112 protein-coding genes (2 of these 112 cut by a window edge) are annotated in these 111,388 nt (G+C 62.9%); 48 read left to right on the forward strand and 64 right to left on the reverse strand.

Going from position 1 to position 111,388, the window contains the following annotated elements; genetic code table 11:
- Window positions 1-512, forward strand: partial view of a DAPG hydrolase family protein gene (locus tag ACQ4W7_RS03415; RefSeq protein ID WP_426071237.1) — the 3' portion only. It extends 187 nt beyond the left edge of the window; only the last 512 of its 699 coding nucleotides appear in the window; its start codon lies off the left edge, out of view; the stop codon is at window positions 510-512.
- Window positions 513-521: 9 nt separating this feature from the next.
- Here the strand turns inward: ACQ4W7_RS03415 and ACQ4W7_RS03420 are convergent, their stop codons facing one another.
- Window positions 522-1,415, reverse strand: a complete 894-nt coding sequence (locus ACQ4W7_RS03420) for a GNAT family N-acetyltransferase (protein WP_436528448.1) — start codon at window positions 1,413-1,415, stop codon at window positions 522-524.
- A 177-nt stretch (window positions 1,416-1,592) separates the two neighbouring features.
- On the opposite strand from ACQ4W7_RS03420, the gene ypfJ reads away from it, so the two are divergent.
- Window positions 1,593-2,483: a KPN_02809 family neutral zinc metallopeptidase gene (ypfJ, locus tag ACQ4W7_RS03425; protein WP_436528450.1), complete on the forward strand. Its 891-nt coding sequence runs from the start codon at window positions 1,593-1,595 to the stop codon at window positions 2,481-2,483.
- Window positions 2,484-2,525: 42 nt separating this feature from the next.
- On the opposite strand, the gene ACQ4W7_RS03430 is transcribed toward ypfJ, so the two are convergent.
- From ACQ4W7_RS03430 to ACQ4W7_RS03445, 4 genes are all read right to left on the reverse strand, one after another.
- On the reverse strand, window positions 2,526-3,290 hold the full coding sequence (locus ACQ4W7_RS03430) for a substrate-binding periplasmic protein (protein ID WP_436528452.1): 765 nt from the start codon (window positions 3,288-3,290) through the stop codon (window positions 2,526-2,528).
- Window positions 3,290-4,156, reverse strand: a complete 867-nt coding sequence (gene nadC, locus ACQ4W7_RS03435; RefSeq protein WP_436528454.1) for a carboxylating nicotinate-nucleotide diphosphorylase — start codon at window positions 4,154-4,156, stop codon at window positions 3,290-3,292. Before nadC ends, ACQ4W7_RS03430 begins: the two co-directional genes overlap by 1 nt.
- Complete coding sequence (nadA, locus tag ACQ4W7_RS03440; protein WP_436528456.1) at window positions 4,153-5,286, reverse strand: quinolinate synthase NadA; 1,134 nt, start codon at window positions 5,284-5,286, stop codon at window positions 4,153-4,155. Before nadA ends, nadC begins: the two co-directional genes overlap by 4 nt.
- Window positions 5,287-5,397: 111 nt before the next feature.
- The gene (locus tag ACQ4W7_RS03445; RefSeq protein ID WP_436528458.1) at window positions 5,398-6,996 is read right to left on the reverse strand and encodes an ABC-F family ATPase; all 1,599 of its coding nucleotides are present in this window, start codon (window positions 6,994-6,996) and stop codon (window positions 5,398-5,400) included.
- Window positions 6,997-7,206: 210 nt separating this feature from the next.
- Here ACQ4W7_RS03445 and ACQ4W7_RS03450 point away from each other — a divergent pair, with 210 nt between their 5' ends.
- Complete coding sequence (locus ACQ4W7_RS03450) at window positions 7,207-7,755, forward strand: DUF2939 domain-containing protein (RefSeq protein ID WP_436528460.1); 549 nt, start codon at window positions 7,207-7,209, stop codon at window positions 7,753-7,755.
- 156 nt (window positions 7,756-7,911) lie between these two features.
- Window positions 7,912-8,631, forward strand: coding sequence for a hypothetical protein (locus tag ACQ4W7_RS03455; protein ID WP_436528462.1), 720 nt, complete (start codon window positions 7,912-7,914; stop codon window positions 8,629-8,631).
- A gap of 191 nt (window positions 8,632-8,822) precedes the next feature.
- Here ACQ4W7_RS03455 and ACQ4W7_RS03460 read toward each other — a convergent pair whose 3' ends face one another.
- The 3 genes from ACQ4W7_RS03460 to ACQ4W7_RS03470 form a co-directional block, all read right to left on the reverse strand.
- Window positions 8,823-9,509 carry a DUF3334 family protein gene (locus ACQ4W7_RS03460; RefSeq protein WP_426071246.1) on the reverse strand — a complete coding sequence of 229 codons (687 nt, stop codon included), beginning with the start codon at window positions 9,507-9,509 and terminating at the stop codon, window positions 8,823-8,825.
- Window positions 9,510-9,814: 305 nt separating this feature from the next.
- Window positions 9,815-10,072 (reverse strand): DUF1488 family protein, encoded by a 258-nt coding sequence (locus ACQ4W7_RS03465; protein WP_436528464.1) that lies wholly within the window; start codon window positions 10,070-10,072, stop codon window positions 9,815-9,817.
- Window positions 10,073-10,087: 15 nt separating this feature from the next.
- Entirely contained in the window at window positions 10,088-11,158 is a 1,071-nt protein-coding gene (locus ACQ4W7_RS03470; protein ID WP_426071248.1) for a sensor histidine kinase, read from the reverse strand.
- Between the two features lie 256 nt (window positions 11,159-11,414).
- On the opposite strand from ACQ4W7_RS03470, the gene ACQ4W7_RS03475 reads away from it, so the two are divergent.
- The 11 genes from ACQ4W7_RS03475 to ACQ4W7_RS03525 all read left to right on the forward strand — a co-directional run bounded on the left by ACQ4W7_RS03475 (window position 11,415) and on the right by ACQ4W7_RS03525 (window position 19,141).
- Entirely contained in the window at window positions 11,415-11,732 is a 318-nt protein-coding gene (locus ACQ4W7_RS03475) for a hypothetical protein (protein WP_426071249.1), read from the forward strand.
- A gap of 112 nt (window positions 11,733-11,844) precedes the next feature.
- Window positions 11,845-13,515 (forward strand): DUF6138 family protein, encoded by a 1,671-nt coding sequence (locus ACQ4W7_RS03480; RefSeq protein ID WP_436528467.1) that lies wholly within the window; start codon window positions 11,845-11,847, stop codon window positions 13,513-13,515.
- Between the two features lie 110 nt (window positions 13,516-13,625).
- Window positions 13,626-14,315: a hypothetical protein gene (locus tag ACQ4W7_RS03485; protein ID WP_436528469.1), complete on the forward strand. Its 690-nt coding sequence runs from the start codon at window positions 13,626-13,628 to the stop codon at window positions 14,313-14,315.
- 25 nt (window positions 14,316-14,340) lie between these two features.
- Window positions 14,341-14,667: a hypothetical protein gene (locus tag ACQ4W7_RS03490; RefSeq protein ID WP_426071252.1), complete on the forward strand. Its 327-nt coding sequence runs from the start codon at window positions 14,341-14,343 to the stop codon at window positions 14,665-14,667.
- Window positions 14,668-14,763: 96 nt separating this feature from the next.
- Entirely contained in the window at window positions 14,764-15,405 is a 642-nt protein-coding gene (locus tag ACQ4W7_RS03495; RefSeq protein ID WP_426071253.1) for a hypothetical protein, read from the forward strand.
- 103 nt (window positions 15,406-15,508) lie between these two features.
- Window positions 15,509-16,369: an alpha/beta hydrolase gene (locus ACQ4W7_RS03500; RefSeq protein ID WP_436528471.1), complete on the forward strand. Its 861-nt coding sequence runs from the start codon at window positions 15,509-15,511 to the stop codon at window positions 16,367-16,369.
- A gap of 95 nt (window positions 16,370-16,464) precedes the next feature.
- A complete protein-coding gene (locus ACQ4W7_RS03505; RefSeq protein ID WP_436528473.1) occupies window positions 16,465-17,319 on the forward strand; it encodes an undecaprenyl-diphosphate phosphatase in 855 nt (284 codons plus the stop codon).
- Window positions 17,320-17,376: 57 nt separating this feature from the next.
- Window positions 17,377-17,946, forward strand: coding sequence for a manganese efflux pump MntP (mntP, locus tag ACQ4W7_RS03510; protein ID WP_426071256.1), 570 nt, complete (start codon window positions 17,377-17,379; stop codon window positions 17,944-17,946).
- 192 nt (window positions 17,947-18,138) lie between these two features.
- On the forward strand, window positions 18,139-18,345 hold the full coding sequence (locus ACQ4W7_RS03515; protein ID WP_426071257.1) for a hypothetical protein: 207 nt from the start codon (window positions 18,139-18,141) through the stop codon (window positions 18,343-18,345).
- A gap of 165 nt (window positions 18,346-18,510) precedes the next feature.
- Entirely contained in the window at window positions 18,511-18,711 is a 201-nt protein-coding gene (locus ACQ4W7_RS03520) for a hypothetical protein (protein ID WP_426071258.1), read from the forward strand.
- Window positions 18,712-18,895: 184 nt separating this feature from the next.
- On the forward strand, window positions 18,896-19,141 hold the full coding sequence (locus ACQ4W7_RS03525) for a hypothetical protein (protein WP_426071259.1): 246 nt from the start codon (window positions 18,896-18,898) through the stop codon (window positions 19,139-19,141).
- Between the two features lie 20 nt (window positions 19,142-19,161).
- On the opposite strand, the gene ACQ4W7_RS03530 is transcribed toward ACQ4W7_RS03525, so the two are convergent.
- Window positions 19,162-19,383, reverse strand: coding sequence for a hypothetical protein (locus ACQ4W7_RS03530; protein ID WP_426071260.1), 222 nt, complete (start codon window positions 19,381-19,383; stop codon window positions 19,162-19,164).
- 145 nt (window positions 19,384-19,528) lie between these two features.
- Here ACQ4W7_RS03530 and ACQ4W7_RS03535 point away from each other — a divergent pair, with 145 nt between their 5' ends.
- Window positions 19,529-20,245, forward strand: a complete 717-nt coding sequence (locus ACQ4W7_RS03535; RefSeq protein WP_436528477.1) for an SOS response-associated peptidase — start codon at window positions 19,529-19,531, stop codon at window positions 20,243-20,245.
- Here ACQ4W7_RS03535 and ACQ4W7_RS03540 read toward each other — a convergent pair.
- The 8 genes from ACQ4W7_RS03540 to queE form a co-directional block, all read right to left on the reverse strand.
- Entirely contained in the window at window positions 20,242-21,420 is a 1,179-nt protein-coding gene (locus ACQ4W7_RS03540; RefSeq protein ID WP_436528479.1) for a DUF418 domain-containing protein, read from the reverse strand. The two genes, ACQ4W7_RS03535 and ACQ4W7_RS03540, sit on opposite strands and share 4 nt — an antisense overlap.
- Before the next feature lie 5 nt (window positions 21,421-21,425).
- A complete protein-coding gene (gene ldcA, locus ACQ4W7_RS03545) occupies window positions 21,426-22,343 on the reverse strand; it encodes a muramoyltetrapeptide carboxypeptidase (RefSeq protein ID WP_436528481.1) in 918 nt (305 codons plus the stop codon).
- Window positions 22,344-22,375: 32 nt separating this feature from the next.
- On the reverse strand, window positions 22,376-23,293 hold the full coding sequence (locus ACQ4W7_RS03550) for an alpha/beta fold hydrolase (RefSeq protein WP_426071264.1): 918 nt from the start codon (window positions 23,291-23,293) through the stop codon (window positions 22,376-22,378).
- Between the two features lie 153 nt (window positions 23,294-23,446).
- Window positions 23,447-24,604: a hemin-degrading factor gene (locus ACQ4W7_RS03555; RefSeq protein ID WP_436528483.1), complete on the reverse strand. Its 1,158-nt coding sequence runs from the start codon at window positions 24,602-24,604 to the stop codon at window positions 23,447-23,449.
- A 61-nt stretch (window positions 24,605-24,665) separates the two neighbouring features.
- On the reverse strand, window positions 24,666-27,035 hold the full coding sequence (locus ACQ4W7_RS03560; RefSeq protein ID WP_436528485.1) for a TonB-dependent hemoglobin/transferrin/lactoferrin family receptor: 2,370 nt from the start codon (window positions 27,033-27,035) through the stop codon (window positions 24,666-24,668).
- 188 nt (window positions 27,036-27,223) lie between these two features.
- Window positions 27,224-27,736 carry a tRNA adenosine(34) deaminase TadA gene (gene tadA / locus ACQ4W7_RS03565; protein ID WP_436528487.1) on the reverse strand — a complete coding sequence of 171 codons (513 nt, stop codon included), beginning with the start codon at window positions 27,734-27,736 and terminating at the stop codon, window positions 27,224-27,226.
- Entirely contained in the window at window positions 27,729-28,175 is a 447-nt protein-coding gene (gene queD / locus ACQ4W7_RS03570) for a 6-carboxytetrahydropterin synthase QueD (protein ID WP_035819191.1), read from the reverse strand. The genes tadA and queD overlap by 8 nt, the downstream gene beginning before the upstream one ends.
- 9 nt (window positions 28,176-28,184) lie before the next feature.
- Window positions 28,185-28,820 (reverse strand): 7-carboxy-7-deazaguanine synthase, encoded by a 636-nt coding sequence (gene queE / locus ACQ4W7_RS03575; RefSeq protein ID WP_426071268.1) that lies wholly within the window; start codon window positions 28,818-28,820, stop codon window positions 28,185-28,187.
- A gap of 289 nt (window positions 28,821-29,109) precedes the next feature.
- On the opposite strand from queE, the gene ACQ4W7_RS03580 reads away from it, so the two are divergent.
- The 8 genes from ACQ4W7_RS03580 (at window position 29,110) to ACQ4W7_RS03615 (ending at window position 36,208) form a co-directional block, all read left to right on the forward strand.
- Window positions 29,110-30,012, forward strand: coding sequence for a sensor histidine kinase (locus tag ACQ4W7_RS03580; RefSeq protein WP_436528489.1), 903 nt, complete (start codon window positions 29,110-29,112; stop codon window positions 30,010-30,012).
- Window positions 30,013-30,100: 88 nt separating this feature from the next.
- Window positions 30,101-31,087, forward strand: a complete 987-nt coding sequence (locus ACQ4W7_RS03585) for a sensor domain-containing diguanylate cyclase (RefSeq protein ID WP_426071270.1) — start codon at window positions 30,101-30,103, stop codon at window positions 31,085-31,087.
- An 82-nt stretch (window positions 31,088-31,169) separates the two neighbouring features.
- A complete protein-coding gene (locus tag ACQ4W7_RS03590; protein ID WP_426071271.1) occupies window positions 31,170-31,457 on the forward strand; it encodes a type II toxin-antitoxin system Phd/YefM family antitoxin in 288 nt (95 codons plus the stop codon).
- A gap of 1 nt (window position 31,458) precedes the next feature.
- Window positions 31,459-31,791, forward strand: coding sequence for a type II toxin-antitoxin system RelE/ParE family toxin (locus ACQ4W7_RS03595; RefSeq protein ID WP_436528493.1), 333 nt, complete (start codon window positions 31,459-31,461; stop codon window positions 31,789-31,791).
- Window positions 31,792-31,912: 121 nt separating this feature from the next.
- Window positions 31,913-34,789 (forward strand): M16 family metallopeptidase, encoded by a 2,877-nt coding sequence (locus ACQ4W7_RS03600; protein WP_436528495.1) that lies wholly within the window; start codon window positions 31,913-31,915, stop codon window positions 34,787-34,789.
- Between the two features lie 277 nt (window positions 34,790-35,066).
- On the forward strand, window positions 35,067-35,477 hold the full coding sequence (locus tag ACQ4W7_RS03605; RefSeq protein WP_436528497.1) for a hypothetical protein: 411 nt from the start codon (window positions 35,067-35,069) through the stop codon (window positions 35,475-35,477).
- Between the two features lie 11 nt (window positions 35,478-35,488).
- On the forward strand, window positions 35,489-35,728 hold the full coding sequence (locus tag ACQ4W7_RS03610) for a hypothetical protein (RefSeq protein WP_436528499.1): 240 nt from the start codon (window positions 35,489-35,491) through the stop codon (window positions 35,726-35,728).
- An 81-nt stretch (window positions 35,729-35,809) separates the two neighbouring features.
- Window positions 35,810-36,208 carry a hypothetical protein gene (locus tag ACQ4W7_RS03615; RefSeq protein WP_436528501.1) on the forward strand — a complete coding sequence of 133 codons (399 nt, stop codon included), beginning with the start codon at window positions 35,810-35,812 and terminating at the stop codon, window positions 36,206-36,208.
- A gap of 31 nt (window positions 36,209-36,239) precedes the next feature.
- Here ACQ4W7_RS03615 and ACQ4W7_RS03620 read toward each other — a convergent pair whose 3' ends face one another.
- Together ACQ4W7_RS03620 and ACQ4W7_RS03625 are read right to left on the reverse strand one after the other, a co-directional pair.
- Window positions 36,240-36,494 (reverse strand): hypothetical protein, encoded by a 255-nt coding sequence (locus tag ACQ4W7_RS03620; protein ID WP_426071278.1) that lies wholly within the window; start codon window positions 36,492-36,494, stop codon window positions 36,240-36,242.
- Between the two features lie 21 nt (window positions 36,495-36,515).
- Window positions 36,516-37,301 carry a DNA/RNA non-specific endonuclease gene (locus ACQ4W7_RS03625; RefSeq protein WP_426071279.1) on the reverse strand — a complete coding sequence of 262 codons (786 nt, stop codon included), beginning with the start codon at window positions 37,299-37,301 and terminating at the stop codon, window positions 36,516-36,518.
- Window positions 37,302-37,538: 237 nt separating this feature from the next.
- Here ACQ4W7_RS03625 and ACQ4W7_RS03630 point away from each other — a divergent pair, with 237 nt between their 5' ends.
- Window positions 37,539-38,066: an SRPBCC family protein gene (locus ACQ4W7_RS03630; RefSeq protein WP_426071280.1), complete on the forward strand. Its 528-nt coding sequence runs from the start codon at window positions 37,539-37,541 to the stop codon at window positions 38,064-38,066.
- 58 nt (window positions 38,067-38,124) lie between these two features.
- On the opposite strand, the gene ACQ4W7_RS03635 is transcribed toward ACQ4W7_RS03630, so the two are convergent.
- The 6 genes from ACQ4W7_RS03635 to ACQ4W7_RS03660 all read right to left on the reverse strand — a co-directional run bounded on the left by ACQ4W7_RS03635 (window position 38,125) and on the right by ACQ4W7_RS03660 (window position 45,164).
- On the reverse strand, window positions 38,125-39,138 hold the full coding sequence (locus ACQ4W7_RS03635; RefSeq protein WP_436528504.1) for a response regulator: 1,014 nt from the start codon (window positions 39,136-39,138) through the stop codon (window positions 38,125-38,127).
- Entirely contained in the window at window positions 39,131-40,228 is a 1,098-nt protein-coding gene (locus ACQ4W7_RS03640; RefSeq protein ID WP_436528506.1) for a hybrid sensor histidine kinase/response regulator, read from the reverse strand. Before ACQ4W7_RS03640 ends, ACQ4W7_RS03635 begins: the two co-directional genes overlap by 8 nt.
- A 1-nt stretch (window position 40,229) precedes the next feature.
- Window positions 40,230-41,573: a sensor histidine kinase gene (locus tag ACQ4W7_RS03645; RefSeq protein WP_436528508.1), complete on the reverse strand. Its 1,344-nt coding sequence runs from the start codon at window positions 41,571-41,573 to the stop codon at window positions 40,230-40,232.
- Entirely contained in the window at window positions 41,573-42,967 is a 1,395-nt protein-coding gene (locus ACQ4W7_RS03650; protein WP_426071284.1) for a class I SAM-dependent methyltransferase, read from the reverse strand. Before ACQ4W7_RS03650 ends, ACQ4W7_RS03645 begins: the two co-directional genes overlap by 1 nt.
- A gap of 263 nt (window positions 42,968-43,230) precedes the next feature.
- Entirely contained in the window at window positions 43,231-44,256 is a 1,026-nt protein-coding gene (locus ACQ4W7_RS03655) for an AraC family transcriptional regulator (RefSeq protein WP_426071285.1), read from the reverse strand.
- On the reverse strand, window positions 44,256-45,164 hold the full coding sequence (locus ACQ4W7_RS03660) for a GGDEF domain-containing protein (RefSeq protein ID WP_436528511.1): 909 nt from the start codon (window positions 45,162-45,164) through the stop codon (window positions 44,256-44,258). Before ACQ4W7_RS03660 ends, ACQ4W7_RS03655 begins: the two co-directional genes overlap by 1 nt.
- A 307-nt stretch (window positions 45,165-45,471) precedes the next feature.
- Between ACQ4W7_RS03660 and ACQ4W7_RS03665 the strand changes: the two genes are divergently transcribed.
- Together ACQ4W7_RS03665 and ACQ4W7_RS03670 are read left to right on the forward strand one after the other, a co-directional pair.
- Window positions 45,472-48,009: a TonB-dependent receptor gene (locus ACQ4W7_RS03665; RefSeq protein ID WP_436528513.1), complete on the forward strand. Its 2,538-nt coding sequence runs from the start codon at window positions 45,472-45,474 to the stop codon at window positions 48,007-48,009.
- A 17-nt stretch (window positions 48,010-48,026) separates the two neighbouring features.
- On the forward strand, window positions 48,027-49,886 hold the full coding sequence (locus ACQ4W7_RS03670; RefSeq protein ID WP_436528515.1) for a phytase: 1,860 nt from the start codon (window positions 48,027-48,029) through the stop codon (window positions 49,884-49,886).
- 81 nt (window positions 49,887-49,967) lie between these two features.
- Here ACQ4W7_RS03670 and ACQ4W7_RS03675 read toward each other — a convergent pair whose 3' ends face one another.
- Window positions 49,968-50,381: a hypothetical protein gene (locus ACQ4W7_RS03675; protein WP_436528517.1), complete on the reverse strand. Its 414-nt coding sequence runs from the start codon at window positions 50,379-50,381 to the stop codon at window positions 49,968-49,970.
- Between the two features lie 333 nt (window positions 50,382-50,714).
- Window positions 50,715-51,047 (reverse strand): barstar family protein, encoded by a 333-nt coding sequence (locus ACQ4W7_RS03680; protein WP_436528519.1) that lies wholly within the window; start codon window positions 51,045-51,047, stop codon window positions 50,715-50,717.
- A 520-nt stretch (window positions 51,048-51,567) separates the two neighbouring features.
- On the opposite strand from ACQ4W7_RS03680, the gene ACQ4W7_RS03685 reads away from it, so the two are divergent.
- Complete coding sequence (locus tag ACQ4W7_RS03685; protein WP_436528521.1) at window positions 51,568-52,446, forward strand: EamA family transporter; 879 nt, start codon at window positions 51,568-51,570, stop codon at window positions 52,444-52,446.
- Window positions 52,447-52,618: 172 nt separating this feature from the next.
- Entirely contained in the window at window positions 52,619-53,029 is a 411-nt protein-coding gene (locus ACQ4W7_RS03690) for a c-type cytochrome (protein WP_436528523.1), read from the forward strand.
- A 105-nt stretch (window positions 53,030-53,134) separates the two neighbouring features.
- Here the strand turns inward: ACQ4W7_RS03690 and ACQ4W7_RS03695 are convergent, their stop codons facing one another.
- Together ACQ4W7_RS03695 and ACQ4W7_RS03700 are read right to left on the reverse strand one after the other, a co-directional pair.
- Window positions 53,135-53,263, reverse strand: coding sequence for a hypothetical protein (locus ACQ4W7_RS03695; protein WP_436528525.1), 129 nt, complete (start codon window positions 53,261-53,263; stop codon window positions 53,135-53,137).
- An 8-nt stretch (window positions 53,264-53,271) separates the two neighbouring features.
- Window positions 53,272-53,535 (reverse strand): DUF378 domain-containing protein, encoded by a 264-nt coding sequence (locus ACQ4W7_RS03700; RefSeq protein WP_426071293.1) that lies wholly within the window; start codon window positions 53,533-53,535, stop codon window positions 53,272-53,274.
- Between the two features lie 363 nt (window positions 53,536-53,898).
- Between ACQ4W7_RS03700 and ACQ4W7_RS03705 the strand changes: the two genes are divergently transcribed.
- Window positions 53,899-55,296 (forward strand): methyl-accepting chemotaxis protein, encoded by a 1,398-nt coding sequence (locus tag ACQ4W7_RS03705; RefSeq protein ID WP_436528527.1) that lies wholly within the window; start codon window positions 53,899-53,901, stop codon window positions 55,294-55,296.
- 46 nt (window positions 55,297-55,342) lie between these two features.
- On the opposite strand, the gene ACQ4W7_RS03710 is transcribed toward ACQ4W7_RS03705, so the two are convergent.
- Together ACQ4W7_RS03710 and ACQ4W7_RS03715 are read right to left on the reverse strand one after the other, a co-directional pair.
- Entirely contained in the window at window positions 55,343-55,867 is a 525-nt protein-coding gene (locus ACQ4W7_RS03710; protein ID WP_436528529.1) for a GNAT family N-acetyltransferase, read from the reverse strand.
- 7 nt (window positions 55,868-55,874) lie between these two features.
- A complete protein-coding gene (locus tag ACQ4W7_RS03715; RefSeq protein WP_436528531.1) occupies window positions 55,875-56,435 on the reverse strand; it encodes a helix-turn-helix domain-containing protein in 561 nt (186 codons plus the stop codon).
- Window positions 56,436-56,564: 129 nt separating this feature from the next.
- Here ACQ4W7_RS03715 and ACQ4W7_RS03720 point away from each other — a divergent pair, with 129 nt between their 5' ends.
- Window positions 56,565-57,680, forward strand: coding sequence for a flavodoxin family protein (locus tag ACQ4W7_RS03720; RefSeq protein ID WP_436528533.1), 1,116 nt, complete (start codon window positions 56,565-56,567; stop codon window positions 57,678-57,680).
- Window positions 57,681-57,692: 12 nt separating this feature from the next.
- On the opposite strand, the gene ACQ4W7_RS03725 is transcribed toward ACQ4W7_RS03720, so the two are convergent.
- The gene (locus ACQ4W7_RS03725; protein WP_436528535.1) at window positions 57,693-58,595 is read right to left on the reverse strand and encodes a LysR family transcriptional regulator; all 903 of its coding nucleotides are present in this window, start codon (window positions 58,593-58,595) and stop codon (window positions 57,693-57,695) included.
- A gap of 107 nt (window positions 58,596-58,702) precedes the next feature.
- On the opposite strand from ACQ4W7_RS03725, the gene ACQ4W7_RS03730 reads away from it, so the two are divergent.
- On the forward strand, window positions 58,703-59,779 hold the full coding sequence (locus ACQ4W7_RS03730) for a YeiH family protein (RefSeq protein WP_436528537.1): 1,077 nt from the start codon (window positions 58,703-58,705) through the stop codon (window positions 59,777-59,779).
- 118 nt (window positions 59,780-59,897) lie between these two features.
- A complete protein-coding gene (locus tag ACQ4W7_RS03735) occupies window positions 59,898-60,539 on the forward strand; it encodes a LysE family translocator (protein WP_436528539.1) in 642 nt (213 codons plus the stop codon).
- Between the two features lie 2 nt (window positions 60,540-60,541).
- Here the strand turns inward: ACQ4W7_RS03735 and ACQ4W7_RS03740 are convergent, their stop codons facing one another.
- Window positions 60,542-61,306, reverse strand: coding sequence for an alpha/beta fold hydrolase (locus ACQ4W7_RS03740; protein ID WP_426071301.1), 765 nt, complete (start codon window positions 61,304-61,306; stop codon window positions 60,542-60,544).
- An 85-nt stretch (window positions 61,307-61,391) separates the two neighbouring features.
- Between ACQ4W7_RS03740 and ACQ4W7_RS03745 the strand changes: the two genes are divergently transcribed.
- Window positions 61,392-62,153: an AraC family transcriptional regulator gene (locus tag ACQ4W7_RS03745; protein WP_436528541.1), complete on the forward strand. Its 762-nt coding sequence runs from the start codon at window positions 61,392-61,394 to the stop codon at window positions 62,151-62,153.
- On the opposite strand, the gene ACQ4W7_RS03750 is transcribed toward ACQ4W7_RS03745, so the two are convergent.
- Together ACQ4W7_RS03750 and ACQ4W7_RS03755 are read right to left on the reverse strand one after the other, a co-directional pair.
- Window positions 62,150-62,791: a CatA-like O-acetyltransferase gene (locus ACQ4W7_RS03750; RefSeq protein WP_436528543.1), complete on the reverse strand. Its 642-nt coding sequence runs from the start codon at window positions 62,789-62,791 to the stop codon at window positions 62,150-62,152. The two genes, ACQ4W7_RS03745 and ACQ4W7_RS03750, sit on opposite strands and share 4 nt — an antisense overlap.
- Window positions 62,788-64,026, reverse strand: coding sequence for an MFS transporter (locus tag ACQ4W7_RS03755; protein ID WP_436528545.1), 1,239 nt, complete (start codon window positions 64,024-64,026; stop codon window positions 62,788-62,790). Before ACQ4W7_RS03755 ends, ACQ4W7_RS03750 begins: the two co-directional genes overlap by 4 nt.
- 199 nt (window positions 64,027-64,225) lie before the next feature.
- On the opposite strand from ACQ4W7_RS03755, the gene ACQ4W7_RS03760 reads away from it, so the two are divergent.
- From ACQ4W7_RS03760 to ACQ4W7_RS03800, 9 genes are all read left to right on the forward strand, one after another.
- Window positions 64,226-65,005: an EAL domain-containing protein gene (locus tag ACQ4W7_RS03760; RefSeq protein ID WP_426071305.1), complete on the forward strand. Its 780-nt coding sequence runs from the start codon at window positions 64,226-64,228 to the stop codon at window positions 65,003-65,005.
- A 122-nt stretch (window positions 65,006-65,127) separates the two neighbouring features.
- The gene (locus ACQ4W7_RS03765; protein ID WP_426071306.1) at window positions 65,128-66,636 is read left to right on the forward strand and encodes a DUF4331 domain-containing protein; all 1,509 of its coding nucleotides are present in this window, start codon (window positions 65,128-65,130) and stop codon (window positions 66,634-66,636) included.
- A gap of 18 nt (window positions 66,637-66,654) precedes the next feature.
- The gene (locus ACQ4W7_RS03770; RefSeq protein ID WP_426071307.1) at window positions 66,655-66,897 is read left to right on the forward strand and encodes a hypothetical protein; all 243 of its coding nucleotides are present in this window, start codon (window positions 66,655-66,657) and stop codon (window positions 66,895-66,897) included.
- Window positions 66,898-66,979: 82 nt separating this feature from the next.
- Window positions 66,980-68,191, forward strand: a complete 1,212-nt coding sequence (locus ACQ4W7_RS03775) for a tetratricopeptide repeat protein (RefSeq protein ID WP_436528548.1) — start codon at window positions 66,980-66,982, stop codon at window positions 68,189-68,191.
- Window positions 68,188-69,312 carry a HupE/UreJ family protein gene (locus ACQ4W7_RS03780; protein ID WP_426071309.1) on the forward strand — a complete coding sequence of 375 codons (1,125 nt, stop codon included), beginning with the start codon at window positions 68,188-68,190 and terminating at the stop codon, window positions 69,310-69,312. The genes ACQ4W7_RS03775 and ACQ4W7_RS03780 overlap by 4 nt, the downstream gene beginning before the upstream one ends.
- A gap of 129 nt (window positions 69,313-69,441) precedes the next feature.
- A complete protein-coding gene (locus ACQ4W7_RS03785; RefSeq protein ID WP_436528550.1) occupies window positions 69,442-69,951 on the forward strand; it encodes a sigma-70 family RNA polymerase sigma factor in 510 nt (169 codons plus the stop codon).
- Entirely contained in the window at window positions 69,948-70,943 is a 996-nt protein-coding gene (locus ACQ4W7_RS03790; protein ID WP_436528552.1) for a FecR domain-containing protein, read from the forward strand. Before ACQ4W7_RS03785 ends, ACQ4W7_RS03790 begins: the two co-directional genes overlap by 4 nt.
- Window positions 70,944-71,046: 103 nt before the next feature.
- Window positions 71,047-73,524, forward strand: coding sequence for a TonB-dependent siderophore receptor (locus ACQ4W7_RS03795; RefSeq protein WP_436528554.1), 2,478 nt, complete (start codon window positions 71,047-71,049; stop codon window positions 73,522-73,524).
- The gene (locus ACQ4W7_RS03800) at window positions 73,524-74,738 is read left to right on the forward strand and encodes a PepSY-associated TM helix domain-containing protein (protein WP_436528556.1); all 1,215 of its coding nucleotides are present in this window, start codon (window positions 73,524-73,526) and stop codon (window positions 74,736-74,738) included. The genes ACQ4W7_RS03795 and ACQ4W7_RS03800 overlap by 1 nt, the downstream gene beginning before the upstream one ends.
- Here the strand turns inward: ACQ4W7_RS03800 and ACQ4W7_RS03805 are convergent, their stop codons facing one another.
- The 3 genes from ACQ4W7_RS03805 to ACQ4W7_RS03815 are packed head-to-tail and all read right to left on the reverse strand — an operon-like array spanning window position 74,739 to window position 77,211.
- Complete coding sequence (locus tag ACQ4W7_RS03805) at window positions 74,739-74,939, reverse strand: RNA 2'-phosphotransferase (RefSeq protein ID WP_426071314.1); 201 nt, start codon at window positions 74,937-74,939, stop codon at window positions 74,739-74,741.
- Complete coding sequence (locus tag ACQ4W7_RS03810; RefSeq protein ID WP_436528558.1) at window positions 74,846-75,115, reverse strand: RNA 2'-phosphotransferase; 270 nt, start codon at window positions 75,113-75,115, stop codon at window positions 74,846-74,848. The genes ACQ4W7_RS03805 and ACQ4W7_RS03810 overlap by 94 nt, the downstream gene beginning before the upstream one ends.
- A 17-nt stretch (window positions 75,116-75,132) precedes the next feature.
- Complete coding sequence (locus ACQ4W7_RS03815; protein ID WP_436528560.1) at window positions 75,133-77,211, reverse strand: TonB-dependent receptor; 2,079 nt, start codon at window positions 77,209-77,211, stop codon at window positions 75,133-75,135.
- A gap of 95 nt (window positions 77,212-77,306) precedes the next feature.
- Here ACQ4W7_RS03815 and ACQ4W7_RS03820 point away from each other — a divergent pair, with 95 nt between their 5' ends.
- Complete coding sequence (locus tag ACQ4W7_RS03820) at window positions 77,307-78,530, forward strand: response regulator (protein WP_426071317.1); 1,224 nt, start codon at window positions 77,307-77,309, stop codon at window positions 78,528-78,530.
- On the opposite strand, the gene ACQ4W7_RS03825 is transcribed toward ACQ4W7_RS03820, so the two are convergent.
- Complete coding sequence (locus ACQ4W7_RS03825) at window positions 78,515-78,901, reverse strand: immunity 22 family protein (RefSeq protein ID WP_426071318.1); 387 nt, start codon at window positions 78,899-78,901, stop codon at window positions 78,515-78,517. The two genes, ACQ4W7_RS03820 and ACQ4W7_RS03825, sit on opposite strands and share 16 nt — an antisense overlap.
- Before the next feature lie 2 nt (window positions 78,902-78,903).
- The gene (locus ACQ4W7_RS03830; RefSeq protein ID WP_426071319.1) at window positions 78,904-81,609 is read right to left on the reverse strand and encodes a polysaccharide deacetylase family protein; all 2,706 of its coding nucleotides are present in this window, start codon (window positions 81,607-81,609) and stop codon (window positions 78,904-78,906) included.
- Window positions 81,610-81,806: 197 nt separating this feature from the next.
- Here ACQ4W7_RS03830 and ACQ4W7_RS03835 point away from each other — a divergent pair, with 197 nt between their 5' ends.
- Window positions 81,807-81,929: a hypothetical protein gene (locus tag ACQ4W7_RS03835; RefSeq protein WP_426071320.1), complete on the forward strand. Its 123-nt coding sequence runs from the start codon at window positions 81,807-81,809 to the stop codon at window positions 81,927-81,929.
- A gap of 63 nt (window positions 81,930-81,992) precedes the next feature.
- On the opposite strand, the gene hmgA is transcribed toward ACQ4W7_RS03835, so the two are convergent.
- From hmgA to ACQ4W7_RS03890, 11 genes are all read right to left on the reverse strand, one after another.
- Window positions 81,993-83,297, reverse strand: a complete 1,305-nt coding sequence (gene hmgA, locus ACQ4W7_RS03840; protein ID WP_436528563.1) for a homogentisate 1,2-dioxygenase — start codon at window positions 83,295-83,297, stop codon at window positions 81,993-81,995.
- The gene (locus ACQ4W7_RS03845; protein ID WP_426071322.1) at window positions 83,294-83,479 is read right to left on the reverse strand and encodes a hypothetical protein; all 186 of its coding nucleotides are present in this window, start codon (window positions 83,477-83,479) and stop codon (window positions 83,294-83,296) included. Before ACQ4W7_RS03845 ends, hmgA begins: the two co-directional genes overlap by 4 nt.
- A gap of 270 nt (window positions 83,480-83,749) precedes the next feature.
- Window positions 83,750-84,460, reverse strand: coding sequence for an FAD-dependent monooxygenase (locus ACQ4W7_RS03850; RefSeq protein ID WP_436528565.1), 711 nt, complete (start codon window positions 84,458-84,460; stop codon window positions 83,750-83,752).
- A gap of 165 nt (window positions 84,461-84,625) precedes the next feature.
- Entirely contained in the window at window positions 84,626-84,829 is a 204-nt protein-coding gene (locus tag ACQ4W7_RS03855) for a hypothetical protein (protein ID WP_436528567.1), read from the reverse strand.
- Between the two features lie 143 nt (window positions 84,830-84,972).
- Entirely contained in the window at window positions 84,973-85,482 is a 510-nt protein-coding gene (msrA, locus tag ACQ4W7_RS03860) for a peptide-methionine (S)-S-oxide reductase MsrA (RefSeq protein WP_426071324.1), read from the reverse strand.
- 53 nt (window positions 85,483-85,535) lie between these two features.
- Complete coding sequence (locus ACQ4W7_RS03865; protein WP_436528570.1) at window positions 85,536-86,879, reverse strand: MBL fold metallo-hydrolase; 1,344 nt, start codon at window positions 86,877-86,879, stop codon at window positions 85,536-85,538.
- Between the two features lie 72 nt (window positions 86,880-86,951).
- The gene (hemB, locus tag ACQ4W7_RS03870; protein ID WP_436528572.1) at window positions 86,952-87,926 is read right to left on the reverse strand and encodes a porphobilinogen synthase; all 975 of its coding nucleotides are present in this window, start codon (window positions 87,924-87,926) and stop codon (window positions 86,952-86,954) included.
- A gap of 108 nt (window positions 87,927-88,034) precedes the next feature.
- Window positions 88,035-88,340 carry a DUF535 family protein gene (locus tag ACQ4W7_RS03875; RefSeq protein ID WP_436528574.1) on the reverse strand — a complete coding sequence of 102 codons (306 nt, stop codon included), beginning with the start codon at window positions 88,338-88,340 and terminating at the stop codon, window positions 88,035-88,037.
- Window positions 88,341-88,490: 150 nt separating this feature from the next.
- Window positions 88,491-89,846, reverse strand: a complete 1,356-nt coding sequence (locus tag ACQ4W7_RS03880; protein WP_436528576.1) for a sensor histidine kinase — start codon at window positions 89,844-89,846, stop codon at window positions 88,491-88,493.
- Window positions 89,836-90,522, reverse strand: coding sequence for a winged helix-turn-helix domain-containing protein (locus tag ACQ4W7_RS03885; RefSeq protein ID WP_071077124.1), 687 nt, complete (start codon window positions 90,520-90,522; stop codon window positions 89,836-89,838). The genes ACQ4W7_RS03880 and ACQ4W7_RS03885 overlap by 11 nt, the downstream gene beginning before the upstream one ends.
- A gap of 107 nt (window positions 90,523-90,629) precedes the next feature.
- A complete protein-coding gene (locus ACQ4W7_RS03890; RefSeq protein ID WP_436528578.1) occupies window positions 90,630-91,019 on the reverse strand; it encodes a hypothetical protein in 390 nt (129 codons plus the stop codon).
- A gap of 246 nt (window positions 91,020-91,265) precedes the next feature.
- On the opposite strand from ACQ4W7_RS03890, the gene ACQ4W7_RS03895 reads away from it, so the two are divergent.
- On the forward strand, window positions 91,266-92,042 hold the full coding sequence (locus ACQ4W7_RS03895) for a DUF481 domain-containing protein (protein WP_426071330.1): 777 nt from the start codon (window positions 91,266-91,268) through the stop codon (window positions 92,040-92,042).
- A gap of 13 nt (window positions 92,043-92,055) precedes the next feature.
- A complete protein-coding gene (locus tag ACQ4W7_RS03900) occupies window positions 92,056-93,936 on the forward strand; it encodes an esterase/lipase family protein (protein ID WP_436528580.1) in 1,881 nt (626 codons plus the stop codon).
- Between the two features lie 69 nt (window positions 93,937-94,005).
- On the opposite strand, the gene ACQ4W7_RS03905 is transcribed toward ACQ4W7_RS03900, so the two are convergent.
- The 12 genes from ACQ4W7_RS03905 to ppc all read right to left on the reverse strand — a co-directional run bounded on the left by ACQ4W7_RS03905 (window position 94,006) and on the right by ppc (window position 110,430).
- Window positions 94,006-95,001, reverse strand: coding sequence for a response regulator (locus ACQ4W7_RS03905; protein ID WP_426071332.1), 996 nt, complete (start codon window positions 94,999-95,001; stop codon window positions 94,006-94,008).
- A 13-nt stretch (window positions 95,002-95,014) separates the two neighbouring features.
- Window positions 95,015-98,728 (reverse strand): PAS domain S-box protein, encoded by a 3,714-nt coding sequence (locus tag ACQ4W7_RS03910; RefSeq protein ID WP_436528583.1) that lies wholly within the window; start codon window positions 98,726-98,728, stop codon window positions 95,015-95,017.
- A gap of 404 nt (window positions 98,729-99,132) precedes the next feature.
- On the reverse strand, window positions 99,133-99,354 hold the full coding sequence (locus tag ACQ4W7_RS03915; protein ID WP_436528585.1) for a hypothetical protein: 222 nt from the start codon (window positions 99,352-99,354) through the stop codon (window positions 99,133-99,135).
- 150 nt (window positions 99,355-99,504) lie between these two features.
- Window positions 99,505-99,873 carry a hypothetical protein gene (locus tag ACQ4W7_RS03920; RefSeq protein WP_436528587.1) on the reverse strand — a complete coding sequence of 123 codons (369 nt, stop codon included), beginning with the start codon at window positions 99,871-99,873 and terminating at the stop codon, window positions 99,505-99,507.
- Window positions 99,874-99,948: 75 nt separating this feature from the next.
- The gene (locus ACQ4W7_RS03925; RefSeq protein WP_426071336.1) at window positions 99,949-102,408 is read right to left on the reverse strand and encodes a TonB-dependent siderophore receptor; all 2,460 of its coding nucleotides are present in this window, start codon (window positions 102,406-102,408) and stop codon (window positions 99,949-99,951) included.
- Window positions 102,409-102,544: 136 nt separating this feature from the next.
- Entirely contained in the window at window positions 102,545-103,519 is a 975-nt protein-coding gene (locus ACQ4W7_RS03930; RefSeq protein WP_436528589.1) for a FecR domain-containing protein, read from the reverse strand.
- Between the two features lie 8 nt (window positions 103,520-103,527).
- The gene (locus tag ACQ4W7_RS03935) at window positions 103,528-104,034 is read right to left on the reverse strand and encodes a sigma-70 family RNA polymerase sigma factor (RefSeq protein WP_436528591.1); all 507 of its coding nucleotides are present in this window, start codon (window positions 104,032-104,034) and stop codon (window positions 103,528-103,530) included.
- Window positions 104,035-104,150: 116 nt separating this feature from the next.
- Window positions 104,151-104,645: a DUF3617 domain-containing protein gene (locus ACQ4W7_RS03940; RefSeq protein WP_436528593.1), complete on the reverse strand. Its 495-nt coding sequence runs from the start codon at window positions 104,643-104,645 to the stop codon at window positions 104,151-104,153.
- 89 nt (window positions 104,646-104,734) lie between these two features.
- Window positions 104,735-104,914 carry a hypothetical protein gene (locus tag ACQ4W7_RS03945; protein WP_436528595.1) on the reverse strand — a complete coding sequence of 60 codons (180 nt, stop codon included), beginning with the start codon at window positions 104,912-104,914 and terminating at the stop codon, window positions 104,735-104,737.
- 171 nt (window positions 104,915-105,085) lie between these two features.
- A complete protein-coding gene (gene pyk / locus ACQ4W7_RS03950; protein ID WP_426071341.1) occupies window positions 105,086-106,546 on the reverse strand; it encodes a pyruvate kinase in 1,461 nt (486 codons plus the stop codon).
- A gap of 87 nt (window positions 106,547-106,633) precedes the next feature.
- The gene (gene gap / locus ACQ4W7_RS03955) at window positions 106,634-107,644 is read right to left on the reverse strand and encodes a type I glyceraldehyde-3-phosphate dehydrogenase (RefSeq protein ID WP_426071342.1); all 1,011 of its coding nucleotides are present in this window, start codon (window positions 107,642-107,644) and stop codon (window positions 106,634-106,636) included.
- 32 nt (window positions 107,645-107,676) lie between these two features.
- The gene (gene ppc, locus ACQ4W7_RS03960) at window positions 107,677-110,430 is read right to left on the reverse strand and encodes a phosphoenolpyruvate carboxylase (RefSeq protein WP_436528598.1); all 2,754 of its coding nucleotides are present in this window, start codon (window positions 110,428-110,430) and stop codon (window positions 107,677-107,679) included.
- A 355-nt stretch (window positions 110,431-110,785) separates the two neighbouring features.
- On the opposite strand from ppc, the gene ACQ4W7_RS03965 reads away from it, so the two are divergent.
- The gene (locus ACQ4W7_RS03965; RefSeq protein ID WP_426071344.1) at window positions 110,786-111,241 is read left to right on the forward strand and encodes an RrF2 family transcriptional regulator; all 456 of its coding nucleotides are present in this window, start codon (window positions 110,786-110,788) and stop codon (window positions 111,239-111,241) included.
- 96 nt (window positions 111,242-111,337) lie between these two features.
- Here the strand turns inward: ACQ4W7_RS03965 and ACQ4W7_RS03970 are convergent, their stop codons facing one another.
- A protein-coding gene (locus ACQ4W7_RS03970) for a cation acetate symporter (protein WP_436528601.1) crosses the window boundary here: on the reverse strand, window positions 111,338-111,388 show its 3' portion. 1,635 nt of this gene lie beyond the right edge of the window; 51 of the gene's 1,686 nt are visible here — the last part of the coding sequence; the start codon falls outside the window, past its right edge; its stop codon occupies window positions 111,338-111,340.

Consider the following 111,388-nt stretch of genomic DNA (forward strand, 5'->3'; position numbering starts at 1 on the left):
CGCAGCACATCAAGTGGTGGCATCCGCACGACCACGTGGCGCACCATGGCTGGAACAGCGCGTGGAAAAAGGGAGAGAGTTACTACGGCGCCTCGATCGAAGCGGTGGAATCCCTGGGCGACATTCCGCCCGTGAAAGCCAAGCTGAAGTTCCACGATCCGGAAGACGTGTTTGATCCGGCGCAACTGCAACAGGCAAAGGACAGCGGCGCCCTGTCGGCCGCCATCTGCGCGCGCATCGGCTTTGGCGAGCATGTGCAGCTGGACCCGCAGGGCGACCCGCTCGACGGCGAAATGCTGCACCTGACGCGCGACACGCCCACGGGCTGCGTGCTGCGCAGCCGCTTCCTGCTGGGTCGTAACAGCCTCGATCCCGTGCGCGATGTGCCTGACGTGCTGGGTCTGAATTTGCTGCGCCATTGCTACAGCGAATTTACCTATTTGTCACGCTTCCTGCCCTCGCTGTATTACGGCGAGCATGCCAACGGGGAAAAGGCCCCGCTGCCCTGGTAAGCCGGCGGCTCACAGCCGCTTGTGCATCCGCGCCAGCGGCAGTTTGATGTCATCGGGCAAGTCCAGATGAAACTCTTCAGTAACGGCGAAGCCGCTGGCCAGGTATAGCGGCACGCCGGGCAAGGTGGCGGCCAGTTCCAGCGCACTGAAACCGGCGCCCAGCGCCTGCCGTTCGCAATGGCGCATCAGCATGCTGCCCAGGCCCTGGCGGGCGGCTGCGGGCTCCACAAAGAAGGCGCGGATGCGGCCCGGCTGGCTGGCCGGATCGAGCAGCAGGTCAGGCCCGCTCTTGGCGCGATCGGCGCCATACAGGGTGGCGCGCTGGCTCCAGCCACCACAGGCCAGCATGGCGCCATCGCGTTCGATGACGAAGTACGTCCGGTCGGCAAGCAGTTGCGTATCGACGCCGAATACATGGCGCGTCACGGCCTCGGCCTGCTCTTCACTATAAAACCCGGCGCTCAGTGCCACGCCGGAGCGGGCGATCAGTGCGTTCATTTGCGGCACGTCGGCCGGCAGCGCCACGCGCAGGCTGGTCAAGGCGCCAAAGCTGAACCAGGCACGCGCGATGCGTCCCTGCTCCACCTCATAGCTCGCCACCAGTTCCTGCGCGGAAACACCGTCCGGCGTGTCGCCATGCACGATTTCATGGTCGATCACCAGCTTGCCGCAGGCGATGCGGTTGAGCAACTGCGCTTGCGGCTTGCTGGCGGCGAAACGGGCCGTGAAACGGGGACCGATTTGCGCACTGCCTGCGGCCAGCAAGGTAGCGGGATGCTGGAATTGCTGCGCATCATCGGCGTAGATGGCCAGCAGGGCCGGCACGTCGTGTGCGTTATACGCGTCCAGTTGTGCCTGGACCACCGCCGTGGGCGAAATGCGTGTATCGTTGGCAAGCGCCATGCGTGCACCTGTTGTGGTGTGGTTGGAAAGTTGCAAAGCGTAACACTGTCGCCCCTGTCGCGGCGCAGTTTGCTGCGATAATTATAAGAGTCGTTATAAGACTCGTTATAAGATTCGTCGCAAGAGGCATTTTCAAACGTCACCAATCAATCGCAAATCGCAGCAGGAGTAGATATTATGAAATGGGATGGCAATCGCGAAAGCGACAATGTGGAAGACCGCCGTGGCGAAGACGGTGGGGGCGGCGGCGGTGGCGGCTTTGGTTTTGGCGGCCGCTCGATCGGCATCGGCACCATCGTAATCGCCCTCGTCGGCTCGTATGTGCTGGGCGTCAATCCCCTGACCTTGCTGAACCTGCTCAGCGGCGGTGGCGGCCAGGTCAGCACCCAGCAAAGCCAGGCACCCGCGCGCCAGCCGCCCGAATCGGACGAGATGGCCCGCTTCGTGAAAACCGTGCTGGCCGATACGGAAGACACCTGGGGCGCGCTGTTCAAGGCCGAAGGCGGCAGCTATGTGAAACCGAAGCTGGTGCTGTTCTCCGGCAGCACGCCGACGGCCTGCGGCACGGGCCAGAGCGCCAGCGGGCCTTTCTATTGCCCCGGGGACCAGAAAGTCTACCTGGACCTCGAATTCTTCAAGCTGATGCAGCAGCGCTTCAAGGTCTCGGGCGAATTTGCCGAAGCCTATGTGATCGCTCATGAAGTGGGCCACCACGTACAGAACCTGCTGGGCTTATCCGAGAAGGTCGACAAGGCGCGCCGCACGCAATCGGAGCGCCAGGCCAACGCCATGTCCGTGCGCCTGGAATTGCAGGCCGACTGCTTTGCCGGCGTGTGGGCGTATCACGCGAACCAGGACCGCAAGATCCTGGAACAGGGCGACGTGGAAGCGGCCCTGAAAGCGGCCACGGCCATCGGCGACGATGCGCTGCAGCGGCAGTCGCAAGGCCATGTCGTGCCGGACTCGTTTACGCACGGCACCTCGGAACAGCGCGTGCGCTGGTTCAGCAAGGGCATCGAGAGCGGCCAGATTGCACAGTGCAATACGTTTGAGGCGCGCCAGCTGTAATGCAGGCAAAGCAAGCATGCCGCCTGGTCTGGCGGCATGCGCTCAGGGCATGCCGACGTCGTAGCGCTTGCCCAGTCTTTTTAGTTCGCCTGTCTCGATCAGGCCATTCAGTTCCTGGTCAAACTGCAGGCGCAACTTGTCAAAGGCGGGCGAGCGGGGAAAGGCAAAATAGCCGTTCTGTATTTCGATGACTTTGGGCAGGGGTTTCACCTGGCGCCCATAGCCGAGGCGGGCAATCACGGGGTCGGTGTTGCGGCGGTTGCTGACGAACACGTCGACGTGATTGTGCACCAGCATCTTCAAGCCATTTTCCACATTGTTGGCCACGCTGACCTGCAAGCTGGGCCGCACACGCTCCCAGTCCGCGCCGTAGGCCCAGCCGTTGAGCAGCACCACCCTGCGCTGCTTCAGCACGCTGTAATCGCCATCCCAGCCAAAACTGGCGTCCTGGCGCGTATAAAAGACCATCTGGTCCTGGTAAAACGGCTTGTCGGAAAACCCCATGCTGGCAATGCGCTCGGGCGTCTTGTAGGGGCCGATCAAGATATCGGCCTGGCCCTGCACCAGCATGGCTTGCGCGCGCGCCCACGGCACCATGCGAAAACGCACGGTATGACCCGTGCGCGCCGCCATCAGGCGCAGCAATTCCGCGCCCAGTCCGCCATATTCGCCGCTCTCCTGATACTCGAACACGCGCTCGAACTGCGCACCCACGGCCAGCAGCTCGCGCGCCTGCACCGGCAAAGGCACGGCGAATGCCGGCCACAGCAGCGCCAAGGCCAGCAGGCGCCGCCCCGCTCTACCCATCAGCCGACGATGCGCAAGGAGTAATCGGTGGCCCGCACATCCTTGGTCAGGCTGCCGATCGAGATGCGGTCCACACCTGTTTCGGCAATGGCGCGCACGGTATCGACATTGATGCCGCCCGACGCTTCCAGCAAGGCACGGCCCTCCGTCAGGGCCACGGCGGCGCGCATCATCTCGTTGCTGAAGTTATCCAGCAGCACAGACACGGCGCCCGCGTCCAGCGCTTCCTGCAATTGCGCCAGGGTTTCCACCTCGATTTGCACGGGCACGCCCGCGTCGAGGTTGCGCGCGTTTTCCAGGGCCTGGCTGACGCCGCCAGCGGCCGCGATATGGTTTTCCTTGATCAGGATGCCGTCGTACAGCGCCAGGCGCTGGTTCTTGCCGCCGCCGACGCGCACCGCATACTTTTGCGCCAGGCGCAGGCCAGGTAAGGTTTTGCGCGTGTCCAGGATGGATGCCTTGGTGCCGGCAATCACATCGACATACTGGCGCGTGGCCGTGGCGACCGCCGACAGCAGTTGCAGGAAATTGAGGGCGCTGCGCTCGGCCGTGAGCAAGGCGCGCGCCGGCGCCTGAATCGTGCAGACGACGCTGTCGGCCGTCATCCTGTCGCCTTCGGCGTAATGCCAAGCGATATCGATGCTGCGATCCAGGCTTTTCATGATGCCTTCGAACCACGGTGCGCCGCACAGCACGGCTGCTTCGCGCACGATGACGCGGGCCGTGACGATGTGGTCGGGCGGCACCAGCTCGCCCGTCAGGTCGCACTGGCCCACGTCTTCCAGCAAGGCGGCCAGCAGATTGCCTTCGAATGCGCGCGCCAGGGCGGCATCGAAAGGGGCGAAAGAATTAACGAGGGTACTCATGCTGGACCGATTCCTTGGAACAATGTGGTTTCTTTTGCCAGGTCCGCGCCCGGCTTGAGGCCCGCCTTCTTGGCGGCGGCGAAGTCAAGCATGCGATTGATCGAGCGCACGGCCAGCTGGCCGACTGCGGGATCGACGTGGATTTCGTTGTGCATGTTTTCCAGCGTTTGCGCCAGGTTCAACAAGCCATTCATGGCCATCCACGGGCAATGCGCGCAACTCTTGCACGTGGCGCTGTTGCCGGCCGTGGGCGCTTCGATGAAGCGTTTGCCCGGCGCGGCCGCGCGCATCTTGTGCAGGATGCCGTTGTCGGTGGCGACGATGAAGGTATCCGTGTCCATGGTTTGCGCTGCCGCAATCATTTGCGACGTCGAGCCCACCATGTCGGCCAGCGCCACCACGTTGGCGGGCGATTCCGGATGTACCAGCACCTTCGCTTGCGGATACTCTTCCTTCAGCAAATCGAGTTCGATGCCCTTGAATTCATCGTGCACCAGGCAGCTACCCTGCCACAGCAGCATGTCGGCGCCCGTTTGCTTCTGGATATACGAGCCCAGGTGTTTATCGGGCGCCCAAAGGATTTTCTTGCCCTGCGCATGCAGGTGGGCGACGATGTCGAGACCGATGGACGACGTCACCATCCAGTCGGCGCGCGCTTTTACAGCCGCGCTGGTGTTCGCATAGACAACGACCGTACGGTCCGGATGGGCATCGCAGAAAGCCGTGAATTCGTCCACCGGGCAGCCGAGGTCGAGCGAACAGGTCGCGTCGAGGTCGGGCATCAGCACGGTTTTCTCGGGACTGAGGATCTTCGCCGTTTCGCCCATGAAACGCACGCCGGCCACGACCAGGGTTTTGGCCGGATGGTCTCGCCCGAAGCGGGCCATTTCCAGGGAATCGGAGACGCAGCCGCCCGTGGCTTCGGCCAGGTCTTGCAGGTCAGCATCAACGTAGTAGTGGGCAACGAGCACGGCTTCGCGCTCGATCAGCAGGCGCTTGATGCGCGTGATCAGTTCGGCTTTTTCAGCCGGGGACGGCGTCGCTGGCGTGCGTGCCCAGGCGTGGGCAGTGCAGCTGGTTCCGTCTTGTGGATGTTCATATTCGACGGATTTAATGGCTAAAGTTTGCATGGCGTAGGGTAGCTGGGTGAGAATACACGATGGCATATCGGCAGACCGATTGCCCAGCCTGCGACACTGCATGCCGGAAGCGCTGCATGCGCCATCCGGCAACCCATCGAATTAATCGATGCCTTGGCTCTTCAAATAATCTTCGTAATTACCGCTGTAATCGACAATGCCGTCTTCCTTGATCTCGATGATGCGGTTGGCCAGCGACGACACGAATTCGCGGTCATGCGAGACGAAGATCAGGGTGCCCGCGTATTTTTCCAGCGCAATGTTCAAGGATTCGATCGATTCCATGTCCATGTGGTTGGTCGGTTCATCGAGCATCAGCACGTTGTGGCGGCCCAGCATCAGCTTGCCGTACATCATGCGGCCTTTTTCACCACCGGACAACACCTTGACAGCCTTTTTCACATCGTCGCCGCCGAACAGCAAACGGCCCAGGATGGAACGCACGGCCTGATCATCGTCGCCCTCTTTCGTCCACTGGCCGATCCAGTCGGTCAGGTTCGTGTCCTTGGCGAAATCTTCCGTCGGGTCTTGCGGCATGTAGCCGACGTTGGCGTTTTCCGCCCACTTCACGCGGCCCTGGTCTGGCTGCAGGCCGGCGATCTCGCCTGCGATGCAACGCAGCATGGTGGTCTTGCCGGCGCCGTTGGCACCGATGATGGCGATGCGCTCGCCCGCTTCGACCATGATGCTGAAATTCTTGAACAGCTGGCGGTCAAAACCTTTCGAGATATTCTCGACTTCCACGGCCAGGCGGTGCAATTTCTTTTCGCCGTCGAAACGCACGAACGGATAGGCGCGCGACGATGGCTTGATGTCGTCGACCTTGATTTTTTCGATCTGCTTGGCGCGCGATGTCGCCTGGCGGGCCTTGGATTTGTTGGCGGCGAAGCGGCGCACGAATTCCTGCAGCTCGGCAACCTTGTCTTTCGCTTTAGCGTTGTTGGCCAGCTGCTGGTTGCGCGCCTGGGTCGAGGCGAACATGTATTCGTCGTAGTTACCCGGGTAAATCTTCAGGGTGCCATAGTCCATGTCGGCCACGTGGGTGCACACCTGGTTCAGGAAGTGGCGATCATGGGAAATGATGATCATGGTGGAGTTGCGCTCGTTAAGCACGTCTTCCAGCCAGCGAATCGTGTTGATGTCCAGGTTATTCGTCGGCTCGTCGAGCAGCAGGATGTCCGGGTTCGAGAACAGCGCCTGCGCCAGCAGCACGCGCAGCTTCCAGCCTGGCGAGACATTGCTCATCGGGCCTTGATGCAGCTCAATGGCGACACCGGCGCCCAGCAGCAGTTCGCCCGCGCGCGATTCGGCCGTGTAGCCGTCGTATTCGGACACTTTGCCTTCCAGATCGGCCGCCTGCATGTAGTCGTCGTCAGTCGCTTCCGGATTCGCGTAGATCGCGTCGCGTTGCTGGATGGCGGCCCACATTTCCGTATGGCCCATCATGACCACGTCGAGCACGCGCATGTCTTCAAAGGCAAATTGATCCTGGCGCAGCTTGCCCAGGCGCTCGTTGGTATCGAGCATGACGTTGCCGCCCGACGGGTCGAGGTCGCCGCCCAGGATCTTCATGAACGTCGACTTGCCGCAGCCGTTGGCGCCGATCAAGCCATAGCGGTTGCCGTCGCCGAACTTGACGGAGATATTCTCAAACAATGGCTTGGCGCCAAACTGCATCGTAATATTTGCTGTAGATAGCATGTGATATTGGGTCTTTATTCAGTTAAAACAGCTAGTTAAGTACTTTCCTTCCATTATACAGCACCCACCCTCATCACTCTATAGTGGTCCGCCATGGGCGACCGGAATGTATGCGGAGAAATAATGGCAAGAAAATATGATTGCCGCATTTTAATTTAGCGGATACGCTGCGTGACATCCGTTTTCTACCCTCCACCTCACAGGCTTCACTTGAAAAAAATCACTATCGCCGCGGCCGTGGCCGTCATTGCCGTCGCCGCCACCGCCTACGCTTCGCCGTACTACGCCTTGCACCAGATCAAGACCGCCCTGGCCGAACGCAACGCCGAGGCTCTGGCCACACACGTGGACTTCCCCGCCTTGCGCGCCAGCGTCAAGGCTCAGCTGGAAAGCAATATGGCCCGCAGCATCGAGGCAACAGCCGGCAGCGACAATCCCTTGGCCGCCCTGGGCCAGTCGATCGCCAACGCCATGCTGGGCAAGATGGTCGACACCATGGTCTCGCCCGCTGGCGTCGTTGCGCTGGTCAACAAAAGCGCCGTCGGCCCGCAAGCGGGAGCGGATGCAAGTGCGGATGCCCCGGCCGATGGCGCGCAGCAAAAGGCCGACTATTCGGCGAGCTATGCCGGCGTGAACACCTTCGTCGTGCGCGCGAAGGATGGCAAGGCACAGGAAGGCGCACTGGTCCTGCTGCGCCATGGCGTATGGGGCTGGAAACTGAGTTCGATTGAGCTGGCGTCAGCAGTTGCCGGACGGTAAGACAACTGCGGCGGCATGTCATCAGACCGGCGTGCCGCTGCTGTGTAAAGTGGCTAACGCACCGGAATGTCAAGACCCGCTTGGTTGTACACGCGTTTATCGCTACACTCGAGCGTCGCGTCGCACGCCGTGCCAGATAAACATCCATGAGGTTGTATGCTGACAAAATATGTTCTGACACTGGGCTTGGGCCTGTGCTTCGCCAACTCGGCCCTGGCTGCCGGCCCGATTAATGCAGAACAAGTCGAGCGCAGCCATTCTGTCGCCTCGCGCATGCAGGCGGAAACGTCCAGCGCCGCCGATCCGGATGCCCCCGCGCTGCTGCCCGTGCCCAGCGACATTTCGCTGGCCGAGCTGGAGCGCCGCTGGGCGTTGGGACAGGCGCAGGCCGAAGAAAAACACTTTAGCAGCGCGCTCGACCCGGCCGCGCTGACGGCCCTGGCACAGCAGATGGAGTGCCACGATATCGTCGGCACGCAGCCGTATGGCTTCCCGCAGGATCAAGCGCACCCCACTGTGCTGAGCGGCGCACACCTGTTGGCGCGCTGCCCGGACAGGGCCTACGTAACGATCACGGCGATGTCGATGGCAGGCAAGACGGGCAAGCGCGTCACGATTTCGCCGCAAGCGTTCAAACAGACGGTGGATGGCAGGCCCGCGCGGCGCCTGTATTACAAGGCGCCCAACGGACGCCAGAAGGAATCGCTGACCATCGTCGATGGCAGCTATGTGTATGCGCTCGAGTACTGGTCGCTCGATGCTGGCAAGCAGGCCGGCATCGCGGGAGAACGGCGGCTGGAAAAAGTATCTTCGTTGCCCCGCGCCCAGCCTCGCGGCGGCGCGCACGAGGTGTTGGCATGGCCGGAAATGAAATAAGCAATGATCGCCTCCCTGTGCCACATATTCTTTGACATGGCTTCAGGCAAGGCCCTTGCGTGGATCGGCGGCCAGCTGTTTGTTGTGTTTGGTATTCTGGGGGGGGGATATATTTTTGCCAGCCAGCTTGCGCAAGGCAAACATCATCGACTAGCGGCGGCAAGCATGCCGCCGCTAGTGGCGAAGCCCGTTTACATGCCCAGGGACTTGAGCAGGTCGGCGTTGTCGTCGTCTTCCGGTTCCACTGCCGGCGCGGCGTCGCGTTCGCGGTTCGCGTATTCCGTATCCATCAGCGAGTCGGCATCGACTTCGCGCGAATCGAAATCGTGCAGCTTGATGAACTCGGTACGGTCGATCGCCAGTTCCAGATAGAAAATATTGTTCTTTTCCGTGTAGAAGGTGACGCGGCGCATTTCCGGGCGGTCCAGCGGCGTGTCGACGCTGAGCATCACCTGCTTGTTCAGCACCAGCATCTTCGGCTGGCTCTGGGTGATGTTCGTTTGCAGTTCGCGTCGCACCTTGCCCGTGAAGTCGCCCACGATCTGGTTCATCAGCTCGCCCATGATGTTCGACACTTCGTCCGACGTGTAGAAATTGGCCAGTTCCGACTTCGGCATGCCCATGTGCAACATGTAGCGCTCGTAGATTTCCATCGCCGTATCGGCGGCAAAATTGAGCACCACCAGGCCCGTGAAACCGCCATCGAACATCACGAAGCAACCGATGTCCGGCTTCAGGCCGGTCTTCGTGATGCGCTGCACCATGCCTGAATAATTGACTCTGCTTTGCGTTGCAACGTTGAGCACCCGAACCACCGAGTTGCACAAACTCATCAACAAATCTTCTGTACCGTACACAACATCCTTTTCTGCATCCATGAGCAACCTCTCCTACTATTTTAAGATGACAGCACTGTTTCCCCGCCCGTCGCGAGCCGAAACACGATAGTTTCGCTCAGCAAGCGGACGACGTCACCTTTGCATGCCTGACCTTGCCTAGCCGTGCGAGCCGCGTTGCCGCTGACACGAACCGCCCTCTTACTTTTTCTGTATAGAAATAAGTATCAGATGCGCAGAATACCCAGATGTAACATTTCCGTCCAGCCATACCTGCATTTACTTGACGATCTGTGCGGAAATACCATATCTGGGCTGAGCATGGGCATCGGCACAGGAAATAGTAACTAAAAATCAAGTGCCCGCAAGACCACGCTGCTGACCAGCAGATCGCGGCTCAGATATGCGAAGGCGCGCTGGCCGATGCGCAGCCGGTGGATGTCGAAGATGGCCAGCAAGTCACCGCCCTGACTCTGGTCCAGGCTGCGCAATGCGGTCACGGTAATGCGGCAAGACTTTTCAACCCCAAAAACAGCCAGATGGAAGCGGATAGCGTCGCCCGCTGGCTCGAGTGCGATGCTGTCGCGCAGGATGTCATAAGGCATGGCCGCCGCGCCCGTTCATATGGCCAACGTGGCGACAGCCCCGACATGCAGGGGCAGGTCGATGATGAAGACACAGCCATGACCAGGCACGCTTTCCACGCTCAAGCTGCCGCCATTTGCTTCCACACTGCGCCGGGCAATCGACAGCCCCAAGCCCAGGCCCGTCTTGTTGGCGCCGCCTTGCGTAAAGGGCAAAAACAAGTCATCTGCGGCCTGCGGCGACAGGCCGACGCCATTGTCTTCCACTTCGATCCTGATCCGCTCGCCGTTCGCATACGCGCGCAGCACCACCGTGCCACTCGGCGCGGCAAACTTGAAGGCATTCTGCAGCAGGTTCCCCACGGCACAGAGTAGCAAATCCTTGTCCGCATCGAGCTGCAGCAAGGGAGCGACCTCTTCCACAATCAAGGTGCAACGTAGCAATTCCGCTTCCAGGTTGGCCGAATGGCTCAATTCACTGATGAGGTTGCTCAAGAAGAAAACCGAGCGCTGCAAGGTCAGGCCCGCCTCCACCCGCACTTCCGCCAGCGAGCGGTCGATCAGCGTCCGCAAACCCACGAGGCTGCGGTCGAGCACAGCCCCAGTCGCACCCGCCACGCCCATGCTGCCCTGTTTCAGCGCGGCGACGGCCAGGCTGGCCGTGCCCAGGTGATTGCGCAATTCATGGGCAAAATAGCCGATGCGCTGGCTCAATGCCAGTGCCTGCTCATTCGCAATGAGCACGTCACGCCGCTGGGTAAATTCGGAAACGGCTTCGGCAATGCCATTGTCGAGGCAACGGTTCAGCGTCCTGAATTCCTCAACAGCAAATTGCTCGTCCAGCGCTACGGCAAGATCGCTGACGGCCTGGCACAGGTCGCCATAATCGTGCACCACCTGGCTGACGGAATAGCCCAGCGCCAGCAACTGCCCGCCATGCGTGGTGGCGCTGTCGGCCAGTTCCGATGTCGCCAGCGCATTGCCATCGGCGGGGCCGGAAATGGCCAGGCTCTTCGCCATCTGGCCCTCCTCCTCCGCCTTCAGAGTGCGGATCAGCTGATCCAGGAAGATGGGTATGCCATGTTGCAACTGTTGATCGGTCGGCAATCGCAACGGCCTCTTGGCAACTTTATCTCGGCAACGGCGCTCCAGCTCGGCGCGATTTTCAGCTAGGAATATATGCATCATGGCGTTTCCAGCAATCTCAATGATTAAGAATAAACAAGCCTAGCGTGGTGAGCTGGCAAGTACCGTCTGCTACCGAACATAGTCGCGCGCAAGCCCGCCTGGCGCCGTGCAGCGCACGCGCCGACCGTCTCCCTGTGCTATTGTCATCAGATACATAACCAAGCAGGTGCTACGCATGCAAAACATCGTTACCAGCGTTTCGTTCCGCTACATCGATCCGCGCCAGAAGGAACCGGGGCCGAGTAGGGAATTCATCAACCAGAACATTCTGCTACCGCCGGGCGCCCATTTGCCGCGCATAGGCGAAGCCATCGAACTGATGCATTGGGACTTGAACCGCGACATGAAATCCGGCGTGTATTCGGTCCTGTTTGTCCACACGCGCATCGCCTTGTTTGATGGCAAAGACAAGCCTTCCGGCTGGCACACCACGATCACCGTGGGGCCGCAGTCCGACGACATCGACGCGCGCTTCCTCACCGCCCCGTCCTGACAACCGTGCGGCCCTTGTTGCGGCCAGGCTTGAGCACCTAAAATAGTGCTTTATATTAAACATGACCGTGACGGCAGCCGGTGGCGCTGTCACGCACGATGCAGGGAAGTCAATGAACACACTTTTAGCGCAGGCAACGGCGGAAATGATGGCGGCCGTGGAGGCGTGGTTTGTCGAGCGCCTGAAGCGTACCGACCTGGAAGCCGCCGTGAACCGGACCACCTTGCAGATGGGTATCTTTAATGATTTTTTGCTCGACTACAAACCCGGACGCACGACGGCCGACGATTTCCATCTGACTGATACCGATGAGTTCGCACCAAGGACGCCATCGCGCCTGGATGAAGCCGTCGTGCGCGACACCATCGCGCCCCAGCTGGCTGCCATGGTACTAGCGAAGCTGGAGAAACTGGCCGACACGCCCCTGATCGACTATCGCTTCAGCTTTCGCGGCAAATTCCAGACGGCACAGGGCAAGCTGCACCTGAAGCTGATCGACTACGTCAACGAAGGCAAGCGCCAAACCTTGCTCGAGCACATACACACTTACATCACGCAAAAACTGGAGCGCGGCAGCAGGCCGACAAAAAAGCTGGAAACGTTTTTCCTGACGCGCCACCTACTCGATCCTTACCTGTTTCCGCAGCCCGATATCGCCTGGACGATTGCGCAATTCGAACGCATAGAGCAGTTGAACAAGTCACGGCCGCAGGCGCTGGCAGAACATCGCAGCGATATCATCCAGGCCGTGTCGGCCTGGGCGGAGCAGCAATTTCTGCCGCAGTTCTATGATGTGCAGCAATCGGCCTATTGCAGCACGAAATACACCTTGAAAACGGGCGCGGCGCCCGATACGCAAGCGCTGCAGCCGATCGATCTGCTGCTGTATGGCGCCGTGATGATATTGCGCCACGAACCGAGCTACGCCAAATCAAAGGGCCTCAAGTTCCTGGAAATTGCCCGCGAACTGGGCAGCGAACGGGCCGTGCGCATGCTGTCAGAAGGCAGCGGCAGCTTCCCCGATGCCGACATCCATATAAAAAATGCACTGCTGGAATGCCGCGCCAACGACGTGTTTGCCACGATCAACATCAGCATCTTCCGGGAAGAAGAAGACGCGTATGCGCAGGCGCTGGCGTTCATCACGCGTCTGCTGAACAACGGTTTCCCGAAAAGCTACCAGATCAAGCTCAAATCGAAGGTGAAGCAATATCTTCCCTTGAAAGGACTGGCCAAATCCGATACGCACCGCTTCTTTGCCAACGCCCTCGCCTGGCCTGGCCTGCAGCCGCAGCTGGAAGCATATGCGCGCGCGGCCATCGAGCAATTCGAATTCTATGCCGACACGGAAGGTGAAAAAAATTGCATGCCCGGCAGCTATGCCACGTTTGGCCTGGGCTTGCTCGACGCGCGTTATTTCCCCCTGGTACAGCACTACATGGCCAACGTCGACGAAGAGCATCAATCCGTGCAGGATCAGTTTACGGCCGCCTTCGCCGAACAACATGGCGTCACGCACGACTCCGCTCCCGTGCTGGCAGCGTGTCTGCGCGCATGCACGGATAACGCAAAAATCAGGATCCAGGTGGCACTGGAGGAGGTGGAGAAACTGGAACTGTTCTGCCAGCAACTGCAGGGCCTGGAAGGTTATCTGGTGGAGCACATGCTGTATCCGATCTGGGGCAAGCTGGAAAAACTCGCGGCCCTGGCCCGCAAGGCGCATGGCCGGCGCAAGGAGCTGCTGCTGGCCTTGCTGGCAGCGGCGAGCAGGGCGGACGCTTGAGGTCACTACGTTATGTGCGCAACGTTATGACTTTCACCATATACAATGCGCGCGCCAGAATTACTGCAAAATATCTTTTGGCGCCTGACATCGAATCGTGGAGAAAATACATGCATCAAACACAAGAAATATCGCGCGCTGCGCTGTTGGCAGCAAGCTTTGCGGCTGCCGTGGCGCTGGCCCAACCCGCCATCGCCGCCGAAACAGCCGTCGCACTGGCCCCGGTCGAGGTGGCCAATCTGTACATCAAAACCATCATCAACAAGGATGAAGCCAGCGTCGCCAAGCTCAACGCCTACCTGCGCCCCACCCGCCTGGCGGGCCACCAGAGCGCCGAATATGCGTCGTACAGCGGCTTGAAGGAAGCGGACGCCAAGTTCCCGACGGAAACCGGCAAGCTGATCGCCGACCTGTTCCCGACCGCCATGCAAGCAGCCGTGACCCCGGCCGCCGAACTGCTGGCCGCGAATGTCATCGCCGCCAAGAATGGCGCCGTGTGCCAAGCCACCAAGGCGGACCCGGTGACGGTGGAAAACGGCATGCAGACGGCCGCCGTCAGCTTCGAATGCCAGGTCGTCAAAGTGCCAGTGGCATGGGCGGCTGCCGCCCAGCAACTGGCCAAAAGCGGCTGCAAGGTCGAGCAATGTACAGCCGGCCTGAAAAAAATCGCCGCAACCTACACCAGTGCGCCGAAGCAGACCTGGCGTGCCGTGTTTGCCGTCAGCCGCGAAAAGAACTCGGAAGCCTGGCGCAACGATTTCGCGCGCGAAACATTCGATGAAATCTGGGATTACCTGTAATCCTGGCGTCATTTAGAATGGCCGGATGAACAAATTTACTCCGGCCCCACAGCCCGCAGGCCTGGCCCTGCTGCGCCTGATTGACCCCGAGCATGTGGAAGGCGCGCTGGTCAAGCAAGTACTGGCACAGGACCTCGCCAGCCTGCACGGCAAGCAATTGCTGGCGCTGCTGCGCCGGTTGCGCGCCGCCCAATCCAACCAGCACGATTATGCAGGCGCCAGCCCAGCGCAGGCCGAGCAGCAGTTCGGCGCCGCCATCGCCGCCGTCAAGGCTGAGCTGGCCACACGCCCGCACATTCTCAACAAGCAGGAAGCCAAGGCGCTGCGCCAGGCGGCGGCAAAGAAGCGTTAAGCGAGGCGCAAGCGGCCAGCCAGCCGTGCGCGCCAGCACGCCGCCCCCCTCCTATAATCGGAGACTCTCGTGTTTCCGCTATTGAAAGGCCACTCCATGTCCACACGTTTTTCCCGCCACGCACTCGGTTGCGCCATGCTTGCTTGCTCCGCCCTCACCGCCATGCAGGCGGCCCATGCCCGGGAGACGGGCCCCATCGACGCGCGCGCCGTGTGGACGGAACGCTCGCTGTCGGCCTGCCGCAGCGAGCAATCGCATACCGCGCCCGACGTCTGCCTGCTGCGCACCATGCAGCGCGCCGGCGCGCGTCCACAAGCCATCGCCGCCGCCAGGATGCTGGTCAAGGCAAACAAGGCGGGCTTCATCTCCGCCTGGCGCCCGCTGGGCAAAGTGGCCTTGGCTACCGTCACCTATCCTTTCCGCGCCAACACGAATGAAGGCAGCCTGCTGATCGGCAGTGATGGCGCGGCCATCGACGTTGACGAGGATTCCGTGCGCGAGGAAGACCGCGCCACGCCCGCCTGGCGTGCGTTTGCCGCCGCCCACCCGGACGCCGTGGCTTTTGCCCCCGCCGATTTCGTCGGTAGCACGGCCACTGGCGATGGCGGCCAGCGCCTGCTGTTTTCCACGCCCCTGAAGAGCTGCCATGCCTGCGCCGACGATGGCGCGCTGCTGGTCGCCTATACGGTGGACAAGGCGGGCGTCGTGCTCGAACGGGAACTCTTGACGATCAAGTAATCAAGTAAGGCCGCGTCAACGATAAAATGGATAAGATAGAATTGCCTGATGGCATGTCTATACAAGTACACGCCATCAATCCAACTACTTGTCCCAGGAAAACATGCGCCGCTCTTGCCTTGCACTGCACCTTACCGCCGCCCTGCTGCTGTCCAGCCCCTTCCACCTTGCCCAAGCCGTACCGACCGCTACCGCCGGCGCGGCCACGCCGCTCGTCATCGGCGAAAGTTTCAGCATCGATTCGCAGGCGCTGCAGGAAGAGCGCCACATCAATGTGTACATGGCGCGCGCCTGGGATACGCCACCCGATGCCCCATTGCCTGTGCTGTACATGCCGGACGGCGGCGTGGCGGAAGATTTCCTGCATGTGGCCGGCTTGCTGCAAGTGTCGGTGGCGAATGGCACGATGCGCCCTTTCATGCTGGTCGGCATGCAAAACACGCAGCGCCGGCGCGATTTGACGGGGCCGACGGACAGTGCCGAAGACCGCAAGATCGCCCCCGTGGTGGGCGGCGCGTCCGCTTACCGGGCTTTCATCCGCGATGAACTGATGCCGGAAGTCAAACGGCGCTACCGCACGACGGGCGAAACGGCCATCGTCGGCGAATCGCTGGCGGGCCTGTTCGTGGTGGAAACGTACCTGCTGGAGCCGCAACTGTTCGACCATTACCTGGCGTTCGACCCCAGCCTGTGGTGGAACCATGGCGCCCTGCCGCGCCAGGCGGCAACCCTGCTGGCCAAGGGCAGGCCAGGCAGGCACAGCCTGTACCTGGCGTCCAGCAGCGAGGCGGGCATCGCAGTCGAAGTGCAACGCCTGTCCGAAGTGCTGGAAAAACAGGCGCCGCCCGGCTTGCAGTGGCATCAGGAAAAGATGCCGGAAGAAAGCCATGGCACGATCTATCACGCGGCTGCCTTGAAGGCGTTCCGCGCCGTATTCAAACCGCCGTTGCCGGTCAGCCAATAAAACATGGACAAACTGTAATCTGCTGCAGGACGCGCCCGCCGTAGCGGGCGGGTAAAATCGGCGGCCCATCTTGCCCCGTCTGAGTCCAGATTCCCATGAGCTTTTTGCAATTACTTATTCTTTCCATCGTCCAGGGCTTCGCCGAACTGCTGCCCGTTTCCAGCTCCGCCCACGTCATCATGGCGGAAAAATGGATGGGCCTGGACCCCACATCGCCGGAGCTGACCATGCTGCTGGTGATGCTGCACACGGGCACCATGTTTGCCGTCATCGTGTATTTCTGGAAATCCTGGCGCGCCACGTACTTCCGTTCGGCCACCGCCTTCCGCAGCAATGTCCTGCTGCTCGTGGCCGCCACGGCCCTGACAGGCCTCGTCGGCTTTGGCTTGCTGAAGGGCATTACGCACATCATGAGCAAGGATGCGCCCGGCTTTGAAATCGAGCACCTGTTCGGCAACGCCAAACTGATGGCCGCCGCACTGGCCGCCGCCGGCGTGCTGATCATCGTTTCCTCGCGCCTGCAAGCGCGCCAGCACGGCACCTTGTCCATCGGCAAGGCGATGGTGATCGGCGCCGTGCAAGGCCTGTGCCTGCCCTTCCGGGGCTTTTCCCGCTCGGGCGCCACCATTTCGGCCGGCATCGCCATGGGCGTGCCGCAGCGCCGCGCCGAGGAATTCAGCTTTGCCCTGGCCGTGGTGCTGACGCCCGCCGTGCTGCTCAAGGAAGGCTGGCGCTTTTACCAGGCCGTGGCAAATGGCAGCCTGGACCATCTGGAGCACGGCAACAGCCTGCTGCACCTGCTCGGCCCCAGCCTGCTGGGTATGCTGCTATCCTTCCTGGCCGGCTTGCTGGCCCTGCGCTGGCTGTCGCGTTGGCTGGAACAGGGGCGCTGGCATTTCTTTGGCGCGTATTGCCTGGCCGCTTCCATGGTCGTGTTGTACGTAGGGTAAAATCGCCGGGTTTCTTAGTTTATACACATCCCAGCCAGGTTTTACAGAAAGCCAACGATGAATTTCGCCGCCACCGCCGCCCTCTCCCTTGCCATGTCCACCGATGCCTTTGCGGCCGCCGTGGGCAAGGGCGCCGCCCTGCACAAGCCGCAATGGCGCGAGGCGCTGCGCACGGGCCTGATTTTTGGCGTCATCGAAGCCATCACGCCCATCATCGGCTGGGCCCTGGGCAGCGTGGCAGCGCCCTACGTGGAAGCATGGGACCACTGGATTGCCTTCAGCCTGTTGGGCATCATCGGCCTGTTGATGATACGCAATGCCCTTTCCGACGCCGACGAGGAAGAAGCGCCGGCCCAGTCGCACTCGTTCTGGGTGCTGGCTGTCACCGGCCTGGCCACCAGCATCGATGCCATGGTGGTGGGTGCGGGCCTGGCTTTGCTGGGCGCCAACATCGTCGTGACGGCCGCCGCCATCGGCTTTTCCACCTTCGTCATGGTCACCCTGGGCGTGATGCTGGGCCGCGTGCTGGGCACGGTGGCGGGTCGGCGCGCCGAACTGGTGGGCGGCCTGGTGCTGATCATCATCGGCTGCGTGATTTTATACGAGCATCTCGGCCATCCGGCCTGAGGCCTGGGCCGGCGCGAAATGAAGATAACTTTACAATCCAGGTTGACGTGCGGACACACAGCGTTCCGCCTGGCGTCATGATCGCCGCAACGCAGACCTGGCAGGCGCGCACGCCACGGCGACCGGCGTGGACAAACGCGCACTTTGTGCTACATTCATAACTCTGCATTCCTGCCTCGCAAGGTGACCATCATGGAAACTCTGGAGTTGCTTTTTGCCTCGCTGGTGCGTGAGACGGCAGAGTCGATACGCGACCACCACGTCCCTTTTGCCATCAAACACGACGAGCGCGCCTATTTCGAGTGGATGGACGAGCACCCGATCAATGGCTATATCCAGGAAGCATATCGGGAGATCGAGGAAACGGCCCAGCAAATCCGCGCCATTCGCGCGGGGTGAGGACGCTTGATGCAAGCAACTGCGCGGGGGGCTTTGCGGCTGGCGATGCTCACCGCACTTCAGTGCGGTTGTGCTTCTCAGCCACACATCCCCTCCGCTCGCTACGCTTGCAGCAAACATCGAGACAGGTCTGGGCCACGACAATCAGGTCTGGAGGCGGGAGACATGGATCAGCAACAAAAACACCAGATCGGGGGCTATGAATTTCATGTGGCGGGGACGCTGGAGAAGGATGGGCGCTACAGGGGGAAGATTTTAATCAGCAAGCGCGGCGATACGCAACAGGTGTATGCCAAGCCCGTACTGATTGAAACGCTCAGCAGCTTCAAGTCCGTGCATGCGGGATTGATCGAGGCATCGGCGTAGGCCCAAGAACTCATCTATAACGGCGCCATCAAGGCGCTGCTGCCGGCCGAGGCGCCGGCTGGCTGCAAGCAGGCGCCACAGCCGCCTGACCTGCTTGGCAATTAAGACTACGCAAGGCCATGAGCGGCCCAGCCCAGGCGGATGGCGCGTATAATCGCGTTCCCCTTGCCTAGAGTGCGTCACCATGGAATATGTGAATTTACCGCTGGTCTTCCTGATCGGCTGCGCCCTGATTGCCTTGCTGGCCAAAAAGAAGGGTTACTCGTGGTACCTGTTTTTCTTTGCCATCGCCGTGCCCGCGCCACTGTTACTGCTGGCCCTGCCGCACGTGCTGGGTGTGGAGACGGCTTCCTTGACCGGCGTACGCTTGGCCGCCAGCCTGCTCTTCCCTGCGGCAGGCTTGCTGCTGGCCTTGCGGCGCAAAAGCTGACGCAGCGCGCAGCCGCGCAGCTAACGTGCCGGCACCCCATCGGCAAGGCGCCAGCCGACGGACAGCGCCAGTTGCTGCGCCTCTTTTTCATTGCTGCAATCATCGTAATCGCAGGTATCGGCATACGCGCCGCACGCCTGGTTCTGGCTGACATACGAACCGACCCAGCGGCCATCGCGGCGCTGGCTGGCCGTGGCACTGATGGTAAAACCTTTGTGGATGGTAGGATTTTCAAAAGACATATTTCCTCCGGTGCAAGAATAGCGCCAAGAATCTGACAGGCCTCCACTCTGCGCCACACGCGGGCCGCAGTCTGTACGTTGGCCCACATCCACGCCCAGCGCGTGCCAGCCCGCGTGCGCCGTGGCGATCGGGTATGATTTCAGCATGTGTGGACGATTCGATCAAAATGACACGGCGCGCATGCTGGCGTCATCCTTCGGCTGGACCGACGCGGTGTTCGACAGCGAGGCCGAGCCACACCTGAACGTCTCGCCCGGCACGTACCGGCCCGTGCTGCATATCGAGGACGGCGTGCACCGGGTCAACGACGTCTTCTGGGGTTACCGTCCCGCCTGGGCCGCGCAGGCCGTGCCCGCGCCCGGCAAGAAAAAAATCCCCATCGCCATCAATGCACGGCTGGAAAAACTCGCCGGCGCGTATTGGAAGTCGCTACTGCGCGCGGGGCGCGGCATCGTCTGCGCCAATGGCTGGTATGAATGGACGGGTGAAAAAGGCAGCAAGCAGCCGTGGCACATCCACCGCCGCGACCGTGCGCGCCTGTTCCTGCTGGTGCTGGCCCAGTTTGGTCCCTACAAGCACAACCGCGAGGAAGCGGGCTTCGTGCTGGTGACGGCCGACAGCCTGGGCGGCATGGTCGACATCCACGACCGCCGCCCCGTGGCCGTCAGCCTGGAAGACGCACACCGCTGGCTGGATCCCGCCTTGTCGCCTGAGCAAGCGCTGCACTTGGCGCGCACCTGCATGCTCGACGTGGAACTGTTTGAATGGCATGCCGTGGATAATCCCCTCGTGCCCACGGCCAAGGCCAAGGCGCCGCCGCCGGCATCGCCGCAAGGCGCGTTTGACTGGGGAACCAATTAAGGCAAGCGCGCCAGGCGGCGCCACAGCGCTTCCACCGGTCCCTGGCGGAAATAGCGCAGCCAGTAGCGGCTGAGCATCACCTGCCCCGCCATGATCGCTACGGCCAGCCACAGCATCTCGGCGGGACGCAGCCTGGCGCCCCAGCCCAGGCCCGGCCCCTGCAGCAGCCAGGTGCCGATCAACGATTGCAGCAGATAATTGCTCAGCGCCATGCGTCCCACGGGTGCCAGCCATGCGCCCAGCCAGCGCAACATGAAGGGACCGGCCAGCATCAGCGCCGCCACGTAGCCGGCCGCCAGCACAGGGCCGCCGGCGAACAGGCCCACTTCGAACAAGGCCGTATCGAACACGGTTTGATAGGGATCAGCCACCTGCCACGCGACGGCGCCCGCCGCCAGCAGGTTGAACGGCAAGCCCACGCCGAATCCCACGGCACGCACGCGGCGCCACAGGCGCTGGTGGCGCTGCGGCTGTGTCAGCCAGCCACAACGCACGGACAAGATACCCAGCAGGAACAGCACGATGATATGCGGCAGCATGACGGTGGCGTACAGCAAGGACGCGAGGAAATCGTTGGCGCGCAGCTGGGCCACGGCCCACGCGCTACCTTGCGTGTAGATGGCATAGCGCTCCGCAAAACTGTGCAGGTCGCGCGCGATGTCCGCTGCGCCGCCCTGCTGGCCCACTGGAATGAGCAAACACATGAACAGTAAAAAGCCGCCCGCCACCAACCAGGCGAGGTTGCGCACGCGGCTCAGCCTGGCGGCTGCCAGCGGCAGGATCAGCATGCCGGCGACGGCATACGAGGTCAGCACGTCGCCGCTCCAGATGAGGAAACCGTGCAGCAGGCCGAACACCAGCAGCCAGCGCAAACGGCGCCGGTAGGCGGCTTGCGCGGCCTCCCAGCTGCCCAGCTGGCGTTTCAGGGAACGTGTCTGCAGGGCAAAGCCGGCGCCGAACAAAAAAGCAAAGATGGGGTAAAACTTGAATTGCGCCAGCGCCGCCACACCGAATATGACGAGCTGGTCCAGTACGGGCGGTTGCGCGGGCAAGGTGCCATAGCGCAAGGACAGGCTGCCCCAGGCGAACGACCAGATATTCACCAGCAAGATGCCAAACACAGCGATGCCGCGCAGCACATCGAGCTGCAGCAGGCGTCCGGGTTGGGCGCTCACGGCTTTCAGGGGCGCAACAAGGTGGGGTAATCGCCCACCTGCAGGCTGAAGCCGGACGCATCCGATTGCAGCCGCGCCTGGCCGCCGAACGGCAAGGTAACCCGACGGCGGATATGGCCGAACGCGAGTCCCGTCAGCACGGGCACGGGCAGGCGCTGGCGCACATACGCCAGCATGGCGTCGACATCGTAGCCCTTGTCCATGGGACTCAGTTTGTAGCCGGAAAAGTCACCGAGCACCACCGCTTGCTGGCTGCCAATGACGCCCGCGTGCAGCAATTGCAGCAACATGCGCTCGACCCGGTACGGATGTTCGTTGACATCTTCCAGGAACAAAATACCGCCGTCAATCTGCGGGAAATATGGCGTACCCAGCAAGTGCACCAGCATGGCCAGGTTGCCGCCCCATAATTTACCCGTGACCTCGACCTGCGGATTGCCCGCTGCCGTGCCCGTGACCGTGTGCGTGGGGCCGGCCAGGCACGACCACAGCTGATCGAGCGTAAATTGCTCAGGTTCGTCGCGGGTGAAATCGTCGCAAATCATGGGGCCGGCAAAGCTGGCGCAGCCAGTTTTCGCCATCAATCCCATGTGGAAAGCCGTGAAGTCGCTGTAGCCGACAAACAGCTTGCGGCTGTCAGCCATGGCCTGGAAATCGATCTCGGGCAGGATGCGGCTGATGCCGTAGCTGCCGCGCAAGGCGATCACCACTTGCACGGCCGGGTCGGCAGCTGCGGCATCAAGCTGCGCCAGGCGCCCCGCATCCGTGCCGCCGAAGCGCTGGAATGTGTGCTCGGGGTCGTAGTAATTGTGGATGGTGGCGCCTTGCGCCTGCAAGCGGGCGATGCCGCGCGCCACGGCCGCTTCATCGGGCGCGAAACCGCCCGGCGCCACAATGGCGATGCCAATCTCAGGTGTCTTCAAAATATGCCCGGCTAGTCAAATGGTGGGCGCGCCTAGGCTGGCTGGGAGCGCATCTGGGGCGCCATCTTACCTTGCAGATGCACATCGATCAAGGCGAGCAGGCGCTCGATCAGCTGGGGCGGCATATCGTGCCCCATGCCCTCGATCACCTCCAGTCGGGCGCCCGGGATCAGCGCCGCCGTATCGATGCCGCAGGCGACGGGAATCAGGGGATCGGCTGCGCCATGGATCACCAATGCAGGGCAGCTAATGCTCGGCAGCAAGGTCGTGCGCTCGCCCGAGGCGGCAATCGCCACCATTTGCCGCGCCACGCCTTCAGGGCAACTGCCCCGCTGCAACGCTGCCTCGATGCGTTGGTACAGCAGTTTTTCCGAGACGGGATAGGCGGGGCTGCCGATGACGCGCACGGTGGCGGCCATGTGCGCCATCAGTTCGGCGCGGCTGGCATTGCGTTTCGGACGTTGCAATAACGCATTGCGCGCCGCCCGCGTGGGGCCGGGCAAACCGCGCCGGCCGCTGCTCGACATGATGGAGGTCAGACTCAGCACCTGCTGCTGCGCACGCGCCGCCATCACTTGGGCGATCATGCCGCCCATCGACACGCCGATCACGTGCGCCTGGGCAATGCGCAGGGCCGCCAGCAAGCCCAGCGCATCGTCCGCCATGTCATTCAAGGTATAGGAAGTTTTCAAGGGCCAGCCGACGAGGTTTTTCACGTAGGCCAGCGGCAAATACGGCTTACCCGCCAACGCCATCTTGCTCGACAAGCCGCTGTCGCGGTTATCGAAACGCACCACCCGAAAACCTTGCTCGACGATGCCTTCGACGAAGTCAGCCGGCCAGGCGATCAGTTGCATGCCCAGGCCCATGACCAGCAGCACACACGGATCGTCCGGGTTGCCGTGGCTTTCATAAGCTATGTTGAGGCCGTTCGCCATGATGGTTGCCATGATTGCCTCTTTTCCAGGAACCAGCACGCAGGCATGATCGCTGCGGCCTTGGAATCAGCATACCACTATTGTGCTTCAGACATGAGGCCGGCACGCGGCACTCATCCTGAAGTGTTGCCGCGCCGGTACGGCGCGCGGCAACGGTGATGCACCTTACTTGGCCTTAGGCAAGGAATCAGCCAGATCGACCCACGCTTGCGGTTGCGGTTTGCCCCGCTCGCGCACGCCGAAGAAGGAGACCACTTGCGTGCCGTCGTTATCGAAGAATTCGACCGAAGTGACGCCGCCGCGCTTGACGACCCAGCCGCTGCGCAGGGCCGTGTCGCGGATGTGCAGGTTGAAGTCCGGATCCAGCACATTGAAGAAGCCGCCAGCGGCCATGGTTTTCTCGATCTTGCCGCTGTAAATTTGCGTCAAGCCGTCATTGCCCAGGAACACCATGATGGCGACCTTGTCCTTTGCCGCGTTTTCCAGCAAGGTGCGCAGCGCTGCGGGCGTCACGCGCTCGACCACGCCGGCCGGCGCCAGGCGCAGCGCCTGTTCGCGCGACAAATGGAATTCACGCATAATTTGCGCAAACTGGTGCACGTCCGTCATGTCTTTCCAGGCCAGCTGGAATTCCTTGACGTCGATCTCGGCATCCGGCTTTTCCGCCGCTTTCGGCGCCACAGCCAGCACGTTCAATTCCGCGCTTTGCTGCGGCATGCGGAAGGTCGCCACCAGCTTGTCGTAGACGGCCACGCCCGGCTCGTTGCGCAGGTAGATCTTATGCACGGCCGTGCCGTTGGCGTCAAAAAATTGCAGGCTGCGCGTCGGCTTGCCATCGCGGCCTGGCTGTTCCACGGCAAATGCGTATTTCCAGTGTTCAAAGTGGAAACGCAGGTCGATCTGGCCGCCCAGGTAGCCGCCCGCGATATTGCGCTGGCGCGCTTGCGTTTCCGGGTCCTGCTTGGCGTCGGCCTGTTCCGACTTGTCGCCCGCCTGCTTGAATTTGCTGGCCGTGCCCGTCGTCTCGATGACGCCGTTTTCATTGCGCGTGATCGCTTGCACCAGGCCCAGGTCGAGCGCAGCGCGCATGATTTCGCGCGGCTGGTTGCCGTCCGCCTGCAGGCGCGTCACGCCCTTGCCGATATTGGTTGCCAGCAATTGCGCTTCAGACACACCCAGCGCGCGCGCCGCGTCGCGGATCTGCAGTTTCGGCTGTTCCGTGCGCAAGGTGGACCAGCGTTCCGCCAAAGTGGCTGGGGCCGCGCTTGCGTTTGCAATCAGCAGGCTGCCTAGCAGGGATAGAACGAGTTTGGATAACTTCATAGAGAGACCATTCAATCAAACATGGAAAAAAAGAGGGGCAAGCACCCCTCCCCGGTAAAAATCAATAGTTGACGCTGAGGCTGGCGGCGACGTTGCGGCCCGGCTTGGCGTAGCGCTCGATCTCGGCGCGATTGGCGGCCGTGGTGCCGGCGGACAGACTGCGCGCGGCGGCGTAATCCCAGTACTTGCGGTCCGTCAGGTTGTACACGCCGACGATGATCTTGGCGTTCTTGTGCACGTTCCAGTAAGTCGACAAGTCAAAGATCGTGTACGACGGCACCTTGAAGCGGGGCGCGGTCGTGCCCGTCAGCAAGTCGTTCGGCGCCTGTTTGTCGCCCGCATGCACGGCCGTCAGGGCCAGGCCGAACAGCTCGTTCGCATGGTCGTAGCCGACGCTCAGCGCCGTCTTGGCGGGCGCCACCGAGGCCAGGCCGCCGCTGTCGCCCGTCAGGGTATTGAAGGAGCGGCCCTTGGCCACGCCAGTCGCCAGGTCGACGTGGTAACCCTGCATGGCTGGCGCCCAGGCGCCCAGCTCCGCGCGCAGGGTCAGCTCGGCACCCCAGGTGCGCGCATTGCCGATGTTTTCCGGACGGAACAGGCCCTGAGTGATGGTGGGATAGTTGACCGGGTCATCTTCCTGCATCACATACTCGATCATGTTTTTGTATTCCGTCTGGTAGACGGAGGCGTGCATGCTCAAGCCCTTGACGACGTCGCCCTTCAAGCCCAGTTCATAGGCCTGGCTGGTTTCCTTGCGCAAATTCGCATTGCCCAGCACGGCATAACCTCTGCCCGTGCCCGTATAGCTGATGGAATCATAGGTACCCGTGCGTTCGGCCGCCGTCGGCAGGCGCGTGCCGCGCGTCACGGTGGCGTAGGCGTTCATTTGCGGCAAGACTTCCACGGACAGGCTCAGGCTGGGCGTGAAATACGTGTCGCTCTGCTCGCGCACTTCCTTGGCTGCGCCCGGCACGCCGATGGCGTAGCGTTGCAGGTTTTTCGGTGCGTCCTTGCGGTAATCGGCACGCAAGCCAGGCGTAAGCACGGCTTTCTTGCCAGCGATATCAAAGCTGAGGTCATCGCGCACATACAGGGCCAGCTTGGTCGTATCCATGTCGGCCATGCGGTTCTTGTTGGTGATCTGATGCTGGCCCGTGGCGATGATGCGACGGTCTTCACGCCACGGACGGCGCGTTTTCAGCTGTTCCAGCTGCACGCCGTACAACAGCGCGTTGTCGGCGTTGAGCTGCTTGAACGCTTCGGAAGTGACGCCGATGCTGTCATTCTTGAAGCTCGTTTCAATGGAACGCTGGGCCGGGGTCATGTACGTGTAGCGGCCTTGCGTCTTGTCATCGGTGTTCGCATTCTGCAGATACACTTTCGACGTCAGGCGGTCGAACAGGGCGAAATCCTTGAGCGCCACATCGTGGCCCAGGCTGACGCGCGTGCGCCTGGTGGTGGAATCCTGCTGCACGCCCGTCGGATAATACGTGCTGACCTTGCTGCGCAGATCGCGCTTGTTCTTGCGCTCGAACATGTCGACCGTCAAGTCGAGCTTTTGTTCGCCAGGCAAGGCCCACACCAGCTTGGACAGCAAGGCATTCGAATGCCAGTCGTCCGGGTTGACGGGCGTGGTGCCGCGGCTGTCCGTCTGCTCGCCATCGCGGTGCACATACACGGCCAGCCCTTGCAGATTGGCGCCCATCCTGGCGGCGCCCGTCAGGGTGTGCGCATTGCTGCGGTCGGCCGTGGCGCGGCCGTATTTATAGGCGACATAATGATCTTGCCCCTCGCCCAGGTAATCCTCGGGCGACTTGGTGATGAAGGCCACGCCGCCGCCCAGGCCCGGATTGGCGCCGCTGGCGGCCGTCGTGCCCGAATCGATGCGCACTTCGCGGAAGGTTTCAGGGTCAAAATAATCACGGCCCGTGGCGAAGGCGTTGAGGGTGTTGCCGTCCGGCTTGGGCGCCGCGTCGGGCAGCGCAATGCCATCGAGCTCCAGGCTGACCCGGTTGCCTTCCAGGCCACGGATGTTGTAACCGGTGTTGCCCGAACCATCCCACACGCTGCTGCTGCCGCTGCCCGAGGCCGCCGCCGGCGCGGTAATCAAAGGCAGGTAGCGCACGATACCGCCCATTTCCGTGACATTGCGGCGCTCCAGGTCGTCCGCCGTGACGACCGTCCTGGTGCCGGCGCGGCGTTCGTAATCCTGCTTGGCGTTGACGACGATTTCAGGGAAGACGGGCAGCTTGGCTGGCTCCTGCGCCGCCGTGCCCGCGTTGACAGCGGCCGTTTGCGCCATGACAGGCAGCAGCGGCGCGGCGAACAGGCCCAGCAAGGCGGCACGCAGCACCAGGTTATGGCGGCGGGCAGGCAGGCGGGATGAGGATACGACGGGCGCAGCGGAGCGCTGCAGAAGCACTGTAGTCATGATGATCCGGTTTAAGAGTGGAGGCTGGCTCTTGAACCCGGATCGATAACGATGCGCAAGGGAAGTTTGCTGGCGAAAACAATACTGTAACACGAATCATTCTCATTTGAGAATGGCGAAGTGGTCTAGACAGATGTTATTTCGCAACAGTTGTAAAAATGCCAGCCGGGATGACTGGCAAGACCAGGCTAACAGGCCGGCGGATTAGCCAGTTTACGCGCTTCCGACTGCGCGCGGCGGCGCTCGACAAAGAAACGCTTGAGGAAGGCACCGCACTCGTCGGCCAGCACACCGCCGACGATCGCCGTCTGGTGATTCAGCGCCGGCTGCTCGAACAGATTCAGCACGGAACCGCAGGCGCCCGTCTTCGGGTCGCCCGCGCCATACACCACGCGCGCCAGGCGCGCATGCAGCATGGCGCCCGAGCACATCACGCACGGTTCCAGCGTCACGTACAGCTCACAGCCGGGCAAGCGGTAGTTGCCCAGCTTTTCGGCGGCCGCGCGCAAGGCCATCACTTCCGCGTGCGCCGTGGGGTCGTGGCGGCCGATGGGCTGGTTGTAGCCCACGGCGATGACTTCGCCATCCTTGACGACGACGGCGCCGACGGGCACTTCGCCCAGGTCCCAGGCGTGCTGGGCCTGCTCCAGGGCCAGTTGCATGTAGCGCGCGTCGCGCGCGCTATCGTGCACTTCAGTCATCGGTCACTTCTGCCCAGCAATTCGGCGTTTCATGCAACACCAGCTTATGCAGGTGCAAGCCGGTGCCGAAATGGTCGGTAAACGCCGCTTTCAAGATCTCGAAGGCGATGCGCGCCAGGTTTTCCACGGTCGGGATGCGGTCGATGACCACGGTTTTATGGTCGGGCAGACTGGCCAGGAAGTCGCGCACGGCCGTATCCTTTTCATACACGAGGAAGGCGTGGTCCCACACATCGACCAGATGCTGCTTGGCCAGGGTTTTCACGTCGGAAAAGTCCATGATCATGCCATTGTCGGAATTGCCTTCGGCTTCGATGACCTTGCCGACCAAGGTAATTTCCACCGTGTAACGGTGGCCGTGCAAGTTGCGGCACTGGCTTTTATGGTCGGGAATGCGGTGGCCCGCGTCGAATTCGAGCTTGCGTGTGATAGTCAGCATATTATTTTGTTAAGGTATTTGCAAGAGTTTATGGGTTTGCAGGCTCAGCTTCCACTTCGGGTTGCTTTTGCACGTTTCGATAGCCAGCTGCATGTTGTGTGCGGCCAGGGGGCCATCCATCGCCTGCACGAAAAAGTTCTCGAAATCGAGCCCTTCGTAGGCGGCCAGGTCTTGCTGGAACTGGGGGATGACGACCTTGATTTCATTGCCTTTGTGCACGACCAACGTGGAACCCATCTTCGGGCTGACGCAGATCCAGTCCACGCCGGCTGGCACGGGCAAGGTGCCGTTGGTTTCAATGGCGATGGTAAAGCCCACCGCATGCATGGCGGCTATCAAGGCCGTGTCCAGTTGCAGCAAGGGCTCGCCACCCGTAAATACCACGTATTTGCTGGGTGCGTAACTGGCTGGCCACAGGCTGTCGATCAGCGCGGCCAGTTCCTGGGGCGTCTTGAACTTGCCGCCCAGTTCGCCGTCCGTGCCGACGAAGTCCGTGTCGCAGAACTGGCACACGGCCGTGGCGCGGTCGCTTTCACGGCCCGTCCACAGGTTGCAGCCTGAAAAGCGGCAAAACACGGCCGGACGGCCCGCGTGCGCACCTTCGCCCTGCAGGGTGTAAAAAATCTCTTTGATGCTATAAGTCACTGTGTTTCCTAAGAGCTGGCTGGCGTCCTCGCGCAGGGCGTACGCAGCGGTGCCGGCGCACAGCGCCGGCACCGCAAAAGCCGATTGACAACCCTCTATTATATGCCGCCGCGACACTTTCCGTGCAAATGCCGTGGCCGCCACCTGGCGCCGCAGCGTCAACAGGCAAGAAAGCCACAGCGGCAGACATAACTGCGTAGCTTTTGCGTTGAGACAATATAAATAAGCCAAAGTTAATATATTTTCTGTAAGAACATTGCCCGTTGGAAAACATTTAGGGAGCAAGGATATGCTGCAACGCTGGATACGCCTGCCGTACCGCCTGAGCATTCCGGCCTGCCTGGCAGCCGGCGCACTCGCCACCCTATATGCCGCTCATGCCGCCGAGCCACTGGCGCAAGCCAGCCTGCCCTGGTCCCTGATGACGGCCTGCGCCCTCCTGCCGGGCGCGCTGGCGCTGCTGCTGATGTGGCGTCGGCACCGGCTGGCGCCGCGCCTGCAGGCGCTGGATCAACTGCGCGTGGACGCCGAGCAGACGCGCCTGGCCAGCGGCCAGCGCAAGGCGCGCGAGCAGGAACGCTTGCGCATCGGGCGCGACATCCACGACGACCTGGGCCAGCATTTGCTGACCCTGAAAATCGACCTGTCCATGCTGCAGGCCAGCACGCCTGGAGCGACACCCCAACTGGCGCGGCAGCTGGCCGTGATGACGCGCAATGTCGACCTCAGCATCGCGGCGCTGCGCCGCGTCATCCACGACCTGCGCCCACCCGCCCTCGATGCCGGCCTGCAAGCGGCGTGCGACGGCTTGCTGGCGGACTTCCAACGCAGCACGGGCATCGACTGCCGCTGCGATTACCGGCTCGACGCCGCCGCCGGCCACGCGCACGGCCCCCTGCTGTACCACGCACTACAGGAAGCGCTGGCCAATATCGCCCGCCATGCGCGCGCCACGCATGTCCAGCTATGCCTGCAGCAAGTGGGCGCCACCCTGACTTGCCGTATCAGCGACGACGGCGTCGGGCTGTCGGGTTCGCCACCACGTCTCGGTTGCGGCCTGTCCGGCATGCACGAGCGCGTGGCTGGCGCCGGCGGCAGCCTGCACATCGACAGCCACAGCGGCGCCGGCACCACCTTGCACCTGTCGCTGCCCCTGCCAGGCTGCCGCGAGGAGGCGATGGTCCATCGCTGAAATATTGCCCAATATCAACACCATCGCTACTCCACGCTGCATCATGACCAAGGAGCCAGCCCCATTCACGCCCAAGAAGGATGCATACATGCCGGATAGCCATGCACATGCCAGCGTATCGCCCTGCGATGCAGCCCAGGGCTTCGCCGTCAAGATGATGGAGTTGCTGGTGGTGCCCACCTTTGTCCTCGATGTGCATGGCCGGGTCATGATCTGGAACCGCGCCTGTGAGCAACTGACGGGCGTGCCGGCGGCCGAAGTACTGGGCACGCAGGTGCCGGGCCGCTGCTTTTACAACGACGAGCGCCCCACCCTGGCCGACCTGCTGCTGGCCGGACGCGACGGCGATATGCGCGCCTTGCATGCACAGCAGCAATACCGCAGCAGCACGGGCAGCAATCTGTGCGCGGAAAACTGGTGCGACATGCCGCGCACTGGGCGGCGGCGCTACCTGGCCGTCGATGCCAGTCCCATCTACGGCAATGGCGAAGAACTGATCGCCGTGGTCGAAACCCTGCGCGACATGACCGATGAAAAGCGTGCGCAAGTGGAACTGCAACGCCTGGCCACGCGCGATGGCCTGACGGGCCTGGCGAACCGGCGCTGCTTCGACGACACCCTCCTGGCCGAGTGGCAGCGCGCCCAGCGGCAGGGCCAGCCCCTGTCGCTGCTGATGGTCGATGTCGACAATTTCAAGGAATACAACGACAGCCACGGCCACCAGGGCGGCGACCTGTGCCTGCGCAAGGTGGCCGGCGCCGTGGCCAGCGAAATGCGCGCGAACGACATGGTGGCCCGCTATGGCGGCGAAGAGTTTGCCGTCATCTTGCCGAACCAGTCGCTCAAGGGCGCGGCCATCGTGGCCGAACGCATCCGCCAGCGCGTGGAGCGGCTGCAATTGCCGCGCAAGCGCCCGGACGGTGCCTGCGTCACCGTCAGCATCGGCGCCGCCACGGCCCTGCCCGGCCCCGGCACGGAACCGGGGCAGCTGATCCACACGGCCGACTGCGCCCTGTACCGCGCCAAGCACCTGGGCCGCAACCGCATCAGCCTGCCGGAAACCACGCTCACGTAATGAACAAGTGCCAGCTACACGCGACACGACCAAATTTGGTGTATATTTAGTCCTATCACAGTTTTTCGCATTCGGAGCCGCCATGAACCTCAAGGAACGCATCAAGCCGATTTCCTATCTCAAGGCCAATACGACGGAGATCGTCAACAGCTTTGACGCGGGCCAGGACGAGCCCATCATCATCACGCAAAATGGCGAAGCGAAGATGGTGGTGCTGTCCATGCACGCGTATCAGGAAGGCAAGCAGCAAGCGCGGCAGATGCAGGAACAGCATGCGTTCATGAAGCTGATCGCCATGGGCAACCAGGAAATCGCGCGCGGCGACGTGGTGTCCGAAGAAGATTTCCTGGCCAGCCTCGACCAGGATTGAGATGGCGCGCATCATCGTACTGAAAAGCGCGCAAGCCGATTTCGAGGAATTACGCAGCAACTTCAAGGCGCACCATACGGCCGCCGCCCATGCGCAGTTCCTCTCGGCTTTCCGGCAGCTATTGACGGCTCTCAAAGCTTTCCCCGACAGCGGCACGCCCGTCGAGGCCGCCCGCGAAGTCGGCATGGATGTGCGGCAACGCCTGTGTGAAGAGATCCTCATCGTCTACCACCATGACCGGGCGCACGACATCGTGTATATCCGCATGTTCCTGCCCACCCGGCGCGACTTCCTGACCCACCTGACGGCACGCATCCTGCGGCCCGACTTTTGATCCACCCCGCAGCACCTGCCCGAAAGCCTCCTGCCCCTATGCACGGCGGCACGAATATTCTATGCTGCGGCGTTGCACTTTCATAACATCCAAAAAAGAAGGAGCCTTCGTGTCAAGAGTCATGCCCGCATTACTACCCACATTCATCCCCGCTTTCGCCCTCGCCCTGTCGGCCATGGCGTCGTCGAACCTGGCCGCCGCGCCCGTCAAACCGCTAGCCGCCCACAGCGCCGTCGCTAACAAGGCCGATTTGCTACCGTTCAAGGCCACGGAAAAGACCCTGGCCAACGGTCTGAAAATCATCATCGTGCCGACCGGCTTCCCCAACCTGGTCTCGCTGCAAATTCCCGTGCAGACAGGCTCGCGCAATGAAGTCGAGCCGGGCAAATCCGGTTTCGCGCACTTTTTCGAGCACATGATGTTTCGTGGCACCAAGACCTATCCGCCCGAGAAATACCAGGAAGTCATCACCCGGGCCGGCGCGCGCCAGAATGCCTATACCAGCGACGATTTGACCAATTACCACACCACGTTTGCCAAACAAGACCTGGAAACCGTGTTGAAAGTGGAGGCGGACCGCTTCCAGCACCTCGATTACGCGGAAGATGCGTTCAAGACGGAATCGCGGGCCGTGCTGGGTGAATACAACAAGAACAGCGCCAATCCCGTCTCGAAACTGTTCGAAGTGATGCGCGACAGCGCCTACACCACGCATACCTACAAGCACACGACGATGGGTTTCATCCAGGACATCGAAGACATGCCGAACCAGTACGCATACTCGAAGATCTTCTTCGACCGCTGGTACCGTCCCGAGCGCACCACCATCATCATCGCCGGCGACGTGGAGCCGCAGCGAGCCATCGCGCTGGTGGAAAAATACTGGAGTCAATGGCAGCGCGGCAAGCAGCAGGCGGCCGTGCCCATGGAACCCGCGCCGCGCGGCCCCGTCTACAAGCATGTGGCCTGGCCTACGCCGACCCTGCCGTGGGTGGCCGTGGGCTTCCACGCGCCCGCGTTTTCCGTGAAAGACAAAGACCAGGCCGCGCTGGCGACCTTGCTTTCGCTGTCGTTCGGCCGCACCTCGGCTCTGTACAAGCGTTTGGTGCAGAGCGAGCAAAAGGTCGATCAATTGTTCGAGATGACGCCGGACCGCGTCGACCCGACCCTGGCCGTGCTCGGCGCGCGCGTGAAAAACATCGATGATGCCGTCTACGTGCGCGACGCCATCCTGGCCACCGTGGCGCAGCTGCGCGACACGCTAGTTAGCGAAAAAGACTTGGCGGATGCCAAATCGGCCGAAAAATACGGCCTGATCCGCTCGCTCGATAACACAGAGCAGATCGCCGGCACCCTGGCGTCCTTCGTGCATTTCGACCGCTCGTATGCCACCATCAACCAGTACTACCGCCTGATCGACACGCTCAAGCCGGCCGACCTGCAGGCGGCCGCGCGCAAATATCTGACGGACGACGGCCTGGTGGTAACCACCCTGTCACACCAGCCGATGGCAGCCGCCATCGCCACCACGCCGAAGCTGGCCAGCCTGCTGCCGGCCGCTTCGAACGCCAAGTTCGACGTGCTGGTGCAAAAATCCGCGCTGCCGCAAATCCGCTACAAGCTGCTGTTGACGGCCGGTTCCGCGCACGACCCCAAAGGCAAGGAAGGCCTGGCCGCACTGACGGCGGCCATGGTGGCCTCGGGCGGTTCGTCCGAGCGCAAGATCGACGAGGTCAACCAGGCCCTGTTCCCGCTGGCCGGCAGCTTTTCCCAGCAGACGGACAAGGAAATGACGACGTTTACGGCTTCTATCCACAAGGATAACTGGACCCAGTTCAACGCCATCGCCCTGCCCCTGCTGCTCTCGCCCGGCTTCCGCGAGGACGACTTCCGCCGCTTGAAGGATGCGCAAAAGAACGCGCTGCTGCTGGACCTGAAAGACAATAACGAAGAAGAATTCGCCAAGGAACGCCTGCAAACCAATGTGTATGCGGGCACGTCGTACGGCCACCCGGTGCTGGGCACGGTGGCCGGCATCGACGCCATCACCCTGGATGACGTGAAACAGTTCTGGCAGAACGCGTATGCGCAAGGCGCCGTCAAGGTGGGCATTTCCGGCGATGTGTCCGACGCCATGACGGCCTCGCTGACGCAAGCGCTGGCAAGCTTGCCGGCCGGCCCCGGCTTGCCAGCCACCGTGAAACCCGTGGGCCGCAAGGCGCAGGGCCTGGAAGTGGAAATCCTCGAGAAAAACACGCGCGCCACGGCGATTTCCTTCGGCCTGCCGCTCGACGTGACGCGCACGCACCCGGACTTCCCCGCCCTTTGGCTGGCGAAGACCTGGCTGGGCGAACACCGCGCCTCGAATTCCTATCTGTACCAGCGCATCCGTGAAATTCGCGGCATGAACTATGGCGATTACGCGTATATCGAAGCCTTCCCGCGCGGCATGGTTCAGTTCTTCCCGAACCCGAACCTGGGCCGCAAGGCGCAGCTGTTCGAAATCTGGATACGCCCCGTGGCGCCGGACAACGCCCACTTCGCCCTGCGCGTGGCCCTGACGGAATTGGGCAAGCTCATCGACAACGGCTTGACGCAAGACGATTTCGCCACCACGCGCGACTATCTGATGAAAAACGTCTTCGTCATGACCTCGACGCAAGACCAGCAACTGGGCTATGCGCTCGATTCGCAATGGTATGGCACACCCGAGTTCACCAAGCTGATGCGCGACGGCTTGGCCAAGCTGACGGTGGCCGACGTCAACCGTGCCATCAAGCAACATTTGTCGGCGAAGAACCTGTCCGTGGTGATCGTTGCCAAGGATGCGACCGGCTTGAAGGATAAGCTCGTCAGCGATGCCTTTTCGCCCATCAAGTACGACGGCAACAAGCCACAGGCGCTGCTCGATGAAGACAAGGTCATCGGCGCGATGAAGTTGCACATCAAGCCGGAAGCCGTCACCGTGACGCCAGCGACGCAGGCGTTCGCCAAGTAAGCCGGCGCTGTATCAGCCCCATCCGATGCCGGTGGTCGGATGGGATTCCGCGCCACGCGCGCGCCCTGCCGCAGCAGATTCTTAACGAGTCCATCCGCATGACATCCGAAGTACTCAACTCCCCACGACCGCAGACACTCCCGCCAATCTTGCCCGCGGACAATAATATGCGGCGCCGGCGTCCCGCAAGCGTGACCGTGATCGCCTATATGCTGCTCATGAACATGGGCAACACGATCACTTACCTCCTGCTGTCTGGCCGCATGCCGAGGCCCCGTTGTCCGGCACCTTCCTGTCAGGCAGCGTGCAATGGCAACTGCTTGAAGCTGGCGGATATGCCGACTTTTTCATTGCCGCAGGCCTGCTCTGCGCGCAGCGCTGGGCGCGCCTGGCCTACGTCATTGTCGGCACGCTAAGCATGGGCTACATGATCGCCGTCGAATCACAGACACAGGGAAGCCACGCCCTGCAACTGCTGTTTGCCGTACTGGCATTCGCAGCCATCGTCTACCTGCTGTACCGCGAGGATGCCCGGCTTTACTTTGCATCAGCGAAACTGCCCCGCCCCAGCCCTGGCGGCCGGCGGCGCATCGGCGCGTACCTGTACATCATCGCTGCCATCTATGCCTACTGGTGCCTGAATGCGATTGTATTGGGCATTACCGAGATCTATCCGGCAACAAGCTGATCTCTATTGCCTTGCCGATCATTTTTATGGCGGAGTGGCTGGGCAAGACGCCGGGACGCCTGGCCAGGGCCAGCATCCTGGCCACCGCATTCGCCCTGTACCTGGTGCAGATGTTTTTCTATAAATACATGTCACCGTACGCCGTTCAAATGGGGCCGTCGCTGCGGCAACTGCGGAACTGGGCCATCGGCATGAGCGGCATCGCGATTGCCCTACGTTATCTGCAATGGTCACGGGGCCAGCGAAAATGATGATCAGCGCTGACACTGCACAAGCAATGATATGACGGTTCTGGCCGCAGCGAGTATTGCTACGTCGGCGTCAATGCATGCTTGCCTGACGTCCTGTCGGGCAAGATCGAGACCGTTGTGAGCGGAAACCGTGTCAGTAACTATCTGCAGGATAAATATGACATCCGCGACGCGGCCGGCCAGGCCTACGTGCTTGAACCCGCCTTTGAGCGGACAGACAAAGCAGCGGTCATCCGCCTGCGGCAAATTCTGGCTTGTCGCCTGCCCCACGCCCTGGCACTGCTGTCGCCTGAACGTCGCAGCCGGCTGACGGGACAGCGCCGCGTAATGCAGTGGGCGCAACGCGAGCTCATGGCAAAAGGCGTGGCAACCGAAATCATGCTGCGCCCGGGGCCGGGCGGCGCATCGTACATTGCCGAGCAGATCTGGCATTGGGATTTGCTGCTGGCCGAACTCAAGCGGCTCCCCGGCCTGGCCTGACGATATTGAAGCGGCCAGGCCATGGCCAACGTCACTCGAAGGGATTGGCCACCGACGTCACCTCGGGCGGCGGCAACTGATCGGGCAGTTCCTGCTTTTCCAACTGCGCCACCACGTCGCCCAGCAGTTTTTGCAGCTGTTTCGCCAGAGCCAGGCCCGGCTTGTCCAGGGTCAGGTCGATGTCGCCGCTGATGCTGATGCGGTCGATCCTGTTTTCGATGCTCAGATTGCCAATGTCCAGCACATCGCTTTCATTGGCATACGGGACGAATTTCTTGGCACACATGGGATTTCCTTTTTGACGGTCTTATTTCTTGGACTTGCTCTTCACCTTGGGCAAACTCAGCATGCGCAGTTTTTGCTGGCGCGTCAGCGACGGTAACAGATCGATGCCGATCCTGTCTTCCAGTTGCGCAATGCTCAGCACTTCATACGTCTTGGTATCGACGTTTTCAATGAAGTAGGCGGCGCCGGCGCGCTGGCGCGGGCTGTACACGGCCTTGTACAGGTGGCTGGGCACGATCACCCGACCCACTTTGCGCAAGTTGCCGCCTATGAAAGCCGGCCCCGTGATCACGTACAGGTCGCCCTCTTTCTTGGCCATCTTGCGCACGGCGCCTTCGATACCGGCCCACACATAGCGGTTGTTGCGCGCATCCTGCGGCACCATGTTGGCCAGGGTAAAGCTGTCGCGCTGGCTCTGGCGGTCCGGCATGTCGCCGTTGGGCGCCATATGGCCACGGTCGAAGCCGCTGCGCGCATAATCGGCCAGCTCGGCGCGCTGGGCGGTGGGCAGCTTGCGTTCGGCATGGAAGGAGTTTTCGCGCGACAAGTCCTGCGCCGCTTCCAGGTTGTTCGCCGTCAAATGTTCCGCCGACCACAGTGGCGTACGCGTAATACCCGAATGCATCACGCCAAAAACGTTGTAGCACAGCTCTTTGGTCGCCACGTCCAGCTTGGGGTTGGTGATTTCCGGCTTGCGGCCATCGACGTAATGGGCAGGACAGGCATCGGCATGCGCCAGGTTGGCGGCCAAGACGGAAGCCAGCAGGCCGCACGCCAGGGTCAGCCTGGCGATCGATCGTTGAATCATATTTCCCTCTGAAATCTTTGCAGGCCAGCATTCTAGCGGACGCCGGCCCTCACCACAAACCTGCACAAACCTGGCGTGCGCGCCAGTGCGCGATGGCGAACTGGCGTGCAGGCGGGCGTGCAGGCGGCCCTGCGCAGAGCTGGCGCAAATAAAGGCCAACAGGCTGCGCACAGCCATTCATATCTGCTAAGATTGCCTTGATTTGTTCGCATCGACCATTCAAGATTTGGAGAGCATATGATCAAAAAAACCCTGCTGCTGATCGTTGTCGTCGTCGCCGCCATCCTCGGCTATGCCACCACCAAGCCCGACACCTTCAGTGTCCAGCGCGAAATCACCATCAAGGCGCCGCCCGAAAAAATCGCCGCCCTGATCACCGACTTCCATTACTGGGCTGCCTGGTCGCCGTGGGAAAAGCTCGATCCGGCCATGCGCCGCACCTTTGCGGGCCCGGACCATGGCCTGGGCGCGCAGTATGCGTGGCAAGGCAATGACAAGGTGGGCGCCGGCCGCATGGAAATCACGGAAGCGGCTCAGCCCGAGCGCACCGTCATCAAGCTGGACTTCCTCAAACCGTTCGAAAGCCATAACACCACCACCTTCAGCATGACTCCCGAAGGCGACAGCACCAAGGTGAACTGGACCATGACCGGTCCCAGCCCTTACGTCAGCAAGGTCATGACGGTCTTCGTCAGCATGGACAGGATGATCGGCAAGGATTTTGAAAAAGGCTTGAACAACCTGAAGGCGGCGGCGGAGCGCTAAGCCCGCTCACCGCCACCACACACAGGGCCAGCGCAGCCCTGTTTCAGTGAATGCCCCGTCAAAACTGCTCGATCCAGGCGGCCAGGTGGTCCGGCGTGAGCGCCGCTTCAGCCTGCACCACCTTGCCTTGCAAGCCTTGTTCGGTCTTGCTCAGCTGCAAGGACCAGCCGCGCCGCGCCAGCCACAGCAAGCTGGCCAGCCAGAACGAATGGATGGCCGAGACGGGCGCGGTGGTCGGCGTTTCCAGGAATTCCGTCAGCAGGCGTCCATTGAGGAACAGCGCCGTGCCACCCAGGTTTTGCAGCGCCGCGCCAAACACGGGCAGCAGCATGTCGATCGCTTGCTCCACGCCACGCCCCGGATGCTCGCGCTCGATCTTGTCGAGCTGCTGGCGCACGGCGGCCGCAAAAGCCGTGCCGCGAAACGCTTCCGAACTGACCAGGTCGGCATAATCCATCAGCAGCCAGTCCGGCTCGGGCGGTGTGACGCCAGCCGTCAGGGCCGCCGACAAATACGCTTCCACGGGCAACTGCTGTTCCGGACCGGCCAGGCTGGCGCACAAGGCGTACAGGGTGCCGATGCGGTTGGCGACGGCTTGCCGCTGGCGCACCATCAGCTTTTCGCGCAGCAACTGGGCGTGTTCATTGCGCAGTCGCGCCAGTTCCAGTGCCTGTTTCAATTCCATGCGCAGCGCCGCGATATCCCACGGCTTCTGGATGTAGCGGTGGATCTGCCCCTGGTTGACGGCCTCCACCGTGTGCTCCAGTTCGGAATACGCCGTGGTCAGGATGCGCACGATGTGTGGATAGCGGTCCCAGGCGTAAGACAGCAGCTCATTGCCGTAGGCGCCGGGCATGCGCTGGTCCGACACCAGCACGGCGATGCGGTCGGACTGCTCGTCGAGGATGCGCTTGCCCTCCTCGACCGAGGTAGCCGTCAGTACGTCGGCCAGCGGCGCGATGGCGCGCTGGAAATATTTGAGGGCGTTGGCCTCGTCATCGACATAGAGTATCGTCGGCAAGCCTTGGGCCGGCTCACGCTGAGCCGGCAAACGCAGATTGGCGTCAATCATGCTCGTTCCTTATATGTACTGGAAAATTCAGGGTTACCGTGGTGGAACTGCCAAACTCGGTGGCGATATCGAGGTTGCCGCCAAACGATTGCATCATGCGGTGGCAAAACACCATGCCCCAGCCCTTGCCTTCGTTGCCGCTGGCACTGACGGGGTCGATCAACAACTGTTCGACTATCTCGGGGGCGATGCCGGCGCCGTTGTCGCGCACCGTGATGCGGCCGGCATCGATACGGATGCCGATCGCCGGATGGGCTTGCTCGCCGGCCGAGCGCAAGGCATTCGCCAGCACGGATGACAAAATCAGCGCGACACAGTTGGGCGACTCGGCAATGGCGAAATCGTCGCCCTGTTCGAGCGTGATGGCGGCGCGCTGTGCCGTGCTCAAGGGGTAGCTGTCGAGCAAGGCGGCCAGCAATTGGCGCGCGCTGCCGGCGCTGCGTCCGCGCTGCATGCCCGGCCCGGCACTGGCCAGACGCACCGTGTCGACAAAGCTGGCCAGCACGGACAAACAATAACGCGCATTGTCGTGCATCAAGGTGGCCGCTTCGCCGATCTCGGCCTGTGCTGCGGCGTCCGCCTGCGCGCGCCGCGCGATGCCACGCGCAAAATTGGCGATGGCCGCCAGCGGCGTGTTCAATTCATGCGCGAGGAAGGCCAGCGATTCTTCCATCGCCACCAGGCCCTGGCGGCGCGCGGCGCGCTCGCGTCCCGTTTGCACGGCCAGCTGCAGCGCCGTTTGCATGGCGGGCAAGTCGAGCGGCTTTTCCAGCAGACGGAACAGCGAACCGCCGTTGATCAGTTCCAGCAGCACGTCCTTGTCCGCATACGCGGTGACCAGCATGCAGACGATGTGCGGATAGCGCTGCGCCACTTCCTGCAGCAGCTCGCTGCCCAGGCGGTCCGGCATGCGGTAATCGGTAACGAGCACGTCGACCTGGGCGCCATTGTCTGCCAGCACAGCGAGCGCCGCATCGACGCTCTGCGCCGTCAGCACCCGGTAGCGCTGGCCGAGGGCGCGCTCGAAATACTTGCAGGCCAGCGCTTCGTCATCCACGTACAGCACGCTGGCGCGGCTATCGTTATCCATGCTAACGGCCCTCCCAGTCGGAGCGCTGCAAGTCGAAATTCATGCTGGCCCACACGCCCAGCTCACTTTCCGCGCTCAGGGTGCCGCCGTGGCGCTCGATCACGCCATAGCTGATACTCAGGCCCAAGCCCAGCCCCTGCCCCACTTCACGCGTGGTGAAGAACGGTTCGAACACGCGCGCCAGGTTTTCCGGGGCGATGCCGGGGCCGTTGTCGCGCACACTGATGCGCAGGCGGTTTTCATCCCAGCGGGCCGTGATGCGGATCTCGAACGGCGGCGCATTAGCCTTGCGCATGGACAGCACGGCATTGCCCAGCAAGTTGATCAGCACGCCCACGATGGCCGCCTCGTCGCCGCGCACCAGGGTGTCGACCGGCAAGTCGTGGCTGATGCTGACATTCTTCGTTTCATGCCCCACCAGGCGGATGGCCGCATCGAGCGCGCTGCGGAACTGGAAATGCCCCGTTTCCAGCTGGTTGCCGCTCTTGCGGTAGGCAAAGGTCTTCAAGTCGGACACGATGTGCTGTACCCGCAGCATGCCCTGCTTGGCGTCGGCCAGGCATTCACTCACCAGCGCACTTTGCTGGGCGGCCGGGTCTTCGATGGCCACCTCGATGGCCATCATGCAGAAATTCACGGGATTGTTCACTTCATGCAGCATGCCGGCGGCCAGGGTGCCGATGGCGGCCATTTTCTCTTGCTGCAGCATCTGCCCCTTGATATCGGCCAGGCTCTTGTTGGTTTCTTCCAGCTGCGTGTTCTTTTGCGCCACTTCCGCCTTCAGCTGGAACAGCATGAAGCGGGCGCGCTCATTGAAATAGGTAAATACGGCGCTGATGCTGGCCGACATGATGAGGAACAGGCAGTTGACGACGAACGTGCCCGGCAAGTCGAAGCCGCCCGCATGCCAGGCGCAGGCAGCCACGTACAGCAGGCAGGAGATGGCGCCGAAGACCATGTTTTGCCACAAGCCGAACGCCAGCACGATGCCCGACGAGTAGATGGCCAGGGTCATGCCCACATAATAGATCGAGGTGGCGCCTTCCGTGACGGCGATCATCCAGGCGATCATGATTTGCGGCAGGATCAGCCACACAAAGGTCAGGCCCTGGATGCGATCTTGCGCCCAGCGCGTGCGCATGGCCAGCACGACGCAAAAGATCAGCGCCGACACAAGGATGCGCACACTGGTAAACGCCGACTGCTTGTCCGGATACAGGGCCGAATCGAGACCCATGCCCAGCAGGATCAGCACGATGCCCGTGTAGGCCCCGCCGCGGCTGAATTCCAGGCGGAAGTCGCGCAAAACGGCCGAGTAGCCGGCGTGCAAGCCTGGAGTATCCATCAAGGAATGCTCACTTCCGCAAACACATTCACGCCCGTGGCGTCGACATAGATCAAGGGATCCATTGCGTGCTCGGGCAGCAAGGCCGACAAGCCCTCTTCATTGCGATAGATCAAATGCCACTCCAGCAAATGCTCCATGCCGAACTTGCCCGGATTGTTGGCGTGCACATTGGTGACGAGCAAACGTCCGCCCGGCCCCACGCGCGAGGCGAAGTGCATCAACAGGCGCGCGCAGACCTTGTCGGACAGGTAATCGAACAGGCCGGCGCAATACACGGCGTCAAAACTGCCGGGCAAGCCCGCGGTGCCAGAGCCGTGGCGGCGCTTGAGCAGGTTGTGCACGGAATCGTGCACATAATCGATTTCCACCACGCGTCCCGTGCGCTGCATGATGGTGGTCAGGCGCGCGCGCGTCCAGTCCAGCGTCTCGGCGCTGAAGTCGACCAGCTCGAAGGCCAGCCATTGCGCGTCAAGGCAGGTCTCGAGAAAACGCTGCACCTCGATGGCCGGGCCGCAGCCCACATTGAGCACCTTGAAGACGCGCCCGGCAACCCGCGCCGCGGCCGCTTTCTGCGCCAGGAATTCCGTCAGGATATCGATACGGTTGCGGTGCGCCGTGGCCACGGCCGCCTGCAAAAAAGCCGCATTGACGATTTGAAAGTAGGTGCTCGGCCCCTGGCGCGGATCGTCCAGCAACTGGTTGACCATCTGGTAATCGCCCGCATAGCCGAGCGGCTTGGTAAACGTGCGGAAGACGAACGGCGCGCGCAGGATCAGCGGGTGCAGCGCCGCCTGGGCAAATGCGCGGTGGGCCGGCGCCCGCTCTTCCTCGACAAGAGACGCTTCCACCTCGAGCTGGCGCAAGTACAGCTGGGTTTGCTCCATCAGCGGCAAGGCCAGCTCGTCGAAAATATCGGCGCGCAGGCGGCCGTTTTCCTTGGGCAGCGAATCGGACAAGTCGACCTGCTCGACCCAGCGCGCCACTTCCGACAAAAAAGCGCGCATTTCGTTGACGACAATCTGATAGTCGCGGCGGATGCGGAAGCGCTCGCCCCAGCCGGCCACAAAGGCGCTGGACTCTTTCGCCACGGCGCCCTTGACCACCACCACGTCGCTCAGCTCGCGCCACTCGTCGATCAGGGTCACGGAAACGATGGCGGTCAGGCCCGTGTTGACGCTGCTGATGACGACGGCCTTACCCACATAGGCGTTCTTCGTTCCCATGCGCACCGTCAAGTCATTGAGCACCTCGCTGACCTGCACAATCGAGTAGGGATTGTAGATTTCCATGACCAGCGAATTGCGCTGCAAGTTGAAAATCGTGCCGCGCACCGCCTCACCTTGGGTGTTACGGAAACTGACGACTGGATCGATCTGCGATTGTGAATACACGATTGAGCATTATCAAGTTGCCCGGTTTCCGGCGCACCACACTGGGCACGCCAGTTTCCAGGCTGGGTTAAGGCACGGCATACCAGTCATCTGCCGCCGGCCCGCCATCGATATGGCGGTATTGCGGCGTCGCGCGACGCCGTGCCGGAGCGCCTCAAAGCGCATCTGTTCGCTCTCTGATCGAGTGTACTATGGATGTAGCAGAACGGGCAATTGTTCCCTCTGGAACGACTGTCTGTGGCGCTGGCGCGCAACGCCGCCGTTCATCCAGCCACGAACAGGGCCAACGCGTGACGCAACAGCTGCGGCGTTTGCCCCGTCCAGCGCTTGAACGAGCGGCGGAAGTTGGTGGCATCATGAAAGCCGAGGTAGGCGGCCACGGCATCGTTGTCGTAGCCATGCGCCTGGAACAGGTAGATGGCCTTGTGCGCGCGCACCTGGTCCAGCTCGGCCTGGAAATGCGTGCCATGGCGCGCCAGGTGGCGCTTGAACGTGGCGGGACTGACGCCAAACTCCTGCGCCGTGCGTTCCAGGGTCGGGGCGCAGCGGATATTCGCCAGCAAATAGTCGTACAGCGCACCGAGCAGGCTGGCGGCGGGCACGGGCGCCAGGGCCGCCGCCCGCAAGGCCAGCGCGGCCGCCGTGGCATTGCCGCGCGGCCAGGGCTTGTCGAGCCAGCTGGAATCGATGAGCATGGCGTCGACCTGGCAATCGAAACGCAGCGCCTGGCCCAGGTGCACTTCATGCTGCTCGACATGACGGGGCCGCGCGCGGTTGAAGCAGAAGCGCCACGGCAGCGCTTCGCCGGCCAGCCAGCGACACATGGCGGCCAGCGCCGTCATGTGCATTTCCACCAGAAAAGGCAGCTGGCTCGGCGCGCCGAACGCGTCCGTCCAGTACAGCACGTACATGTCGCCCGCCTCGCGCAAACGCGGTTGCAACAGCGGACACAGCAAGGTATGAAAATCGCACAGGATGGTCAAGGCCTGGCGCAAATTCTGCGCCTGCAGCAAGGCATGGCTGGCGGCGCCGTAATGGCCGGGCAACATTTGCTGGCCCAGCATGAAGCTGGTGTCGGCGCTGTCCAGGCCGCGCGCCACATTGGCCAGCAATTGCAGGTATTGCGCGGCGCTGACCTGGCTTTCCGCGGATGGCAGCGCGCCGCCATCGAGGCCCGTGCCCTTCAGCAGCGGCGCCACAGCCAGCTCGCGGCTGCGCGCGTAGTCGAGCACCAGCGCCGGCTGGTGATGGGCCGCGATGCTGGGGTCGCCTTGCTGGTTCAATGGCATCAGGCAGGCGCGGCGGTGCCGGCCCTGGGACCGGCACTCCGGCCCGGTGTTTCCACTGCCCGGCTCAGCTCGGCCAGCACCACTTCCGGCACGCCATCGGTGAGCGAGCAGGCATGCCGCAGGCTCAGGCGGATTTCGCGGTTGTCGTTGGCGTGGTGGCGCATCTGCCCCACCATGGCGCACAGATGGCGCGCCTTCACGGCCGCATTCTCGCGCGACACGCCCGGCATCAGCACGGCGAAGCGGTCGCCCGCATAGCGGCACAGCAAATCGTCATTACGCAAGTTCAACAGCAGCATGTGACCCACGGCTTGCAGTACGCGGTCGCCTTCGCGGTGGCCGTATTCGCGGTTAATCAGGTGAAAGCTGTCGATGTCGAGCAAGACCAGCGCACAGTCGAGGCCGGGCCGGCGTTCCTGTTCCAGACGCATCTGCGTGCGCAGATAGCTGGCGTCGGCCAGCTGCGTGATGCGGTCGAAGGCGCGGTGGTCGCGGAACAGGCGTTCGCGCTTTTGCAGGTGCTCGTTCAGCCGAAACTGTTCCTGGCGCCAGTAATACATACCGATCGTCAATACCAGCATGCCAAATGGAATCAAGGCTTCCAGCCAGTTATCCCACACGGCACTTTTATCGACGGCAAAGAACTCATCGAGGCAATCTGCCCAGGAACCCAGCATGATGGCGCACAGACCGCCGGCGATCAGACTCGTCACCCGTCCGCGCGGACGGCTGCTAAGGGTAAACAAGAACCAGATGCCCGCCATGACGGCCGTGCCGCCTTCGCAGACGATATCCATCCACTTCCAGATGGCAAACGGTTTAACGTGCCCCAGTGTGGCGTACAGGAAAAAGAACAGGGACAAAGCCAGCGCGGCGGCAATCAGGCTGTTACGGTGCAACGGCAGCATGTGGGAAACCTTTAAAAGTGGTGCTGTCGCCACGATAGCGCCCGCCCATGACGCCACGATGACATGCCCCACGCCCGTGCGGCAGGTGCAAACGGCTCAGCATTACTAATGACCATCCTGCAAATACGGCATGCCGTGCCCGATGCGCCCTGCGATGACAGGTCATTTCAGCTCACCACGCTTCATTTCTGGCCGGAAAGCGTTCGCATGCCGTTGTTTTCAAGGTGGCAAGCCCTTGCCTGTCACGCAACCGTCATATTTGCTGCCTAGAATCCGCCCGGTTCCCTCCTCCCTAACCGAGCTCTTCATGAAAACCATGCACACTTCCTTCCCCTCCCCGCTGCGCCCGACAGCGCTGGCCCTGGCCATCATGGCCGTCTTCAGCGGTCAAAGCCATGCGCAAGCGCAAGATGCGGACGGCCAGCCGGCCGCCACCGTCATCGTCAGCGGCCAGCGCGCCAGCCTGCGCAACGCCATCGCCGCGCAAGAGAAAGCCGACAACATCATCAGCGTCATCAGCAGCGACGATATCGGCGGCTTGCCGGACAAGAACGCGGCCGAGGCGCTGGCCCGCTTGCCGGGCGTGTCCGTGCAGCGCGACCAGGGCGAAGGCCGCTACATCACGGTGCGCGGCCTGGGCCCGGACCTGAACGCCGTCACCATCAACGGCGCGCTGGTGCCGTCACCGGAAGCGGGCCGCCGCGCTGTAGCGCTGGACATCCTGCCTGCGGGCCTGATCCGCACGCTGGAAGTGTCGAAGACTTTACTTCCGGAAATGGACGCCAACTCGCTGGGCGCCACCATCGAAGTCAAATCGCTGTCCGCCTTCGACTTGCCGGGCAAGCTGCTGTCGGCTAACGTGGGCGCCAGCCATGATGAAAAGACGGGCAAGACCAGCCCCAGCGGCGGCGCCCTGTGGGCCCAGCGCTTCCTCGACGGCAAGCTGGGCGTGGCTGCCGGCCTGAGCGCGGAAAAGCGCTCGTTCGGCTCCGATGACGTGGAAACGGGCGGCGCCTGGAGCAAAGGCAAATTATCGGGCCTGGAATTGCGCGACTACCTGCCCGTGCGCAAGCGCGGCGCCCTGGCCGTCAACCTCGATTACCGCCCGGAAGCTGGCAACAGCTGGTTTTTGCGTTCGTTCGTCAGCGAATTTTCCGACAATGAAGTGCGCGACCGCCTGACCATCAGCAATATCGCGGGCGGCAGCCTGGCCGAAGGAGCAACGGCCAGCGCGCGTGCCGAGCGCCGCATACGCCAGCGCAAGTACACGCAGCAAATACGCTCGCTCGTGCTGGGCACGCAGCAGAAATCGGGTGACTGGACCCTGGACGTGAAAGGCGGCATGAGCCGCGCCACGGAGGACACGCCGGAATCGCTGAACGATGGCCGTTTCCGTGGCACCAGCAATTTCGCCGGCATCAGTTTCACGGACACGCAGGAGCCGAAATTGAGCGGCCCCGCCTCACTGTACGACCCGGCCAATTACGCGCTCAACGCCATCACCCTGCAAAAGCGTTACTCGAAGGATAATGAACACCACGCGCGCATCGACCTGGCGCGCAAGTTCGACATCGCCACCCTGAAATTCGGCGCAAAAGTCAGCCGCCGCGAAAAAACCAATGACACGGATCAATGGGCGTACAACAGCAGCAAGGGGTCGAGCGGCAATTACTGGGGCCTTGGTTCCACGTCGATGAGCAACTTCGTGCAAGGTCACACCCTCGACTACGACCTGGGCAACATCGGCGTGGCGCTGGACCCGGCCCTGGTCCGCGCCCGCGTGGCGGGCCTGGACCGCGCCAAGGCGCGCCTGGCCACCGAGTCCGTCATCAACGACTACCGCATGCATGAAGACATCAACGCCATGTATGTGCAGAACAGCTATGACTTCGACGCCTGGCACATCCTCGGCGGTGTGCGCGCCGAACGCACGAGCTTTGAAGCGGCCGGCTCGCAGGTGGACAGCGCAGGGTTGGCCACGCCCTTGACGCGCGAACGCTCGTACACCAACTGGCTGCCGAACTTGCAAACCCGTTATGATCTGGATCAAAAAACCAGCGTGCGGGCCGCCTGGACGCAAGCCGTGGTGCGCGCCAACTTCAGCCAGCTGGCACCAGGCATCAGCCTGGCCAGCAATACGGAAGCCGTGATCGGCAACCCGGACTTGAAACCGCTGAAGGCGAACAACCTCGACCTGGGCATCGAGCGCGTGCTGGGCAATGACGGCGTGATGTCCGCGTATGGATTCTACAAAGACATCAAGAATTTTACGTACACGACCAACCTGGCTGGCACGGGTCAATGGACTGGCTACACGACGGCCACCTCGTATGCGAACGGCGACGCGGCCAAAGTAAAAGGCATCGAACTGGCTTACATGCAGCCGCTGCGCATGCTGCCGGCGCCGTTCAACAAGTTCCTCGTCGGCGTGAATGGCACCCTGAGCACCTCGAGCGCGCACATCGGCCGCTTCGACAAGGCGACGAACAAGCAGCTCAAGCGCGACATCCGCCTGCCGGGCCAGTCAAACCAGGTGATGAACTTGATGCTGGGCTATGAAACAGGGCCTGTGAGCGCCCGCCTGGCCCTCAACTACAAGTCGCCCTACCTGCTGGAAATGGGCGGCGACATCCTCGACCAAAGCCAGGACCATATCGTCGCCAGCCAGAAGCAGCTCGATTTCTCGCTGTCGTACCAGATCAGCAAGCACTTCCAGCTGATGTTCGAGGCGGCCAACCTGAACAACGAAAAATACTATGTGTATCAAGGCACGAAGCAGTTCAACGTGCAAAACGAACAATATGGCCGCACTTTTAAAGTGAGCCTGAAAGCCAGCGCCTTCTGATGATGATGTCAACTAACATGAAAAAAACCGTCCTTTGCAGCGCTTTGCTGGCCGCCTTTGCTTTCAGCAGCCCGGCGCTGGCGGTCCCCGCCAACGCTTTACCATCCTTCACGCAAGAGGCCGAAGAACTGACGCGCCTGCCCGGCGGCGGTTGGCTGACCCTGGACAAGCACGGCTTGCGCCTGTTCAATGCAAGCGGCCAGGAACAGGACCGCATCGCCGTGCGCGCCAAGCAGCTCGACACGCGCATCGATGGTACTCACGTGCTGGCCGTGTTCCTGGAAGCGGATACGCAGCGTCCGCTGCCCGTGACGGTCGATGTGCAGGCGGGGAAACTACGCACACTGGCGCCCTTCCCTGTCCCCACTTTCTCCGTGGAAGCGTCCTGCCTGTACCGCGACGCCCAGCAGCTCGATCATTTGTTCTTGATCGGCAAAGATGGGCAAGCGGAACAATGGGTGATGCAGGGCGAACAGCGCCAGCTGGTACGTAAACTGGCTTTGCCGCCGCACGCGAAACATTGCCGCGTCGATGATGGTGCCCAGCGCCTGCTGGTGAGCGAGTCGAACATGGGTGTGTGGGCCTATGACGCCGACTCCGAAGGCATGGGCAAGCGCGAAGTGGTCGCCCTGCGCAAGCCGTACGGGCAACTGGACGGCGGCGCCAGCGCGCTGGCGGTGCTGCCGGGCGGCGTGGCCGTGCTCGACGGCAAAGCGGACAAGCTGCATCTGTTCGCCCATCAGGGCGGACAGTGGGCGGCCCTGCCGCCGCAAGCCGTGGCCTTGAACGTGCGCAAGGGCGATAGCCAGCTGGCGCTCGACGGAAATTCGTTGATGTTGCGCGGCAAGAACGGTTGGCAAGCGCGGCCCTTGAAATGGAGTGGCAAGGCGGAAACATCGCCTGCGGTAGCCATCGTCGCCCCGCAGGCACAGACGGCGCCGATGGCGCGCCAGGGTGACGCGGCAGATGATCCGGCCATCTGGCTGGCCAGCGATCCGGCCGAGGCGCGCATCCTCGGCACCAACAAGAAGCAAGGACTGCTCGTCTACGATCTGCAAGGCAAGCAGACGCAGCTGCTGGAAGTGGGCCGCCTGAACAACGTTGACGTGCGGCAGAACATCCAGTTGGGCGGCAGCAAGGTCGACCTGGCCGTGGCCACCCGGCGCGACGACAACAGCATGATGTTGTTCACCATCAATGCCAGCGGCGAAGTGGCGGAAGCGGGCCGTTTTCCGACCGGGCTGAAAAGCATCTACGGCATGTGCTTGTACCAGCCAGCCAGCGGCGGCGTGGAAGCGTTCATCAACGACAAGGACGGCACCTTCCAGCAGTACAGCATCGGTTTGAGCGCAAACAAGTTCAGCGCCACCCTCTTGCGCAGCTTCAAGGTCGCCACACAACCGGAAGGCTGCGTGACCGACGACGCCAACGCCCGCTTGTTCCTTGGCGAGGAAACGCGCGGCATCTGGACCACCTCGGCCGACGCCGCCAAACCGGATGCCCTCGCCATGGTCTTGCCCGTGGGAGCGAACCTGACGGCCGACGTGGAAGGCATGGCCATCTACCGCAAGCCGGGCGGCGCACCCGACACCGGCTACCTGATCGTTTCCAGCCAGGGTGACAGCAGCTACGTGGTGCTCGACGCGCAAGCGCCGTACAAGGTGCGCGGCCGCTTCAAGGTGGGCTTCAACTTACCCGCCGGCATAGACGGCACCTCGGAAACGGATGGCCTCGACATCACCTCCGCCAACCTGGGCGGCGCGTATGCGCAAGGCATGCTGGTTATCCAGGACGGCTACAAACGCCTGCCCAATGGGCCACAGAACTTCAAGTATGTGGCGTGGGGGGATGTGGCGAAGGTGTTAGGGCTGGAGTAATCAGGCAGGAGCGGAGCCGGCTCCGTGGGGGAATGCGCGTCAACTGGGTGCATTCCAATCACGAGGAGACCTGCCCCGGCACTAGCTGCGCGGCATATCAATATGAAATGGCAGGCGCTTGCCGCACAAGTCCACTAAGCCAGACACGAGCAGGCGCCGTGCGGACAATTCGATAATATTGACGGCCGACACGTCGCCATATTCCATCATATAGATACCCGATTCCTCCGCCTCGGGATGCATATCCAGCATCCCGATCGCAAACGCTCCTCCCTGCCCTTCCGGTATGCGCAAGCCGTGCAGGAAAAACGCCGGCGGATACAGCGCCCACGACCATTCCGCATCCTCCGGCTCGGTCAAGCGCATAAACACATCATCGTCGCCATGGATATCGATATTGAGCTCCAGCATGCCGCTGCCATGAGCCTCCAGACTAATGCTTGATTTCGCTACATCCACTTCAAAATTGGTGTCGCCGATACTAAAAACAGTCATTCAATAATACTCCCGAGTTACTGGTAAATATGTGGTGCGACAGGCAGCAAGGAATGCAGGGCAGCCACGTCGATCACTAAACCAGAAGGATAAATCCGGCACTCACGGCCATCGTGCCGATGCCCAATTTTTATCCTTTTGACCATGTTCTTGCCATCATTATTAACGAGCGCCGAAATGGCGTCAAACTCCACCGCTTTTAATAGTGCCGGTGAACGCAATAGAAGGCCGTTTACTCCGCAAAACAGGCAAAACCTGTGACGTCCGCTTCCGCCCCAAAGCGGCCCTTCGTAAACTAGAACTCTACTGACGTTTTTATGGCACCGTTACCCATCAGGCGTGCATTGTGATAGCTATCAGAGGCGCTCGCCCTGCTTCTTCGCATCGTTCATTTACAAAAGCAGCGCACTCAAGCAGCTCATCATACAATGCAGGACATCTAGTCTTGAAGGATGATGCGCCGTCAATGACCAAAGCCAAACTCTCACCTGCGGTGACATGCACAGATGACATCTGTGCCGACGGCTCGTCGAGGTATCCCATGCAGTCAATCCATGCGTTCATATTTCGCCCATAGAAATCTGGGAACCCGCAAGCATCAGAGAAAACCGAGTGAAAGGTCTCGTCGTCGACTATGAGGTTTGAATTAATTCGAATTGAGTTCATAAAAAATTTCTGCCGTGCTCATGGGGACTCGAACGGCCTCTTCTGGCCGAACCCAGCCGTTAGAAGAGGGATAGCATGTTATCAACACGAAAATGGAGAGTCGTCCACGAGCGGAGGAAATCGAATCAAAGTAGACGCCTGAATGGGAAAGAAGATTACCGCTCGTTACGTCACCCCAAAAAGCTCATCAGCGAAACACCGAGGAAGCTTTTGTGTATCCAGAGTGAAAGAGCGATGGCGCTCACGAGAATTGCCATTGACGCGGCAATCATTGATTTTTTTATCATCGGTTCTTAGGCTCTTAGTTGGCAGAAAGGCATCTTAATGCGCTTCGAAAGACTGCTCTTTGCCGTTAGCAAACAATTCTGTAACTGTAGCGTATTTTACAACATAACATCAAGAAAATGACATGCAACTGGCCGGGATACGCCAACCATGGAAGAAACTACTTAATTCAATCAACGTCACTTACCGATCTGGCAGCGACCACACAGCCCCTGCCGTATTAAAATACCGTCCCATGACCTCCCCCGCCTCGACCTCCCCTCTCCCCGACAGTATCCTGTTCCCTTCCCTGGCCGTTCTGGGAGGGCAGATTTCCGTCAATCTGGGGGCGGCGATTGCGAAAAATATGTTTCCTGTCATCGGCGTAGAGGGGATTACGGCATACCGGGTGGGGTTTTCGGCGCTGATCCTGCTGGCCATCTTCCGGCCCTGGCGTTTCCGGCTGACGCGCAAGGATGTGCTGAATTTGCTGGTCTACGGTTCCGTGCTGGGATTGATGAACTTGCTGATTTACCGGGCGTTTGCGCTGATACCGATCGGCATTGCCGTGGCCATCGAGGTGACGGGGCCGCTGGCGGTGGCCATGCTGTCGTCGCGGCGGCCGCGTGATTTGCTCGCCGTTGCGTGCGCCGTGTTTGGTCTATATTTATTGCTGCCGCTACAAGGCAGCCCGGGCAGCCTGGACCCGGTCGGCGTGGCGTATGCGCTGGGGGCGGCGCTGTGCTGGGCGCTATACATCATCTTTGGCAAGCGCGCCTCGACCTTGCAAGGCGGGCAAGCCGTGGCCTGGGGCATGACGGTGGCAGCGATGCTGACGGTGCCTATCGGCATCACTTACTCGGGCACGGCCCTGCTGGCGCCATCGCTTGCGCTGATGGGCCTGGCCATCGCCATGCTGTCCAGCGCCCTGCCGTATTCGCTGGAAATCTTTGCCCTGCGCCGTTTGCCGCAAGGCGTGTTTGGCATGTTCAGCAGCGCGGCGCCCGCCGTCAGCGCGCTGGCCGCCATGGCCGTGCTGGGAGAACTGCTGAGCCTAACCCAGTGGCTGGCCATCGGCTGCATCGTGATCGCCTCGGCCATGGCGGCACTCGGCGCTCAGGGCGGCAAGCGCTAGCGGTAGTCAGTCCATTCTGTACTGCTGCCTGCGCCGCATCCTGGCATTGCCGCGCGGCTGGCGTGCAGGTGTTGATGCCCGCCTGTAAAATACTTTATCGCTTGCCTTATCGCTTGCCTTATCGCTTGCCTTATCTTACATATCGTACATTCAGCCCATTCCTGCCTTACCGATGATATCCACACTTCTTTTCCGCTTGTTTTCCACTCTTGCCGCTGCAGCCTTGCTGCTGGCGCCAGACGCTGTCGCGCAGGCCGTCGCCGCTCCCGCCACCCTCAAGGGCAACGCCGAAGCGGGCAAGGCCGCGTTTCGCAAGTGCGCCTCCTGCCACCAGGTAGGGCCATCGGCGCGCGGCGGCTTCGGCCCCAAGCTGACGGGCGTGATTGGCCGCAAGGCCGGTGCCACCACCGACTATAAGTATTCGGCGGCCATGAAAAACGCGAATATAGTCTGGACCGAGCAAAACCTGGCCGGCTTCCTCAAAGCACCGAGCGATTTCATTCCTGGAAACAACATGCGATTCTGGGGCATCGGCAATGCGCAGCAAGTGGCCGATTTGCTGGCCTACCTGCGCACGCAGTAAGTAAGCAGTCAGTAAGCAGTCAGTAAGCAGGGCACGCACTAGCCTGCCCGCGCGCACGCGGACAGGCAGACAGGCAGGCACGGCCCATCAAGCCATGACAGCAACTCAAGCCTCCTGCGCTTGCAGCACGCCCTTACGCTTCTTGTGCACCGCCCGGGTACGCCCTTCCCGCTTGAAATCCCGTTCCAGCTGCTTGAATTTGCGTTCGCGCCGGGCATAGGCACCGATGGACATAACTTCCCCTAGGGTTTGGCCGGCAGCTTGTGCACGCACAGGTAAATGGAATACAGCGCCGCCAGCCCCACCAGCACGTACACGCCGCGCGAAGCCGTCGTCATGGCACCCAGAATGCGGGCCACTATGTCAATGTCGAACAAGCCCACCAGCGCCCAGTTCAATCCGCCCACGATCAGCAGGATCATGGAGATCCAGTCGACCACGTTCAGGCGCTTTGCCGTCATTTCCTCGTTTGCAGCACCGTCCGATCCTGCCTGGATATTCGCCATATCAGCCTCCTGTAAGAAGAAAGGACCCGCCGCCGGGTCCGTGTAAGGAACAGTGTAGGCGCCGCACCGGTACACGCCAGTCGGACGATGCCGGGGTTTGAGGTAGGACGAGTCTGTAATACGGCGGGTGATTTTATCTGGCAACAAGCCAGGCGCCGGCGACAGGCAAGGCGACTATGCGTTTCGGCCCTGGCTGCCGGCTGTTGCTAAACAAGCAGTGACCAATTCCAATATGGAAATATTTATAGATTACTTAGTATTGCACTGCTACACTCATTTCACCCCGGCAACGTCAGGGGCAACAGCGCCACGCCGTGCCGCCCGCATGGGTAGCAGCCACCATGGGACAACAGCTGAGGGGACATGACTATTTCAAACATACGCATCGGTGCACGCCTGACCACGGGTTTTTTGCTGGCATCGCTGTTGCTGGCGGTGGTCGTCAGCATCAGCACATGGCAACTTGCTACTGTGAGCGGGGAAATCGATAGCAGCGTGAACCAGCGCTATGCGCGCATCGAGCAATTGCACGCCACACGCAACAGCACGCAAGAGCAGTCCGCCCTGCGCGACATCGATCAGCAGATCGCCACGCAATCAACGCAGATGCGCGCGGCGGCCGAAGCGGCCATAGCCCGCGCGCGCAATGCCAGCGTACTGATCATCGCGCTGGGCCTGATCGGCGGCGTGCTAAGCCTGGCCACGGCTTGGTTCATCAGCAGCGGCATCGTGCGGCCCCTGCGGCACGCCGTCAAGGTGGCGCGCAAGGTGGCCGGCGGCGATCTGAGCGGCAATATCCGCGTCGAATCCGGCGATGAGGTAGGCCAGTTGCTGCAGGCACTGAAAGACATGAATGCCAGCTTGATCCATATCGTGGGCGAGGTGCGCGGCGGCACGCAAGACATCGCCGACGCCTCGGGCGAAATCGCCGCCGGCAACCTGGACTTGTCGCAGCGCACGCAGGCGCAAGCCAGTTCGCTGGAGCAGACGGCCGCCTCAATGGAAGAGCTGACCGGCACCGTCAAGCAAAATGCGGACAATGCGCGGCAAGCCAACCAGTTGGCGCTATCGGCCGCCGATGTGGCCGGCAAAGGAGGCAAGGTGGTGGCGCAAGTAGTCGATACCATGAGCGCGATCAATGCGTCGTCGAAAAAGATCGTTGACATCATCGGCGTGATCGACGCCATCGCCTTCCAGACGAATATCCTGGCCCTGAATGCGGCCGTGGAGGCGGCGCGCGCGGGCGAACAGGGCCGCGGCTTTGCCGTCGTGGCCGCCGAAGTGCGCACCCTGGCCCAGCGTTCTGCCGGTGCGGCGCGGGAAATCAAGCAATTGATCGGCGACTCCGTCGAACGGGTCGACGCGGGCGCGCGCCTGGTCGATACGGCGGGCGCCACCATGCGCGAAATCGTTGCCAGCGTTCACCGCGTGACGGACATCATGGGCGAGATCAGCATGGCCAGCGGCGAGCAATTGTCCGGCATCGAGCAGGTCAATGCCGCCATCGTGCAGATGGAACATGTGACGCAACAAAACGCGGCGCTGGTGGAACAGGCGTCGACGGCGGCAGCCATCATGCAGCAGCGCGCCCAGCAGCTATCGTGCACGGTGGGTATCTTCACCTTGGGCAATGAGGTGGCGCCCCTGCACGTGGCACCGCCCACCAGCCTTGTGGCGACGCAAGACACGACGCAAAACACGGCCGCACCCGCCCTGGCACGCTCGCGCACCCTTGTCGTTAGAGCGCGCCTGAAAGCATGAGTTCCCGCTGATAGCTCATCGCGTATAGCTGATTGATAAGGGGTTGCTATAGCTGCTTGTACATGATGGTGGTGGCGTCCAGCCGGTCGCCGGCCGGCGCCAATGCATAGGCGGGGATGCTGCCCGCCACCACATAACCGAGCGACAAATACAGCGCTTGCGCATGGTCGCTGCTGCGCGTATCCAAGGTCAGCAGGCTGCGCGGCAAGAGGCGCGCCTGTTCTTCCAGCGCCAGCATCAGCTGGCGGGCGATGCCGCGCCGGCGGAAAGCGGGCGCGACCAGCAGCTTGCGCACTTCGGCCCGGTGCGCCTGGTTGGGATTGGTGTCCCAGTCCAGCTGCACGGCGCCGGCCACCTTGCCTTCCACCTCGGCCACCAGCAGCAGGCGCACGCCACGCGTCACGGCGGGCAGCACATTGTCCGTCCAGAACGCCTGGCTGGCCGCAGCATCGAAGGGCAAGATAAAGCCGATGCTGGCGCCGTCGTGCACGCAGTCTTGCAGCAAGGAGCCCAGTTCCGGCAAGCGTGCACGCATATCGGCGGAGGTAAAACTGCGCAGCGATGGGGACATATCAACCTCAAACAATGAACAAAAAATAGTGGGCGCCGCTGTCCGGCGGCGTCGTAAACGCACTGGCGCCGTGCAGCTGGTAGCGCAGGCAATCGCCTGCCTGCAAGGCGTGTGAGCGGCCATCGACGGTCACATTCAGCTTGCCGTCCTGCAGCAACAGATGGTGTTCCATGCCGGGCCGCGGCGAGGCGGCGTAGGTGATGGTCACACCAGCGCCGAGTTCGCATTCGAGCGCTTCGCCGGCCAGCGCGCGCGACGGCGGCGAAACGCAGCGGCGTCGGAATCCAGTCTCCGGGTCCGTCCACACGCTTTGCTGGGCCCGCCGCAGCAGGGGCGCGAAGTCGTCTTCCACCATGCGCAGCAGGCGCGACATGGCAAGGCCATACGCGGCGCACAGCTTGCCCAGCACGACCGTGGTCGGGCTGACGTCGCCGTTTTCCAGGCGCGACAAGGTGGCGCGGCTGACCTGGCTGGCACCGGCCAGCTGGTCCAGCGACCAGCCCCGCTCCACGCGCAACTGCTTTAAACGCGCCGCCAGCCGCTGCTCCGTATCGTGATCACTCAGCATCAAATTTTCCATATATGGAAATTTATCCCATAAAAGGGAATTTAGCAAGCCGCCGCTGCACAGTTGTTCAGCGCACAGACCAGTGGCCGGTCTTCCAGCAGGATGGCGTTGTCACCACAAGGAGAAGCCATGGCCGCCCCTTCCACCCCTTCCACCCCTTCCACCCCTTCCGCCACTCCCCAGCCGCGCCAGGGCCAGGCGCCCGCGCCGCTGGGCAGGGTCGAATTCCATTTGCAATTCATCCGCTCGTTTGCCGACCCCACGTTCGACGCCGTGCGCGGCGCCTTGGTGCAGGTGGAAGAAGTGGCGTGGAAGAATTACCAGGATGGCCGCAAGGCACCCGTCACGCAAAAGGCCGGACCGGGTTTTATCGATCCCGACTACGAGCTATCCATGGAGTGGATCGCCACGCGCGACCGCTTGCTGGCCGCCGAGGCGCGCCAGAAATATCCCGCCACGCCGTCGCGCGTGCTGCTGATCTGCGGCGCGGCACGCAACGACGGTTCTTGCCCTGGCGAAATATCAAAGACCTGGCGCATGACGCAATGGGCGAAAGAAGAGCTGCAGGCCGACGCCATCGAGGCGGACGTGCTGGATCTGAGCTTGCTGACCTCCGCGTATGACTTGCACATTCATCCATGCAAGGGTTGCGTCTCGACGGCCATGCCCCTGTGCCACTGGCCGTGCAGCTGCTACCCGAACCATGGCGAACGCCAGACGAATGACTGGATGGCGGATATTTACGAGCGCTGGACGGCTGCGCATGCCGTCATCATCCTCACGCCCGTGTACTGGTACCAGACGCCCGGCGTGCTGAAACTGATGATAGACCGGCTCGTCTGCGCCGACGGCGGCAACCCGGACCCCACGTCCACGCACGGCAAGAAAGCTCTGGAAGCGAAGGCCCTGGAATTGCAAGGCTGGAATTACCCGAAACACTTGGCCGGGCGCGCATATGGCCTCGTCGTGCATGGCGACGTGGCCGGCATCGAAGGCGTGCGGCGGGGCCTGTCGGACTGGCTGGACTGGATGGGCCTGGTCGATGCGGGCGCGAAATCACGACTGGACCGCTACATCGGCTATTACGACAGCTATGCGCAAAGCCATGAGACCTTGGACCGCGATACCAATATGCAAGAAGAAGTGCGCAACGTGGCGCGCGCCGTGGCCGAAGCCGTCAAGCGGCTGCGCGCAGGCACGCTGGCGCCGCCCGATGCGGCATTACCAGCTCCACGGCCAAAATGAAACCGTGCAGACCTACCCCGCCATGCGTGTAGCGTGGCGGCACAATTCCAGAAAACCCGTCAAACGGGGCGAGAGTATCTTCTTGGACTGGCGAATCAGGTAAAAGTTGCGCGCCAATGGCGGCAGCATGGTCTCCAGTTCCACCAGTTGCCCGCTGGCCAGCAAATCGGCCACCACGACCCGCGACAGGCAGGCGATACCGAGCCCCGCCGCCGCGCCATATTTGATCGCTTCCGAGTTGCTAAATTCGCCTGCCGGGCGCAGATAGTGCAGATACGGCACCAGCGCCTGCTCTACCGCTTCGCGCGTACCCGAGCCCGCTTCGCGCAGCAGCCAGCCCGCCTGGTTCAATTCCGAAAAACTGAGCAGATGGCGCAGCTGCGCCAGAGGATGCGTGGGCGCGGCCACGATCAGCATCTGGTCCGTCAGCCACGGCTCCACCAGCAAGCCCGCTTCGTGGCACGGCCCTTCGATCAGGCCGATATCGACACGGAACTCCGCCACGGCGGCGGCGATGTCGGCCGTGTTGGCAATCGTCACCTGGGGAATGCTGCGCCCGTATTGCTGCGCCGCCTGGGCCAGGATCTGCGGCAACAGATAGATGCCTATCGTCGTGCTGGCGCCGATTTGCAGGCTGACGGGCACGGACGGGTCGGCACCCGCGAACTGGCGCTCGATGCTGGCGGCGCCGTCGCGCATCTGCCGCGCCTGCGGCAACAGCAGGCGGCCATTGTCGTTGAGCAGCAATCGCTTGCCCACGCGGTCGAACAGTTGCGCGCCCAGCAAGGTTTCCAGTTCATTCAGGGAAGCGCTGGTGGCCGATTGCGACAGCGCAATGTGTTCGGCCGCCGCGCTGGTGCTGCCCGTGTCCGCCACGGCCAGGAAAATCTGCAGTTGCCGCAAAGTTAAGGCCATCAAATCTACCTATTTAATTAGTTAAATATACAAAAATAATCTGTTTTACCATTTAATCGGCGAGCTGTACAGTCATGCCATACGAACCAAGAACCATGGAGTACGGCATGTCATCCCTCTCAACAAACAACACAACAAGTTTCAGCGACCGCTATGGCCGCCTTCTGCCGGGCCTGGTGCTGAGCGGTGTCATCGCCTGGGGCGCCATCGCGCTGGGCAAGCTGGAATGGATGCAAAGCCATGGCATGAGCGCCCTGACCCTGGCCATCATGCTGGGCATTGTGCTGGGCAACAGCGTGTATGGCCGCCTGGCGCCCACCTGCGGCGCGGGCGTGGCCTTTTCCAAGCAGACGTTATTGCGCTTGGGCATCATCCTGTATGGCGTCCGCCTGACTTTCCAGGATATCGGCCAAGTGGGCCTGGCCGGCATCGCCATCGATGCGCTGGTGCTGGCGTCCACGTTTGGCCTGGCGATGTTCCTCGGCACCAAGGTGTTCAAGCTGGAACGCAACTGCGCCATTCTGATCGGCGCGGGCAGTTCCATCTGCGGCGCGGCGGCCGTAATGGCGACGGAACCCGTCGTGAAAGGGCGCAGCGAAGACGTTACCGTGGCCGTCTCCACCGTCGTGGTGTTCGGCACCATCGCCATCTTTTTGTACCCCTTGCTGTACCAGTTGAATCTGGGCTGGCAGGTGCTGGGCGCCACGCCTGCCGCCTTCGGCGTGTATATCGGCTCGACCGTGCATGAAGTGGCGCAGGTGGTGGCGGCCGGCAAGTCGATCGGGCAAGAGGCGGCGAATGCGGCCGTGATCGCCAAGATGGTGCGCGTGATGATGCTGGCTCCGTTTCTTGTGATCCTGTCGGCGGTGCTGGCGCGCGGCAAGGCCATAGGAGGCAGCCACGACAAGGCGGCCAAGCTGGCCATTCCCTGGTTCGCCTTCATCTTTATCGGCGTGGTGGCCTTCAATTCGCTGGGCCTGCTGCCCGCTAGCACCGTGGCCACCATCACTGAGCTCGACACGGCCTTGCTGGCCATGGCCATGGCGGCCCTGGGCTTGACGACGCACATGTCGGCCATCCGCCGCGCCGGCATCAAGCCGCTGCTGCTGGCCGGCCTGCTGTTCTGCTGGCTGATCGCCGGTGGCGCAGTCATTAACCATGTAGTCGCCAGCCTGTTTGCCTGAAGCTGAGCCTGAAGCTGAGCCTGACTTAAACCGGGGCGACTGACGCGGGCGCCGAAAACTTCGTACAATATAGGTGTTTTGACTCTCAATCCGGCCCCGGCCCCACCCAGGAACACCCATGCATCTCTCGAACTGGCTGCTTTTCTGCAGCGTCGCCCTGCTCGTCACGTTTTCTCCCGGCCCGGCCGTCTTGCTGGCCATCTCGAATGCCATCGCCGTCGGCCCGCGCCGCGCGATGATCAGCAGCATGGGCAATGGCTTTGGTTTGTTCATCATTTCCGGCGTGGCCATGGCCGGCATGGGCGTCGTGCTGGCCACCTCGGCCACGGCCTTCATGCTGCTGAAACTGGCTGGCGCCCTGTATCTGGTGTACCTGGGCATCAAGCAATGGCGCAGCAAGACCAGCATCGTGGCCGATGCGCCTGTGGCGCCTGGCGCGGCCAATCCTAACTCATTCTGGAAACTCTTCCGCCAAGGCTTGACGGTGGCGCTGACCAATCCCAAGGCCATCCTGTTCTTTTCGGCCCTGTTTCCGCAATTCATCACGCCGGGTGAACCGGTGGCCATCCAGTTCACCGTGCTGACGACTTCGTTTGTCGCCTGCGCCATGCTGGCCCATTTGTTCTATGCTAACCTGGCGCGCCTGCTGAAAACCCAGCTGGCCACGCCGGGCCGCGCCAAGCTGTTCAACCGCATTTCGGGCGGTGCCTTCGTGCTGTTGGGCCTGAGCCTGCTGCGCCTGCGAGCCAAGGCGGCGTAACGTCACTCCACTGATAAAAACGCCTCGATGCTGGCCGCCAGGGCCAGCGGCGTTTCATTCATCGGATAGTGTCCCGCATTGGCCAGCACTTCCAGCCTGGCTTGCGGGTACCATGCCAGATACGTGCGGTGCATCAGGCACGCATCGAAGCGCGGATCGTGCTCCCCCACCAGCGCCAGCAAAGGCAGTGCCACGCGCGCCGCCTTGACTTCTTCACTGAAATCCGTCCCGCTCCACGCCAGAAAATAGGCGGCAAACGCCGCTGGATCCGAACTTTCCCACGAGTATTGCGCCTTCCAGTCCAGCCAGGTGGAGGGCAAGCGCCCGCCCGTGCTGCGGTCTATGATGGCGCGCCGCGCATCCACGTTCGCGCTGGCGTCGAGAAACAGTTGCCGCGCCACCCCGTCGAACGCCACACCGCAGCTGGGCACGGGTGCCACTGCCACCAGTTTGCGCAAGCGCAAGGGCGCCAGCAAGGCCAGCCGTTCCAGCGCCATGCCGCCCATGGAATGGCCCACCACGCTGAAAGTGGCAAAGCCCAGCGCATCGGCCAGCGCCAGCGCGTCGCAGGCGACCTCTTCCATCGAATATTCACCCGCCGCGCCGCGCATGCCGCCATAGCCGCGATTGTCCATGAAGACATAGCTGAAAGCGCTACCATCGAGGGCCGCTTCCATCGGCGCAAACGCGTGCGCGTCGCCAAACCAGCCGTGCAGGACGATGACGGCGTGGGGACCATGGCCCACGCGATGATAGGTATTGTGCATACACTCTCCTGAAAAAGAGTGGATGGTAAGGGGAGATCGAGCGGCCCGCCTGCGATAGCAGGTCAAATACTGTAGAGTACAGGCCATGAATGATTTTTATACGGAAGTGCCGCGCGCAGTGATCGCCACCGCACGCGACTATGCCCCCGGCGCCATTTTCCCCAGCCACAACCACGCGCGCGGGCAATTCGCCTATGCGGCGCGGGGCGTCATCAGCGTGCACACGTCACACGGCAACTGGCTGGTGCCGCCGCAACGGGCCTGCTGGGTACCGGCCCGGCTATCCCACGGCATGCGCATGCATGGCGCCGTGACCATGCACAATGTCTTCATTGAAGAAGCCGCCATCGCCAGGATAGGCTTGCCGCCCGATTGCCAGGTGCTGGAAGCGACGCCGTTACTGCGCGCGCTACTGGCCGAGGCCGTGAATGTGGAAGCCTTGTATGCGGAAGCGTCGCGCGCCGGACGATTGATGGCCTTGCTACTCGATGAGATTGCCGCTGCCAGGCCCTTGCCCCTGAGCGCGCCCCTGCCGCAGGAACCCCGGCTGGCGCGGCTGTGCATGGACATGCTGCGGCAACCGAGCCTGGACAGCAACCTGGACGCGATGGCGGCCCAGGCCGGCATGAGCCGGCGCACTTTTACGCGCCAGTTCCGCGCCCAGACGGGGCTGGCCTTTGCCCAATGGCGCCAGCAAGCGTGCCTGCTGGCGGCCATCACGCGTCTGGCCGAAGGACAAGCCGTCACCCGCATCGCGCTCGATCTCGGTTATGCCAGCCCCAGCGCCTTCACGGCCGCCTTCCGCCGCGTGCTGGGGCAGGCGCCCAGCGACTATCTGTCGAACTAGGCAATGATGGCGGCGATGCGCTTGTCCAGCGCCTGCGCCAGTTTCTGCACATGGTAGCCGTCGACAAAACCATGGTGGGCCTGCGCGGAAAACGGTACCCGCATGCGGCCATCTGCCTGCGCGGGGCCGAACTTGCCCCACGTAAAAGTCGGGATATCGGCGTCGCGGTGGCGGTAGATCGGGTGCTCGATGGCCGCCATATCCAGCCACGGCAGGCAGGTGATAAAAATATTGTTGCGCTGCTCGCGCTCGCTTTCGCCCTCGCCCGTATTGATCAGCGCGGAGCTGGCTTCGGCGAGGCGTTTCGCTTCCCGGCTGCGCGCGATGAATATATCGAGCTGGTCCGTCATCGTGAAGCGCGTGTAGTTGAGGTTATCGTCGCCGTTGATGACGGTGTACGAGGCGGGAAAATCGTCGATCTTGATTATTTCGTCCTGGTAGATGCGGTACATGAAGTTGTCGATCTCCCTGACAGTATTGAGCAGGCAAAACAGGAAGAAGTGGAATACGGGGATTTTCCGTTCCTTGCACCAGGGCCGGAAATCCGGCACGTCGAGCTGAAAGTTGATGTTGACGAGGGGATTGTCAAACGCCCGGAACAAGTCGTAGCGGTCGCGCCGCTTTTCAAAATTTTTCATGCGGCGAGTGTAGACGATGGGGCGCCACCGTGCGCCAAGCCCCGCTGTACTTTCCACGCCAGCGGCAAGGTCAGCAGCAAGACTACCGCCAGCGCCAGCAAGGCTGCGTTCACGCTGGTATGGTCACCCAGCGCGCCGAACAGCACGGGCGACAGCGCCCCGCCGCCGATGCTGCCCGTGTAGAACAGGGCGAACGCGTGTTCGCGCTTGCCAGGGGCGGCCAGTTCCGGCACCGCGCCATACAGCACGGACGAGGTGCCGTTCAGCGCCAGCCCCAGCAAGGGCAGCGTGGCCATGATGCCAGCCAGGGGCAGCCACAGGGCCACGACGATGAGCACGGAAGTCATCGATTCCGTCAGCCACACGGTTTTCATCATGCCGATGCGCGCGCCCAGATAGCCGCACAGCAGCTTGCCGAAGGCGCCACCCACGAACAGCAGCGATAGCGCCACGCCGATGCCGGCCGTGCCTGCGCCCTTGCTTTTCAGCAAGAATGGCAAGAAAGTCAGAAAGCCCATGCGCACGGCGCTGTCCAGGGTACCCGTGGCCAGCAGCGCACGAAAGCTCGCCTTCGAGCCGCTGCCCGCGATGCCCTTGCCCACCTTCTTGGTGCCGGCCTGCAACTCGCCTGGTTTCGGCAATAGCCACCACAGCAAGCCGGCCGCCGTCAGGCCAAGCAGTCCCAGCAGTGAGACGCTGGCTTGCCAGCTGCACACCAGCAACAGCAAGCCCACCAGTGCGGGAATCAGGGTCTTGCCAATATCGCCGGCAAAGTTGTAGTGCGACAACGCCTCCTTCACGCCGCCGCCCGCCTCGTGCGTATCGGTGACGATCGACGAGGCCAGTGGATGCTGCGTGCTGGCGCCCAGGCCGCCCAGCAGCAAGGCAAACAGCAGCACGGCCAGGCCGCCCGCCTGCCCCGCGATCAGGTAAGCGACCCCGGCCAGCGCCGTGCCGCCCACCAGCATGCGTTCGCGTCCCCAGCGCCTGGCCAGGCGACTGGCCAGCAACTGGAAAGCGGCCATCATGCCCGAGTACGATCCCCGCAGCAGGCCCACCATGGCGTAGCTGATGGCAAACTGCGCCTGCCAGATGGGCAGCAGCACGTAGATAACGTCCGTCAAGCCGTCATGCACGGCATGCGCGCCGCAGGCGGCGAACAGCGAGCAGCGGCGGAGCGATTTGTCGCAGGGATTTGCTTCGGGGGACAACGCGGCGGCGGACGGTTCGGTCATGGCTATGCATGCGGGAAATCAGGAGGCACCAGCTTACTACACATTGCATTGGCATCTCGGGCGCCTCGCTTGTTCCTTTCTCACCCGGACATAGTCTCGCGTCACTCTCTGTGCACCAGAAAAGCGTTCCACCGGCGGCAGGCCGTGGTATAACTGCTGCATACCACTCGTACATTTATCATCAGAGGCTAGCGCTACCATGACCTCATCTAGCAACACATCAGGCCAAGCCGGGAAAAAGGCAGGCTGCAGCCAGTGCCGGGACACCGAGCCACTGGGCTTCGACTTCACCTTTGCCTATCAACCGATCGTCGAACTGTCCACGCGCTCGATCTTTGGCCATGAAGCACTGGTACGTGGCCTCAACGGCGAATCGGCATACTCGATTTTGTCCCAGGTCAATGATGAAAACCGCTATGTCTTCGACCAGGCCTGCCGCGTGCGCGCCATCCAGGGTGCAGCCCGGCTGGGCATCCAGGAATATCTGTCCATCAATTTTCTGCCGAATGCCGTGTACCGCCCAGAGGCGTGCATCCAGGCCACTTTAGCCGCGGCGCGCGAATACAATTTCCCCATCCGCCGCATCATCTTCGAGGTGACCGAGGGCGAAGAAGTGCGCGACCGGCCTCACCTCGTCAACATCTTTCATGAGTATCGCCGCTTCGGCTTTCAGACGGCCATCGACGATTTCGGCGCCGGCTACGCGGGGCTGAGCCTGCTGGCGGAATATCAGCCGCACATCATCAAGATCGACATGGAATTGGTGCGCGGCATCGAGGCAAGCGCACCCAAGCAGGCAATCGTCAGGGGCATCATCGCCATTTGCAAGGAACTCAACATTACAATCCTGGCGGAGGGCATCGAAACGGCCGGCGAACGCGATTGCTTGAAGAAGATGGGCATCGACTTGATGCAGGGATATTTATTTTGCAAACCGGCGCTGATGGCCATAGGCGTGATCAATCCCGCAGCATGGTGACAGGCAGCCAGCACCCGCTGGCCAAAGAGTGAATCCGTTTTCTCCCCCCGTTCGTATAAGTCAGGCAGCCTGCAGTTTTTTGGACTTGTCTGTCAACGCGAAAAAATATTGGGAGAATCGAAATGTCATTGTCACACTCGAAAACCGCACTGGGCACCGCCCTCCTGGGCAACCTGCTCACCTTATCCATAACCTTGGCCATTGCGCCAGCGGCCTACGCTTCCAGCCACCGCGAAGCGCCATTCATCACGCAAACCCCAAAAGTCGACGCCACCGACTTCTATATGTTCCGCAGCTATGAAGCGGGCCGTGGCGCCTACACCACCCTCGTGGCCGACTATATTCCCCTGCAAGACGCCTACGGCGGGCCGAATTATTTCGCCATGGATCCCAACGCCCTGTATGAAATCCATATCGACAACAATGGCGACGGCAAGGAAGACCTCACTTTCCAGTTTCGCTTTACCAACACCATCAAGGATGGCCAGTTCACCGTAGGCGGCAAGAAAGTCTCGATTCCGCTGGTCATCAACGGCGGCGCCATCGACAGCGTCAACCCGGCCGGTCTGAACGTGCGCGAAACCTACAGCGTGACAGTGGTGCGGGGCGACCGCCGCACGGGCACGCGCAGCAGCGTCACCAACGCCACGGGCGGCGGCACGACCTTTGACAAGCCCGTCGACAACATCGGCAACAAGGCCATTCCCAACTATGCCGGGTATGCCGCGCAGCATGTGTACGCCGTCAACATCCCCGGCTGCGCCACGCCGGCGCGCCTGTTCGTCGGCCAGCGCAAGGACCCTTTCGTGGTGAACCTGGGCGAAACGTTTGACTTGATTAACATCAAGGCGCCCGCCACGGAGTTTGCGGCCAACGCGGAATCGGCAGCCAAGGATGACCTGGCGCGGAAAAACGTCACGGCTATCGAGATGGAAGTGTCGACCGCCTGCCTGACGGCCGGCAGCGACCCCGTCATCGGCGGCTGGACCACGGCCAGCCTGCGCCAGGGACGTTTGCTGAACCCGGCACCGGGCACCACCGCAGCGTCGAAGGAAGGCGGCGCGTGGGTGCAAGTGTCGCGCCTGGGCATGCCGCTGGTGAATGAACTGGTCATCGGCCTGAAGGACAAGGACCGCTTCAACGCCAGCAAGCCGTCGGGCGATGCGCAATTTGCCGACTACGTCACCAACCCGACGGCGCCAGCCCTGGTGGAGGTGCTGTTCGGCTCGGCAGGCGCCAAGGCGCCGACCAATTTCCCCCGCAACGACCTGGTGGCCACTTTCCTCACGGGCATCAAGGGCGTGAACCAGCCCGTCACCGTGACGGCATCGGAAATGCTGCGCCTGAACACGTCGATCGCCGCTACCAACGTCGGTGCGCAAAACCGCCTCGGCGTCATCGGCGGCGATAACGCGGGCTTTCCGAACGGTCGCCGCCCCGGCGACGACGTGGTCGACGTGGTGCTGCGCGTAGCCATGGGCAAGCTGTGCACGCTGAACATCGGCTGCGCCCCGGCCGATGCGCCCGCCGGCGCCCTGCATTTCACGGACGGCGCTTTCCTCGACGAAACGGCGTTCACGGCAGGTTTCCCTTATCTGAAAACACCCGTGGCCGGTTCGCCACAGCTGTAAGTCAACCAGGAGAATGCGATGAAAAAGTTCTATGTAATCGGCGCCCTGGCGCTCACGGCCCTGCTGGCTGGCTGCGGCGGCGGTAGCAGTAGCCACGGCGGCGACAATGGTGGCACCACGCCGCCCCCCGTGGTGTTGCTCGATGCGTTTTATGTGGCCGTCAGCAACGTCATTCTGACCACCAGCGATGACAAGGACGGCGTGGGCATCGACGCCATCATGGCGACGTCTCCGGAAAACACGGAGCCGGTCCCGCTGTAACGCGCAGTAACTAAGTGCGGGCGCCGGAGACAGCGTTCTCCGGCGCCCTTGCTGCCCCACTCTACCGTCGACGGCGTCCACGATGAAAACACCGATTTCCCTGCTATGCGCCTGTCTGCCCGCGCTGGCACTGGCCGCGCCCTACACGCCGAAAGATGGCAGCGTTGTCATCGAACAGTTGGCGCGCCGCGCCGATGCCACGCAGGTCGCCCTGTGCGGCCTGCGCCAGCAGCTCAATGCCACGCCAGGCGACCTGGCCCTGGCCACCGGCCTGGCGCAGCGCTATATTGCCCTGGCGCGCAGCGAAACGGACCCGCGCTACCTGGGCTATGCGCAAGCGGCGCTGGCGCCCTGGTGGCGGCAGGCAGCGCCACCCGTCCCCGTACGCCTGCTGCGTGCCACCATTTTGCAAAGCACCCACCATTTCGCCGCCGCCCTGCAAGACCTCGATGCCGTCATCGCGCAACAGCCGCAAAACGGCCAGGCCTGGCTGACGCGCGCCACCGTGCTCACCGTGCAGGGCGATTACGCGCAGGCCACGGCGGCTTGCGCCCGCCTGTCAGCCTTGACAACACAGCTGGTCACCGTCACCTGCCTTGCGAACGTCGCCAGCGTCACGGGCCGCGCCGCCAGCAGCGAGCGCTTGCTGGACCTGACCTTGCAGAGAAGCGCCGGCGCGGCGCCCGAGCTGGAAAGCTGGGCCCTGACCCTGCTGGCGGAAATGGCCACGCGGCGCGCCGAGTTGGCGCTGGCTGAAGCGCGCTATAAGCAGGCGCTGGCGCAGCAGCCGCGCGACAGCTATCTGCTGGGCGCCTACGCCGATTTCCTGCTCGACCAGCGGCGCCCGCAGGAAGTCGTCACCTTATTGAAAGACCAGCAGCGCATCGACGCCCTGCTGCTGCGTTACGCGCTGGCTCTGCAATCTCTGCCCGGCCGGCAGGCGGCCTTCCTGGCGGCAAAAGCAGAACTGGCGGCCCGCTTCTATGCCGCCATGCAGCGTGGCGACACCGTACACCAGCGCGAGCAAGCCCGTTACACCCTGTTCCTGCAGCAAGATATTCCCGCTGCCCTGCAGCTGGCGCAGCAAAACTGGGCCATCCAGAAGGAAGTGCCCGACATGCGCATCTTGCTGGAAGCGGCCCTGGCGGCACGCAATCAAGGCGCGGCCCAGCCGGTGCTGGCCTGGATCGCGGCGCATGGCGTGGAAGACGCGGCACTGCAGCGCCTCGTCAGGCAGCTGGCGCCGCGGAATGGCGCGAAAATCAGCGCAGCGAAGAAAGCGGGGGCGCTGTGAACGCCCGCTTCGTCCTGTGCCTGTTCCTGTTCTGCGCCTGGATGCATCCCGCGCAGGCGCACAAGCCCAGCGACAGCTATGTGAGCCTGAGCGTGCACGGCCAGCAGATCGAGGGCCAATGGGATATCGCCCTGCGCGACCTCGATTTCGCCATCGGCCTCGATGGCAACGGCGACGGCGCCCTGACCTGGGATGAAATCCGCGCGCGCCACGAGGCGATTGCCGCCTACGCGCTACAGCGCCTGCAGGTGGCCAGCGACCAGGGCGCCTGCCCGTTGATAGCTGTCGAGCAATTGATCGACCACCACACGGACGGCGCCTACAACGTGCTGCGCTTCCAGGCCGCTTGCCCGGGTGGCGCACTGGCGAATGTACACGTCGGCTACAGCCTGTTCGCCGACCTCGACCCGCAGCACAAGGGTTTGCTCAAGATCAACAGCGACGGCGCCACGCAAACGGCCATCTTCGACCCGGACAACCCGCGCCAGACGCTGTCCCTGGCCGCGCCGGAGCGCCTGGCGCAGTTCGGCGCCTACGTCAAACACGGCATCTGGCATATCTGGATCGGTTACGACCATATTTTGTTTTTGCTGTCCCTGCTGCTGCCGGCCGTGCTGCTGCCCGGCTTGCGCGAGCAGCAGCACGGCTTGAAGGCGGCCTTTGTCGACGTGCTGAAAGTCGTCACGGCGTTCACCCTGGCCCATTCCATCACCTTGAGCCTGGCCAGCCTGTCGCTCATATCGCTGCCATCGCGCTGGGTGGAGTCGGCCATCGCCGCTTCCGTGATCCTGGCCGCGCTGAACAACCTGCTGCCGCTGTTCCGCGGCAAGCGGCCCCTGGCCGCCTTTGCCTTCGGCCTGATCCATGGCTTCGGCTTTGCCAGCGTGCTGCGCGACCTGGGCTTGCCCCAGGGCTCCTTGCTGGCCAGCCTGTTGGGCTTCAACGTGGGTGTGGAGCTGGGACAGCTGGCCATCGTCGCCGCCTTCTTGCCCGTCGCCTGGTTGCTGCGCAAGACCTGGCTGTACCGACAGGTGCTGACGGTCGGCTCGCTGGCCATCGCGCTGGTGGCGTGCGTGTGGCTGGTGGAAAGAGTTGCCGATATCAAGCTGATTTCAGCTTGATGGCTGCCGTGTAGCGTTGCTGGCCCGCCACTGCCGGGCCACAAGTCCAGGCAATCGGGCTACAATACGAACAATTCTCAATCGCATCAAGGCCACACCGTCCCGCGGACCATGGCATGGAAAGGTTACATGCTAGGCCCCGAACTGGAACTGCATCGGCAAATCGAAGTGCTCTACAACGACCACCATGGCTGGCTGCAGGGCTGGCTGCGCCGCAAGCTGGGCAACGCCTGCGACGCGGCCGACCTGGCGCACGACACATATCTGCGCATCCTCTCGCGGGGCCGCGCACCCGGACCGGCGGAATCGCGCCAGCACTTGGCACAGATCGCCAATGGGCTGGTAGTGGACCTGTTCCGCCGCCGGCATATCGAGGCGGCCTACGCGGACGCCATCGCGGCGCAGCCGGAAGCGGCCGTGCCGACGCCGGAAACGCGCGCGCTGATCGTCGAGGCGCTGCTGGAAATCGACGCCATCCTGGCCAGCCTGCCCGCTAAAGTGCGCGCTGCCTTTTTGCTGTGCAAGCTCGAAGGCATGGGCTACGCCGACATCGCCGCGCGGCTGGGCGTGTCCATCTCGTCGGTGGAAAAATACATCGCCCGCGCGCTGCTGGCCTGCTGCATGGCGCAATGCGCATGAATCTCCAGTCAGACACCCCGCCCATCGCCCCCGCCGTGCTGCAGCGCGCCGCCGAGTGGATGGCGCGGCTGTGGGCGGAAGACGCCAGCGCGGCCGATGCCGACGCCTGCGCCGCCTGGCGCGCCGCCCACCCCGAGCACGAGCGGGCCTGGGCCCGGCTGCAGCGCTTCGCCCGGCAATTCGAGGCTTTGCCACGCGAGGTGGCGCGTGGCGCACTGGCGCCAGCGCCCGCCCTTGCAGGGCATGCCGCCGGCCGTCGACGCGCCTTGCAGTTGCTGGGCCTGATCGCGGCGGGCGGCGGCACGGCCCTGCTGGGACAGGAAACAGCGACATGGCAGCGCGCCGCCAGCGACTATCGCACGGCCGTGGGCGAGACGCGCGCCGTCGTGCTGGCCGACGGCACGCAACTGGTGCTCGACACGGCCAGCGCCATCGACGTGCGTTACAGCCCCGGCGAACGGCGCATCGTGCTGCGCGCGGGCGCCATCCTTGTCACCAGCGCGCACGAAGCGACGTCCACCTACCGTCCGCTGCTGGTGGCAACGCCGCATGGCACGGCCACGGCCCTGGGCACGCGCTTTTCCGTGCGCCTCGATGATGACGCCAGCAAGGTGGCCGTGTTCCAGGGCGCCGTGGCACTGCAGCCGTCGCAAGACAGCGCAGCGCCAGTGCACCTGCAGGCGGGCCGGCGCGCCGGCTACACGCGCCATGCGGTGCAGGACATCGGCAAGGTGGAAGACAGCGCCGCCGCCTGGGCGAATGGCAGCCTGGTGGCCGAGCGCATGCCCCTGGGCGAGCTGCTGGCGGAGCTGGGACGCTACCGCCAGGGCGTGCTGCGCTGCGACGAGTCCATCGCCGGCCTGCGCGTGACGGGCGTGTATTCGCTGCGCGACACGGACCGCTCGCTGGCCAACCTGGCCCTGAGCCTGCCTGTGCGGCTCAGCTATCGCACGCGCTACTGGGTCAGTGTGGGGCCGCGCCAGGCCTCCTGAAAAATACATGCAAAATAAATGAAAAAACGTTGAGGGTTTTGGCTTTTCGTTCGGAATACGGGAAGAAGCAATTTTTTCCTGCCACTTTCCAAGGATTTGCAGCATGCCCCCTCGCCTGACCACACCCGCGCACAAGCTGGGTCCACGTCCCCTCGCCGCCGCCATCCAGGCCCTGTTCCTGGCCGGCGCCGCAGTGAGTGCCCTGGCCATCACGGCGCCGACAGCCCGCGCCCAGACGGCGGACAATGCGCAAGCCAAGCGCCCCTACGCGATTCCCGCCGGCTCGCTGGAGCGGGCCTTGACCACGTTCGCCAGCGCGGCCGGGGTGGAACTGTCGGCCGATGCGGCCCTGTTGCAGGGCAAGCGCAGCGGCGGCCTGGCAGGCAGTTACACGGTGCGCCAGGGTTTCGAGGAACTGCTGCGCGGCCAGGGCGTGCGCGTGGTGGAGGGTGCCAACGGCGCATATGCGCTGCGGGCGGAGACCGCACCAGCACCAGCAGGCGCACAGGCGGCACGGGCGCAGGCCAGCGCCACCCTGCCCGCCATCACCATCAATGCCAGCAGCGAACGCGAAACGGCCACGGGCCCCGTGCGCGGCTATGTGGCGCGGCGCGCGGCCTCCGCCACCAAGACCGACACGGCCCTGAATGAAAATCCGCAATCCGTGTCGGTGGTCACGGCCGATGAAATCAGCGACCGCAATGCCGAGTCGCTCGATGAAACCCTGCGCTACACGGCCGGCGTGACGCCGAACCAGCGCCCGCTGGGCAGCGACGATTCCTCGCTGCTGCGCGGCTTCACCATCGAGACGAACGGCATCCTGCAGGATGGCTTGCGCAATTCGGGCCGCACCTTTGGCGCCTCCATCGAGCCATATGGACTGGAACGCCTGGAAGTGCTGCGCGGCCCCGCCTCCGTGCTGTACGGACAGATTCCGCCGGGCGGCATGGTCAACGCCGTCAGCAAGCGCCCCAGCGCGGACGCCGTGCGCGAAGTGGGCGTCGAGTACGGCAGCTACCAGCGCCGCCAGCTGAAAGCCGATGTGGGCGGCACGCTGGACGCGCGAGGCGCCTGGAGCTACCGGGTCGTCATGCTGGGCCGCGAAGCCCATACGCGCCTGGCCCACGACCGCGACAACCGCCTGTATTTTGCGCCCTCGCTGACCTGGCAGGCGGGCCCCGCCACGCGTTTGACGATGCTGGCACGCTACGAGCAAGACAACCAGCAGTACGCGTTTCCCAACCAGCTGCTGCGGCCTGGCTCGCGCGGCCAGGTCGATCCGGGTGTCAACCTGATGGGCGACGATAACCGCTTCAAGCGCCGCAACACCATGCTGGGCTATGAATTCGAGCACAAATTCAACGACACCTGGTCGCTGCGCCAGAACCTGCGCTACACGCGCCTGAAGAACGACCGCACGGACATGTTCCCGCTGGGCCTGAATGACGATGGCACGGTGGAGCGCTATTTCATGCCCGTCGATACGGCGTCGAAAAGCCTGTTCGCCGATACGCAGCTGCAGGCGCAGTTTGCCACCGGCGGCTTGACGCACCAGGTGCTGCTGGGCGTCGATTACGCGAATATCCGCAACACGGACGACTACCGCCACCAGAAAGGCTTTATCGAGCCGCTCGACCTGTACCAGCCTGTGTATGGCAAGCAGCCGCTGGTGGCGGCCAAGGCGCCCACGCGCGCGGACGCACCGTCACGCGAGCTGGGCCTGTATGCGCAAGATCAAATGAAATGGAACCGCTGGGTGGTGACGGCGGGCCTGCGCCGCGACAAGGCCACGCAGTCGCGCGACGTCACCGACCTCGATAGCGGCAGCGTCAAACCCGATTACCACCAGTCGCCATCAGCCACCACGGGCCGCCTGGGAGCCGTCTACCTGTTCGATGGCGGCTGGGCGCCGTATGTCAGCTACGCCACCTCTTTCTCGCCCGAACTGGGCATCACGGCAAACGGCGACGCCTTGAAGCCGTCGCGCGGCAAGCAGTTCGAAGCGGGCGTGCGCTACGAACCCGTGGGCCAGCGCGCCAGTTACACGGCGGCGGTGTTCGACCTGGTGCGCGACAATGTCACCACCTCCGACATCGCCAATCCTGGCCGCTTGCAGCAAACGGGCCAAGTGGGCTCGCGTGGCCTGGAACTGGAAGTGCGCACGGAGTTCGCCAGCCGTTTGAGCCTGATTGCCCAGTACACCTACCTGGATACGCAGGTCAGGAAGAGCAATAACGGCGACCTGGGCTTGCAGCAATCGGGCGCGCCGCGCCACAGCGCCTCGGCCTGGGCGCGCCAGTCGTTCAACGTGGGCACGGCCCTGCCCGCGTATGCGGCGCTGGGCATGCGTTTCCTCGGCGCCATGCGCTCGAACTCCGACGGCAACAACCTGAACATACGCAACGGCGGCCTGACGCAGTGGGATGCGGCGCTGGGCGTGTCGCGCGGGCCGTGGCAGTTTTCCCTCAACGTCAACAATGTGCTCAACAAGCAGACCCTGTATGACTGCGGTTACCTGCCTGGCCTGTGCTACCGCAACGCCGCACGCACGGCCAACGTCAGCGCCATGTATCGTTTCTGATGCCATCGCTGCAAATGCGGCCTGCATTGGCGGTCCTGCACCGCTATGCCGGCCTGCTGATGGCCGGCTTCCTCATCGTGGCGGGCGTCACCGGTAGCGCGCTGGCGTGGAAGGATGAACTGGAGGCGGCCCTGCTGCCCGCCGTTTTCCGCGTGGCGCCGCCCGCGCCAGGCGCCGCGCCGCTCGACGCCTTGCAACTGCGCGAGGCCGTCGCCGCGCGCTTTCCCCAGGCGCAGGTCAGCTACGCGCCGCTGTCGGCGCCACCCGGCCACAGCATGGTGTTTTACCTGCAGCCGTCTGGCGGCGCGCCGCTGGCCAGCAACGAAGTGTTTGTCGATCCGTACACGGGCGCCGTGCTGGGCCAGCGGCGCTGGGGCGAGATCGGCCAGGGCGCCATCAACCTGCTGCCCTTCATCGAGCGCCTGCATTACGCATTGGCGCTGGGCGACACGGGCTTGCTGATTTTCGGCCTGATCGCCATCGTGTGGACGGTCGACTGCTTCATCGGCGCCGCCCTGACCTTCCCCGCGCGCCTGAAAAAACGCGCGCCGGGCAGCAGGCCGTGGTTGCAGCGCTGGCGCCCGTCCTGGCTGCTGCGCCGCTACAGTGGCAGTTATAAACTGGTGTTCGACCTGCACCGCGCGGGCGGCCTGTGGCTGTGGGCCATGCTGCTGATGTTTGCCTGGAGCGGCGTCGCCTTCAACCTGTATGGCGCGTATGCGGCCGTCATGCAGCCCCTGTTTGCGCACCAGGGGGCCGAGGAAGTGGTGGCGCGGCATACGCCGTCGCCGGGGCCGCAGCTGGACTGGCCAGCGGCGCGCGCACAGGGCCGCCTGTTGATGGCGCAGCTGGCGCGCCAGCACGCCTTTGCCATCATCGAGGAAAACGCGCTGGCATATGAACGCGAACTGGGCGTGTACAGCTACCTGGTGCGCAGCAGCCGCGACGTGCGCGCCCACAAGGGCCTCACCACCGTCTTCTTTGACGCGGCCAGTGGCCGGCAGCTGGCCACCTGGTTGCCCACGGGCGCGGCCAGCGGCGACACCATCCGCAGCTGGATCAGCGCCCTGCACATGGCCTCGATGTGGGGCTGGCCCTTCAAGCTGTTCATTTGCGCCATGGGCCTGCTGGTGGCGGGCTTGAGCGTGATAGGCGTGCTGATCTGGCTCCGCAAGCGCCAGGGGCAAGCCAGGGCGAAAGGCCTCATTCATTAATCAGGGAAAGCCGATAAATCGCGCCGGCACGGCCTGCGTCAGCCACACACCGTTGTCTGACACGTAAAACACCTGGCCCTGCGCCTGCATGGCGGCCGCATCCACCGTCAGCACGACGGGCTTGCCATGGCGCGCGCCCACGGCCACGGCCGTTTCGCCGTTGGCAGACAGGTGCACGTGCTTGCGCGATCCCGGCAGCAAGCCAGCACATCCTGCAATTGCTCACGCGAAATGGCGCGGCCATGGCTGCCCGCCTGCGCCAGCAGCTGGCCGATATCGGCCCAGCCCTGGGCATCGAGCGCGAGACCGATTTTTTCTGGCGCGTGGCGCAGTATGAGGGAAAGAAATTTACTGGTATTTACTACATGATCTGTCATGCCGCAGCATACCGCTGTCAGAACGCATATGACAAGGTCAGGCGCGCGGAACGGGGTTCCACCGGATGGAAATGCCGGTCATCCACGCCCTCCACCGCCTCGCCGGGCAGGCGCGAGGCATAATAATAGTCGATATCACTGGCGCGTTTATCGAACAGGTTGAACACGTCCAGCGCGATGCGCGTCTTACGGTTGAGCTGATACGCCAAGCGCGCATAGGCGAGGGTGGTGGAAGCTGAACGCACGCTATTGTCCGCGATCAAGGGACGGGGGCCGAAATAGCGCAGCTGGAAAGCGCCCGACCACGGGCCCTGGTCCGTCACCGTTACGCCAAACGATGCCACTTTGTCAATTGATCCAGGAATGAAGTTGCCGGCCGGATCATGTTCCGTGTAACGCGAGCGCGAGGCGGCCAGGTCCAGGTCGAACAGCAGCCACGGCGCGGCTATATAGTGGTTGTTCCACTCGATGCCGTGGCGGCGGCTGGCGCGGCTCGCTTGCGTTTCGCCCGCGTCACCCACGAACAGCAATTCGGACGCGAGATCGAGGCGCCACAGAGCCAGCGAGCTTTGCAGGCCCGGCAGCCACTCCGTGCGCGCCCCCAGTTCCATGCCTTTCGTCGGCACCAGGGGCGTGACGGGCGTGGACGGCGTGCCGTCTAGCAGGCGCGCCTGCGTCGTGCCCCGCGCATCGTTGCTGTGGAATCCCTTGCCATAATTGACAAAAAACTCCGTCTTGCTCCACGGCCCAAGGATCAATGACAGCTTGGGCGACACCACATGGTCATTCGCCGTGCCGCTGTTGCCGTCGACGCTGCTGTCGACCTTGAAACGGTAGGCGTCGTAGCGCAAGCCCGCCACGGAGCGCAGCCAGGGCAGCCATTGCACGGTGTTTTCGCCGTACAGGCCAAGGCTGGCCTCACGCACGCGGTCTTCGCGCACCGTGCCCTGCCGCACCCGCTCCACCGTACTGTACAGGCCGATGGGCGACAAATGGTCGACACGCGCCTGCACACCGAGCTTGTTGCGCATGGATAGCCCCGCCAGCTCCGTGGTCCAGCTTTCGCTGGCGTTCACGCCCGCCACCGTGCGCCGCTCGCTTTGCTGGAACTGGTCGCCGGTGGCCGGGTTAGCCAGGAAGTAGGTGAAATCGCTGTTGAGTTCCAACTGCGAGCGGATCACATACGCGTCCAGTTCGAACAGTCGGTTTTCCGTGCGCTGGCGCAAGGCGTACGACAAGCTGTAGCGCGAGGTATCGCCGCCATCACTGGGCGCCAGCGAGCCAAAACGGCCGATCTGGCCGGACGCTACTGCGCGCAGCGCCACCTGGTCCGTGGCGTTCCAGCTGTTTTTGTAGGCCATGGCCGTCACGCTGAAACCATGGTCCGGCGTGCCCTCGCTGTAGCGCAGCACGCCGCTGACTTTGCGCACGCGCTCCGGCACGTCCCAGGGGCCATTGTTGCGGTTTACTTCCAGACCGTACAGCAAGGTGCCTTGTCCTGCATTAAATGAATCGGCAACGACGCCGCGTACATAGCCGTGCTGGCCCACGGACACGCTAGCCTGACCTTGCGGCAATTTGTCGGCAAGGCGGATGCGCGCCGCGCCGGCCGAGGAAAAATCGCCTTCGCCGGCGAAATACGGGCCCTTCTTGTAGTCGATGCGCTGCACCAGCTCGGGAATGAGGAAATTGAGGTCGGAATAACCCTGTCCATGCGCGTGCGTACGCATGTTGACGGGCATGCCATCGACATGGGTGGCGAAATCCGTGCCATGGTCGAGGTTAAAGCCGCGTAAAAAATACTGGTTGGCCTTGCCGTCGCCGCTGTGCTGGGTGACGATCAGCCCCGGCACGAATTCCAGCAATTCGCCCGTGCGCAAGGCGGGCCGGTTGATGATCAAGTCCGTCGTGATGACACCCTGGCTGGCCGCGTCCGAGGTGCCGACGGCGTTATCGTAGTGGCCCGCCACACGCACGGTACGCGCTGCGTCGGCGACGGTGGCGGCCTCGGTTGGCGCTTGCGCCGCCACCTGGCGCCCCATGCTTAACAATACCAGTGCACAAGCTGCCACCTGTTTGCGTTTTCTCAATCGCATCGCGTCTCCTCTTTTTATGATGTGAGTATGGGCTCCTACGAGATATATACGCGGCAGGCCAGGTACCTGGATTCAGCATTCTTCAAGGAGCGAGCGTGGACCTGAGCGACAGCGCCGGCAAGGCGAGCAAAACCTCCACGGCGGCCGCGCGCAAGCGCGACGTGCTGCCGTATATCCTGCTGTTCATCCTGCTGGCGGGGCTGCTAGCCGTGCTGGCGGGCGCGGTGCTGCCGCCGTACTACCACGCCGTGCCGGCACTGCTGTGGAGCCTGGGCTTTTGCGTCAGCGGCATGCTGCTGGGCTTTTTGTTCGGCATACCGCGCAGCCTGCCTTCTGGCACCGTCAACGTGGCACCGCCCGACGAGCGGGCCAATGGCAAGGGCCAGCCCCCGGACGAACCGCCCGCAGCAAACGCCGAGACGGCGGCCGGCCCCCCCAGCAATACCCTGTTTTTGGGCACGCCCACGCCGATGGAAATCAATTCGAATCTGGTGGAAGTGTCGGACTGGCTGACGAAAATCATCGTCGGCGTGGGTTTGATCGAGCTCAAAAGCCTGCCCGGCAGCGCGCGCAGCATGACCGCCTTCATCGCGCCCAGCCTGGCCACGAACACGCCCACGGCCATGGCGGTGGTGGGCGGCATCATGCTGTTCTTTTCCGTGCATGGTTTCCTGATCGGCTACCTGCTCACGCGCATTTACCTGTCCATCATGATCAAGCGCGCCGACAGCCTTGTCAAAAATGAATCCGTGCGCCTGGAAAGCGGCAAGGAAATCGAAGTGACGGAACTCAGCCGTTTGCAGCAAAAGTCGCTCGACGACATGCAAGAAGCCGTTACGCAGCTGCTGCTGGCCCACCCGCCCGATGGCGAAGCGGCAGTCACGGCCCTGGCCGGCGCGCCGACGGCGCAAAAGCCGTCCAGCCTGGTGCTCTGGCTGGACGACCATCCGCGCAACAATACCTTGCTGCTGGAACAGCTGGAACGGGAAAACATCAAGGTCGACCAGGCCGTATCGATGCGCCAGGCGCTGGCCATGCTGCAACAGAAGCACTATGCGCTGCTGATCACGGACATGGCACGGGTGGAAAACCGCCACCGCATCAAGGATGCGGGCGTGCACACGGTGCGCGAAGTGCGGCTGGCCCAGCCCGCGTTGCCCATCATCGTGTATTGCAGCAAGGATACGCTCGCCAGTTACGGCACGGAAGCGGAGGCGGCAGGCGCCCGTTTCATCACCACGTCGGGCACCAGCCTGCTGGCCAGCGTCAACAAGCTATTACACGAAGAGCGCAAAGATGACGCTCAGCCATCGCCATAAGCATAAGCATAGCTGCCCACATGGTGCAGCGAACTGCGTTCTGGGTGCGCCAGCTGATTCGGCGCAAACACGCACACGCTCGTGTCAGCCAGCAAGCCCTGCGCGTCTGCGTCCGCGCAGGCCTGCGCCAGCCAGCTGTCGCCATACGAGATGCCATCGAGCAACTGCACCAGCGGCGCGGGCGAGGCCAGCAGCGTGCTTTCCACACCCGCAGGCTCGTAGTGCGTGAGGCCCGTTTCCAGGAAGAAGGGCGGCGGCAGTTCAGCGCCATCTTGCGTGTACCTGGGCGACAGGTAAGCCTGCAGCGCTTCCCGGCTGACGAAGCGCCCGCTGCAGGCAAACACATGGACGGTGAGCATGCTGTCGGACACGCTTACAGCTTCTCCATCTTTTGCCGCACGGCCGGCGCCGTCGAGGCCGTTGGCGCCAGTTCCAGATAGGTTTTGTATGCCGCCTTGGCCTTGGCGGCATCGCCGGCCTTGGCATACGCATCGCCCAGGTTCAAATAGGCGATGGCGCGCGACGGGTCCATCCTGACCGTGTTTTCAAACCAGCGGGCCGCTTCGCGGTATTTTTCCTGCTTGTAGAAGACAAAGCCCAGGTTGTTGGCGGCCAGCGCGAAGTCGGAACGCAATTTCAGCGCTTCCGTAAATTGCACTTCCGCCGCCGCATATTGTTTCTCCTTGTATAGCTGCAAGCCGCGGTCGTTGGCCCGCTGCGCAAGCTGGCGCGTGGAGGTAGGCACGGCGCCCGGCGTGACGATCTTCTGTTCACCGCCCTGCAAATCCTTGACCGTCACGCTGGCCGCTTGCGGCTTGGCGTCCAGCTTGCTGTTCAGGGCAATGGCCTCCGTCGACAGCTGCGTCGTGTTCGGGCTGAGGAATTCCGTTTCGCCCGGCAATTCAAAGACGAAATCGCCCCCTTCAGAGCCGGGCAGGCTGCCAAACGCGGGCGTCTGGTTCGATACGCTGGAGACGGCCGGCGCCACGTAGGCAGCCAATTCTGTCGCCGTGATCAGGCCATCGCCGTTCAGGTCGCCCTTGCCCGCCAAGCCTTGCAGCAGGGTCCAGGTAAACACGGAGTGGCCGTTCGGCCCGCCATCGGCGACCAGCTGGTCGCCGCCGCCGGCCGTCAGCATTTGCCGGCCGATGCGCTTGGCGTTGTCGCGCAAGAAGGAGCTGGAACCGGCGCCACGGGTCAGGCCCAGGCCGCTGTAACAGGCATCCATGACAAAGAACGCGTGCTTGGCCGTGAGGCTTTCGGCGATATTCTGGATTTCCGTCATCGGGATCGCATCCGTGGCGAACTGCGCCGGGTCGGAATCGACGGGCACGATGTAGCCGAGGTCGCGCCCCGAGCTGAGCTTGCGCGTGGCACCGTGGCCGGCAAAAAAGACGAAGATGCGGTCATTCTTTTGCACGCCGCCGTGGGCCAGCTTATCGTGGAAAGCGGCCAGGATATTGTTGCGCGTCGCTTCGCCATTTTTCAGGGTCACGACACGCTCGGGCGCAAACGCGAATTTCTCGATCAGGGTTTCGCGGATGCCCTGCGCATCGCGCACCGCATATTGCAATTTCGGCCATTTCGCATAATCGTCGATGCCGATCACCACCGCCCAGGAATTGGCATAGCCGGTCGTCACGGGCACTTTCTCGGGCACAGGCGCCGTGCTTTTTGCCACCTGGAAGCTCGTGCCATCCCAGCCGGCAAATTGATAGCCTTCGGCGATCAGCTTGTCGAGCACGGCCGGCAAGGCTTTCACCGTGCGTTCATGGATGTCGTGGAACAAAATGATGCCGCGTCCCGCCTTGTCGACGGACGCCAGCACGCGATTCGTGATGGAGCTGGGCACGGGGTCGGCCCAGTCCAGCGAATCGATATTCCACATCACGGATTTCAAATGCGCATCGGCCAGCGCGGCCATGCCTTCGCTGTTGCGCGCGCCATACGGAAAGCGGAACAGCGCGGCCCGCTCGGGGCTGATGGCCTTCAACAAGGTGTCGGTGCCGAGAATTTCGCCTTTCAGCTTGTCGCCCGTCTGTTTCGATAATTGTGCGTGGCTGAAACTGTGGTTGCCCACGGCATAGCCGTCTTTCATCAGCTTGCGGCTCACTTCCGCACCCGCGTTCAGCTTGGCGTGGCCTTTTGCGTCCAGGCTGCCCAGGTTGCGGCCCACGTTGAAGAATACGGCTGGCACGCCATATTGTTTCAAAATAGCGCTGATTTCTTCCGTGTAGCGGCGGTGCGGGCCGTCGTCGAAGGTCAGCACGATGGTTTTCTTCGGCAAGCCCAGGCCGAAGATTTCCACCTCATCTTTTTTTGGCACCGGCTTGGCTTCGGGCACCGTGCCAGCTGACGGCGCGGCCGGCGGTACCGTGTAAGGCACAACAATGCCGTTGTCCTTCAAAATCTGTTCGCGGCTGTAGAGCTTTTTCAGCTGCGCCACGTAATCGTCCCAGCGTTCGCGCTTGAGTTCGATGGCGCGCTGGCCCAGGTTGCCGAAGATTTGCCGGATTTCCTTCTCGTAATTGCGCTCGATCTCGCCTAGCGCATCGAGGTCTTCGGAAATGCGCTTGTGCAGTTTGATGGCAGGCAAGGAGGTATCCTTGGCCACATCGGCCAGCATGCTTTGCAGCAGCTCGCGGAAGGCCAGGCGGTCCGCGTCATACAGGCCGGGATCGGATTCTATATACGTCAACAGGCTGTCGAGTGCCTCGAAGCGGCCCGGATTCGTGGGCGCCGTCAGCTGGTCCAGCGCCGCGTCCAGTTTGGCGATGCGTTCCTGGTTTTCATGGAACAGCGCCTGCCCCACCTTGCGCGCTTCGTCGCGCGCGCCTTCCGGCAAGCTTTGCTCGTCGGCCAGCAGCACGATGATCTTGCGGAAATTGCCCAGCAAGTCGCGGAACTGGGCGGCCACGGCGGCCGTGTCAACGGTGGATTGGGGCGCGGCGGCCGGACTGCCCGAGGCGGGGGCACCCGGCGTGGCGGTGGCGGCGGGACGGGTATAGGCGTAAATGCCGGCACCAGCGGCGAGTGCCACGACGACGGTGGCGGCGATCTTGATCGGTTTGGAAGTCACAGGCTTGTCATTCCCTTCACATACTATGCATAGAATTCAGATGGCGCGGATGCGCAAGATGCATAATTGTAGAGCACGCTTGCTAACTTGATCATCCGCACGCCGAATATCGGCAATAAAATTGCCGCAAATATGGCAACTAGTAGGGCAACAAGTAGGGCAACTAAGCTCCATCGATCATAAAAACGGGAAAGACGATGCACAAGAAACTCTGCGCGGCTGCGCTGATGCTGGGCATGGCACTGATGCTGCTGCAACTGCGCGCGCATGCGGGCGATGACGTGGCCAGTGTCGCTGGGCGCGTGTGTCTGCCACATTGAGCATGTGAAGTAACAGATCACGGCGCCCCGCGCATGGGTGCGGGCCGCCTGAGCAAGGCCAGACTACGCTTGATCGGGATCGAAATGTTTGCGCAAGCCTTGCCAGCACGCGAAATAGTCCTTTTGCAGCAGTTCGCTGTTCAGGGCGAAGGGCGTGGGCTTGAGGATGGTGCGCGTCTCGAACATGAAAGCCATGGTGTCGCCCACCTTCGCGGGCGCGGACGTGTCACTGTGCGAGGCGCGTTCGAACGTTTGCGTATCGGGGCCGTGGCCGGACATGCAGTTGTGCAGGCTGGCACCGCCCGGCACGAAACCGGCCGCCTTGGCATCGTACACGCCATGGATCAGGCCCATGAATTCGCTGGCCACGTTGCGGTGGAACCACGGCGGCCGGAAGGTGTGCTCGGCGGCCAGCCAGCGCGGCGGGAAGATGGCAAAGTCGATGGCGCCAAACAGCGGGTTTTCGCTCGGTGCTTGCAGCACGAGAAAGATCGACGGGTCGGGATGATCGTAGCTGATCGAGCCGATGGTATTAAAACGGCGCAAATCATATTTGTACGGCGCGTAATTGCCGTGCCAGGCCACCACGTCCAGCGGCGAATGGTCGAGCGTCGTGCGCCACAGGTGGCCGCCAAACTTGGCCACCAGTTCGCACTCGCCATCGATATCTTCATAAGCAGCGTGCGGCGTCAAAAAATCGCGGCTGTTGGCCAGGCCGTTCGAGCCGATGGGTCCCATGTCGGGCAAACGAAACGCCATGCCGAAGTTTTCGCACACATAGCCGCGCGCCTGGCCGTCCGGCAGAGTCACGCGGAAGCGCACGCCGCGGGGGATGACGGCGATTTCCTGCGGTTCCAGCTCGAGCAAGCCCAGTTCCGTGGCAATCGCCAGCCTGCCCTTTTGCGGCACGACCAGCAATTCGCCATCGGCCGAATAAAAGAAGCGCTGCATGGAACGGTTGGCGACATACACGTGAATGGCGCAGCCGCTCATCGCTTCGGCACTGCCGTTGCCGGCCATCGTCTGCCAGCCGTCGATGAAGTCCACCGCCGTGCTGCTGTCGGGCAGCGGCAGCGGGTCCCAGCGCAGCTGGTTTGGCGGCGTGGGAGGCATAGCGTGGAAATCGCTGACGATGCGGCTATTCGCCACCGAGGTAAACGGCGGATGCTGGCTGGCGGGGCGAATGCGGTACAGCCAGGAACGCCGGTTCTGCGCGCGCGGCGCCGTGAAGGCCGTGCCCGACAATTGTTCCGCATACAGGCCCAGCGGCGCCTGCTGCGGCGAATTCTGCCCTTGCGGCAAGGCGCCGGGCACCGCTTCCGTGGCAAATTCGTTGCCGAAGCCGCTTTGGTAGCCGGCGCCTATCATGCGTGCACCGTCAGGCCGTCGGCAGCGTCGCGCAGCAAGCTCTGCACCACGTCGGCCTGGCCGATGGCGCCCATGGCCAGCAAGGCGAAGCGGGCCAGGAATAGCGGCAAGCGCTGTTCGCCCCGGCCGCCCATGGTGTGACACAGCTCAATGTATAGATTGTCCAGTTCAATGTCGGTCATGTTGTCTCCTTGTTACTTTGATTGGGTGATACCTGCCGCCGCCAGCGCTGCCGCCACCTGCCCCGCCTGAACTTGCCTGATGCTGCCTGATGCTGCCTGATCCTGCCGCCAGCGGCCCAGCACGTGGCCGCCCGGGCGCACGCGATAAGACGGGCCGGGCCGGGCAGCAAGCGGCAAGCGGCAAGCAACAAGCAACAAGCAACAAGCATACCTGCGCCGTGTGGTCCCAGGCGCTCCCTTGCGCTGCGCTGCGGGTGATCGCCACGGTCGTCAACGGCAAGATGTCGCCAGCACCAGCAATTGCGCAGGCACGCAGCCATCGTCGCTGAAATACAGGTCCATGAACGCGCCGACGGCACGCTGCACCAGATCGGTAATATACCCCGCTTGCTGCGCGCCGTCTTGCCGCCGCGCCAGCGGGCATTCGGGCGAGACCGTGCCTGGCGCGGGGACAGCCGTGAACACGTCCACGTCAGGCGCGTTCAAGGGCGACTGCGCAGACGCGATGGCGCTGGTCTGGCGCTGGCTTGGCGCGGGTTGATCAGCGAACGCACGCGCGCATGTTTGCCCGCCAGGCCCAGCACGGCCGTGCGCATCAGCGCGAAGGCACACGTGGGCGGCGCCCTGAATTCCGTACTTTCCGTGCTTTCCGTGCCGTGGCGCACGGTTTTCACGGACCGCGTACACGCGTTCGTCGGAATAGCTGTCCAGCAAGGCCTGTGGCGCCTGGCTCTTGACCACATACGCGAGTTTCCAGGCCAGGTTGTCGGCGTCGTCGATACCGGCGTTCGCGCCGCGCATGCCGAAAATGGATACCAAGTGGCCCGCATCGCCCGCGAACAGCACACAGTCATGCCGGTAGTTGTGCGGCGTCAAGGCCTTGGCTTTATAGACGCTGATCCACACGGGATGCCATGGCTGTGTTTCCCCCATCATGGCCAGCAGGCTGTCCCTGCGGGGCGCCACGTTTTCCAGCGGCACGGGCGACACGCCTTGCGCAGGCTGGCCGTTCAGGCGGTAGTGGTGTTTGGCCGCCTGCGCGAACAGCGGCGACAGGGTTTCGATGGCGGCGATATCGCCAGGTTGGAACTGGCCCTGGCTGCTGTCGCGGTAAGAATGGATGGACCGCCAGATGTCGCTGGCCGGCTACACCAGCAGGGACAGGCGGTCCGACACATTCGGTCTTTGATAGCAAACGGCGCGGTCGCCGGGGTGGCGGATTTCATCGCTGGCTTGCTGGTACAGCATGATGGAGGAATCGATGCAGGGCCGGGCGGCGGGCGCGATGACGCTCTGGTTGCCGTCGAGCGCATAGAACTGACGCGCGCAGCTGTCGGCGATATCCTGCAAAAAACGCCGGCCGCGCCGAGCGTTTCAGGATGGCGCCCGCCATGGCATTCACGTCCGCGTGGCCGATGGCGGCCACCAGGTCGAGGGCGCGCTCCATCGCCAGTTGTCCCTCCGCTGCCCCCTGCCCCCTGCGCGCTTACTGCTTACTGCGTACGTTGCGGCAAGACCCAGTCCGGCCGGATGTAGTGGCAGGTATAGCCGTGCGGCAAACGTTGCAGATAATCCTGGTGCTCCGCTTCCGCTTCCCAGAACGGGCCGGCCGGCGTCACTTCCGTCACCACCTTGCCGGGCCACAGGCCGGAGGCGTCGACGTCGCGGATGGTGTCTTCGGCCACCAGCCGTTGCTCTTCACTCGTGTAAAAGATGGCCGAGCGGTAGCTAGTGCCACGGTCGTTGCCCTGGCGGTCCGGCGTGCTGGGGTCGTGGATTTGAAAGAAAAATTCCAGGATCTTGCGGTAGCTGATGGTGTTCGGCTCGAAGATGATCTCGATCGCTTCCGCATGCGTGCCATGGTTGCGGTAGGTGGCGTTGGCCACGTCGCCGCCGCTGTAACCCACGCGCGTGGCGATCACACCCGGATAGCGGCGCAGCAAGTCTTGCACGCCCCAAAAGCAGCCGCCGGCCAGGATCGCGGTTTCCTTGTCTTGTGTCATGTTGTTCATTCCTTGATCTGAGAACCTTATCTTACCCTGTCGCGGCAATTTCTTCAGCGGGCCAGCAAGCGTTTCAGCTGCGCCGCCTGGTAGGCGCCGATGGCGTCATTGAACAGGCAGCGGATCAAGGGGTCGTCGACGATGTCCGCTTCCACCAGCCCGGCCTGCGTGGCCGCGTCGAAAGGGCCATCGTTGATGCGCATGTACATCGATGTCAGCGATTCACCGAGCGCCAGCGCCGCATGGCACTTCACCAGCGGCACCTCGGTCGTCCAGCCCGGCGCCTCGCCGGTGGCCGGCACCAGATCAATCAAGTCGCCATGCGTGCGGTAATGCAGGACGGTGGTCGCGCCGTCGTGGCCATGCAGCGACAATCGCCACAGGCGTGGGGCCTGAAAATAGCTGTCCTCGGGCAGCTCCATGTCGCGGTAGCGCTCAAGCAAGCCGTGGTGGCAGAAGTCCAGCACCAGCGCCGTGTCGTCGTCATTCAAGGGCGCGAAACGGCGGGCGATGTCGGCGGTGGCGGGCGGCGGCGCGTCGGGGCGGTAGTCGAAATCCACGTCCTGCGGCCCAACGGGTATCACCCAGGGCAGCGGCGCGGCCGACGTCAAGCCCTGCGCATCGAGCAGCACGGACGTGGAAGGATCGAGGCGGAAGATGTGCGCCTCCGGCAGCGCGATGCCAATCTCCTGCGCAAACTGGCGGTAGGTAATCGGGAACATCGCATGGTTGTACCAGGACCAGTCTTCCTGCACGAACTGGCAGGAACTGGGCACGATGTAACGGGGCGCCAGCGCGCGCAGCTGCGGCACCCAGTCGTCGGGAAGCTCGACGGGGCCAGCCTGCGCTTGCGATGGTGCGATGACGGCGATCTCGCGCATGGTCTGGAATGGCCACAGCACCATGTCCCAGGGTGCAAACGCGGCCAGCTGCGCCAAAGTCTCGGGGCCGATCCAGGAATCGACGACGTTGAGCACATTCAGCCCGGCCGCGCGCACCTGGAACAGCGAATCGACATCGTCGTCCAGCGCCCGGCGCGGGATCACCTCGATGGCGCCCACCCGTACGGGCACATCGACGTGTAGCCGCTGCACGTGGGTAAAACCCAGCGCGCGCAGCATGGCGAATAGTTCGTCAAAGACGCAGTACAGGTAGATGGGCGTGGCGCGGTCGAGCACATCGAGACTGTCGAGCGAGCAGTGGTCGTCGTGGAAGTGCGAGATGAAGACGGCATCCCAGCGCAGCCGGCGCACGGCGTCGAGGTCGAAACGCACGGACGGGAAGGCGTGGCAATTGCGGCTGAACGGGTTTTCGACGATGGGGTCGAAGGCGATGACCGTGCCTTCGCATTCGAAGACATAGCCGGCGTGCAGGATGCGGGAGATTTTCAGGGACATAGGAGGCTACAGATCGCAGTACCAGGTTGGGCAGCGCGCCATGATACTAGAACGCCACTGCCCTCCCCGTATTTAGTACGGATTATTCAGCACATCCATCGCAAAGTACGTAAAGATCATGTCCGCGCCCGCGCGCTTGATGGCGCCCAGGGTTTCCTGCACCACGCGGCGCTCGTCGATGGCGCCCGCCTGCGCGGCGAACTTGATCATCGCGTACTCGCCGCTGACCTGGTAGGCGCCAATCGGCAGGCGCGTCACTTCACGCAGGTCGCGGATGATGTCCAGGTAGGCACCGGCCGGTTTCACCATCAGCGCGTCGGCGCCTTCGGCTTCGTCGATCAGCGACTCGCGGATCGCTTCGCGGCGGTTCATCGGGTCCATCTGATACGTCTTGCGGTCGCCCTTCAGGGTGCTGCCGGCCGCGTCGCGGAACGGGCCATACAGGCCCGAGGCGAACTTGGTGGAATACGCCATCACGGGCGTGTCATGGAAGCCGGCCGCATCGAGCGCGCTGCGAATCGCCGCCACTTGCCCATCCATGGCGGCCGATGGGGCGATGATGTCGGCGCCCGCCTGGGCTGCGATGACGGCTTGCTTGCCCAGGTTCAGCACCGTGCTGTCATTGTCGACCGTGTCGCCATGCAGGATGCCGCAATGGCCGTGGTCCGTGTATTCGCAGAAGCAGGTATCGGACATGACCACCATTTCCGGCACGGCGTCCTTGATGATGCGCGACATGCGCGCCACCAGGCCGTCCGGGTTCAGGCTGTCCGTGCCGTGGCTATCCTTGTGGTGCGAAATGCCGAAGGTCATGACGGAGCGCAAACCGGCGCGCGCATAGCGCTCGACTTCCTGCGCCAGCTTCGCTTCGGGGATGCGGCGCACGCCGGGCATGGACTTGATGTCGATGAAATCGCTGCTGCCTTCGTCGACGAAGATCGGCAGGACCAGGTCGCGCGGATTGATCTCGGTCTCGCGGAACAGCTCGCGCAGTTGCGGGGTTGCGCGCAGGCGGCGCATGCGCGAAGTGGGGAATTGTGCTGGCATGGGGTGACTGGCTTCAGGTTGAGAACGCCGATAAGGGTTGAGAACGCCGATAAGTATACGCCGATCACGCCGATTGCGCCGGGCCGCCCGGCAAAAAAGCCGCGCAGGTCAAAAAATACCGTCGGGTGCTTTCATTGCTGCTGCAGCATGGCGCCACGGCGCGCTTTTTCGACGGCACCTGTTCCAGGTCCGGCAGCCGTGCAGCGCCCGCGTGGCCTCTTTCACCGCGAGGGCGCCAGCGGGCGAGCGCACGCCCTGCAGGGCGCCCAGCTGGATGACGGCGGCGCCAGGCTGCGGCCGGAACAGGAAATTGGCCAGGTACAGCGAGACGCCGCCGCGCGTCAGGCGCAGGCATAGCTCCCCTTCGCGGCGGCTGTGGCGCGGCATTGCCGCCGATGGCGCTAAAGTTTGCATGCGAACGGCTCTACTGAACGGGACGCGGCGACGGCCGCAGGCAGCCCGGAACAGGCGGCTGCGCGCACGCAGCCGCTCTACGCCGGGTAGATCGGATGATAGGGGGAGGTAAAAACGAAGGGGGTTACAAGTTGGTAATGTGCGGCCCGGCTAGCGCAGCAGCCGCAAACGCAGGCGCAAGCCCGGCGCCGCATCCTCGATCTCCAGGCTGCCCCCATGCAGGGCGGCGATGGCCGCCACGATGGACAAACCCAGGCCATTGCCGGGCAGATGGCGGCTCTTGTCGAGCCGGTAAAAACGCTGCGTCAGCTTCGGCAGTTCCTCCGCTGGCACGCCGGGGCCGTTATCGCGCACGGCCAGCCAGCTGCCCTGTTCATCGCTGCCGGCCGACACTTCCACCGTGGCGCCCCGCCCCGCATACTTGATGGCGTTGTCGACCAGGCTGGCCAGCGCGCTGCCCAGCAGGTTGCGGTCGCCGCGCGCCGGCACGCCGTCACCATACATCTGCACCAGCAGCACGCCCTGCTCGTCGGCCGTGGCTTCATACATTTCGACGATGTCGGCACCGATCTGATGCAGGTCGATATCATTGAAATTCTCGGGACGCATGCCCGATTCGGCCGCCGCGATCTGCAGCAGCTTGTCGAACACGCGCGTCAGGTCGTCGATATCGTCGATGGCCGCCTGCGCCGCGTTCTCAAAACCGGCCACGCTCTGCTGCTGGCGCAAGGCGCCATCGAGCTTGTTGCGGATGCGCGCCAACGGCGTGCGCAAGTCGTGCGCAATGGCGTTCGACACGTGGCGCACGCCTTCCATCAAGTGTTCGATGCGGTCGAGCATGCGGTTGATGTCGCGGCTCAGCAAGCCGAATTCATCCTGGCTGGCGACAGGAATGCGCCGACTCAGGTCTCCCGCCTCGATTTCCCCCGCCGTGCGGCGGATTTGCCCGATGCGCGCCTCGAGCTGGCGGCGGAACAGCCACGCGCCCGCCACCACCAGCAAGATGGCCACGCCGCCGCCATACGCCAGCGCACGCAGCACCAGGGCGCGGATGGACTTGCCCTCTTCCATGTCGCGTCCGACGAACAGGCGAGCGCCGCCCGCCAGGTCGCGGATCAGCATGCGCGCGGGCACCCTGCGCCCTTCGCGCGTGACGTCGCGGTGCAGCAAGCGACCCACGGGACTGGCCGCATCGGGCCAGGACGACAGATTGCCGGCCACGCGGTGGCCATCGGCGCCCACCAGCAAGAAGATCTCCGTGTCGCTGTCGGTGCGGTCGGTGAGCAGATGGGCGATTTCCGCCGTCGTGCGGCTGCTGCCACCCTGCTGGTACAGCGCGGCGAGGCGCTCCGAGAGCAAGGTCAGCTTGCGATCCACGCTGCGGTCAAGCACGCCGATGGTGCCAAAATAGAAGACGGCGCAGACAATGCTGATCGACACGACCACCAGCACGCCATAGCCGAGCGCCAGACGGGCCGCAATGGAATGGTGCCAGCTACGCGCCATCGAGCACGCCCAGGGTGTAGCCGACGCCGCGCACCGTGTGGATCAGCGGCGGCGAAAACTCCTTGTCCACCTTGGTGCGCAAGCGGCTTACCTGCACGTCGATGACGTTCGTCTGCGGGTCGAAATGGTAGTCCCACACGGCTTCGAGCAGCATGGCGCGCGTGACGGACTGGCCCTGGTGGCGCATCAGGTATTCCAGCAGGCGAAATTCGCGCGGCTGCAGGGCGATTTGCCGGTTGGCGCGCGTCACGCGCATGGTGCGCATGTCGAGCACCAGGTCGGCCACCTGCAGCTGCGTCGATTCGGGCACGGGCGCGGCGCGCCGCAGTAGCGCCTCGATGCGCGCCAGCAGTTCGGCGATGGCGAACGGTTTTGACAAATAATCGTCGCCGCCGCTGCGCAGGCCGCGCACGCGCTCGTCGACGCTGGACAGGGCCGACAGCACCAGCACGGGCGTGTTGCGGCCCATGCCGCGCAGGCGCGCGACGATGGCCAGGCCATCGATCTCCCCTGGCAGCAGGCGGTCGAGCACCAGCGCATCCCAGTCTTCGCCGCAGGCCAGGCGCATGCCGTCGATACCATTGTCGCAGGCGGTGACGTCGTGGCCCGCCTCGCGCAGGCCGGCACAGATATAGCGGGAAGTTTCGGCTTCGTCTTCGATGACCAGGCAGCGCACGGGGAATTCCTTGTAAAGATCGGGACAGCAAATAGGCGCAGCATACGCCAGGCGCGCGCCACTTGCCAGCCCCGCCGCGTACCCGTGCCGCCACGGAGCATTCCCGGCTAGTTACATTTTCCGCGCAGCTTGGCGATCGCCACGAAGGGCAAGGCATACACGCCACCGATGGCGAGCGGGCCGATGCCGGTGGGCTGACGCTTCAAGCCGTCGGCGTGCAGGCAGTCTGGCACCTTCGCCTCGGCAAAGACGGCGGAAAACTGTTCATATTTCCGGTCGGCGCGTATCGTCACCTGCTGCATGGCCGCCTGCGGCTGCGCGTCACGCACCTGCGCCTCTTCCGCCAGTACGGCGCGCACGGCATCGCGTATCATCGATTGCGTCAGTTGCGGCCCCGGTTCCGGTAACGGTGCCCCGTCAAGCGCTTGCGCGCCGGCTTGCGCCGCGAGCCACAGCCCGGCCACAGTGACAAGCTTGCGTACCATTTTCATCGTCATCACCCACGCATGCCAAGTTTGCAATATGTCCCATAATATAATATAGCAGCATTCATGTGCCCCGTCGCGTGCGGCGAACGATGACAGGGTCGGGTACAATACGGCCTCGACAATGCTCGGCCGCGCCCGCGCGCGCATGTGCGCATGTTTTAATCGGCGCCGCCCGGCTTGCTGCGGCCTGCATCCATACCACTGCCACGAACGAACAACAGGCACGCCCGGCGCGCGCCACAGACAAATACAGCCATGAAATCGACCCACTCTCTCGCACTGGCGCTGGCCATGGCCATCACCTGCGGCAGCGCCACCGCCGCAGACGCTAAACAAAGCATGCTGTTCGATGAAATTCCCATTGGCAGCTGGAGCACCTCCGCCGAACTGGGCGCCATCACCACCTCGGGCAATACGGTCGGCACCTCGGTGACGGGCAAGATCGACGCGCGCCAGGAACTCGATGACTGGAGCAACCAGTACATCTTCAGCGGCTACTTCAAGGAAGATGAAACGACGAACGACGACGGACAAAAAGTGCGCGAGCGTTCGGCCGAACGCTTTTCTGCTTCCGCCAAGGCCGCCTACAAGCTGATGGCGGACCATGAAAAACTGTTCGTACTGGCTTCGCACGTCAACGACAAGTTCGGCGCCTACACCAAGTACTCGACCCTGGCTGTCGGTCATGGCTCGCGCTGGTATCAATCGAGCGATAAAAGCGTCGACGTGGAATTCGGTCCAGGCTATTTCAGCGGCACCAACGACACGGGCGAATCGGAACACGGCCTGACGGTGCGCGGCGCGGCCGCCATGAAGTGGAAGATCAGCCAGTCGGCGATGTTTACGCAGACGCTCAGCGTGGAACGGGGCACCTCGAACACCCACTCCATCGCCGAAACCGCCCTCAGCACGAAGATCAACGGCACCATGCAGATGAAGGCCGCCTTCAGCGCCCGCAATGACACGCGCGTGCCCGACGACAAGAAGAACACGGATACGCAGACGTCGCTGACCCTGGTCTACTCTTTCTAAGGCGCGCCACCCAATGCTGATGCTGATGCGGCGTCTGCGCGCCTGCGCCCTCGTGTGCGGCGCGGCGCTGCTGAGCGGCTGCGCCGCCGTCACCGTCAGCGCGATCTCCCCGGCCGACTACCTGCAGCAGCGGCGCGGCGACATCCTCACCACGGGCAAGCTGAGTGCCTCGGCCAGCGAAGTGCTGCGCATTATCGGCAGCGACATCGCCGCCTGTGTAGCCAATACGGGCAGCTGCCGCGCCGACCTGGCCCGCTCCGATCTGCTCAGCGACGAACAGCGCCTGGCCACGCTGTCCGAATTGTGGCTGGAAAGCGCCCTGGCAGAAGAGAAGCAAGGTGGCCATGCCAGCGCCGAATTGCTGGCCGCCTGGCTGGAATCGGCCCGCTACGCCTATGCCTACCTGTTCTACACGACGCGCACGCCGGGCCAGCGCGCCTTCGAGGAACGCCAGACGCAAATCCGCGACTACTATAACTACGCCGCGCAAAAGGCCGTCGGCAACCTGTTCCGCCACCGCGGCGAGTACCGCCCCGACGGCCATGTGATCCGCGTCGCCGGCTGGCAGATCGACAGCGAATTGTCGGCCCTGCGCCTGCCCGAAGACGGCACCCTGCCCGAAGAACTGCTGCCGGCCACCTCGCTGTCGTTTTCCGGCCTGCGCAATGTGTACCGGCGCGACGGCTTCGGCGCCGACCTGGTGGCCGTCATGCCCAAGCCAAGCGCATCGAAAGGCGAGTATGTGCCTTACCAGGAAACCCGCTTTCCTGTCGTCACGGCGCTGATCCGCTTCGACGGCAACAGCCTGCAAGAGGTATTGGCCACGCAGAAGTTGATGGTGATGCTGGTCGATCCGACGCGCAGCGACTCGACACGCATGGCGGGCCAGGAATTGCCCGTGGCGGCCAACTTCACGGCCGGCTATGGCTTGTGGCTGGCTCGTTCCGGCTTTGGAGTGCAGGCGCTGCGCACCCTGTTCGGCCGCGCCGACGGCATTTCGCGCCCGCAGGTGCACCTGATGCAGCCTTATGACCCGAACAAGCGCACCATCGTCATGCTGCACGGCCTGGCCAGCAGCCCGGAAGCGTGGATCAATGTGGCAAATGAACTGATGGGCGACGAACAACTGCGCCGCCGCTACCAGATCTGGCAGGTGTACTACCCGAGCAATGCGCCGCTGGCGGCCAACAACGTCGCCATCCGCCAGGCGCTGAACGCGACGCTGGCGCAATTCGACCCTTCGACCAAGGCCGACGCCGCGAACGACATGGTCTTGATCGGCCATAGCATGGGCGGCGTGCTGGCGCGCCTGATGGTCTCGGACGCCAGTAACACCGTGCTCGACGCCATCACGGAAGAATACAATTTGAAGGGCAAGAAGGCGGAAAAAGTACGCGCCGGACTGGCGCCCTACCTCAATTTCACGGCCATGCCGCAGGTAAACCGCGCCATCTTCATCGCCGCACCGCACCGCGGCACCTCGTTCGCCAACCACAAGGTGGCGCGCTGGATCGCCAACCTCGTCACACTGCCCATCACCATGCTCGACCAATTATCGGACGCCGCCGGCAGCCTGGCGCAGCTCGACACGGGCAGCAGCGAACCGCTGCGCATCCCCAACAGCATCGATAACCTCAGCGACAAGGACCCGTTCGTGCGCCTGGTAGCCGACCTGCCCATCAGCCCGAAAGTACGCTATTACTCGATCATGGGCAACGACACGCCGCAGCTGCCCCTGGCCGAATCGAGCGACGGCGTGGTGCCCTACGCCAGCGCCCACCTCGACGGCGCCCTGTCGGAAAAAGTCATCCCCTCGTGGCACAGCGTGCAGGAAAGCCCGCAGGCGATCCTCGAGATACGGCGGATTTTGCGGCTGCCGGACACCTTGCCCTGAGCGGTCGCAGGCCGGATGCGTGGGACCGCCGAGGTGGGCCTAGCCCCGCGTAATCCGACATGCGCCGCCCTACACCGGCTCGCGCCACTTGTCCTTGATTTCCAGCATGGTCGGCAAGTGTTCCACAAACAGCGCCAGCAACTGCGGGTCGAAGTGCGTGCCGCTGTCGCGCTGCATGGTGGCGATCGCGTCTGACACCGTCCAGGCGGGCTTGTACGGACGTTCGCTGGTGAGGGCGTCGAAGACGTCGGCGATGGCGACGATGCGGCCTTCGTGGGGAATTTCCTCGCCTTTCAAGCCTTGCGGATAGCCGCTGCCATCCCATTTCTCGTGGTGCGTCAGGGCGATGATGCGCGCCATTTTCAGCAGGCCGCCCGGGTGCTCGCCGATGATGGCCGCGCCGATTTCCGCGTGGCTGCGCATGACCTTCCATTCTTCCGCATCGAGCTTGCCCGGCTTTTGCAGGATGGCGTCGGGGATGCCGATCTTGCCCACGTCGTGCATGGGTGCCGCGTTGAGCAAATCTTCCGCATGCGCCGCGCTGTAGCCGGCCGCCAGCGCCAGTTGGCGCGCGTAATAGCTCATGCGGATGACGTGCATGCCCGTCTCGTTATCCTTGTATTCGGCCGCCTGGCCCAGAGTCTGGATCACCTGCAGGCGCGAGCGGCGCAATTCCTCGGCATCGACCAGCGACAAATGCGTGCGCACGCGGGCGCGCACGATGGGCGGGCTGACGGGCTTGGTGATGTAATCGACAGCGCCGGCGTCAAAACCGTCCGCCTCATCCTTCACGTCGCACAGGGCGGTGACGAAAATGACGGGAATGGACGCAGTGGCCGGCATGGCCTTGAGCTGGCGGCACACCTCGTAGCCCGTCATGGCGGGCATCATGATGTCGAGCAGGATCAGTTTGACGGGGTTGTTCTGCGCCAGTTCCAGCGCCTTGTCGCCATCCTTGGCGTACAGCAGACGGTAATCGTCCTGCAAGATTTGCCGCAACACCTGCAGATTCGTCGCTTCGTCGTCCACCAACAGCAGGATCGGCTTGTCTTCGTGTAAGGTCATCGTTAGCCCAATATCAGGAAAGGTCGGCTGGCGCTGGCGCTTCCAGCCACGCCAGCAGTTGGCGCAGCACGCCTACGGCCCGCGCAAATTCAAAGTCGTCGATGGCGCTGGCCAGCGCCTGCAGGCGTTGCTGCTGACCGTGCGGCGCCAACATGGCAGCAATCTGCGCCATCAGGGCGTCGTCCAGTTGTCCGCCTTCCAGGCTGGCAATGGCTTGCCGCAGCAAGGCGCCAAAGGCGGGCGCATCGAGGGGTGCGGCGGCATCAGGCGTTGCGTTGGCCTGCGCCGGCGGCGCCTCGGTTGCCGCCTCCAGCTCGCCGGCCAGCGCCATGAAGGCGGCGGCCAGTTGCACCAGCAATTCGGTCGCCGGCAGCTGGCGCGCGATGGCTTGCTCGATGCGTCCCAGCAGGCTTTCGACCTGCACCAGGCACAAGTTGCCCGCAGCGCCCTTGATACGGTGCAGCAAGTGGGCGGCCACGCTGCTGCCGCCACGTTCCAGCTCCGCGGCCAGCATGGCGGCGCAATCGCCATTGGCCTGCACGAAGCGCGCGATGGCCCGTTGCAAGGTCTCGCGGCCGCCCCACAGGGCGATGCCACGCTGCCAGTTCACCTGGCCGGCAGTCGCACGTGTCGCCGCGCCGGCCGCCGGCGGCGGCATGGCCACGGCGATATCGAGCAGGCGGGCGATTTCCACAGTCAGCTTGTGCATTTCCAGCGGCTTCGAGGCAAAGCCGTTCATGCCCGCCGTCTGCGCGGCGCGCCGGTCCTGTTCCAGCACGCTGGCCGTCAGAGCGATGATGGGCGTCGCCTTCAAGCCCTGTTCGTGTTCATGCACGCGTATCAGGCGCGTCGCTTCCAGGCCATCCATGCGTGGCATCTGCACATCCATCAGCACGATGTCGAAGCTGCCCGTGCGGAATTCGCGCACGGCGCTCTCGCCATCGCTGGCGGCGATCACCTGGTGACCGGCCGCGCCCAGGGTAATCAGCAGCAGCTCCACATTCTGCGGCACGTCGTCGGCCGCCAGGATGCGCAGCGGCGGCAAGGCCACTACGGCATGCTCGCTGCGGCGCAACACTGCCTTGCCCGGCGCCAGCGGCAGCAGCACGTGGAATACGCTGCCCACGCCCAGCGTGCTTTCCACCGTGATGGTGCCACCCATCAATTCGACCAATTGCAGCGAAATCGTCGTGCCCAGTCCCGTGCCGCCAAAGCGGCGGCTCATGGAAGAATCGGCTTGCGTAAATGGGGCGAAGATCTTGTCCAGACGGTCGGCGGGGATGCCGATGCCCGTGTCGTGCACGGCGATATGCACCTGTTCGCCCTGCATGCCGACGGCCACGCGCACATGGCCCACTTCGGTGAACTTGACGGCGTTGCCGATCAGATTCGTCAGCACCTGCTGCACCCGGCGCGCGTCGCCCAGGAAGAACTGGCTCATGCCGGGATCGACATCCACATGCAGCACCAGGTCGCGCGCCTGTGCCGTGATGCGCAGGGAGGCCGCCACATGGTCGACCAGGTCGGGCAGCGAAAAGTCCACCAGTTCCAGCTCGGTGGCGCCTTTTTCCAGCTTGGCCATGTCGAGGATGTCGTTGAGCAGTTCGAGCAGGGAACGCGCCGACTGGCGCACCGTGCCCAAATGGCGGCGCTGCAGGCTGTCCAGGGCAGTCCCCAGCAGCACTTCCGTAAAGCCGATGATGGCGTTCATTGGCGTGCGGATTTCATGGCTCATGTTGGCCAGGAAGCTGGTTTTCGATTCGGCGGCCAGCTCGGCGCGGTCTTTTGCCGCGCGCAGGTTTTCCTGCATGGCGCGCCGTTCGCTGACGTCGGTGGCCAGCTTGACCACCTTGAAGGGCTTGCCGTCCGTGTTGAAGATCGGGTTGTACGAGGCCTGTATCCACACTTCCCGGCCATCCTTGTCGATGCGCTTGTACTCGCCCGTGTTGAACTGGCCATGGGCCAGCTGCTGCCAGAACGCGATGTAGTCCGGCGAGGTGACATAACCGGGTTCGCAGAAGATGCTGTGGTGCAGACCCAGCACGTCATCGAGCTGGTAGCCGACCAGGTCGAGGAAGTTCTGGTTGGCCGCCAGGATGCACCCTTGCAGGTCGAACTCGATCACGGCCATCGCGCGCGAGATGGCCGTCACCTTGCCTTCGTATTCCGCGTTGCGCAATTCGCTTTCCGTGATGTCGAGGATGACGCCGTCGATCCAGCGCACGACGCCGTCGTTATCCAGCACGGGGCCGCTGCTTTCGCGCACCCAGCGCTCGCGCCCGTCGCGGTGGATCAGGCGGTAGACGTTCTCGAAATCGCGTTTTTCGCCGGCCGCCTGCACACAGGTGTCGTTGACGCGCTGGCGGTCGTCAGGATGCACGAGGTCGAACAGCCTGACCCGCCCTTCGACGAAGTCCTGCGGCATCCAGCCTGTCAGGTTGAAGACGGCGTCGCTGATGAAAATCATCTTCCATTCGGGCGCGAAGCTGCAGTGGAAGGACACGCCGGGGATATTGCGGATCAGGGTGCGGTACTGGCGCTCGCTATCCTTCAGCGCCTGCTCCATGCTGCGCGAGGAACGCATGTCCGTCACGAAGGCCACGAACAGGGGCTGGCCCGGCGTGTCGATCTTGCCGATCGCCACGCGCATCGGCAACACCGCGCCATCCTTGTGGCAGCCATCGAGTTCGCGTCCGCTGTCGAGGATGCGCGAGGCGCCCGCTTCCAGGTAGTCGCGCAAATAACCCTCGTACTCGGCGGCATCGGCCGGCTGCAGCAGCACGCTGGCGTCGCGCCCCACGATGTCCGCTTCGTGCCAGCCAAACAGGTTTTCCGCAGCGGGATTGAAGGAGCGCACCTTGCCCTGGCCATCGATGGTGATCAGGCCATCGGCGGCCGTATCGACGATGGCGCGCAGGCGCGACTCGCTGACGCTGGCGTGGCGCAGCAACTGGCGGTAGCGCAGCAAGCCGTTCGCGGCGGCCACGAAGACGGTCAGAGTGACGGTAATCAAAGCCACGGCCAGGGCCACGAACGAGGCCTGGACCGTAATCGTGTTCTCGCCTGCCGTGGGGGTGCCGGAAAAGCGCGCCGCCAGCATGCCCGTGTAATGCATGCCGGAAATAGCCATGCCCATGACGACACTGCTGACCAGCAGCGCCGCCAGCGGGCTGAGGCGCAAACGCATGGCGTTCAGGCCGAAGCGTATCCACAGCGCCAGCATGGCCATGGTGACGGCCACCAGCAGCGACAGGACAAACAACCACGGTTGATAGTGCAGGGTCAGCGAGGTTTGCATGGCGGCCATGCCGCTGTAATGCATGGAGCCGATGCCCAGCCCCACCAGCACGCCGCCCACCACCAGCTGGCGCCAGTTGATGCGCGGGCGCGCCAGCAAGTGCAGCGCCACCCACGAGGCAGCCACGCCCGGCAGCATCGACAGTAAGGTCAGGTTGGGCTCGAAGGACACGCGCGTGCAGATGTCGAAGGCCAGCATGCCGATGAAGTGCATCGACCAGATGCCGCCGCCCAGCGCAATGGCGCCCGTGATGATGGCTGTCTGGCGCTGGAAGCCGCGCTCGCTGCTGCGCGCCATGCCGGCAATCTGCAGGGCCATGAACGAGGCAAAGATAGCGATGCCGATGGAAAACAGCACCAGCCCGACATTGTGCGTGCCATAGATGTACTGCATGGCATCGGTCGATACGGCAAAGATGGAACTAAACATACTGTCGTGGCATAAGAGAGTGAAACCTAACGTCGCTAAACATGACGGCGCACCGCGCGCCGGCGCCAGGCTTTTTAGTAAAGCGGCAACACAGCGAAAATGACAACGGTAGCAGTCGACCAGGGCAAGACTCGGTCATCACGCCCGCGGCTGCCGCGCGGGGGAAAGGTGCTCGTTCAGAGAGAAGAAGCGGAATACGTACGAACTCTGGCGCGGATAGCTGGCCGCCAGCGTGACGATGATTTTCTAAAGAGCCTTGAGTATAGTTGCTTTGCGAAAAGATTCATAGGACTTCAGCAATATAGTTATCAAAAATGATAGCTATTGCGGCGGCGATGCGACAATGGTCCGTCTACGCCTGCGGCCAGCACACGCGGACCGCGCCGGGATTGTTAGCTGGATTGTTAGCTGGACAGGCCCAGCGTCTCGCAGACAGCGATAGCGGCCAGTCCACTTCGGCTGCTGAGTTCGTCCTTGATCTGGCACAGCGACCAGCGCTGCGGCCCGGGCAAGTCCAGGCCCACCACGCGGATCAGCGGAGAGTCCGCGAGGGTCGTGTAGCACAGCGGTTCCACGCGCGCCAGCGGTGGCGCTGCCCGGTAGACCTGCAGCGCGCCTGCATGCATGACCACTTTCAGCCGCTGCAGCTACGCCAACTCCCGCTGCACGGTTTTATCCCAGCCCGGCAGGCGCCGCGCATGGCGTCACATCCTCGGCTGGCGCAAAGCATATCCACTCCGCGCGCGCTCTTTTCAGCGTGCGCGCCTTATCACCACTCAAGCGGTCGGCGCCAGCATGCTGCGGAACCACGCCAGTTGCTCGCGCGTCAGGTAATTGGCGCCGTCGCCGTGCAGGAGGACGATTTCGATCTCGGAGGGAATCGACGCGATCAGTTGCGCGCCCGTCACGGGAATGTTGGGAAACGCGATACCAGCCAGGAAAGCCGGGTCTTCCGCCACCGTCACGCACTGGCGCTCGGGATTGGGCGACGGCACGAGGAACAGGTCGATCTGCTCGCTTTGCCCGCCGATGACGACATGCAATTGCGCGGCCAGCAGTTCAGGCAGGATCAGCTCGATGTTATTTTCGGTGCGCGATAGCTGGAAAGCGTTTTTCAGGGGCGTCAGGACAGGCGTGGCGGACATGGGAGCAGTGTGAAAGTGAAGACGGCGGCAGTGTAGCAGAGGCGCCGCGAAGGACGCGCTCTGCAAGCACAGCCTTTACATCTTGTAGTTCAGCGAGACAAGCACGCTGCGCGGCGCGCCGTAGCGTTCCAGCCCGCCCGACCACGCGTAGCCGAGTCCCTGGTAATAGCGACGGTCGAGCACGTTATCGATATTCACGCGCACCTGCAGCTGTTCGCTGAGACGGTAGCCGGCCGTCAGGCCGACGATGGCGTAACCGCCCTGCTGCGTCAGGAAAGCCTTGTCGCGTCGGTAAATCTTGTCCTGCGCAGTCACGGAGGCGCCCAGATTCCATTGCGCCAGGCTGCCGCTCAGCTGCACATTCGTATACAGCTTGAATAATTGCTTCGGCTCGTCCGTGGCGATGCGCTGGCCGATGTTGGCGACCACGCTATCCTTCGTGTACTTGGCCAGTACATAGGTGTAGCCGCCCGCGATCTGCCAGCCCGGCAATGGCGAGCCCGACAATTGCAGATCGACGCCTTCGCTTTGCACCTGTCCGGTCGCGCGGGCACAATAGATGGCGCCGCCCGTGGGACAATTGACTTCATCGGCCATGGCGCGGTTATTCTGCCTGATGCGGAACAGGGCGCCGCTGGCATTGAGCCTGCCGCCGAAATACTCGCCCTTCACGCCCACTTCCAGGTTGGTGCCGCTCAGCGGCGGCAAGGTATTGCCGCGCACATCGAGCACGCTTTGCGGCTGGAAGATCTGCGTGCCGCTCGCATACACGGAATGGTGCTGATCCAAATCGTAGACCAGGCCCGCGTACGGCGTGAACTTGGCGTTTTCCGTCAGGTCGCGGCGCCAGGCCGGATTGGTGGCATACCAGCCAGTGACATCCTGCGCATACCAGCCGAAGCGTCCGCCCAGCACCAGGCGCAGCGGATCGGCCAGGCTGAAGTTGCCGGCCGCATACAGGCCCTTCTCATCCGTCTTGCGGCCCCAGTTGTAGGGCTCGAACGGCGCGCCATTCATGCGGTAGGCGCGCGGATTCCAGTGGCGGATATCGATCACGCGCGTTTGCGCGCCGTCCCAGCTCTGGCCCGCGTCCGAGTCGTCATGGCGGTAGCTGGCGCCGACGATGACGTCATGCTGCCGGCCGAACCAGGTGACAGGGCCGCTCAAGCGCCAGTCGGCCACCACTTGTTGCGTGTTGTACTTCCAGCCCGTTTCAGATTGTTCCAGCAGATACGTTGCGCCAGCGACGCGGCTGTTGGTGGTATTGCGCGTCGATGAAGAGGCATCGATGTGCGTGATGGCGAAGCGGCTGCGCCAGCCCTGCTCCAGCTTCGTTTCCAGGTCGGCGAAGACCACGTTGTTGTCGCGCTTCTGGAAAGAATCCGCATTATTCAGGAAAGTCGAGCGTGGCAAGTCCATGTGGCGGCCATCGGGCAAGGTCGGCAAGCCGACAAACACCCCATCGGTGCGGCTGTGCTGGCGCGAAAAACCAATACCGGCCGTGGTTGACGGCGTCAGGTCCGCTTCCACGATCGCATACACGGTGCCGTTGGTGTTGTTGACCACGTCGACGAAACTGTCGCTGTCGCGCCAGCTGGCCGCAACCCTGCCGCGCACGCTGCCCGAGGCGTTCAAGGCATTGCTGGCATCGACCGTCAATTGTCGGTCCTTCCAGCTGCCCAGGTGGGCCGACGCGTTCAGCAAGGGCGTGGCCGTGGGGCGCTTGCGTATCATATTGATGCTGCCCGACGGTGCGCCAGCCCCTTCCATCAAGCCGGTGGCGCCACGCACCACTTCCACGCGGTCATACATCAGCATGTCGGCGGAGACGTTGCGCTCGTTAAAACCCGTGACATCGAGCGGCAAGCCATCGACATTCACGTGGCTCAAGGCAAAACCGCGGGCGAAATACGTGGTTTCCTGGTCGGACACGCCCTGCGTCTTGCCATACAGGCCGGGCGTGGCACGCGCCACATCCTGCAAGGTGGTCAAATCAAAATCTTCCATTTGCTGGCGTGAAATGACGCTGACCGTTTGCGGCGTGTGGCGCTGCGACAAGTTCAAGCCCGTGGCCGTCGACATGGCGCGCGACGTATATAAACCCGTGCCTTCCGTGGCACGGTCCGCCTCGGCGCTGACGACCACGGCGGGCATGCTGGCCAGGCCGGCATCGGCCGTGCTGGTATTAATCTTGCGCAACAGATAATTGCCATTGCCACCGTCCGTCACTTCAAGGCCGCTGCCCTGCAGCAGTTTTTGCAGGGCAGCGGAGACGCTGTGGCGGCCCTGCAAGCCTGACGTCGCCAAGCCGTCGAGCGCCACGCCCTGGGTGGACAGGTTGATGCCGGCGGCGATGGCAAACGTGGACAGCGCACCGCGCAGGCCGCCGGCAGGAATGCTGTAGTCGCGCACATTGGCGGCCGGGCTGGACTCGGCGGCCTGCGCCGTTTGCGGCAAGCCGGCGCCAGCCGCGCCCACGGCCAGGAGCAAGACCAGCGCGGCGCGCACGGCGCCGGTGGTGGGATGGAGCGTCATTCGCGCTGGTGAAAATGGTGCAAGGATGCGGTGCTGCAAAGCCATGTAAGCCCTTTCGATGGTTCGGATTGTTCGTTCTCTAGCTTGTATGACGAAGCAATCCGGGAAAAGGGACAGGTAAGTGGCAAATTTTGCTTCAAGCGGCCTCAACACTGATCCAGTAGCGCGTGCGGCGCGCCAGCCGGATCGGCAAGGAGCGCTGCAGCAAGAGCAGGATGTTGTCCGGGTCGTTCAGCTGGAAAATGCCGTCCACCGGCATGGCAGCGAGCGCCGGATCGCAGCGCAGCACGCCGTAGCGATAGCGCGCCACCTGTTCGAGCACCTCGCCCAGCGGCATGCGTTCGGCGATCAGCACGCCCTGCAGCCAGCCGGCAGCGTGCGGCGCCAGCGGCGACAAGGGGGCAACGGCCACGTCATCGAAGCTGCCCTGCTGGCCCGCATCGATCCTGCGCAAGGCCTCCGGCGCCTGCGACGGCTGGATCTCGACGGCGCCTTCGCTGACGCTCACCTGCGTACGCGGCGCCAGCACGGTGCCAGCGTGGCGCACGCTGAAGTGCGTGCCCAGCGCGCGCACGGCGCCATTGCTGCTGCGCACGAGGAACGGTCGCGCCGGCACGGCTGCGTCGTGCGCCGTGGCGACGTGGATTTCCCCGGCATGCAGCACGAGCAGCCGCTCCACCGCGCCGTAATGCACATTGATGGCCGTGTCCGTATTGAGCACCAGTTGCGTGCCATCCGGTAATGTCATGTGGCGGATTTCGCCCCTGGCGGTGCGAATTGCAGGATGCCACCCTTGCCACGCTTGCCACGGCGCAGAACGGCTGGCCAGCCACAGGGCCGGCCCGGCCGCGATCAGCCCAGCCAAGCCGTAGAGTACGGCACGCCGGTGCGGCGACTGCGGCGCCGCGTCCTCCGTCTGGCGCAGCGCGGGCGGCACGCTGGCCAGGGTACTGCACACCAGCTCGGCCCGCGTCCACGCCGTTTCGTGCGCGGGATCGCTGGCGCGCCAGGCCAGGAAAGCTTGCTGCTCGTCGGGAGTCAAGGCGCCCCCATGCAGGCGCACCAGCCATTGCGCCGCCGCGCGGGCGGCACGTGGCTCGATGGCAGTCATGCTGGCGCTCACAGGATCAGCAGGATGCAGCGCTCAAACGCCTGCACCATGTAGCGCTTGATGCTGCGCTCGCTCACGGCCAGGCGCCGGGCGATTTCCCCATAAGCAAGGCCGTCCACATGCGCCAGCAGGAAGGCGCTGCGCACCAGCGGCGGCAAGCCGTCGAGCATGGCATCAATGCGCTGCAAGGCTTCGCGCACCAGCAAACGCTCTTCCGGCGACTGCATCAGCAATTCAGGCTGCTGCGCCAGGGTTTCCAGCCACGCCTGCTCCAGCGACACGCGCCGGTAATGGTCGATCAGCAAGCGCTGCGCCACGGTGGTCAGGTAGGCGCGCGGTTCGCGCAAGGTCTGCCGGCCTTCCGGCGGCGCCGTCAGCAGGCGCACAAAGGTATCCTGCGCCAGGTCGGCCGCATGGTCCGCGCACTGCAGCTTGGCGCGCAGCCAGCGCATCAGCCAGCCGTGGTGGCTGCTGTAGATGCCTGCGATCGACTCGCTTGACTGCGCAATGTTCACTAGGGACTCCGATGCGCTCATGGCAAGGCGCGGCTAATTGATAATAATTCTCATTATCACAAATCATTGCCTCCGGCGTCAATGCCGGCGCCTGCCTATCCCTGGAAACTGTTGTTTCAGCGTGGCTGCTTGCGGTTTAGATACAGACTCTTCATCACCATGCCGCCGCGCATTTTCTTGGCGCCCGGCGCCAGCCCTGCTGGACAAGCGCCCTGAAACTCCCCTGCCAGCTCGGTGCGTTGTACCTCGCTCTTGCCGTTCAATTCCATCGTGGTGTCGGCGATCAAAGTGTATGCCTTGGCAAGGTCGCCCTTGAAGCTGCCGGCCAGCATGGCACCCGGACAGCTGGACTGGAAATGGTAACTGTCGCCCTGGCGGCTTTGCGACGCGATCTGGCATTCCTGCTCGAAATCGGTCCACAAGTCATCTTCGATCAGGCGGTCGTATTGCTGGTCAACACAGATTTCCCAGGAAAACGGCGAGGTGGCGGGCGTCACCTTCCACAACCCCGTGGCGCGCTGCAGGCGCTGCACAGGCTCGGCTGCCGAGGCGAACGTGGCCGCGCACAGGGGAAGGATAGTCATCAGGAACAGGGTCGCGCTGCGTTTCATGGGCATGCTCTTTCGGCTAAAAACTTGAATATAGCAAAGAGGAATGCCCGCAGGCCGCACGCTTAGCCGTACATGACGGTCGCGGGTGATTAAGCCAGAGTAGGTTTTTCGGGCTTTGCGAGCAGCACGAAGGGAATGGCAAACGGCCCCAGCAAGGTCACCAGGACGGCCCGGACGGCCGTTGTCTTGACGAGGCGGCGCTTGGCAATGAAGAGGCAAGCGAAGGCCGACAGCGACCAGATCAAGGCAGGCAGGTATGTCGTCATCATGAACTCCAGATGTGCCTTGGAAGGCAGGAAAACCATGCTGACACGGAAATGTGCTCACCGCAATGGCAGATTGGGCACCTGCCATTGCGGTGACCGGCCAACCGCCCCTCTTTCAGCCATTTTTAAGGCTGCAGGCGGCGGTCGGCCAGTGATGTGGTCAGTAATATACGGTCAGTGCTGGCCGATCTTCATGATTTTCAGCGCGTTCGTGCCGCCGACCTTGCCCATCGGCTCGCCCCAGGTCAGCACCACGGTATCGCCCTTGGCCACGACTTTATGTTCCAACAGCAAGTCTTCCGCCTGTTGCAAGACTTTATCGCGGTCGGTGCCCGACGTCAGTTCCAGGGTGCTGACGTTGCGGTACAGGGCCAGCTTGCGGCGCGTACCCACGCTCGGGGTCAGCGCGACGATGGGGATGTCGATGTTGCAACGGCTCATCCACAATGCCGTGGAACCCGATTCCGTCAGGGTGGCGATGGCTTTGACGCGCAGGTGATGCGCCGTAAACAGGGCGCCGTAGGCGATCGACTGGTCGATACGCGAGAACGTGGCGTTGAGGAAATCGGCATCCAGCTTGCAGGTATCCCACTTTTCCGCGTCCAGGCAGATGGCGGCCATCGCTTCCACCGTTTCAATCGGGTAGCGGCCCGAGGCCGTTTCCGCCGACGTCATGACGGCGTCCGTGCCATCGAGCACGGCATTGGCCACGTCGGACACTTCCGCGCGGGTCGGCACGGCGTTGACGATCATCGATTCCATCATCTGCGTGGCCGTGATCGCCAGTTTATTCGACGCGCGCGCCATCTTGATCATGCGCTTTTGCAGGGCTGGCACGGCCGCATTACCCACTTCCACGGCCAGGTCGCCACGTGCCACCATGATGCCGTCAGACGCGTCGAGGATTTCTTGCAGCGCAGGAATGGCTTCCGCGCGCTCGATCTTGGCGATCATCATCGGCTTGTGGTCCCACGCTTCGCCGGCGATATTGGCCAACTGGCGCGCCATGACCATGTCGGTGGCGTTTTTCGGGAAGGACACGGCCACGTAATCGGCCTGGAAGCTCATCGCCGTTTTCACGTCTTCCATGTCTTTCGCTGTCAAGGCCGGCGCCGACAGGCCGCCGCCCTGGCGGTTGATGCCCTTGTTGTTCGACAATTCGCCGCCGATCTTGACGGTGGTGTGGATTTCGCTGCCGACGACTTTATCGACCGTCAGCACGATCAAGCCGTCGTTGAGCAGCAGCACGTCGGCGGTGCGCAAGTCGCGCGGCAATTCCTTGTAGTCGAGGCCGCAGCGCTCGATGTTGCCCAGTTCGCCGTTTTCACCCCACTTCGCGTCGAGGATGAAGGAAGCGCCGTTTTCCAGGAAAATCTTGCCTTCTTCAAACTTGCCGACGCGAATCTTCGGGCCTTGCAAGTCGGCCATGATGGCCACTTCGCGGCCGCACAGGGCTGCCGCTTCGCGCACCATGCGGGCGCGGTCGATATGGTCTTGCGCCTTGCCATGCGAAAAGTTCAGGCGCACGACGTCGACGCCGGCCTTGAACATGCGGACCAGGGTATCGATATCGTTCGAAGCGGGGCCGATGGTGGAAACGATCTTGGTAGCGCGTTGCTGTACTTGCATGGTCATGGTGTGCTGCTTTCTATAATGAGTTGCTACAAGGGCCAGCCTTGTGGGCCGGCCGTCCTGGTGCGCTGGATCAGCGGTACTGCGTTCTTACTTGGCCGCCATCAGGGCAACCGTGGTGTCCAACATGCGGTTCGAGAAGCCCCACTCGTTGTCATACCACGACGACACTTTCACGAGGCGGCCCGAGACCTTGGTCAGGGTCGCATCGAAGTTCGACGAAGCCGGGTTGTGGTTGAAATCGATGGAAACGAGCGGTTCCGTCTGGTACGTGAGGATGCCTTTCAGCGCGCCTTCCGATGCTGCCTTCAGCAGAGCATTGACTTCCTCGACCGTGGTGTCGCGCTTGGCGATGAACGACAGGTCGACCAAGGAGACGTTAATTGTCGGCACGCGGATGGCGAAACCGTCCAGCTTGCCATTCAGTTCCGGCAAGACCAGGCCGACAGCGGCCGCCGCCCCCGTCTTGGTGGGAATCATCGAATGCGTGGCCGAACGGGCGCGGCGCAAGTCTTCATGCATCACGTCGCTCAACACCTGGTCATTCGTGTAGGCATGCACGGTGGTCATCAGGCCCGATTCGATGCCGATGGCGTCGTTGAGCGGTTTGACCAGTGGCGCCAGGCAATTCGTCGTGCACGAGGCATTCGAGATGACCGTGTCCGATGCTTTCAGCACGTGCTGGTTGACGCCAAACACGATGGTGGCGTCCACATCCTTGCCGCCCGGCGCGGAAATGATGACTTTCTTTGCTCCGCCCTTCAGGTGGGCCGAGGCTTTTTCCTTGGTGGTAAAGAAACCCGTGCATTCGAGCACCACGTCCACGCCCAGTTCGCCCCACGGTATCAGGGCCGGGTCGCGCTGCGCGAAGACGCGGATGCGGTCGCCATTGACGATCATGTTGTCGCCGTCGATGGTGACGACGCCGGGAAACTTGCCGTGCACCGTATCGTAGCGCGTCAAATGCGCGTTTGACTTGGCGTCGCCCAGGTCATTGATGGCGACGATGTCGATATCCTGCTGCTTGCCGCCTTCATAAAACGCGCGCAAGACATTGCGGCCGATGCGGCCATAGCCATTGATGGCAACTTTGATGGTCATGCTGTCTCCTTGATATTGTTTGAATGAATCAATTAGCCGCTATTGCGCAAGCCTGCAGCGATGCCGTTGATCGACAAATGGATGCCCGTGCGCGCCGCCGCATCCTGCTTGCCTTCGCGGAAACGTTTCAACAGCTCTACCTGCACGTGATTGAGCGGGTCGATGTAGGGGAAACGGTTGCGTATCGAGCGCTGCATCAGCGGGTTGGCTTGCTGCAACTCTTCCTGGCCCGTGATCAGTTTCAAGGCGTCCAGCGTGGCCGCGTATTCGGCGCGGATGCGGGTAAAGATGGCATCGCGCAAGGCCTTGTCCTTGACCAGTTCCGCATACTTGCCGGCAATCGCGATGTCGCTCTTGGCCAGGACCATATCCATGTTTGACAGCAAGGACGTGAAGAAGGGCCAATCCGTGTACATGCCGCGCAGCACGTCCGCGCCGTCCGCCGGATGGGCGGCCAGGTAGGCTTGCACGGCGGAACCAAAGCCGAACCAGCCCGGCAGCATCAAGCGGCATTGCGCCCAGCTCAAGACCCAGGGAATGGCGCGCAAATCCTCGATGGACGTGGATTTCTTGCGCGACGCGGGACGGCTGCCGATATTGAGCGCGGCAATTTCCGCGATCACCGTCGATTCCCAGAAATACTGTTCGAATCCTTCCGTGCCATACACGAGGTCGCGGTAGGCGTTCAAGGCCGTGCCGGACAGCTCTTCCATCGCGGCCAGGTGGCCCGCTCCGGCCGAGGCCTTCGGTTGCAGCTGTGCCTGCGGCAGCAGGGTCGACTGGATGGTGGCGGCCACCAGCACTTCCAGGTTGCGGCGCCCCACTTCCGGGTTCGCATACTTGGCCGTGATGACTTCGCCCTGCTCCGTCAAACGGATTTGCCCTTGCACGGCGCCCGCTGGCTGGGCCAGGATGGCTTCGTAGCTGGGGCCGCCGCCACGTCCGACGGAACCGCCGCGGCCGTGGAACAGACGCAGCTTGATTTGATATTCTTTAAATACCGTCACCAGCTCGATCTCGGCCTTGTAGAGTTCCCAGCCGGAGGTGAGGAAGCCGCCGTCCTTGTTGCTGTCCGAGTAGCCGAGCATGACTTCCTGCTGGTCCGCACGCGACTCAAGCAAGCCCCGGTAGAACGGCAAGCCAAACGCGCGCGCCATGATGGCGGGGCCGGCGCGCAAGTCGTCGATGGTCTCGAACAGGGGAATGATGTTGACGTCCACTTCGCGGCTGTCCTGGCGCAGCAAGCCCACTTCTTTCAGCAGCAAGGCCACTTCCAGCAAGTCCGAGACGCTGGCAGCCTTCGAGATGATGCAGTTCGGCACCGATTCCTTGCCATATTTGACGTGGGCTTCGCGCACGGCGCGGAAGATGTCGAGTTCGGAGGTGGTTTCCTCGGAGTACTGCGCATACGGCGACGTCAGCAGGCGTGGCGACTCGAGTTCGGCCAGCAGCACGGCGATGCGCTGCTCTTCATCGAGGTCCAGATACACGAGGCCCGGCTGGGCACCGGCGAACAGTTCGCCCACGATACGCTCGTGCACGTCGGAATTCTGGCGCAAGTCCAGCGGCGCCAGCGAAAAGCCGAAAACCTTGACGGCGCGGCGCAGCTGGCGCAGCCGGCCACGCGCCAGCGCGCGCAAGCCATTGCTGACGAGCGAATGCTGGACCACGTCCAGGTCGGCCAGCAATTCAAACGCGGCAGCGTAGGGCTGCACGCCTTCGGCTTGCTTGCCCTTGCCAGAAAGCACCACGCGCGTGGCATCCAGGCGCGCATGAATGCCATGCAGGGCGCGGCGGTACGGCTCGTCGACACGGTGCGGCGACGCGTCGGCCGAGCGTTCGGCCAGCGCGCGCAGCGGCTCGCTACAGGCGTTCAATATTTGCGCCAGCGACAGCTGGGAAGCGAGCTTGCGCAATTCGCCGAGGTAAAAGTCGAGCACCTTGTCAGCCTGCGTCTGCAGGGTGCTGCGCAGGATGTCGGCCGTGACAAACGGATTGCCGTCGCGGTCGCCGCCTATCCAGCTGCCGACCTTCATAAAATTCGGTAATTCCGCATCTTCCCAACGGGCATCGCGCTGGGCCAGCATGGTTTCCAGCGAGGAATACAGCTTCGGCAGTTCGCGCAGGATGGTGTGGTCGTAGAACGACAGGCCATTGGCCACTTCATCCATGACGGACAGTTTGCTCGTACGCAGCAGACGCGTCTGCCACAGCGTGACGATGCCGCGGCCCAGCGCTTCTTCGTTTTGCTCGGCCTCTTCCGGCGTCATTTGCACGCGGTCGCGCTCGCTCAACAGGCGCGCGATGGCCATCTGGCAATTCTGGATACTCTTGCGCTGCACTTCCGTCGGATGCGCCGTGAAGACGGGGCTGACAAACGCATCTTCAAAGAACGTCTCCAGCGCATCGGCCTTGCCCGCATCGAACACATTGCCGACGGCATGGCTGAGACTACCCTGGCGCGGCGGCGAACCGGCAATCAAATGGGCGCGCGTGCGGCGGATGTGATGTTGGTCTTCTGCAATATTGGCCAGCAGCGAGAAATAGCTGAAAGCGCGCGTCAATTGCGTGGTTTCTTCCTGCGATAGCGCTTGCAGCGCGTCCGACAGTTGCGCGCGCGCCGCTTCATCATTGTCGCGGCGGAAACGGATGGCCAGCTGGCGCACATGTTCGATGCGCTCGAAAGCGGGATCGCCCAAATGGTTGCGGATGGCGTCGCCCAGCAGACGGCCCAGCTGGCGGATATCGCTGCTCAGCAGCTCGTCTTTCACTTCATTCATTTGCATGGTATTCATTTCCTGGGGCGGCCACGGCGGCACCGCACAGATTGCGTAGTACGCGCTCCCCGGCCCGGGAAACGCCCATCATCCATTTTGTAGTAAATTTACCTTACCGTCTCACCATCCTCTTGATTTTCATCAATAAAATTCACGTCCAAAGGGCCGCTAAGGGCTTGCACGCTGTTTGCCAGGGCAACAATATGAAAATTTACTACGCATTTAAGCGAAAGGCAACCAAATTTGTCTTTCCAGGCTGAAAAGTGACGAGGCAACACACATGACGGTGGCGATGACCGGGCACTCTCCTGTATCCTGGCGGCTTGAAACAAAGATGTAATCCACATCTTTATAAGCGACCCCCATGCGATTGACTGCCTATACCGACTATACCCTGCGCACTTTGATGTACCTGGGCGTGCACCGCGACCGGCTTGTGACCATCCAGGACATTGCCGACCTGCATTCCATCTCGAAAAATCACCTGATGAAGGTGGTGCACCAGCTGGGCCTGTCAGGCATCGTGGAAACCGTGCGTGGGCGCAACGGCGGCCTGCGCTTGGCGCGCGACCCGGCCGACATCAATATCGGCACGGTGGTGCGCGAAACGGAAAACGATTTTTTCATGGCGGAATGTTTTAACAAGGAAAACAATACCTGCCCGCTGACGCCAGACTGCCTGCTGAAGGCCAAGCTGGGCCAGGCCACGGGCGCCTTCCTGGCCGTGCTCGACACGGTGACCCTGGCAACCATTCTGGAGCCAGCAGGCAATGTCCCCGCGCTGGCGGCGGGCGTGATTCCCCTGCATCTGGCCAAGTAAGCCCGAAGGTAAGCACATTATTGCTGTGCGCTAAAACAACAATGCCCGGCGAACCGGGCATTGTGCATTGTGCATTTCTACCGCGACAGGATCAGCTTAGTGCGCGCTGGCGCCTGCCGCACCGATGCCCGTTTCCGAACGCATTTG

It is taken from the genome of Janthinobacterium algoris (genome assembly GCF_051380935.1).
In the GTDB taxonomy this organism is placed as follows: Bacteria; Pseudomonadota; Gammaproteobacteria; order Burkholderiales; family Burkholderiaceae_D; genus Janthinobacterium.

What these genes read in the sequence shown, in the direction of transcription:
- ACQ4W7_RS03420 (WP_436528448.1), bottom strand. Translation starts at nt 1,415, where the DNA reads ATGGCGCTTGCCAACGATACACGCATTTCGCCCACGGCGGTGGTCCAG.
- ypfJ (WP_436528450.1), top strand. Translation starts at nt 1,593, where the DNA reads ATGAAATGGGATGGCAATCGCGAAAGCGACAATGTGGAAGACCGCCGT.
- ACQ4W7_RS03430 (WP_436528452.1), bottom strand. Translation starts at nt 3,290, where the DNA reads ATGGGTAGAGCGGGGCGGCGCCTGCTGGCCTTGGCGCTGCTGTGGCCG.
- nadC (WP_436528454.1), bottom strand. Translation starts at nt 4,156, where the DNA reads ATGAGTACCCTCGTTAATTCTTTCGCCCCTTTCGATGCCGCCCTGGCG.
- nadA (WP_436528456.1), bottom strand. Translation starts at nt 5,286, where the DNA reads ATGCAAACTTTAGCCATTAAATCCGTCGAATATGAACATCCACAAGAC.
- ACQ4W7_RS03445 (WP_436528458.1), bottom strand. Translation starts at nt 6,996, where the DNA reads ATGCTATCTACAGCAAATATTACGATGCAGTTTGGCGCCAAGCCATTG.
- ACQ4W7_RS03455 (WP_436528462.1), top strand. Translation starts at nt 7,912, where the DNA reads ATGCTGACAAAATATGTTCTGACACTGGGCTTGGGCCTGTGCTTCGCC.
- ACQ4W7_RS03460 (WP_426071246.1), bottom strand. Translation starts at nt 9,509, where the DNA reads ATGGATGCAGAAAAGGATGTTGTGTACGGTACAGAAGATTTGTTGATG.
- ACQ4W7_RS03465 (WP_436528464.1), bottom strand. Translation starts at nt 10,072, where the DNA reads ATGCCTTATGACATCCTGCGCGACAGCATCGCACTCGAGCCAGCGGGC.
- ACQ4W7_RS03475 (WP_426071249.1), top strand. Translation starts at nt 11,415, where the DNA reads ATGCAAAACATCGTTACCAGCGTTTCGTTCCGCTACATCGATCCGCGC.
- ACQ4W7_RS03480 (WP_436528467.1), top strand. Translation starts at nt 11,845, where the DNA reads ATGAACACACTTTTAGCGCAGGCAACGGCGGAAATGATGGCGGCCGTG.
- ACQ4W7_RS03485 (WP_436528469.1), top strand. Translation starts at nt 13,626, where the DNA reads ATGCATCAAACACAAGAAATATCGCGCGCTGCGCTGTTGGCAGCAAGC.
- ACQ4W7_RS03490 (WP_426071252.1), top strand. Translation starts at nt 14,341, where the DNA reads ATGAACAAATTTACTCCGGCCCCACAGCCCGCAGGCCTGGCCCTGCTG.
- ACQ4W7_RS03495 (WP_426071253.1), top strand. Translation starts at nt 14,764, where the DNA reads ATGTCCACACGTTTTTCCCGCCACGCACTCGGTTGCGCCATGCTTGCT.
- ACQ4W7_RS03500 (WP_436528471.1), top strand. Translation starts at nt 15,509, where the DNA reads ATGCGCCGCTCTTGCCTTGCACTGCACCTTACCGCCGCCCTGCTGCTG.
- ACQ4W7_RS03505 (WP_436528473.1), top strand. Translation starts at nt 16,465, where the DNA reads ATGAGCTTTTTGCAATTACTTATTCTTTCCATCGTCCAGGGCTTCGCC.
- mntP (WP_426071256.1), top strand. Translation starts at nt 17,377, where the DNA reads ATGAATTTCGCCGCCACCGCCGCCCTCTCCCTTGCCATGTCCACCGAT.
- ACQ4W7_RS03515 (WP_426071257.1), top strand. Translation starts at nt 18,139, where the DNA reads ATGGAAACTCTGGAGTTGCTTTTTGCCTCGCTGGTGCGTGAGACGGCA.
- ACQ4W7_RS03520 (WP_426071258.1), top strand. Translation starts at nt 18,511, where the DNA reads ATGGATCAGCAACAAAAACACCAGATCGGGGGCTATGAATTTCATGTG.
- ACQ4W7_RS03525 (WP_426071259.1), top strand. Translation starts at nt 18,896, where the DNA reads ATGGAATATGTGAATTTACCGCTGGTCTTCCTGATCGGCTGCGCCCTG.
- ACQ4W7_RS03530 (WP_426071260.1), bottom strand. Translation starts at nt 19,383, where the DNA reads ATGTCTTTTGAAAATCCTACCATCCACAAAGGTTTTACCATCAGTGCC.
- ACQ4W7_RS03535 (WP_436528477.1), top strand. Translation starts at nt 19,529, where the DNA reads ATGTGTGGACGATTCGATCAAAATGACACGGCGCGCATGCTGGCGTCA.
- ACQ4W7_RS03550 (WP_426071264.1), bottom strand. Translation starts at nt 23,293, where the DNA reads ATGGCAACCATCATGGCGAACGGCCTCAACATAGCTTATGAAAGCCAC.
- ACQ4W7_RS03555 (WP_436528483.1), bottom strand. Translation starts at nt 24,604, where the DNA reads ATGAAGTTATCCAAACTCGTTCTATCCCTGCTAGGCAGCCTGCTGATT.
- ACQ4W7_RS03560 (WP_436528485.1), bottom strand. Translation starts at nt 27,035, where the DNA reads ATGACTACAGTGCTTCTGCAGCGCTCCGCTGCGCCCGTCGTATCCTCA.
- tadA (WP_436528487.1), bottom strand. Translation starts at nt 27,736, where the DNA reads ATGACTGAAGTGCACGATAGCGCGCGCGACGCGCGCTACATGCAACTG.
- queD (WP_035819191.1), bottom strand. Translation starts at nt 28,175, where the DNA reads ATGCTGACTATCACACGCAAGCTCGAATTCGACGCGGGCCACCGCATT.
- ACQ4W7_RS03580 (WP_436528489.1), top strand. Translation starts at nt 29,110, where the DNA reads ATGCTGCAACGCTGGATACGCCTGCCGTACCGCCTGAGCATTCCGGCC.
- ACQ4W7_RS03585 (WP_426071270.1), top strand. Translation starts at nt 30,101, where the DNA reads ATGCCGGATAGCCATGCACATGCCAGCGTATCGCCCTGCGATGCAGCC.
- ACQ4W7_RS03590 (WP_426071271.1), top strand. Translation starts at nt 31,170, where the DNA reads ATGAACCTCAAGGAACGCATCAAGCCGATTTCCTATCTCAAGGCCAAT.
- ACQ4W7_RS03595 (WP_436528493.1), top strand. Translation starts at nt 31,459, where the DNA reads ATGGCGCGCATCATCGTACTGAAAAGCGCGCAAGCCGATTTCGAGGAA.
- ACQ4W7_RS03600 (WP_436528495.1), top strand. Translation starts at nt 31,913, where the DNA reads ATGCCCGCATTACTACCCACATTCATCCCCGCTTTCGCCCTCGCCCTG.
- ACQ4W7_RS03620 (WP_426071278.1), bottom strand. Translation starts at nt 36,494, where the DNA reads ATGTGTGCCAAGAAATTCGTCCCGTATGCCAATGAAAGCGATGTGCTG.
- ACQ4W7_RS03625 (WP_426071279.1), bottom strand. Translation starts at nt 37,301, where the DNA reads ATGATTCAACGATCGATCGCCAGGCTGACCCTGGCGTGCGGCCTGCTG.
- ACQ4W7_RS03630 (WP_426071280.1), top strand. Translation starts at nt 37,539, where the DNA reads ATGATCAAAAAAACCCTGCTGCTGATCGTTGTCGTCGTCGCCGCCATC.
- ACQ4W7_RS03635 (WP_436528504.1), bottom strand. Translation starts at nt 39,138, where the DNA reads ATGATTGACGCCAATCTGCGTTTGCCGGCTCAGCGTGAGCCGGCCCAA.
- ACQ4W7_RS03640 (WP_436528506.1), bottom strand. Translation starts at nt 40,228, where the DNA reads ATGGATAACGATAGCCGCGCCAGCGTGCTGTACGTGGATGACGAAGCG.
- ACQ4W7_RS03645 (WP_436528508.1), bottom strand. Translation starts at nt 41,573, where the DNA reads ATGGATACTCCAGGCTTGCACGCCGGCTACTCGGCCGTTTTGCGCGAC.
- ACQ4W7_RS03655 (WP_426071285.1), bottom strand. Translation starts at nt 44,256, where the DNA reads ATGCCATTGAACCAGCAAGGCGACCCCAGCATCGCGGCCCATCACCAG.
- ACQ4W7_RS03660 (WP_436528511.1), bottom strand. Translation starts at nt 45,164, where the DNA reads ATGCTGCCGTTGCACCGTAACAGCCTGATTGCCGCCGCGCTGGCTTTG.
- ACQ4W7_RS03665 (WP_436528513.1), top strand. Translation starts at nt 45,472, where the DNA reads ATGAAAACCATGCACACTTCCTTCCCCTCCCCGCTGCGCCCGACAGCG.
- ACQ4W7_RS03670 (WP_436528515.1), top strand. Translation starts at nt 48,027, where the DNA reads ATGAAAAAAACCGTCCTTTGCAGCGCTTTGCTGGCCGCCTTTGCTTTC.
- ACQ4W7_RS03675 (WP_436528517.1), bottom strand. Translation starts at nt 50,381, where the DNA reads ATGACTGTTTTTAGTATCGGCGACACCAATTTTGAAGTGGATGTAGCG.
- ACQ4W7_RS03680 (WP_436528519.1), bottom strand. Translation starts at nt 51,047, where the DNA reads ATGAACTCAATTCGAATTAATTCAAACCTCATAGTCGACGACGAGACC.
- ACQ4W7_RS03685 (WP_436528521.1), top strand. Translation starts at nt 51,568, where the DNA reads ATGACCTCCCCCGCCTCGACCTCCCCTCTCCCCGACAGTATCCTGTTC.
- ACQ4W7_RS03690 (WP_436528523.1), top strand. Translation starts at nt 52,619, where the DNA reads ATGATATCCACACTTCTTTTCCGCTTGTTTTCCACTCTTGCCGCTGCA.
- ACQ4W7_RS03695 (WP_436528525.1), bottom strand. Translation starts at nt 53,263, where the DNA reads ATGTCCATCGGTGCCTATGCCCGGCGCGAACGCAAATTCAAGCAGCTG.
- ACQ4W7_RS03700 (WP_426071293.1), bottom strand. Translation starts at nt 53,535, where the DNA reads ATGGCGAATATCCAGGCAGGATCGGACGGTGCTGCAAACGAGGAAATG.
- ACQ4W7_RS03705 (WP_436528527.1), top strand. Translation starts at nt 53,899, where the DNA reads ATGACTATTTCAAACATACGCATCGGTGCACGCCTGACCACGGGTTTT.
- ACQ4W7_RS03710 (WP_436528529.1), bottom strand. Translation starts at nt 55,867, where the DNA reads ATGTCCCCATCGCTGCGCAGTTTTACCTCCGCCGATATGCGTGCACGC.
- ACQ4W7_RS03715 (WP_436528531.1), bottom strand. Translation starts at nt 56,435, where the DNA reads ATGCTGAGTGATCACGATACGGAGCAGCGGCTGGCGGCGCGTTTAAAG.
- ACQ4W7_RS03720 (WP_436528533.1), top strand. Translation starts at nt 56,565, where the DNA reads ATGGCCGCCCCTTCCACCCCTTCCACCCCTTCCACCCCTTCCGCCACT.
- ACQ4W7_RS03725 (WP_436528535.1), bottom strand. Translation starts at nt 58,595, where the DNA reads ATGGCCTTAACTTTGCGGCAACTGCAGATTTTCCTGGCCGTGGCGGAC.
- ACQ4W7_RS03730 (WP_436528537.1), top strand. Translation starts at nt 58,703, where the DNA reads ATGTCATCCCTCTCAACAAACAACACAACAAGTTTCAGCGACCGCTAT.
- ACQ4W7_RS03735 (WP_436528539.1), top strand. Translation starts at nt 59,898, where the DNA reads ATGCATCTCTCGAACTGGCTGCTTTTCTGCAGCGTCGCCCTGCTCGTC.
- ACQ4W7_RS03740 (WP_426071301.1), bottom strand. Translation starts at nt 61,306, where the DNA reads ATGCACAATACCTATCATCGCGTGGGCCATGGTCCCCACGCCGTCATC.
- ACQ4W7_RS03745 (WP_436528541.1), top strand. Translation starts at nt 61,392, where the DNA reads ATGAATGATTTTTATACGGAAGTGCCGCGCGCAGTGATCGCCACCGCA.
- ACQ4W7_RS03750 (WP_436528543.1), bottom strand. Translation starts at nt 62,791, where the DNA reads ATGAAAAATTTTGAAAAGCGGCGCGACCGCTACGACTTGTTCCGGGCG.
- ACQ4W7_RS03755 (WP_436528545.1), bottom strand. Translation starts at nt 64,026, where the DNA reads ATGACCGAACCGTCCGCCGCCGCGTTGTCCCCCGAAGCAAATCCCTGC.
- ACQ4W7_RS03760 (WP_426071305.1), top strand. Translation starts at nt 64,226, where the DNA reads ATGACCTCATCTAGCAACACATCAGGCCAAGCCGGGAAAAAGGCAGGC.
- ACQ4W7_RS03765 (WP_426071306.1), top strand. Translation starts at nt 65,128, where the DNA reads ATGTCATTGTCACACTCGAAAACCGCACTGGGCACCGCCCTCCTGGGC.
- ACQ4W7_RS03770 (WP_426071307.1), top strand. Translation starts at nt 66,655, where the DNA reads ATGAAAAAGTTCTATGTAATCGGCGCCCTGGCGCTCACGGCCCTGCTG.
- ACQ4W7_RS03775 (WP_436528548.1), top strand. Translation starts at nt 66,980, where the DNA reads ATGAAAACACCGATTTCCCTGCTATGCGCCTGTCTGCCCGCGCTGGCA.
- ACQ4W7_RS03785 (WP_436528550.1), top strand. Translation starts at nt 69,442, where the DNA reads ATGCTAGGCCCCGAACTGGAACTGCATCGGCAAATCGAAGTGCTCTAC.
- ACQ4W7_RS03790 (WP_436528552.1), top strand. Translation starts at nt 69,948, where the DNA reads ATGAATCTCCAGTCAGACACCCCGCCCATCGCCCCCGCCGTGCTGCAG.
- ACQ4W7_RS03795 (WP_436528554.1), top strand. Translation starts at nt 71,047, where the DNA reads ATGCCCCCTCGCCTGACCACACCCGCGCACAAGCTGGGTCCACGTCCC.
- ACQ4W7_RS03800 (WP_436528556.1), top strand. Translation starts at nt 73,524, where the DNA reads ATGCCATCGCTGCAAATGCGGCCTGCATTGGCGGTCCTGCACCGCTAT.
- ACQ4W7_RS03810 (WP_436528558.1), bottom strand. Translation starts at nt 75,115, where the DNA reads ATGACAGATCATGTAGTAAATACCAGTAAATTTCTTTCCCTCATACTG.
- ACQ4W7_RS03815 (WP_436528560.1), bottom strand. Translation starts at nt 77,211, where the DNA reads ATGCGATTGAGAAAACGCAAACAGGTGGCAGCTTGTGCACTGGTATTG.
- ACQ4W7_RS03835 (WP_426071320.1), top strand. Translation starts at nt 81,807, where the DNA reads ATGCACAAGAAACTCTGCGCGGCTGCGCTGATGCTGGGCATGGCACTG.
- hmgA (WP_436528563.1), bottom strand. Translation starts at nt 83,297, where the DNA reads ATGATAGGCGCCGGCTACCAAAGCGGCTTCGGCAACGAATTTGCCACG.
- ACQ4W7_RS03845 (WP_426071322.1), bottom strand. Translation starts at nt 83,479, where the DNA reads ATGACCGACATTGAACTGGACAATCTATACATTGAGCTGTGTCACACC.
- msrA (WP_426071324.1), bottom strand. Translation starts at nt 85,482, where the DNA reads ATGACACAAGACAAGGAAACCGCGATCCTGGCCGGCGGCTGCTTTTGG.
- ACQ4W7_RS03865 (WP_436528570.1), bottom strand. Translation starts at nt 86,879, where the DNA reads ATGTCCCTGAAAATCTCCCGCATCCTGCACGCCGGCTATGTCTTCGAA.
- hemB (WP_436528572.1), bottom strand. Translation starts at nt 87,926, where the DNA reads ATGCCAGCACAATTCCCCACTTCGCGCATGCGCCGCCTGCGCGCAACC.
- ACQ4W7_RS03875 (WP_436528574.1), bottom strand. Translation starts at nt 88,340, where the DNA reads ATGCAAACTTTAGCGCCATCGGCGGCAATGCCGCGCCACAGCCGCCGC.
- ACQ4W7_RS03880 (WP_436528576.1), bottom strand. Translation starts at nt 89,846, where the DNA reads ATGGCGCGTAGCTGGCACCATTCCATTGCGGCCCGTCTGGCGCTCGGC.
- ACQ4W7_RS03890 (WP_436528578.1), bottom strand. Translation starts at nt 91,019, where the DNA reads ATGACGATGAAAATGGTACGCAAGCTTGTCACTGTGGCCGGGCTGTGG.
- ACQ4W7_RS03895 (WP_426071330.1), top strand. Translation starts at nt 91,266, where the DNA reads ATGAAATCGACCCACTCTCTCGCACTGGCGCTGGCCATGGCCATCACC.
- ACQ4W7_RS03900 (WP_436528580.1), top strand. Translation starts at nt 92,056, where the DNA reads ATGCTGATGCTGATGCGGCGTCTGCGCGCCTGCGCCCTCGTGTGCGGC.
- ACQ4W7_RS03905 (WP_426071332.1), bottom strand. Translation starts at nt 95,001, where the DNA reads ATGACCTTACACGAAGACAAGCCGATCCTGCTGTTGGTGGACGACGAA.
- ACQ4W7_RS03910 (WP_436528583.1), bottom strand. Translation starts at nt 98,728, where the DNA reads ATGTTTAGTTCCATCTTTGCCGTATCGACCGATGCCATGCAGTACATC.
- ACQ4W7_RS03915 (WP_436528585.1), bottom strand. Translation starts at nt 99,354, where the DNA reads ATGCATGCAGGCGCGCTGCAGGTCTACCGGGCAGCGCCACCGCTGGCG.
- ACQ4W7_RS03920 (WP_436528587.1), bottom strand. Translation starts at nt 99,873, where the DNA reads ATGTCCGCCACGCCTGTCCTGACGCCCCTGAAAAACGCTTTCCAGCTA.
- ACQ4W7_RS03925 (WP_426071336.1), bottom strand. Translation starts at nt 102,408, where the DNA reads ATGACGCTCCATCCCACCACCGGCGCCGTGCGCGCCGCGCTGGTCTTG.
- ACQ4W7_RS03930 (WP_436528589.1), bottom strand. Translation starts at nt 103,519, where the DNA reads ATGACTGCCATCGAGCCACGTGCCGCCCGCGCGGCGGCGCAATGGCTG.
- ACQ4W7_RS03940 (WP_436528593.1), bottom strand. Translation starts at nt 104,645, where the DNA reads ATGAAACGCAGCGCGACCCTGTTCCTGATGACTATCCTTCCCCTGTGC.
- ACQ4W7_RS03945 (WP_436528595.1), bottom strand. Translation starts at nt 104,914, where the DNA reads ATGATGACGACATACCTGCCTGCCTTGATCTGGTCGCTGTCGGCCTTC.
- pyk (WP_426071341.1), bottom strand. Translation starts at nt 106,546, where the DNA reads ATGACCATGCAAGTACAGCAACGCGCTACCAAGATCGTTTCCACCATC.
- gap (WP_426071342.1), bottom strand. Translation starts at nt 107,644, where the DNA reads ATGACCATCAAAGTTGCCATCAATGGCTATGGCCGCATCGGCCGCAAT.
- ppc (WP_436528598.1), bottom strand. Translation starts at nt 110,430, where the DNA reads ATGCAAATGAATGAAGTGAAAGACGAGCTGCTGAGCAGCGATATCCGC.
- ACQ4W7_RS03965 (WP_426071344.1), top strand. Translation starts at nt 110,786, where the DNA reads ATGCGATTGACTGCCTATACCGACTATACCCTGCGCACTTTGATGTAC.